Below are 86,407 nucleotides of genomic sequence, written 5' to 3'. Positions count from 1 at the left end.
TGCTCCTTCAGGATGCCAATGATTTGCACTTCGCTGAAACGGCTTCTCTTCATCGTCTGTCTCCTCAGTTGGAGAACAGCCTAACCTCAAATCGAGGACTTTTCAGGGGAGCACGTCACCCTGAACGCCTTTCAGCGGCCTTTGTCGAAGCCCGTCTAAAACACCAGGCCGCGTAAACATTAATCCAATGCGAAGACGTCACATTTTTTGTTTGGAGCAGCAACTACTATGCTCGAACAAGAGCAATAAGGGGTTCGAATGCGTACAGGGCTGCGCGCCTTCCGGAAGATGGCGCTAGTTCAAGTAGTAGGCCGCGATCTAAAAGAGCACGCGTGAAACGAGCCGCAGTTTGCTTCGGGATGCCGCTCTTTCCTGTAAACTTGTTGTTTCTGAAAATGGGCTGCGTGAAGATAAAATCTTGTGCGTTCGTTGCCCATTGCGAGGCGAGTGCTTCTCGGAACACCGGTTTCATTTCTTCATAGAGCGCATTGATCCTCTGAGCAGTATCTAAGTTTCTGCGGGCTTGTTCGGCTAAAGCCACGAGGAAAAACTCTGCCCAGCCCGTCCAATCATTGTTTAAGGACACTTGCCTCATGCGCTCTATGTATTCAGCTTTTTCCTCTTCCAAATATCCGCTGATGTAGAAATGAGGACGCGAAATCACGCCTTTTTTCCATAGCAATAGCGTAATCAACATTCGACCTATCCGCCCATTGCCATCATTGAATGGATGCAGTGCCTCAAATTCGATATGGGATATGGCAGTGGTTAAAAGAGCTAGAAGGGTATCACCATTCATAAACTCAACTAGGTTCTGCATAGCCGGAGCAAGCTGCTCGGGAGTGATTGGAATAAAGTAGACCTCCTTCTTCCGATCATCGCCTATATAATTTTGCTCTGTTTTATAAACACCCGGCGTTTTGAAGGCCCCTCTTCCAAAGCTCAGCAAGTGACGGTGTGTCTGTCGAATCAAGAATTCAGAGATGGGCTGACCTTCTTCCAGCGCTGTTTGTGCTCGCCTCAAGGAGCTGGAATATAGAAATACTTCTATAGCTTCACTGCGGGCCTTACCGGACGAAACCTCATCGTCATCGCTGTCAGCTTCAATTTGAAGCACTTCATCCAATGTGGATATTGTTCCTTCCATCCGGGATGAGACAACTGCTTCTTGTCCCCGAAGTGAGGTCAGAAGTATTTCACTGTTGTGCAGTGATTGTAGCATTTGGTCATATCTGGCCAATGCCTCCGTTGCTTCCGCAAGAGGGCGAACTAGCCTTGAGTAGTCTAGGCTTTGTGGTGGGAACTTCCCGTAATGGTATTCTACAGCGTTTTCGAACGAGTAGTTTTCTAGAGCGTAGCGCATTTGTGTCCCAGAATTTCGGAAAATCTCTCATCAAGAAGTAAGCGGCATCAATGCGAATGTCAATTAGAGTCTCAATTTTAACGATCTTGGGACGCAAGCGTGTTTGATGATGTTGCCTGATACCCTACGGCGTTTGAGTGCGCCGTTAGGGTGTTTCTGGGACGCAAGCGTGTTTGATGATGTTGCCTGATACCCTACGGCGTTTGAGTGCGCCGTTAGGGTGGTTCTGGGACGCAAGCGTGTTTGATGATGGTGCCTGAGACCCTACGGCGTTTGAGTGCGCCGTTAGGGGGTTTCTGGGACGCAAGCGTGTTTGATGATGTTGCCTGATACCCTACGGCGTTTGAGTGCGCCGTTAGGGTGTTTCTGGGACGCAAGCGTGTTTGATGATGTTGCCTGATACCCTACGGCGTTCGCATACGCTGTTGCACTATTATCCACGCTGCAAGCCTCGAAGGGTCAGGGCTTCGGCTTCCTCGCGTGTCATGCCACCGCCGTATTCACGGATAGCGGCACGTTCCTGCATCAGGTCGCGCACCAGCCACTTGGGTAAACGTTCCCCGTTGTAAACCGCCGTGCCATCCTCGTTGGTGCTGGGCGGGGCTGTGGCGGGCGCTGGGGGCGTTTGATCGAACAATGCGCCCAAAGCCTGCCAATCAGGTTTCCGGGCCATCTGCTCCCCCGTCCAGCCTGTCCCGGTCAATCTGGTAAAGGCGGTGCTTTCCGCCGCCGCTGGACACGTGAAACACCTTATTCGGCTTGCCGCCTTGACTGACGATCACCCCCGCCGCCATGAGTTCAGCCACCACCGCGCGAAAATCCAACCCTGCCAAGATTTCCTTGAGCGGTTCGGCCATGAAAAAGAAGGTGCTTTCGACTTCCTCAACATCCGGGTTGCCTTCGATTTTCACGAACCCGAGGCGGTTGGTAATCACCATGCGGTCAGAGCTTGACCGCGCCCATCGCTGAAAGCGGCTTGAGCCGTGAAGTTGAAGTGCCTCAGAAATCCGCCGCTTGGCTTCGGCCACTTCGCTTGAACCCACCCCGCCACGTTCCGCCAGCCAATCCAAAAAACACCGTTGCGCTGCGCCCAGCGCCGCCCCGGCTGGCCATCTTGTCACGTCCAGCGCCGTGGCGATTTCACCCGCCGCCGCCACTAGTGCGAACCGATCCGCCACGCGCCGCACCTGCCCGTCAGCACCGGGCGGCAAAGCGGCCTCAGTGAACCTCTTGCGTAGGTCTGCCACCTGTTCCCGGTATTCCGCCACATCTTCCGCCAGCGCCGCCACAAAGGCGCGGCCTGCCGTGCCGAAGTGGGTGTTAGCCGATTTCTTCAGGCGCTGGGCGAAGGTGGCCGGGTCAGCCGCGCCGTGCGTGTTGTCGAATATCCCCATGCCTGCGCCAGCATCGGCCCGCAGGTCGATAACACGCACCTCCATGCCCGCCGCAATTCGGCCACCGCCTTCCTTGATCTTGTCCGCAAGTGCGATTTCGCCGTTACTCAGAAACAGAACCCGCCATTCCAGCACCTTGCGGGCTTGCCCCTCGCGCCCAGCGCGGGCCTTGCCTTTGCCGTTCGCCAGCATGTATGCTGCCGCCCCCGCTGCCCGCGCGTCCACCTGCGATAATTCATCGAGGCATAGCAGGCTGTCGCACGACATTGCGGCAACACTTTCTAGCGCATTGTCCGTGGCCCGCCATTGGCGTACAAACCCCCGCGTTCCGCCGCCGCCCCAGACCGATCCCGCCACCGTCAGGGCGGTGGATTTCCCCGAGGATGAAGCGCCGCGAAAGTGAAAGCCGCCGCCTTCGTCGCCTGCCAAGGCTAACAGGGGCGCGGCAAAGGCCGCAGAAATGGAAAGCACCAACCGGGAATTGCCCAGCGCAGGCGTGGCGATTTCCGCCTGCCAATCCGCCAACTGACCGGCAATGTTGAACGCGTGGTCAGGTTTTTCCGCCGTTTGGAGCAACACCTGTTCGCCACCCTCAGCCGTGCCAATAGGCCCGTCGGGCAGGACATAGGTCTCACCATGCCAGCCCACCCGGCCCACACACCGCGCCCGCGTTTCAGGCTCAGCGGTAATTAGGTATTCCAGAAGCCAAGCCTTGGCATCACGGCGCGGCTCAAGTTCGAACCCCAACCGCAACAATTCCGCCCGCAGCGGATCACCAGCACCCGCTAAAAGGGCGGCGGGCATCGCCCAGGTATGCGCCAGCCCGTCACGGTCAATCACGCGCAGAAGCCGCCCCCAATCCTCGCCTTCGTCATTCCGTGTCAGGGCCAGAAGATGCAATTCCGATCCGAACCGCACCCAGCTTTTTCGCACCGTGCCGTCATCGCTGTCGCGTTCGATCTGACGATACACACCTGTTTCATCAACCTTGAACGGGAAGGGACGCCTTTTCGCTTTCTCACGCTGGGCTTTGTCAAACCGCTGATCTGGCAGGAACGCGAGGGTTATCAGCTTCAGGCGGTCAACAGCCAGAATGACTTCAAGGTGTTCCTTTCCGACATTTATCACTTTGGCATTCGCGCCCGCGTCAATGCCGGATTTGGCCTGTGGCAGCTTGCGTTCGGCTCCAAGGCTGAGTTGACGCCCGCGAATTACGCCGCTGCCCGTGCCGCTATGATGAAGCTGCGCGGCGATCAAGGCCGCATTCTGGGCATCAAGCCGACCGTGCTTGTCGTCGGCCCAGAGCTTGAGGAAATGGGCCACCGTATCGTGAACTCGGAAAACTCGACGGGCGGTGATACTAACCCATGGAAAGATAGCGCCTCGCTGATCGTGTCACCCTATCTGGGCGCTTGATCCTCCTGAAAGAACGTCTGGCGTGTTGTCCATATCACGCCAGATCGTGGCGGGCAGTTTCTCCAAAGGTCTAGGATCTGCCTGCCCGTATTTTTCAAGCATACTGGCCCCGTTTTTTCGCCTTGTTCATGGGGTCAGAACCGGGGCGGATGGTCATGTGATTGGGTGCCATCCGCCCCACTTTGGAAGGAAAAAGGAAATGGCCGGTGTTACTGCCCAACTTACAACCGTTGGCCTTGATGAAGCCATCAGACGGCTGAGCCGCCTTGAGGGGTTCGAAATGGCCGAGCTGACTGATGCAGCGGGTGCAATTCTTAAAAGCTCCACGCGCGACCGCTTTGACACCAAGACGGCGCCTGATGGAACGGACTGGGTGCCGTGGTCAGATGCCTATGACGACACGCGCGAAGACCGCCATTCGCTCCTCGTTGAAGAGGACGATCTGCGCGACAGCATCGCCAGCTATTCGACCGGCGTCGAAGTCCATGTGGGGTCAAACCTGATCTATGCCGCGCATCATCACTTTGGTGGCGATGAAATCGGCAGCGGCATCCCCGCGCGCCCCTACCTCGGGATATCTGATCAAGATGAGAGCGATCTTGCGGATCTTGTAACTGGAACCCTTGAAGGGTTGCTGGCGTAACCATGCCAAAGGTCAAGCAATACACCGCAGAAGAGTAAGACGCCTTTTCCAAGTGGCGGCATCTGCAGAAATGGCAACGCGGCGAACTATACGAGGTGAAGGCATGAGCGAAAATATCCGTGTCAAAATCAGAGACGCCTACGCGCAAATCAAAGCTGGCAAAGCAATGTTTGAAGAGGGTTTAAAAGCCCTTTCAAACGCTCTTCAAACAGTCGGCTCGTGCGAGGATTACTTGCTTCAACACGGGCTAGACAACCTGCCAGAATGCAATGTCCCGGTGACTGAGCATCGCAAAGAACACCGCATGGGCCGCGTGCCGAAAATCGACAGTGACCCGGAACTCCAAGCCTTTATCCTTGCTCGTATCGACCGATTGACATACGCTCAAATCGCGCATGAGGTGGCGGAGCATTTCCCGGAACCGCGCCGTGTCGGCAAATCAGCGATCAGTAACTGGTGGCGGGATCAGATCGCGCAAAGAAGCTGAGAACGGGCAAAACTCCGCTGCTGCAACTTTATCTGTCACTCACTGAAAAAAATTTTGGCGGGCTACAGAGAAGTCACCGCCTGCTGGTTCCGATGGACTAACGAGCGTCGGTTTCCTGTAGCTCGTGCAGGTGGCGAGCCTGCCCCGCGTGACGCCACTCCAATCACGCGGTTATGGGTTTCGTCTCCGCCCCGAGGGCGGCAGCTTGCAGTTCTCGCACATCCGGAGCCGGATGACGTCTGTGCTCCAGAAGCGATTGGCGCAGCACATGCACACGCGCCAACCGACCTTCCTGACCACAAGGGGCGGGTTGTGGTCATGGTCGAGCACCGGCTCACGCCGCTTACCCCCATCCCATGCCCACGGCCTCGGTTCTTCAAGCCGCTCCCCCAGCAGCACCACCTTGGCGCGCTGCTTGCGCTCGCGCTTGCCGCCCATACCCCCTTGGCTCGGCGCGGCCTGCGGCTGTGTGCTCGGCTGTGCCGGGACTACGGGGGCGGCCTGTCGCGAGCGGCGAAGGGTGGCCTTCTTGGTCGCGATCCGGTCACACTCAACGCAACGCCCACATCTGCAAAATCAGGACATCAGAGCCGGAACGTTTCTTCCCAAACCCGATCCACCAGATGCCGGGACTGAACACCCAGAGAGAAGCCCCCTCACCACACAAACAATCAGAAATCAGCGACCAACTCACCCGCAAGCGAATTCGGTGCCGTGCCGGTGATCCGCACCCGCGCCAGAATGCCCGGACGCAGCCCCTCGCCGCGCACATGCACCGCTTGCAGATAGTCGGATTTCCCGACCCACTGGCCTTCAAGACGACCGGGCTTTTCGAACAGAACGCCAACCTCGCGCCCGACCATCCCCTCTTGCGCCGAGCGCTGCTGCAAAGTGACCAGCGCCTGCAATTCCTGCAAGCGGGCATCGGCCACCTCGGCTGGCACCACGTCCTTGCGATCGGCCGCCGGCGTGCCCGGCCGCGGCGAATATTTAAAGCTGAACGCCGCGCCGTAATTCACCGCCCGGATCAACTCCATCGTATCGGCAAAATCCTGATCGGTCTCGCCGGGGAAGCCCACGATAAAATCGCCCGAGAGCATCATATCGGGGCGCGCGGCGCGGATTTTCTCGATCAGGCGCAGGTAATCCTCGGCGGTGTGTTTACGGTTCATCGCCTTGAGAATCCGGTCAGAGCCGGACTGCACCGGCAAATGCAGATAGGGCATCAGCTTGCGCTCTTCGGCATGGGCCGCGATCAGTGCGTCATCCATGTCGTTCGGGTGCGAGGTCGTATAGCGGATACGCTCCAGCCCGTCGATTTTCGCGAGTTCCCGCACCAGACGCGCCAGCCCCCAATCGCCGTCCGGCCCCTCGCCGTGATAGCCGTTCACATTCTGGCCCAGAAGCGTGATTTCGCGCACGCCCTTATCGACCAGCTTTTGCGCCTCGGTCAGCACCTTGCCACCGGGCCGCGAGATTTCCGCCCCGCGGGTATAGGGCACAACGCAGAAGGCGCAGAATTTGTCGCAACCTTCCTGCACCGTCAGAAACGCGGTCGGGCGGGCGGCCTGCGGACGGCTTGGCAGGTGGTCGAATTTATCCTCAAGCGGGAACTCGGTATCGACCGGTTTTTCGCCGCGCTCGACCGCCTGAACCATGTCGGGCAGGCGGTGGTAATTCTGCGAGCCGACAACCAGATCGACCAGCGGCATCCGGCGGCGGATTTCCTCGCCCTCGGCCTGCGCGACACAACCGGCTACACCGATTTTCAGATCAGGCTTGGCGTCTTTGAACGGCTTGAGCCGCCCGAGGTCGGAATAGACCTTTTCAGCCGCCTTTTCGCGAATGTGGCAAGTGTTCAGCAACACCATATCGGCCTGGGCCGGATCGTCGGTCAGCTCATACCCTTTCGCGCCCATGGCCTCGGCCATGCGCTCGCTGTCATAGACGTTCATCTGACAGCCGTAGGTCTTGATATGCAGCTTCTTCGGCGTCTCGGACATCCGGGCCTCCATTCATTCGCGCGCCGCGTGATACTGCGAAACACCCCGCGCCCGCAACCATAAGTGCCGCGCAAGGCTTGCATTCGCGCCCGCCCCGCCCCATCCTGCGCCGCAACAACGAAGCACAAACACCGATCCGGGCCGGGGCAGGCATGGAATATCAATCGCTTGATGCGTTTCTCACCGAGAGCAAAGACCTGCTGGCAGCAGGTCCAGTTGCCATGATTTTCGCCGAAGATCTGGTGGAGGTAGTCTCGACGCTGCGCCACCATATGCGCGCGGGCTTCAGGACGATCCTGCTGCTTGGCCCGAACGAGGTATCCTTGCCGCCCGATCTCGAGTTGCGCACACACCGGATTATTTATCCCGCGCATATCACGGGCAAGCTGACCGAGGCCGTGAACCGGATTATCGAGGCCGCGCCACCGAAGACATGGCTCTATTACTGCTATAACGGCGAATATCTGTTCCACCCGTTTTCGGAAACCCGCGATGTGCGCGAGCTGCTGACCTTCCACACCGAGGAACGCCGCAACGCGATGCTGACCTATGTCATCGACTTGTATGCGCCGGACCTGGCGGACAATCCGAACGCGGTGAACCTGAAAGAGGCAATGATCGACCGCGCGGGCTATTTCGCGCTGGCGCGCCCCGATCCGGCCAACCACAACCACCCGAAAGAGCGGCAGCTCGATTTCTTCGGAGGCCTTCGCTGGCGTTTCGAGGAACACATCCCCGCCAACCGACGCAAGATCGACCGGATTTCCCTGTTCAGGGCCAAGCCGGGCCTGAAGATGCTGGAAAACCACACGTTCAACGACGAGGAATACAACACCTACGCCTGCCCGTGGCACCATAACCTGACGGCGGTGATCGCTTCGTTCCGCGTGGCGAAGGCGTTGAAATTCAACCCCGGTTCGTCCTTCGACATCCATAGCTTTCTGTGGCACAACTCGGTCCCGTTCGAGTGGAACTCGCAACAGCTTATGGACCTTGGGCTGATGGAGCCGGGGCAGTGGTTCTAGTCACCAAATCTTGAAGCTCTCCAAGGGGTTTCGGTTGTCGCCCGCGCGCGCGCCCGCTACGCTCGCCCTTGTGGCAAGAGTGAAAAGGTGTGTGTCATGAGAGTGCTTGTTCGAATTCTGGTCGCGCTGATCCTGTGCGTGGTGGTTCTGGCCGCCGGCCTGCTGATGCTTCCGGGTGACAAGATCGCGCAGGTTGCGGTGGATCAGATCAAGGCCCAGACAGGTCGCAGCGTGACCCTGAAAGGCGAGACGCAGGTCAGCTATTATCCCGTTCTGGGCGTCAGCACCGGCAGCATCGAAATAGCCAATGCCGACTGGTCGGACGCTGGCCCTCTTATGGTGGCCGACAGCTTGAAGATCGGGGTTGATCTGGCCTCGTTGATTGGCGGCGAGATCAAGATCACAGGGCTTGAGGCGGTCAATCCGAACCTGCTTCTGGAGCGCGCCAAAGATGGCCGCGTGAACTGGGATCTGGGCGTCGAAGGCGTCGCGACCACCACGCCCGCCGCCGCATCGAAAAGCAACCCGCTGGCCCTGTCTTTGAACCGCGCGCTGGTTAGCGGCGGCAAGCTGCGCTTCCTCGATCATCAGGTGGGCGGCGAAACCCGCGTCGATGATCTGGCGATTGATCTGCGCTGGCCCGAGTATCGCGGCGCCGCCAGTTTTGACCTGAGCGCGCGGCCGCAGGGCGCGTCATTGCTTTCGGTTTCGGGCGAGGTATCACAGCTTGCCAACCTGATCGAGAACGGCTCCAGCCCCGGCAAGTTTACCGCCAAGGCCGACGGCGGCAGCGCCAGCTTCACCGGCACAATCAGCGCGCCGTTGCGCCTTGAAGGTGCGGTCAAATTGCAGTTTTCGAACACCAGTGCCTTTCTGGCCTCGCTCGGCGTCAAGGGCATCGAGGTGCCGCAGGGGCTTGGCCGCGCGGCCAGCGCCGAGGCCGACCTGAGCCTTTCGGAGAAGATGGTTCTGAGCCTGAAAAACCTGCGCCTCACGCTGGACCAGAACAGCCTGTCGGGCGCGGCACAGGTCGATCTGGGCGCAACGCCCCCCAATGTGACCGCGACGCTTGCGGCAGGCACGCTTGATTTTTCGGGGCTAGCTGGCGGAGGTGCGGGCGGCGGCGGATCAAGCGCGTCCGCTGGCGGTTGGTCAAAATCCCCCATCGACGCCAGCGCGCTTGGCAGCTTCAACGGTAAAGTGGACATCAGCGCCAAAGGCCTGAACGTCGCGGGGCTGACCTTTGGCGCAACCAGCGCCAGCGCGGCCGTCGACAACTCGCGCGCGGTGGTTACGCTGAACAGGCTGGCGGGCTACGCGGGCACGATCACCGGACAAGTCGTCGCCAACAACCGCAAGGGGCTAAGCGTCGGCGGCTCGGTCAAGGCCAGCGGCATGGAAATGCAGACGCTTTTGCGCGATCTCGCAGGCGTCGACCGCTTCACCGGACAGGGCGAGGCGCAGCTTGAGTTCCTTGGCTCGGGCAACTCGACCCACGCGATCATGAACTCGATTTCAGGCAAAGGCGCCGTCTCGATGGGGCGCGGAACGATCAAGGGGTTCGACCTCGACAGCCTTATGCGCAAGGGACTGGCGACCGGCGGGACCACCGTTTTCGACAGTCTGTCGGCCAGTTTTACGATGGACAAAGGCAACCTGACCAACAACGACCTGTTGCTGAAACTGCCGGTGATTTCGGCAACCGGCAAAGGCCGCGTCGGGCTTGGGGCGCGCGACATCGACTATCTGTTCACCCCCAAAACCGCGAGCGCCGAGTCGACCGGCGGCGTGGTTATTCCGGTGCGTATTCGCGGCTCGTGGGATAATCCGAAAATCTGGCCCGACATGGACGAGGCGATTGATCTGAACCTGAAAGAAGAGAAAAAGGCGGTTCAGAAAAAGGCCGAAGAAGAGGTCAAAAAGAAGCTCGGGATCGAAACCCAGGAGGGCGAAAGCCTTGAAGACGCCGCCAAGAAAAAGCTTGAGCAGGAAGTGCTCAAAGGTCTGGGCAAGCTGTTCAAGTAATCACCAACAAAAAGCCCCGGAGCGACAAGCGTTCCGGGGCTTTTAACTCTGGCAAGAGGCGATCAGTCGTCCATCTTGAGCGCGGCGATAAAGGCCGATTGCGGAATTTCGACCTTGCCGAACTGACGCATTTTCTTCTTACCGGCCTTCTGCTTCTCCAGCAGCTTTTTCTTCCGCGTCGCATCGCCGCCGTAGCATTTCGCGGTCACATCCTTGCGCATGGCGCTCAGCGTTTCGCGCGCGATAACCCGCCCGCCAATCGCTGCCTGAATCGGGATCTTGAACATATGACGCGGGATCAGGTCTTTCAGTTTTTCAACCATCGCGCGGCCACGGCTTTCGGCGCGGTCACGGTGCACCATGATCGAGAGCGCATCGACCGGCTCGTCGTTCACAAGGATCGACATCTTTACCAGCACATCCTCGCGGTAGCCCGTGATCTGATAATCGAAGGAGGCATAGCCCTTGGTCACCGATTTCAGACGGTCGTAGAAATCGAACACCACCTCGGCGAGCGGAAGGTCATAGACCACCATCGCGCGCGAACCGGCATAGGTCAGGTCCATCTGGATACCGCGACGATCCTGACAGAGCTTGAGCACATCGCCCAGATAGTCATCCGGCACCATGATCGTCGCCTTGATGCGCGGTTCCTCGATATGGTCGACATAGGTCAGGTCGGGCATATCGGCGGGGTTGTGCAGATCGCGCACCTCGCCGTCTTTCATGTGCAGCTTGAACACAACGCTCGGCGCAGTGGTGATCAGGTCGAGGTCATACTCGCGCTCCAGACGGTCGCGGATCACCTCAAGGTGCAAAAGCCCGAGGAAACCACAGCGGAAGCCGAAGCCAAGCGCCGCCGAAGTCTCCATTTCCGAGCTGAAAGATGCATCGTTCAGTTGCAGCTTTTCAATCGCATCACGCAGATCGTCGAAATCGTTGGCATCCACCGGGAACAGCCCGCAGAACACCACCGGCTGCGCGGGTTTAAAGCCCGGAAGCGCCTTGTCGCAGGGGCGTTTTTCATGCGTGATCGTGTCGCCCACGCGGGTATCGCGCACCTGCTTGATCGAGGCGGTCAGCACACCGATCTCGCCCGGACCCAGTTCCGCAATGTCCACCATGCGCGGCTTGAGAACGGCCAGTTTGTCGATCCGGTAAGACGCACCGGTCTGCATCATCTTGATCTGGTCGCCTTTTTTGATGACCCCGTCCATGACGCGGATCATAACGACAACGCCCAGATAGCTGTCATACCAGCTATCGACCAGCATCGCCTTGAGCGGCGCCTCGCGATCGCCCTTGGGCGCAGGCAGGCGATGCACGATCGCCTCAAGCACGTCCGGAATACCAAGTCCCGTCTTGGCCGAGATCGGAACCGCGTCCGACGCATCAAGGCCGATCACATCCTCGATATTCGCTTTCACCGCATCCGGGTCGGCGGCGGGCAGGTCGATCTTGTTCAGGACCGGCACGATCTCGTGGTTCGCATCCAGCGCATGATAGACGTTGGCCAGCGTTTGCGCCTCGACGCCTTGGGAGGCATCCACCACCAGAAGCGAGCCTTCGACAGCCTGCATCGAGCGCGACACCTCATAGGCAAAGTCGACGTGTCCGGGCGTGTCGATCAGGTTGAGCACATATTTCTGCCCATCCTTCGCCGGATACTCGATCCGCACGGTGTTGGCCTTGATCGTGATGCCCCGCTCGCGCTCAATATCCATCGAGTCTAGCATCTGCGCCTTCATATCGCGCTCGGCCACCGTTCCGGTCATCTGAATGAGCCGGTCGGCAAGCGTGGATTTACCGTGGTCGATATGCGCCACGATGGAGAAATTGCGGATGTGATCAAGATCGGTCATGGGCGCGCGTATAGCCTTTAAAAACGGGGGCGGGAAGAGGGATTCGCGGAGACCCCGCCTGACCCGTCTCCAATGCGGAACCAACGGCTTGTTTCGCGGCACAGCGACTGCCATAGTCCGGCCATTTCAGAGGTTTCAGGTATGAGTAACAGCCGTTCAGCACCATTCCCGCCAAGCTACCCCGCGCCGCCCTCCTATCCGCAGACGGCAAGGCTTCTGGCACCCGCCGCAGAGTGCAGCTTTCTGCACCTCGCCCGCACGACAGTTCCGGTCTCGCTTGATGCGCTTGGCAGCTGGAACGCGGTGATGGCGCAGCCCCTGCCGCTTATGGGTCTCGCCTTTCGGCTCCGCGATGTGATCTCGGCGCGGTTCGGGGTGCGAAAGATCGGCGGGTTCAGCACCGCCCCGCGTCACTCCGCGCAGGCGGGCGAGTATCTGGACTTCTTTCTGGTCGAAGAGATCACCCCCACGCGGCTTCTGCTCTCCGAGCGCGACCGCCATCTTGATGTGCTGACCTGCGTCACCGCCACCCCCTGCCCCGAAGGCACCGAGATCGCGATTACCTCGTCCGTGAAACCCCACAACACGTTTGGTCGTCTCTATATGGTTCCGGTCGGGCCAGCCCATAAACTGATTGTGCGCGTCATGCTGGCGCGGCTGCGCAAAACTCTCTTGCAAAGTCCTCCTGCGCCTTTCACATCTGGACCAAACCCATAAGGAGCCCCGCGATGATCCTGTCCGTTCCCAAAATGACCTGCGGCCACTGCAAAAAGGCCGTCGAGGCCGCGATCGAAGAGGTTGGCGGCAAGGCGACCGTCTACCTTGAAGACCGTGAAGTCGAGATCAGCGGCCTGCCGGAAGCCACCGTTCTGGCGGCCCTCAAGGGGGCGGGCTACGAGGCCGAGGTCGTCGAGTAAGACGACCACTCGGGGGACAGACCCTATATCTGGGGTGGAGGCCGCCGTGCCCCACCATCCCTTTTGCCACCCCGTTCAATCCCTTTGAACACGGCGAATTCCAGCACGATTCATTGCTCTGACGCCGGATTTACGCTATGGTTTTCCGGTAACAAGCGCGGGCGACCAATGTAGCCGCCCGGCAGATATGAGACAGAGCAATGATCAAACCCTTCTTGATATTGGCCGGTGTGGCAGCGGTCTGCGCAGTCGCAGGTGCAGCCCAGGCCGGCGCGATCGACAAAGCCTGCCAAAAGTCCGAGCGCCCCGGAAACCGCGCATTGTGCGGCTGCATCCAGCAGGTCGCGGACATGACGCTATCGGGCAATGACCAGCGCCGCGCGGCGGGTTTCTTCAACGAGCCGGACAAGGCGCAGCAGGTCCGCCAGTCGGACCACGCCTCGGACGAGAGCTTCTGGCTGCGCTACAAAGCCTTTGCTGAAACCGCCGAAGCGCTGTGCGCCCGCTAGTGCGCAAGCCCTGACAGCAACGCACGCGCGCCCTCTTCGATCAGATCGAGGCAGCCGTCGAAATCGCGCGTATAATACGGGTCGGGCACTGCGTCCGGCCCGTTTGCTTTGTGCAGGAACAACCGCAGCTCTGCCCGCGCGGACGCGGGTCTGCGGGCAGCAGCTTCGCGCAGATTGTCAGCGTCCATCGCGAGAATCAGATCGAAGTGCTCAAAATCCGCGGCCGTCAGCTGGCGTGCCCGGAGGTTCGACATGTCATAGCCACGCGCATGGGCCGCACGTTGCATCGGCGCATAGGGTGCCTCTCCCACATGCCACGGCCCGGTGCCTGCCGAATCCAGATGCAGTTCCAGCCCCGTTTGGCGCGCCAGTTGGCGGGTTACCGCTTCGGCGGCAGGCGAACGGCAGATATTGCCAAGACAGAGAAACAGAATACGCATAGGCTGCGTTTAGCGAAGGGAGCGCGCATGGCCAAGATCGTTGTTCTGACGGGCGCAGGGATTTCTGCGGAAAGCGGAATCAGGACCTTTCGGGCGTCGGATGGGCTATGGGAAGATCATCGGATCGAGGATGTTGCGACGCCCGAAGGCTGGCTGCGCAACCCGATCCTTGTGCACCGCTTCTATAATATGCGCCGCAAGGCCGCTGCCGAGGCTACCCCCAACCCCGCCCATCTGGCGCTTGCTGCCTTGGAGGGCGATCCCCGCCACGAGGTTTTGATTGTCACACAAAACGTGGACGATCTGCACGAACGCGCGGGATCGCAACGCGTTATCCATATGCACGGCACATTAACGGGCGCGCTGTGCCATGCCTGCGGCTTTCGCTGGCCAGCGCCGCCCGAGATGCACCATACTGACGCCTGTCCCGCATGCGGCGCCCATACCACCCGCCCCGACATCGTCTGGTTCGGAGAGATGCCCTACCGGATGGAGGAAATCTGGAGCGCGCTGCGGGCGGCCGATCTGTTCGTCTCGATTGGCACCAGCGGCAATGTCTATCCGGCAGCAGGCTTTGTGCAGGACGCCTCGCGCGCGGGCGCTGAAACGCTGGAGCTGAATCTCGACCCTTCGACTGGCTCGGACTGGTTTGACGAGGCGCGCCACGGCCCCGCCAGCGAGCTTGTGCCGCAATGGGTGCGCGAGATATGTTCCTGACGTTCGACGGCGATGCGCACTGAGTGCATAAATTCCGCATGAATCGCTTGACGCGCGCAGGCTTTCCCCGTATCCCCCGCGAACGGATTTCCGGGCGCTGCCTTTGCGGCGCCTGCATGTGTTGAAGAGCGGGGCGAATCTACGCCCCCGAGGAAACGAAGGATTGATGCTATGTCGCGCGTTTGCGAACTGACCGGCAAAGGCCCGATCACGGGCAACAAAGTGAGCCACGCGAACAACAAAACGCGTCGTCGCTTCCTGCCGAACCTGAACGAAGTTACCCTGATGTCGGATGTGCTTGGCCAGTCGTTCAAGCTTCGCATCTCGGCAGCGGGCCTGCGTTCGGTCGACCACCGCGGTGGTCTGGATGCCTACCTTGCGAAAGCCAAGGACGTCGAACTGTCGACGAAAGCACTGAAAATCAAGAAAGCGATCGAAAAAGCTCAGGCAGCCGCCTGATCTTTCGCGCTAACTTGCGAATTCAAGGCCCTGCCATTCGGCGGGGCTTTTTTACGCACACGGCATCGGCACGGGCAGGCAGCAAGGATTTTCGGCGACATCGGTCAGCCTTCGAGCAGACAATCATAGACAAGCCGCGCGCGCTTCGAGGCATGGGGATGCAGCTTGATATAGAAATCCTCGGGCGTCTCGACGCGGTCGGGCAGCAACGGCACCAGCCGCCCCGTTTCCAGATAGCCTTGCGTCAGTCCCGTCCAGCCAAGCACCGCCCCCATGTCATCCTCTGCCGCTTGCAGAGCGATCATATAATTGTTCACGCGGTGTCCTCCGCGTAGTGGACCTTTGTAGCCAAGGTGGCGCAGCCATCCGCTCCAATCGACCCAGCCCGTCGTCGAGGCATCCAGATGAATCAGGGAAAGCCGCGCCAGATCCTCAACCCGCTCGACCGGATGAGCGGCAACAAACCGTGGACTGGCCAGTGCCATGATATGATCGTGAAACAGCACGCTGCAGGTGCCGTTGTCGCGCGACATATCCCCGTAATGGATACTCAGATCACATTCGAGGGGCGTTTCCCCCGTATCGCTGACCATCTGCGCCACGGAAACATCACCATGCGCGCGCCAGAATTGCGCCAGTTTTGGCGTGAGCCAAAGTGAACTGACCGCCGTTGAGACCCCGATCGTGACCGAAGCGCGCGTCGAGCGTTGTCGCAACTGGTCGACAGCCTCGCCCATCGCCTCGAAGCCCCGCTGCAAAGCAACCAGAAGATAGGCACCCGTCTCGGTCAGGGCGACGCCACGGTGATGGCGGCGAAACAGGGCGGTGCGCAATTCGGCCTCCAGCGCCTTAACCTGATGGCTGACCGCAGCGGGGGTGACATTCAGCTCGCGCGCGGCCTCTTTGAAGCTGACGTGGCGGGCTGCGGCCTCGAAGGCGACAAGTGCGCTCATGGCGGGAAGGTCATAGGGGCGCTTGGACATTTCAACGGCTCGGGTCTGGGAAGGTCAGGCAAGAGTTTCGCATTAGCCCACCTAATGCAAGGGAAAGATTTTCTGCAATTGCCAGAAACCGGATTCGCAGCCGAAATAGTCCGGATTTCCCTGAATTCTGGACGACAGCCATGACCGAGACGCCCCTTGCGCCCCCTTCCGCCCGCCGCAGCCGTAGCCGTGGCCGTTCGCAATCGCCGCGCAGTAATGAACCGGGGCAGAACCTGCACCTGCGCGTTCCCTATATAACGCGCAACATCCCGACCTATGACCTGCTAAGCGAAGAGGCGCTGGACCGGATCGAGGCCACGGCCGAGCGTATTCTGGCCGAAATCGGCATCGAAGTGCGCGACGACCCCGAAGCCGTGCGGCTTTACCGCGAAGCCGGCGCAAGCGTGAGCGACGTGTCCGCAAATGCGTGGCGCGTGAAGTTCGAGCCGGGCATGGTCCGCGAGATCCTGAAAACCGCGCCCGCCGAATTTACGCAATGCGCGCGTAACTCGGCCAACAACGTGGTGATCGGCGGCAAGGCATCGGTCTTTGCGCCGTCCTATGGCTCGCCCTTCATCATGGATATTGATGGCACGCGCCGCTACGGCACGATTGCGGACTTCGAGAACCTTGTGAAGCTTGGGCAATCCTCGCCGTGGCTGCACCACTCGGGCGGCACGATCTGCGAGCCGACCGATGTGCCGGTGAACAAGCGCCACCTCGATATGGTTTACGCCCATATGCGCTATTCGGACCGTGGTTTCCTTGGCTCGATCACCGCGCCCGAGCGCGCCGCCGACAGCATCGAGATGTGCCGCATCCTGTTCGGCTCGGGGTTTGTTGATAATAACTGTGTTATCATGGGCAACTTCAACACCACCTCGCCGCTGGTGCTGGATGGTGTGACGACGCAGGGCATCCGCACCTATGCCGAGGCAGGTCAGGCGTCGATCCACCTGCCCTTCCTTCTGGGTGGCGCGGTGTCTCCGCTGACGATGGCGGGTTCGGTCGCGCAATGTCTGGCGGAATCGATGTCGTCCTGCGCCCTGACACAGCTTGTGCGTCCGGGTGCGCCGACGGTTCTGGCGGGCTTCCTGTCGTCGATGTCGCTGCGCACCGGCTCGCCCACCTTTGGCACCCCCGAGCCTGCGCTTGGTTCGCTGGTGATGGGGCAGCTTGCGCGGCGCCTGCAACTGCCGCTGCGCTGTGCGGGGAACTTCTCGACCTCGAAGATGCCCGACGGTCAGGCGATGCAGCAGTCGATGATGTCGATGATGTCGGCCATTCAGGGCGGCGCGAACTATATCCTGCACTCGGCGGGCTTCCTTGATGGCCTGCTGTCGATGTCCTACGAGAAATTCGTGATGGATACCGATATGTGCGGTGCGCTTCATGCCTATATGAAGGGGATGGAGGTCGACGAGGATGCGCTTGGCTTCGACGCTTTGGCGCAATTCGGGCCGGGCGAGCACCTGTTCTCGACCGACCATACGCTGCGCCACTATGAAACCGCCTATTGGGACAGCGCGCTGAACGACGATCAGCCGTGGGAAACCTGGTCCGAGCAAGGCGGGATTGATGCAGCTCAGCGTGCAAATACGCGGTGGAAGAAGATTTTGGCCGAATACGAAGCCCCGCATATGGACGAGGGGATTGACGAGGCGCTGAAAGACTATATCGCGCGCAAGAAAGCCTCGATGCCGGATGCTTGGTATTAAGATGCAAAGGGCGCGGCGAATGGGTCGCGCCCTTGTTCGTTTCATGCCAGTCTGACCAAAATACGACTCTGCCGGAAAGCGCGCTATGAGCCTCAAGCACATTTTTTCGCCCCTGCAACTGCGCCACAAAATCCTGAAGAACCGGATCGTTTTCGGCGCGCATACGACCAACATGGCACAAGACGGGCTGCCCGGAGATCAGCACCTTGGCTATTATGTCGAACGTGCGAAAGGCGGGGCCGCGATGATCGTGGTCGAGCCGATGCCGGTTCATGCCGCTGCCGTTCTGACGCGGGGCAATTTCCGCCATTCCTCGGACGATGTGATCGCGCCTTTTCGCCGCATCACCGAAGCCTGTCAGGCCGAGGGCGCGGTGATGATCCAGCAGCTTTACCATGTCGGCGCACATGGCGACTGGGACAATAGCTGGCACGCGAACTGGTCGCCGTCCGGCGGGCCAAGCTATCACGACAACGACGGCAGCCACGAAATGACCGTGGCCGAGATCGAAGAAACCATCGAGGGTTTCGTGCAATCCGCGATCCGGTGCCAGAAGGCGGGCTTTGACGGGGTCGAGGTCTGGGCGGCCTATCACTGCCTGCTGGACCAGTTCTGGACGCCGTTTTCAAACCAGCGCAGCGACGACTGGGGCGGCAGCCTCGAGAACCGCACCCGCTTTTCGCGCGAAGTGATGCGGCGTATCCGTGCGGTCTGCGGCGAGGACTTCATCATCGGGCTGGCGATCAACGATGCTGCCGAGGTCGAGGTCTGCCTGAGCCGCGACGAGATGGTCGAGATCGTGGCGCTGCATGATGCCGAAGGGTTGATGGATTACGTCACCGTCGGGTCGGGCAGCTATTTCGAGCATCAGAAAATCCTGCCTACCTTCCAATACCCCGAGAACCTTGGCGCCGATCTGGCCGAGCGCCTGAAACAGGCGGGGCTGTCGGCGCGGGTGACGGCGGAATCGAACATCCGCACGCCGGAGAACGCGAATACCCTTCTGGGTGCGGGCCGCAGCGATCTGGTGTCGATCGTGCGCGGGCAAATCGCTGACCCGCATCTGGTCAATAAGACGCGCGAGGGGCGCACGGATGATATTCGCGGCTGTCTGTGCTGCAATCAGCAGTGTTGGGGGCGGCGTGGGCGCGACTATTATATCTCATGCCTGATCAACCCTTCGGTGGGGCATGAATATCTGTGGGGCGGTGACAGGTTCACGCCTGCCGACAACCCCAAATCCGTGTTGGTGGTGGGCGGAGGTCCTGCGGGGCTCGAGGCCGCGCGCGTCGCCGCCGAGCGCGGGCATAGGGTTATTCTGGCCGAGGCCAGCGCGGAGCTTGGCGGCCAGTTCCGCCTTGCCGGGCTGCAACCGCGCCGCGCGCAGATCACCGATCTGATCGACTGGTATGGTCGTCAGCTCGCGCAGCTTGGGGTCGAGGTGCGTTACAACACCTACCTCGATGCCGATGAGATCGCCGCCATCAGTGCGGATGAGGTGGTTCTGGCGACCGGATCTTTGCCCGAGGGCACGGGCTTTCAAAAAGCGCTGCCTCATATCGCAACGCTTCCGGGTGTCGGTCGCGGGAACGTCTCGTCGACCGAGGATGTGATGGGCCGCGCGGCGCGTCTGGGGCATCGCGTGATCGTGCTGGATGAGGGCGGCCATTGGCGCGGCATCGGCACGGCATGGCATCTGGCCGAAGCCGGTCATGCGGTGACGATTGTCACGCCGGACGCGATGATCGCGCGTGAACTGGGGCGCTCGGCCGCCGATCTGCCCGCACGCCAGACGTTGGCGGGATTGGGCGCGCGCTTTGTGACCGAGGCCGCGATTGCCGAATGGACCGATGCGGGGGCGCGCTGTGTGTCGCTTTTAACCGGAGAGGCGTTCGAGATTGCCGCTGATACGCTGGTTCTGGCGACGGGCAACCGCGCGGATACGGCGCTTTATCACGACCTTTTGGCTCTTGGGATTACGCCGCATCTGATCGGCGACGCCAGCGCACCGCGCCTTGCCGCCGCCGCTATCCGCGAGGGGCGGCTGACGGGGCTGGCGCTTTAACTCAGCCGGCCCCGCTGCATCATCGGTGAAATGCCATAGGCCACGCGGTAGACGCGTGAAAAATGCCCGGCACTTTCAAAGCCGCAGGCAATCGCCACATCAATCACCGACATCTCGGTTTGCAGCAGCAGGTTGCGTGCGCGCTCCAGCCGCATATCCATGTAGTATTTCTTGGGCGAGCTGTTCAGGTATTTGCCGAAAAGCCGCTCCAGCTGGCGGATCGACAGCCCGATTTTTCCCGCAATCAACGCGGGCGAGACCGGCTCGTCCAGATTGGCGCGCATGATCTCGATCGCTTTGGCAAGATGGGCGTTGCGCATCCCGTTGCGCGATTGCAACGAGACCTTCTGCGCGGCGGTGGCATCGCGCGCGGCGCTATAGACCATCTGATCGGCCACCGCGACGGAAAGGTCATAGCCGTGATCGCGCTCGATCAGGTGCAACATCAGGTCGGCGGTTGCCGTGCCACCCGAGGCGGTGATGTGCTTTTCATCGGCCACAAAGACGTTGCGCAAGAGGTTCACTTCGGGAAATTCCTCCATGAACCCGTCATGGTATTCCCAGTGGATCGCCGCCGCCTGCCCATCCAGAAACCCGGCCTGCGCCAGAACATAGGCACCCGAGCACAGCGCGCCGATCGGTTTGCCGCGCTTGCGCTCTTCCCTGCGCAGGGCCGCGATCAGAGCCGAATGATCCTTCTTCTGCACATCCAGCCCCGAAAGCACAAACAGCCGATCATAGTCGGGCAGTTCGGAAAATTTGTGATGCGTGAGCAGCACCGAAGCATCCGAGCCAACGGCCCTCTCGCCATCGGCAGAGGCAAAGGACCAGCGGTAAAGCTGTTTGCCGCTCAGCAGGTTGGCGATGCGCAAGGGATCAACAGCGCAGGTCAAGGCGAGGTGGGTGAAGTCTTCGACCAGCGCGAAGACAAAGTGCTGCGGACCCTTCATCGGGGCAACTCCAAAAAGGAAACCGCACGGGAGGCGCAAAGCCCCCCGTGCGGCAGGGTCAAAGCCGATTACTCGGCAGCCGCGCGGGCTGCTGCCAGCCAGCTATCGTAGTCGGCCTGGTGAGCCGCGATCCACTCGTCAGCATGACGGTCGATGTCAGCCATGCTCGACTGGCCATCAGCGATCATCTTGTTCTCTGCCGAGACGTCGTTGATGTCGATCTTGGCGACTTCGAACAGTTTGGCTGCTGCCGGGTTGGCCTCAAGGAAGTCATTGCGGGCGACAACGCGGATGCTGTCGACAGCAAAACCGAGGTTCTTGCCGTCGAAGGTGGTGTTTGCGTCACCGCCATCAGGCAGCGAGGTGTAGGGAACCGAAAGCCACTCGACATCGCGGCCCGGGACCAGCGCACCCGAAACCCAGTAGGGCGTCCAGGTGTAGTAGAGAACCGAGTCACCCGCCGCCTGACGCGCGATGGTGTCAGCGATAATCGCCTGATAGGAGCCTTGGTTGTGGGTCACGGTGTCGCGCAGGCCGAACTCGGTCAGTTGGTGCTCGATCACGCGTTCGCAGCCCCAGCCCGGAACGCAGCCAGCCAGATCGGCTTTGCCGTCGCCATCAGCGTCGAACTTGGCCGCAACTGCCGGATCTTTCAGGTCGCCAAGGTTCTGGACGCCCGAGTCATAGGTCGCTTTGTCGATCAGGTAGCCCTGAAGCGCGCCATCCAGCAGCGTGCCGACTTTGGTCATGACAGCCGAACCGCCCGACTCTTCGAAGAACGCGTTGTGCAGCTCGTTCCAGCTAACGGCGGTGAAATCCGCATCACCGGTGCCGATGGCAAGGTGGATCGTCTGGTATTCAACTTCGTTCGGCTCGGCGATCTCGTAGCCCAGATCCTCAAGCGCGCGGAACAGAACCTTGTGCTGGAAGAACTCTTCGATCTGCGTCGGCAGAACGGGGCGGACGGTCACACCGGCGCCGGGGGTATCGTTCGCCATTGCAGCGCTTGCCAGCATGGTGCTGGCGGACAATGCGGCGACAAAGGTCATTCTGAACATGGTTGGAGACTCCTCTGTTGTTGTTCAGTTTTTTATTATTTTCACGCGCGCCCGATCAGGCGCATTACCAGACCGACAGGGCCACCCTGCCACCAGTGACGGTGACCACGGTCGCGGCCAGACTGACCCAGACCTTGCGTGATCCGGTCAAGAACGATCGCCAGCAGAACGATGCCAAGGCCGCCCACAAGGGCTTTGCCCGCGTCAAGACGGCCCATGGCGCGCAGCACCTCGTTGCCCAGACCCTTGACCGAGATCATCGAGGCGATCACCACCATCGAGAGCGAGAGCATGATCGTCTGGTTGACGCCCGCCATGATGGTGGGGGTTGCCAGCGGCAGCTCGACCTTGAACAGGATCTGGCCCGGTGAGGCGCCGAACGCGCGCGCGGCCTCGACCACCGAGGGGTTTACGCCGCGAATACCAAGAGAGGTCAGGCGGATCAGCGGCGGCAGGGCGAAGATGATCGTCACGATCACACCCGAGACGTTGCCGATACCGATCAGCATCACGACCGGCACAAGGTAAACGAAGGCCGGAATGGTCTGCATGGTGTCAAGGACGGGGCGGATAAAGGTCTCGAACCGGTCGCTTTTCCCCGCCAGAACGCCAAGCGGCAGCCCGATGAAGAAGCACAGGATCACGGCCGAAACCACAATCGCCAGCGTTGTCATCGCCAGCCCCCATGCGTTGGGTGAAAGGAAGCCAAGCGCGGTCATCGAGACCAGCACCAGAATAGCCACGCGGCGGCCCGCGGCCTGCCATGCGATCAGCGTCAGGATCACCAGCATGACCAGCGGCGGAACAGCGTTCAGCGCGTTGTCGATGCCGACGATCATGTCGTTGAAGAAATTCTTGAACGGCTGGATCGCGTCACGGTGCCCGATGGCCCACGATTTGATCGAATCCGCGCTTTTCGCGATGCCCAGATCGAACGAGGAAAACGGGTCGAGAATGTTAAAACCGGTGTCTTTAGCCATTGTTCTCTCCCCCGATCAGTTCTTTTCCAGCGATGCGGTCACATCGCCGCTGATGTCGCCGCGAACGCCACGCAGAAGCGCGTTCTTGGTGACAATCCCCAGCGGTTTGCCGTCATGCTGCACCACGATCGGGTGCTGAGTGCCAATCGACAGATCCAGAAGATCGTCGAGCGAATGCTCGGGGTGCGCGACCGGCCATTCGGCGTGATCGAAGGAACCACGGCGCTGTTCGTAGGCCTCGAAGGTCTCCATGATCTTGGCCGCCGAAATCAGGTCGAGCTTGGAGATACCGGCCACAAAATCCGCGACGTAGTCATCGGCGGGTTGCGTCACGATCTCTTCGGGCGTGCCGATCTGGACCAGTTCGCCGTCTTTCATGATCGCGATGCGGTCGCCGATGCGGATCGCTTCATCAAGGTCGTGCGTGATGAAGAGCGTGGTTTTGTGCATCTCGGCGGAAAGCTTCATGAACTGGTCCTGAAGCTGACGACGAATCAACGGGTCGAGCGCCGAGAAGGGTTCGTCCATCAACAGAATCGCCGGATCAGCCGCGATGGCGCGGGCAAGGCCCACACGCTGCTGCATCCCGCCCGACAATTCGTCCGGGTATTTATGCTCCCAGCCGTCCAGATCGACAGCCTTGATCGCGCGCATCGCGTTCTCGTTGCGGGTGCGCAGGTCGTGTCCACGAACCTCCTGACTGAAGGCGACGTTTTCCAGAACGGTGCGATGCGGCATCAGCGCCATATTCTGGAACACCATGCCGATCTTCTCGGCGCGGATTTTGCGCAAGTCCTTGGCAGACAAGGCATTAATATCTTCGCCCTCGATGAAAATCGACCCCGAGGTTGGCTCGATCAGGCGGTTGATGTGACGGATAAGGGTCGACTTGCCCGAGCCGGAGAGGCCCATGATGCAAAAGATCTCACCACGCCCGACACTGAAGGACGCATCTTTGACGCCGACAACACAGTTATAGCGGTCGCGGACTTCTTCTTTCGAAAGCCCTTGCTCCAATACAGCGGCCATCGCTTCACGCGAACGGCCACCAAAAATCTTCCAGACGCCCTCGCAACGGATGACGTCGTCTCTTGTTTTATCGGTCATGCAGCTCCTCCATGCACGATGTATAAAAGGCACAGATTTAGATTGTAGACAAGATGTATTTTGATGGATACACATTGAAGACAAGCGGTCTGGCTTAAATACTCAAGCACAGCCAGACAGGAGATCTCCGATGAAAGACGACACCAAAAGCAAAAAAGCGACATGCCTTGAGGCATTGCAAAAGCGCATCCTGACGCAGGATCTTGCGCCGGGAAGCTATCTTGACGAGACGCTAATCGCTGAAAAATATGAGATTTCCCGCCCGCCGCTGCGTGAGATTCTGCGCCAGCTTGCGGGCGAGGGCTATGTGGTCCTGCACGAGAATCGCGGCGCGCAGGTTGCGCCCATGACGCATAAGACCCTGCGCAACTTCTTTGTGGCGGCACCGATGATTTATGCTGCGGTGACTCGGCTTGCGGCTGAGCACGCGACCACCGCGCAGATCATTAGCCTGAAAGAATGTCAGTGGGCCTTCCGTCAGGCGATCAAGAACGGCAACGCCGCCGAGCGCGCCATCGGGAACGAGCGATTCCATTCGATCATCGGTGATATGGCCGATAACGAGTTCCTGATTCCCAGCCTGCGCCGCCTGCTGATCGACCACACCCGCATCGGCATGACCTTCTACGATCCGCGCAAGGCGGACATGGCCTGCATTTCGGCCACTGCTGCCGATCAGCACGACCAGTTCATTGATCTGATCGAAGCGGGCGATGCCGAGGCTGCTGCCAATCTGGCGGTTGCGCATTGGGAGCTATCGCGCGCCCAGATCGAAAGTTTCGTCACCCCACCCAGCATTCAATACCCGCTTGGCCGCGTGCCAGGCGCATCCGAACAAAGAGGAGCTTCATGAAGTTCGAAGGGATATACACCCCTCTCATCACGCCGCACCGTGAGGACGGGTCCATCGACCGCGACGCCTTTGTCGCGCATATCGAAAACCTGATTGCCGCAGGCGTTCATGGCCTGATCAATGGCGGCTCGACGGGCGAATATTACGCCCAGTCGATGGATGAACGCATCGAGATGGCGACGCTGGCCAAAGAGGCGATCGGGGGCCGTGTGCCGCTGATGGTTGGCACGGTCGCGATCCGGCTTGAGGATTCGATCACCATGGCCGAGGCGGCTGCGAAAATCGGCGCGGAATGTATCCTTGTCGGCTCGCCGCCCTATTCGGTGCCGACCGAGCGCGAAAACGCGCTGAACGCGCTGGCGATCGACCGCGCCGCCGACCTGCCGATCATGCTGTATAACTATCCGGGCCGGATGGGCATCAACATGGGCGAGGAGTTCCTTGACCGCGTTGGTCGTTCGCGCAACTTCTGCGCCATCAAGGAAAGCTCAGGCGATATTAACCGCGTTCACCTTCTGGCGCGCGACTACCCGCATATCCAGATGTCTTGCGGCATGGACGATCAGGCGCTCGAATTCTTTGCCTGGGGTGGCCAGAGCTGGGTTTGTGGCGGTTCGAACTTCCTGCCCGCCGAACATATCGCACTGTGGAAAGCCTGCGTCGTCGAGGGCAACTTTGCCAAGGGCCGCCGTATCATGTCGGCGATGATGCCGCTCATGCGCGTGCTCGAACAGGGCGGCAAATTCATCCAGTGCATCAAGCATGGCGTCGAGATGAACGGCTATCTGGCCGGTCCGCCGCGCCCGCCTCTAAAGGGGCTGAACAAGGATGATAAACGGCAACTCGAACAGGTCGTGCGCGTTCTCAAGCGCACCGTCGCCGAAATCGAAGCGGAGTGAAGCCCATGAGCGAGCTACTGACCACCGAAGAATACAAAGCCATCGCCAAGGGTCTTTCCGTGCCGGATCAGGCGTTTATCGACGGCAGCTTCCGCCCCGCAAAATCGGGCAAGACCTTTGAAAGCCTCAATCCCGCGACCGGCGATGTGATCGCCAATGTTGCGGCTTGTGCTGCCGAAGACGTGGATTTCGCCGTTGAAAAAGCGCGCGACGCCTTCGAGGACGGGCGCTGGTCGCGTCTGCATCCGGGCGAGCGTAAAGAGGTTCTGATCCGTCTGGCCAAGCTGATCCAGCGCAACGCGCGTGAGCTGGCCGTTCTGGAAAGCCTTGATAGCGGCAAGACGATTTACGACTGCGAAACCGTCGATGTGCCCGAAACCATCCACGTTATCAAATGGCACGCGGAACTGATCGACAAGATCTACGATCAGGTCTCGCCCGCCTCCGACAACCACATTGCCATGATCGTGCGCGAGCCGGTGGGTGTTGTGGGCCTTGTGCTGCCGTGGAACTTCCCGCTGCTGATGCTGGCGTGGAAGATCGGTCCGGCGCTGGCGGCGGGCTGCTCGGTCATCGTGAAACCGGCCGAGGAAACCTCACTCACCGCACTGCGCATTGCCGAACTGGCGATGGAGGCTGGCGTTCCGGCGGGCGTGCTCAACGTCGTTACCGGAACCGGCCCCGAAGTCGGTGAACCACTTGGCCGCCATATGGATGTGGACGCGCTGTCGTTCACCGGATCGACCGAAACGGGGCGCCGTTTCCTGCGCTATGCGGCGGAATCGAACCTGAAAGAAGTCACGCTGGAAATGGGCGGCAAGAACCCCGCGATCGTGCTGGATGACGCTGAAAACCTTGACCGCGTGGCGGCGCATATCGTGAACGGTGCCTTCTGGAACATGGGTGAGAACTGCTCGGCCAGCTCGCGTCTGATCGTGCAGAAAGGCGTCAAGGATGCGCTTCTGGATCGCATTTATGCCCATGCGCGCGAATGGCCGATGGGCGATCCGCTTGATCCCGTCAACCGTGTCGGCGCGCTGGTTTCGGCTGCGCATTATGATAAGGTCTGTTCCTATCTCGATAAGGGACAAAAGGTGCTTCTGGGCGGCAAAGCCAAGGCAGGCTTTGTTGAGCCGACGATCCTGGATGTTTCTGACCGCGATGCGGTGCAGGTGCGTGAAGAGATCTTTGGCCCCGTGCTCTCGGTCCTGACGGTCGACAGCTTCGACGAGGCAATCGCGCTGGCCAATGACACGCCCTACGGGTTGGCGGCGTCGATCTTTACCTCGAATGTCAAAAAGGCGATCCGTGGCGCGCGTGCCGTGCGGGCGGGAACCGTCACCGTCAACAGCTTTGGCGAGGGCGATATCTCGACCCCGTTCGGCGGCTTCAAGTCTTCGGGCTTTGGCGGGCGCGACAACGGCATTCAGGCGCATGACCAATACACGCAGGTCAAGACGATCTGGGTGGACCTGAGCGACGATGCAGATGAGGCCGTAGATTGAGCGACCATTCGCCCCGCAGACTGCCGGTTCAGGAAGGGCCGGCAGCCTGGAACGCCATTCTGGGCGCACAGCCAGAGCGCCCCGCGCTTGCGGGCGAACACACGGCTGACTTTGTTGTCATAGGTGCAGGCTTTGCGGGGCTTTCGGCCGCGCGGCGCCTGCGCCAGCTCCAGCCAAAGGCCCGCATCGCGGTGCTGGAGGCAGGACAGGTTGCAAGCGGTTCTGCCGGTCGCAACTCGGGGTTCATGATCGACCTTCCGCACGATCTGGCGTCCGAGGATTACGCGGGCGCAGGCGATGACCGCGCGGTGATCGACCTGAATCGCCACGCCATCGGTTTTGCCCGCGCAGCGGTCGAGGACTATGGCATCGACCCGAACTATTTTGATCCCGCTGGTAAGATCAACGGCGCGGTGACGGAGGCTGCGCAGGCCCATAACGAAAGCTATGCGCGCCACCTTGCCTCGCTTGGCGAGGGCAGCGAGATGCTGGACCCGCAGCAAATGCACGAGTTGACGGGGTCGCGGCACTATATCTCGGGGCTTTACACGCCGGGCACGGTGATGCTGCAACCGGCGGGTTATGTTCGTGGGCTGGCGGCGGGGTTGGCCTCGCAAGGCGTTGATATTTATGAAAACAGCGCCGTGACGGGGCTGAAGCGTCAGGGCACTGGCTGGCACGTCAGCACCCGCAGCGGAGCGGTCAGCGCGGGCGCGGTGATCCTGACGGTGAACGGCCATCTTGAGAGCTTTGGCTTTGAGCGCGGTCGCCTGATGCACCTGTTCCTTTACGCGGTGATGACGCCCGAGCTGTCGCCCGAGGCCTTGGCGAAACTCGGCGGCAAATCGCGGTGGGGGATCACGCCTTCCGACCCGATGGGAACCACTGTGCGCCGGATCGACACGGGGCAGGGCGGCAACCGCATCATCACGCGCACCTGTGCCACGCTTTGCCCCAGCACCGTGCCTTCGAAATCGGAAATGCGTCGCGCGGCGGCGGTGATGCAGCGCAAGTTCGATCAACGCTTCCCGCAGCTTGCGGGGATGCAGATGGAGCACGCCTGGGCGGGTCTTTTGTGCCTTAGCCTCAATAGCGTGTCGGTCATGCGCCAGCTTGATGACGGGCTGTTCTCGGGCTGTGTGCAAAACGGGCTTGGCACTGCGCGCGGCACATTGACGGGTATGGGCGCGGCCGAACTGGCCTGCGGTGAAACCAGCGCGATTACCACGCATTTCGGCGGCGAGGCCCGTCCGAAACGCCTGCCGCCACAACCCTTCCAGCAGATCGGCGCGAATGCCGTGTTGCGCTGGAAAGAGTGGCGCGCGCGCGAGGATTAAAGGATTTCAGCCTGCCGCGACTTACGGCAGGCTGAGTTTTGCCATGCGCCCGCCGTCCACCGTCCAGACCTGTCCGGTGACGAAGCCCGCGTCGTCCGAGCCGAGCCACGCCACCAAGGCTGCGACTTCCGCAGGTTTTCCGGTGCGGCCAACAGGGTGAATGCGGCCGATGTTTTGTCTGAACGCGCTTGGGTCGGGCATGTTTTCGATGAACTCTTCGTTTAGCGCCGTGTCGATCCAGCCGGGCGCGACCGCGTTGCAGCGGATGCCCTCGGCACCGTGATCGACCGCAATCGCCCGCGTCAGCCCGTGCAGTCCGGCCTTGGAGGCGCAATAGGCGGCGTGCTGCGGGTTCGATCCCAGCCCCTCGATCGAGCCGATGTTGACGATTGCGCCTTGCGTGGCACGCAGATGCGGGAGAGCGGCCTTGATCAGCAGGAAGGGCGCCGTCAGGTTCACCCGCATCGTTCGCTCCCAATCGGCAAGGCTCATGTCCTCGGCCAGCGCCTCTTGCATCAGGCCCGCGTTGTTCACCAACAAATCCAGCCGTCCGGCCTTGGCGATGACCTCGGCCACCACCTGCGCGGGGGCGAGGTCATCGGTGAAATCCGCCGCGATCCCCTCAAACGCCGCATCACCACCCCGCTGCGCGGTGAACACCCGCGCGCCTTCATCGGCCAAACGCTTGGCAATCGCCTGCCCGATGCCGCTGCGCCCGCCGGTGACGAGCGCGACTTTTCCAGCATAACGGCTCATTTCACGGGCTTCCCGCCATTCACCTCGACCACCGCGCCGCACATATAGCGCGCCGCATCCGAGGCGAGGAACAGAATCACATCGGTGATGTCCTCGGGTTCCGCAATGCGGCCCAACGGCACGGTTTTGCCCAGTTCCGCCACGGCGGTATCGGGGTCAAAGCCGCGTTTGGCAAAGCCCGTGCGCAGCATCGGCGTGTTCACCTCGTTCGGCGCAACCGCGTTGATCCGCACACCCTGATGCGCGTGATCCATCCCCATGCATTGCGTGAGCGAGGCAATCGCGGCCTTGGTCATGCAATAGACCGCGTGGTTCGGGCCGGGCCGCAGCCCCCAACACGAGGCCACGTTCACAATCGCCCCGCCACCCTGTTCTGCCATCAGCGGAAGCGCGGCGCGGCAAATGCGGAAGGGTGCTTGCACATTCACGCCAACCGACAGATCCCAGTCGGCATCCGAGGTTTCGGTCACGGGGCCGCGCGTGATGACGCCCGCGTTGTTCACCACAATATCAAGCCGCCCCAAGGCCTTGGCCGCCGCAGCGGGCAGGCCGTCGGCATAGGCCGCCTCAAGCAAATTGCCATCCAGATGCGCCTCGGCCTCGATGGCGGAGGTGTCGCGGTCGGCCACCGCCACGCGCGCACCTTCGGCCCGAAGAGCGCGCACAACGGTTGCACCAATCCCACCCGCTGCCCCCGTGACGAGGGCGGTCTTTCCTGCAAATCTCATATTGGTCTCCTTAGCCAAAGGATGCGATGGGCGCACCGAAGATGCCCTCATCGGGCACGACGCCCAGACCTGGCCCCTTGGGCAGTTTGATATGGCCACCCTCGATGCGGATGCCGTTGTTGCTGTCGTAATTGCCTTCGACATAGGGCGCGGCGAGCCAGACGCCCTCCATCAGCCGCGGCAAGACAGTGGCGCCGATATGGGTGCAGGCGGCGTTGATGATGTCGCCGCCCCAGGCATCGTCGCAGGTATGCGGCAGGGTGCGCGCCTCGCAAATGTCGCGGAAGGCCGCCATTTGCTGCAAACCGCCAGTCCGCGTGACCTTCATGCCAAAGCCATCGACCAGCCCCTGCCCCGCCGCGCGAATGACGGTCGCCAGATCTTCGCCATTCTCGTCCATGTAGATGCCGTGATGCACCTGCGAACGGATTGCGGCGATCTCTTCCAGCGTGTTGCAGGGCTGTTCCAGGATGAAGGGAATGTCGGGGCATTCGCGCGACAGCCGCAGCGCGTCGCGGGTGGGCAGGCCACGGTTGCCATCGGCTGCCAGACGCATACCGCTGCCCTTGATCACCTCCCAGACCTTGCGCAGAGCCTCGATGTCTACCTCGACCGGACGCCCGCCGATTTTCACCTGCATACGCGGGTAGCCCTCGGCCATTTTCTCGGCGGCAATGCGGGCAATCTCGTCAGGCGCGCCCACGCCGCTGGCGTAGTAAGAGGGCACGCGCTCGGTGACCGCGCCGCCAAGCAGATCGGCCACGCGCAGCCCCGTTGCTTTGCCCAAGAGGTCATAAGCGGCAATGTCAATGGCGGCCTTGGCGTAGCGGTGCCCGTTGAGCAACCCATCCATGCGACGGCGCAGCAAAAGCGGGTGCAGCGGGTTCGCACCGATTAACCCCTGCGCCATCTCGATCAGCGCCGCCCGCGCGCCACCAGCATGTTGCGGCTGATAGGTCGGGCCAACCGGGCAGGTCTCGCCCCAGCCCACAAGGCCGGTATCGGTGACGATCTGCACCAGCGTGCTATCAAGCGACCAAACCTCGGCATTGGCCATCTTGTAGGGGCCGTTCTTGACCGGCAACTGGTGGGAGTAGAGATGGATTTCTCGTATTTTCATCGTGTTGCCCTCGAAAGAAAAAAGGCCCGCCGGGTGGCGGGCCAGGTTGCAGCGGCTGTCAGTAAGACTGGTTCAGCTCATCCGCTGCAGGGATCTCGCGCTCACGCCTTGCGATGTAATCGCGCAAGGCTTCGTCCTTGGCTTCATCTAGCTTCGGCTCCTGGTATTCACCCAAAAGCTTGCGGGCGTGTTTAAGCGCACGTTCGTTGATCTCGACCGACCCTTCGGCCTGCCATTGCTCGATCGAATTGTTGTCGAACAGCTCGGGCATGAAATAGGCGGTCTGGAAGTTCTCTTGCGTATGCGGGTGGCCAAGGTAGTGGCCGCCCGGGCCGACATCGGCCACCGCATCCAGCGCCTGATCGAAGTCGTGCCATTTCGGGCCTTCGGCCATGCGATAGGCCATCGCGCATTGCTCGGAATCGACCACGAATTTCGCGACCGAACAGTGCATACCCGCCTCGTTCCAGCCAGCCGAGTGCCAGATGTAATTGGCGCCCGCGTGCATGACAGCCGACAACGTGGTGGCACTTTCGTAACCCGCCTGCGCGTCAAAGGTCTTGGCCCCGCCAAGCGTGTTCGAGGTGCGCCACGGAACGCCGTAATAGCGCGCCATCTGGCCGATCATAAAGTTCATCAGGCTGATCTCGGGGGTGCCTGCCATCGGCGCGCCCGACTTCATCGAGACAGTGGACAGGTAGTGGCCATAGATCGCGGGCGCCCCACGGCGGATCACCTGCGTATAGGCCAGCGCCGACAGCGCCTCGGCGTTCAGCTGCGCCACCGTTGCGGGCACGGATGCGGGCGTATTCGCGCCACCCAGAACGAAGGGCGAGCACAGAACCGGCTGCTTGCGCTTGCAGAACGCGCGCATCGCCCCCAGCATCGTTTCATCCCACACCAGCGGCGAGTTGCCGTTGCAGTTGCCGGTGGTGACGGGGTGATCCTCAAGGAAATCCTCGCCAAAGAGGATCGCGCACATCTCCATCACGTCTTCGGCGTTCTTCGGGCTGGTGGTCATGCCCATGAACATCTTGTCCGAGTATTTCATCGACGAATAGGTGATGCGCAGGTGGCGCTGCGAGATCGGGTGATCGTATGGCTCGACGATATGGTGCGCAGACGAATTCAGCGCCGGCATCATATGCGCGAGCTTGTGGAACATCGCGAGGTCGTCAAGCGTCGGGTTGCGGCGCACATCGTCAAGGTCACGCAGGAAGGGCGCACCGGTCATCGGCACGAACACCGAATGACGCCCGCCAAGGCGCACGTTCTTGTTCGGATCGCGGGCGTGATAGGTGAACTCGGACGGGATCGTCGAGATCAGGTCACGCACAAGGCCGCGGTCCAGATAGACCCGCTCGCCCTCGACCTTCGCACCGACCCGCTTCCAGTCGGCAAGGGCAATCGGGTCACGGAACTGGACGCCGACGTTTTCCAGGATGTGCATCGAGGCGGCGTCGATACGCTCGACCTGAGCGCCGTCCATCACTTCGCACAAGGGCAGCTTGCTTTCGAGGCCGGGCAGCATGTCGAACTTGGGCGCAGTGCGAACAGCGCGCCGGGCTGCACGCCCGCCGGCACGGGATCGGATTGGTGTCGCAGTGGTCATGGGCATGTCTCCTTCAAGCGGGATCATTGCCCTTTGACCAGCCTGTTTCCTGCCGGATTGCGTAATCCGGTTGCAGGAAACGACATGAATGAGGGGCAGCGCAGGCAAGATTCGCCCGCCGCCGCCCCGTCTCACGCTTAGTTTTCAGGAGGGCAGAGGTCGCGCCGCGTGGCAACGCTTTGGCACATCCCCCGCCAGGGCGTCAGCAAGATCACCAGAACCGCAGCCTGCGCCGCCAGCGGCTCTGCCACCGGAAACAGCCCGAACCAAAGCTGTAGCCAATCGGTATCGGGGAACCATGCCACGGGGGTCGCGCCAATCAGGGCCGCGGTTTGCAACCCGCGAACACCCGCGCCCACCAGCATCACGGCCAGCCCCGCAAGCAGTGCCGTGGTGGCGCGGAAGAACAACCGCAGCGGCAGTTTCCGCCCCGAGGCAAACACCACCCAGCCCGCAAACAGCGCCGCCCCCGCCCCAAAGGCCAGCCCCGCCAGAACCGGCGCGTGTGCGGCATCGACCAGAAGCGCCTCGTAGAAGAGCACCGTCTCGAACCCTTCACGGAACACCACGAGAAAGGCCAGAACGCCCACCGACAGCGGGCTGGCGACGCGCGCCAGACGCGCCCGAAACGCCGCCACATGCCCGCCCGAACCGCCGATCCCCAGCACCAGCCAGATCAGCACCACCGCCGCCAGCAGCGCCGTGCCACCCTCAAGCGCCTCGCGCGCCAGCGTCGACAGGCTGAACAGCCACCGCGTCGCACCCCAAAGCGCAAAGCTGCCCGCCACTGCCAGCCCAACGCCAAAGGACAGCGCAGGGCGGAACCGCGCCGGAGCCAGCCCCTCGGCACGAAGCGCGGCCAGAAGCGCGGCAAGGATCAGCACCGCCTCCAGCCCCTCGCGGAAGATAATCCCCGCCGATTGCAGCGCCGAGCCGAAGGGAGTGGGCTGGACCTCGATGCGCGCCTTGACCGCGGCCAGATCGGATTTGATCCCGTCGATCTCGGCTCTCAGCAGGGCCGGGTCTGCCTGTCTGGCGATCAGCATGCCAAGGCCGGGGCGGGCGGCGGTGCCTTCCCAGAACCGCGCCTCAAGGCGCAGCGCCATCGCGGGCGCGCGCGGCACGAGGCGCTGCTCGATGTCGGGGTCAAACCACGAATAGGCCTCCAGCCGCTTCAGTTCGGCCCCCGACCAATCCCCCGATTGCACCATCAGCGCCAGTTCGTCCAGCGCGGCTGGCAGGGCATCCAGCGCCGCCTCATAACCGCCAGCCGCAACCTCGGCGCCGAAAGAGCGGTCGATCTCGGCCAGTGCTTCGGCGATTAGCGGCTCTACCCCGTCGGCCTTTTGCGCCATGCGGTCACGGGCCTGCGCCAGAAGCCCGGCCAGCCGCGCCGCCGCACCGTCATCGTCCATCTGCGGCGCAAGGTCAGAGAGGATCATCACCGCACGATCCGCGAAAAGCCGCGCCTCGTTATATTCCATCGGCTGGCTGATTTCGCCATCGCGCACGCCGTCCCTATATTCCTCCCAAACCAGCGCGGTGAAGCGGCGCAAAAGGCGCGCGCGGCGGAGCCGCTCGTCGGCCGAAAGCGCTACCGGCGCATAACCGGCCAGCCGCGCCTTGATCTGCGTCAGCGCCGCAGGGTCGGTTTCAGCGCGCGCCAGATCCGCGCGCAGCGCGGCCATCCCCTCGGCCCCAAGCGCGCCTTGCAAGTTCTCGCCCAGATAGGCCAAAAGCCCCTCGATCCGGCCAAGCCCGCCCGTATATTGCACCCGATGCCCCGCCGCCGCGTCATCGGCCGCGCGACGCAGTGCAAGGCGTAGCTCCGAGGCGGCGACGGTCAGCAACTCACCCTCGACCACCTGTCGCACGGCCTTGGGTGTCATGGTGCCCTGACCCAAAGCCTGCACCGCCAGCGCCGCCGCAGTATCGCCCGACGCGCGGGCATAATCGCGCAAGGTCAGCCAGTTCGCCGCCGCTTCGGCATCGGCACGCGCAATCGCCGCAAGGGTTTGCTCACGGGCGGCCAGCGTCAGCGCACCCCAAAGCCGCTGGCGGGCGCGGGCCACCCCGGGGGCGGCCCCTGCTTCGGCCTGCGCCTGAAACGCCGCGAGTTCTTGCGCGACATGTGGGCCAAACGCCGGGTCGGCCCCCGCCAAAGCCGCCTGCATCGTTTGCAAATGCCTGGCCAAAGCCCGGCTGCGTTCGGCTGTATCCGGTCGATACAGCAAACGCTCCACCCGCCCCGCCTCGGAGCGCAGCACCTCGCCCGCCGCCCAAGGCGTCTCGGCATGTAGGGGCGCGGCCAGCAGTGCCAGACAAAGCGCAATCACAAAACGCAGCAAGGATGTCATGGGGCAAGTCCATCAAGTTCGACCGAAAGCTCGGCCAGAGTAAAGCTTGGCACGCCAAGGTCGCGGCGCAGCGAGGTGTAGATCAGATCGGGCAGCGCGATCTTGTAGTTCAGCCGCGCCTCAAGCCGGAACGGGCCTTGCGCCCCTTGCGGCAGGGTAATGTCATAGCCCACGACATCTTCTCCCCGCGCGGGGATCGGTTTGCGTATCCAGGCGACCTTGGCGGTATCGAAGGTCAGGTGATCGGTAAGGCGGCTGCCATCGGGGGCAAGGAAATGCTCGATCCAGACAACGGCTTCAGGGTCTTCGGCGACAAGCCGCTCGGCACCACCGCCAGAGCGGAAAACCTCGGCCCCGCTGGCATCTTTCAGCACCACCTCAAGCCAGATATGTTTTTGATCGTTAACGCCGGTGGGCAGGTTGTGCCCCGCGCCCAGATTTTGCACCGCGATGTCGATGTGCAGCCCCTCGGCGGTCGCGCTTTGCCCGCGCAGGTCAAGCCCCGCCGCGGTGCGCAGGAAGGCCTCTGTCTGGCGCGCCTGCTCGTTCAGCGTCGCGTGGTTGACCGCCGCGCTCAGGCCCGGCAACAGCCCGCCCCGCAAAACCGAAAGCGCATCCCCCAGACCAGTATCGGCCATCACATGATTGGCCCCGATGATCCGGTGCGAATAGCGGGCGGGTTTCGACAGATCGCCCTCGCGCAAAGCCATCACCTGCGCGGCAGGATCATCGGCCATGTGGCAATCCTGACAGGTGACGCCGTTTTGCGCATACCAACTTTCGCCCCATTCGCGGTAGGTCGATTGCACGGTCTGCGAGGTTTCCGCCTTTGAATTCGAGGCGTCGTAAATCTCGGTATGGCAGGCGCCGCACAGATCGGCGCTTTTCATCAGCGCGGCGGTGTCGGGCGCGCCATAGGCCGCCAGATGGGCGCGCGGATCGGCCAGAAGGGCTGCCCCCTGCGGGCCGTCGCGCTCGGCCTCGGCGCGATCATAGGCAAGCGTTATATCCCCGTTGCCCTTTTGCGGGTCGGCATGGGTCGCGGTGTGGCAGGTGATGCAGGCTACACCTTCGGTCAGCGCGTCCGCCGGCGCGACCGAGGTAAAGCGGTTCACCCGCCCCGAGAGCATTTCGTTGGGCGCATGACACCCCTCGCAAAAGCGGGCCTGTTCGGGGTGATGGGCGCTATCCTCGTTTGCCTCGACCACGGCCTCATAGACCAGATCGCGGTCGGCGATGGCGTGTAGCGAGGCGGCCCATTCCTCGAACTCCTGCGCATGGCACGCGGCACATTCGGCCGACGAGGGCAGGCGCGACGGATCGGACATCAGCCCCGTTCCGGTTTTCAGCCGCGAGGGATAGAACGGCCGGTCCGCCCCCGTCTCATCAGGGCCGAAGGGCAGTTTGTAAAACGGGATGTCGGACAGCGACACGCCAACCGGCGCGGGCCTCGGGCCAAAGCCGAACCACAGGCCCGCCGCCAATACCGCCGCGATGGCGCCAATTATCAAAGGGCGGGCGTGGAAACGGAGTTGCTCTTTGATTTTCATTGCGCCCCCCAGACCCAATGGCGTTGCGCCAGATGCAGCCCAAGCCCCGCAACGGCGCCCCACGACGACCAGAAATGCACAAACGAAAGTCCGTCACTGATTTCGCGCGGCGGGAACCAGACCAGCCCGACACCCCAGATAATCGCAGGCAGCGCCGCCACCATCCCCGAGACCAGAAGCACAGACCAAAAGCCCAAAACCACCCACGAGCTTTGAGTGAATACCCGCCGCTGGCTGGTGCACAGCCCCCGCGGCACATGGGTCCAGAGCCACGGCAGCAACAGCCCCGCCAGAACGCCCCCCGCCGCAAGATGCAGCCACAGCACAAGCGCATGGCTTGCCGCCCCCTGCGGCCAAAGCCAGATCGCAAGGCCGGTTATGAACAGCCCCGAGATCAGCAGGCTCAGAAAATACGACCGTCTGCTCCCCCCGCCATGACGAGAGGAGCGTTGCAACACGACACGAGTAAAGGCGGGCTGGCTTATGGCTTGTCCCATGACGTCACGCTTACCCTTTGATCTCGACACCGTGCTTGGCGGCCGCCTGAAGCACCTGCGCGACAATCCGTTCGGCAAGGTCTTGCGCTTCGCCGCCGATGGCATCGGCCTCTTCGGGGGAGAATATCGCGCCTGCGGCCTCGCGTTCGCGGGTCTCATCGACCAGCGCGATCAGGTCTTCGAAGCCCGTGGTGATCGCGCCATCAAGGGCCGCATCCTCGGGGGCGACAACCGGCGCGATGGCGGCCACATACATGCGCTGACACCCGCCCATGATCCCCAGAACGTCGATCAGGCGGCTTTGCGCCACAAAGGCCGCGCCCTCGCCGCCAAGGAACTGCGATTCCTTCCATTCGCCGAAATAGTCACCCACGGTCGGGGTCATGGTGACAACGGCGGTAAAGGCGTCGTCGCGGTTGGGTTCCCACGCGGCCATATCGGCCTCAAGAGCCGTCGCCCATTGCACCATCGCCGCCGCCGCGCCTTGCGCGAGATCGGCATCGAACAGCGCCTCGCCCGCGCCGGTCAGGCCATCGCCATTCAGGTCAACGGCCAGCTTCACATGCGCGGCATCGGTCCCCCAGAACAGCGGCTCGGTGATCGTGTGGAACAGGCTGCCGGGGCGCTGCAAGACCGTGCCATCGGGAAGGGTAAGGTCATATTCGGCCACATCTTCCGCCTCGGTGCCGGGGTTGCCCGCGTCAAGGATCAGGTCGTATTTCGCGGTCGAGGGGATGCCCGCCACAATGCCTTCGATGGTTTCATACTGGTTCGAGGCCGCCAGCCATTGCGCCCGCATCGCCTCGATCGCCGCTGTGATCTCGGCGGCGTTGGCCTCCCACGCGGCGGCATAATCGCCCCCGGCGTTTTGCACGATCGTGCGATAGGTCGCGGCGGCCTCGGCCATCTTGGCGGCTTCGGCAATCAGCGCGGCGTTATGCTCAAGCGTGAAGGCTTTGACCTGGGCAAGCCCCTCGGCCTCGGTATTGGCCTGCGCAGCGGCGCCAGACAGCAAAAGCACGGCAGTGACGGACAGGGGAATCAGACGCATGGGTATCTCCAACTTGGCCCTTGCGGGCGGATCACAAATTAATGGCGAGTAATTTACTCAACTTTACGCCCTGTCAATCCCTATTATTTTAGTCAGCATTAACTTTCCCAAAAAAAGGGGGAGCCGATGCCGGGGGGGGGCAGTCCCCAAAAGACAGCCACCATCATCCTGGCAAACGCGATTAACGCACGGTGGCCGGTGCAAAGCTCAACAAAGCGCCGGATCGCATCGCTCTGCGGTGGCTCCACGCTTTTGAGGCCATTTCTGGCCCTGCGGTAGCCTTCCCGCATGAGCGCATGCCCCCTGCGCCCGAGAACACAGAGGCCTTCCTCAATTCTTCCGAATTGCCTGGCGGAGCTTTTTGGACTGAGAGTGCCGCCCCGCTCGCAACACCGCGACTGTCGTGCTTGTGGCAAGCCGGATGGGCTGCCTATTTGAGGCGCGCCCCCAAGCAGCCATCACTCGACACTCAGCAGGCGCTACACGCTTGCACAGGCACGGCCCACTTGCCCGATCACCTAGCTTGGCACGGCCTGCAACGGGCGCTCACGCACCGGCAGGTGGACGATAGCCGAGAAGGCACCAACGCCAACGCCGACCCACCAGACCAGCGTGTAGTCGCCGTAGATGTCATATAGCTTGCCGCCCAGCCAGACCCCAAGGAACGCCCCAAGCTGGTGGCTAAAGAACACCAGACCGTAAAGCGTGCCCATGTAGCGCAGCCCGTAGATATGCGCGACCAGCCCCGAGGTCAGCGGCACGGTCGCCAGCCACAGCGCCCCCATCACCAGCGCGAACAAAAGCACACTCGTCGGCGTGATCGGCAGCATGATAAACGCCGCGGCCGTGATCGTCCGCGCAAGATAAACCCCCGCCAGCAAATATTTCTTGGACCAACGTTTGCCGGCCCATCCGGCCGTTATCGTGCCGACAATATTCGCCAACCCGATCACAGCGATCGAGATCGCCCCAAGCGCCGAGGTCGTCTCGATCCCCAGCCCCGCCAGCATAGATCCGGGCGGCACCGCGCCACACATCTCGGTGACCATCGCAGGGAAATGCGCGGTGATGAAGGCAAGCTGATACCCGCAGCTGAAGAAGCCCAGAAAGATCAGCGTGTAGGACGGATCTTTAAACGCGCGCACCAGCACAGCGCCAAGGCTTTCCTCCAGTTCCGCACGGCTCGCCATCGGCGTTTCGCTGCGCAGCATCGGCAGCGCAAAAAGCGCCAAAAGGATAATCACCGCAAAGATCAGGAACACGGTCTGCCACGGGAAAGCGCCCAGCAAAACCTCGGCCACCGGCGCGCCAAACACCTGACCCGCCGACCCCGCCGCCGTCGCAATCCCAAGCGCGAGCGAGCGATGCTCATCCGAGGCCGCCCGCCCGACAATCGCCAGAATGACTCCGAACCCCGTGCCCGCGATGCCAAAGCCCACCAGAACTTCAAGCGTCTGATGCCCCAGCGGGGTCGTCGAATAGGCCGACAGCACCAGCCCGCCCGCATACATAAGCGCACCAAGGATAATCGCTTTCCGGTCACCGAATTTCTCGGCCAGCGCCCCGAAGATCGGCTGCCCGATCCCCCACGCGAGGTTCTGGATCGCGATCGCCAGCGAAAACTCCGCACGCGGCCAGCCGAATTCTTCCGCAATCGGGATTTGGAACACCCCAAAGCTCGCGCGGATCGCGAAACCAAGCATCAGAATAATCGAGCCCCCGATAAGCACGGGGGTAAACAGGCGCGTTTGTGACATGGCGGTCTCCCTCAGAAGCGGGATTCCGCATCGGAGCGGCCAAAAGGTCAATGCGAAACTTGTGTTTGGAACAATCGGGCGACGCGGGGGCAAAGCCCCCGACGGGCCAAGGGGGTTCGATGCCCCTTTGGCGCGTAGCCTCGCTTAGCCGATCCAGCCCATCAAATTCTCGCCGATCAGTTCCATCAGCGCGGCGATATGCAGATCATCGTCGTTCAGGCAGGGGATATAGGTAAAGCTCTCGCCCCCCGCGTGTTCGAACGCCTCGCGGATCTCGCCGTTGATCTCTTCCAGCGTCTCGATGCAATCGGCCGAGAACGCGGGCGACATCACCGCGATGTGCTTCTTCCCTTGCTTCGCAAGCTCCGCCACATGCTCGACCGTATAGGGGCGCAACCATTCCTCCGAGCCGAACACAGACTGGAACGTGGTGATGATGTCACCCTCACCCCAGCCCAAACGCTCCCGCAAAAGGCGCGTCGTTTTCTGGCACTGGCAATGGTAGGGGTCGCCCTCCATCAGATAGCGCTTGGGCATCCCGTGATACGAGGCCACCAGAACATCGGGCTTCGCATCAGGCGTCGGATAGACCCGCTCGACCGAGGTCGCCAGCGCCTCGATATAGGACGGGCGGTCGAAATATTCGGGCGCGACACGCGCGGCGGGCTGGCGCTTTTGCTGCATCAGCGCGCGGAAGAACTGGTCATTCGCGGTAGCCGAGGTCGGCCCGGCATATTGCGGATAAAGCGGCACGAAGAGAATTTTCTCGCAGCCTTCGCGCACCATCCGGTCCACCACATCAAAGGTTGAAGGGTTGCCGTAACGCATACAATACTCGACCACGACCTCGGCCCCATAGCGCCTCGCCACCTGATCGCGCAGTTTTGCCACCTGCTGCTTGGTAATCGTCATCAGCGGGCTTTCATCCGCCTCGTTGTTCCAGATCGTCTTGTAGTTCGCGCCGCTGGTAAACGGCCGCTTGGTCAGGATCACAAGCTGCAACAACGGCTGCCAAAGATAGCGCGGATAGTCGATCACCCGCTTGTCGGACAGAAACTCGTTCAGATAACGACGCATCGACCAGTAGTCGGTGGCATCCGGCGTGCCGAGGTTCGCGACAAGCACCCCGATTTTCGCAGGCTTGACCCGCGGGTGATCTGCGGGGGCATGTTCAAGGCGCTCTGTGGTCATCGCTTGGTCCTGTTTTGCATTATCTTGAGCGGAGTTAAGCCGCCTTGGGCGCGGGTCAAGCCTTTACCGGCCCGCTTTGTCTCCGGCTTGGAATTCGGTAGCGCCAAGCGCATCGGCCAGACGCTGTTGCGCCGATCCGGGGCGCAGCGGTTTTTGCTGGCTTTCATGCGGCTTCCAGCCCGTCAGCCAGACCATATCAAAGGTCGCCCGCACACGGCCATCGGGTTCGGAAAACGCCTCGGAATAGCGCCGCATTGCCTCGGTCAGAACCTTGCGCCCCGTAAAACGACGCAGCCGCGCGTTCAGCGCATTGCCCTCGCCCATCGCGCGCAGATCGGCCAAAAGCCGAAGCGGCGTTTCATAGGTTACTTTGCGGGTCACGCTGTCGGCCACCGGCAGCGCCAGCCCCACGCGCTGCAACAAGGCACCCAGATCGCGAATTTCCCCCATCGGCAGAACGCGTGGGCTAAGACCACCCGTCACCGCAATCTCGGCCTCGGCCAGCGCGGCGCGCAACTCTTGCAGGGTTTGTCCGCCGAACAGCACCGCGATGAACAACCCGTCAGGGCGCAACGCGCGCGCCGCCTGCACCATCTGGCCCACCGGATCGTTCGACCAATGCAGCGCCATTGCATGCACCACCAGATCATGTGCGCCGGGTTCCAGATCCAGCACATCCTCTTCGGCCACATATTTGGCATCGGGCAGGATTTTCAGCCACGGATCGGCAAAAGGCGCAACCAGAGCGGGTGACGTAAACCTTCTGTTAACCTCGTTCAGTCTTTCCTCAAGCTCGATCGCCGCGTCCTCGTGCAGGAACAGCTCGGCTCCGCGCGTGGCAGCGCGGGTTCGGTTGCGCAACAGCGCGGCGCGGTCGGTCAGTAAAGGTGGTGTGCTCATGTCGGGAATGGACCATAAAGGGGTTCGCGCAGGGATACTAGACGGGTTTACCCGCGCCCTCCAGATCGTGTTTCCGCCGCGCTGCATTTCGTGTGGCGGGACCGTGGCTTCGGATTTCGGCCTGTGCCTGACCTGCTGGCAAGAGGCAGCCTTTGTCGAAGGGCTGTGCTGCGATGCCTGCGGCGCGCCCTTGCCCGGCCAGGCGGACGGTCCGGTCCTGTGCGACGACTGTCTCGATCACCCCCGCCCTTGGGCGCAGGGCCGCGCGGTGCTGACCTATTCAGGCACGGGACGCAAGCTGGTGCTGGCGCTGAAACACGCAGACCGTCTTGATCTGGCGCGCCCTTTCGGGGGCTGGCTGGCAAGGACCGCCGCGCCGCTACTGCACCATGACACAATAATCGTGCCGATCCCCTTGCACCGGATGCGTCTTTTGAAACGGCGCTACAACCAGTCGGCCCTTCTGGCGCGTGAATTGGCGCGCCATACCGGCCTGCCGTGGTGTCCAGATGCATTGGTGCGCAATCGTCGCACCCTCGTGCACGAAGGCCTCAGCCGCGAGGAACGCCATATCAACATGCATGGTGCCATCACCGGACACGTCACAAAACACCTGCGCCTTAAGGGTCGCGCAGTGCTGATTGTCGACGATGTGATGACCTCTGGCGCAACATTTGCCGCCGCAACCGAGGCAGCAATTGCCGCCGGAGCACGACAGGTTGATGTTCTGGCGCTGGCACGCGTTGCGAAGGACGCCTAAATCCCTATAGTCATGCCGACTTTACAGGGACCATCATGCAACGCGTTGAAATCTACACCACCCGCACCTGCCCGTTCTGCATCGCCGCCAAGCGGCTGCTGGATCAAAAGGGCGTCGCCTATGAAGAAACCGACGTCGGCGCCAACCCCGAGCTGCGCGCCGCCATGATGCAACGCGCCAATGGCCGCCGCACCGTGCCGCAAATTTTCATCGCGGGCCAAAGCATCGGCGGTTGTGACGACCTGCACGCGCTGGATCACGCGGGCAAGCTTGACGCGCTGCTGGCGGGCTGAATGATGCTCCGCGCGGCCCTCCTTCAGCTTTCGGTCTCGGATGATCCCGAGGCGAATCTGTTGCGCACCCGCGCGATGGTGGCCGAGGCAAAGGCAGGCGGCGCAGAGTTCATTCTGACGCCGGAGTGCACGAATATCCTCTCGTCCGACCGCGCCCATCAGCGCGCCGTGCTGCGCCGCGAGGATGAGGATGAAACACTCGCCGCCTTGCGCGCCGATGCGGCGGCGCATGGGGTGTGGCTGCTGATCGGCTCGCTCGCGCTGAAAACCGATGACGCGGACGGGCGCTTTGCGAACCGCTCGCTCCTGATCGCGCCTGACGGTTCCATCGCGGCGCGCTACGACAAGATCCATATGTTCGACGTCACGGTTTCAGCAACCGAGAGCTACCGCGAATCCGAGGGATACCGTCCGGGGGATCGCGCCGTCATTGCCGACACACCATTCGGCACCGTGGGGCTGTCGATATGCTACGATCTGCGCTTTGCCTATCTGTTCCGGCACCTGGCCAAAGCCGGCGCCAGCATCCTGACCGTTCCGGCGGCCTTCAATGACACGACCGGCGCCGCACATTGGGAAACCCTGCTGCGCGCCCGTGCGATCGAAACCGGATGCTTCGTTCTGGCGCCCGCGCAAACCGGCGAACATGCCGCCCATCAGGGCCGCGCGCGGCGGACCTATGGGCATTCGCTGGCCGTGGCCCCTTGGGGCGAGGTGCTTGCCGATGCCGGAGCCGAACCGGGCGTGACCTTTGTCGATCTCGATCTGGACGAGGTCGCGAAAGCCCGTGGCCGCGTTCCGTCCCTTCTCCATGACAGGGAGTTTTCTGGCCCATGACCGAAAAGAAAAATGACCCCCTTGCCGCAGCCCTGTTCGCCGAAGTTTTCATGGCGGATCAACTGGCGCGCAACGTGGTCAGTCGCACCTTACCCAAGGGCATGGAAATCTCGCATTTCTCGGTGCTGAACCACTTGGCCCATACCGGCGAGGAGCGCACGCCCGCCCAGCTTGCGGCGACGTTCCATGTCACCCGCGGCGCGATGACCAATACCTTGACCAAACTGGAATGGGCCGGGCACGTCCATATCCGTCCCGACTGGGACGACGCGCGGCGCAAATGGGTCTCTATTTCGCCCGCTGGCCGGTCCGCGCGCGACGCGGCGCTGGCCTCTTTCATGCCAGTGATCGGGGACATCGTGCGCGACATCGGCGCCGACAAAGTCCGCGCCGCCCTGCCGGTTCTGCGCGAGTTGCGCAACAAACTGGAACATATCTGACCCCATAAATGCCAAAAGACCCCGCCGATCGAACGGCGGGGCAAGGTTGCGCCTGCGGGCGGACCACAGGCACCGGCGGTAAACCGTTAAATTCGTGGCTTAGTGCATCTCTGCGCGGATCTGCTGGCGCAGCACGTCGATCGGCACATGCTTGCCGTCGCGCTTGAAGGTCCAGTAGGTCCAGCCGTTGCACGAGGGCGCGCCCTCAAGATGTGCGCCGACCTGATGGATCGAGCCCTTCACATCGTCGCCAATCAGCGTGCCATCTGCGCGAACCTTCGCCTTGTGACGACCGTTCATCGAGAACAGCTCTTCGCCCGGACGCAGCATCCCGCGCTCGACCACTTGCCCAAAAGGCACGCGCGGCTCGGCGCGTTTCGAGGCCGAAACCTCCAGCGCCTCTTTGTCGAACTTGCGGATCTTGGCGATACGCTTGGTCGCGACTTCACGATACGCCTCTTCGCGCTCGATACCGATGAACTCGCGCCCCAACATTTTGGCGACAGCGCCCGTGGTGCCGGTGCCGAAGAACGGATCAAGGATCACATCGCCCGGATTGGTGGTGCCAACGATCAGGCGGTGCAGCAGCGCTTCGGGCTTTTGCGTCGGATGGGCCTTATCGCCGTTGTCATCCTTCAGGCGCTCTGAACCGTTGCAGATCGGCAGAACCCAGTCAGAGCGCATCTGCACGCCTTCATTCAGCGCCTTCAAAGCCTCGTAGTTGAAAGTATATTTGGCAGCTTCCGATTTCGACGCCCAGATCAGCGTCTCATGCGCGTTCGTCAGGCGCTTGCCGCGGAAGTTCGGCATCGGGTTCGATTTGCGCCACACGACGTCATTAAGAATCCAGTAACCCTGATTTTGCAGCTCGGCGCCCAGACGGAACACATTGTGATAGGAACCAATCACCCAGATCGCACCGTTCGGCTTGAGGATGCGGCGCGCGGCAGCAAGCCAGTCGCGTGTGAACTGGTCGTAGCTCGCAAACGACGAGAACTGGTCCCAGTGGTCGTCGACCGCGTCAACCTTGGAGTTATCCGGGCGGTGCAGGTCCCCGCGCAGTTGCAGATTATACGGCGGATCTGCGAAAATCAGATCGACGCTCGCTTCGGGCAGGGAATTCATCACGTCGATGCAATCGCCTGCAATAATCTGGTTCAACGGCAACGCGGGATGCGCTGCACGGGAGGGTGCTTTTGTCATTTCTGCCTCGTTTACTGCCCGTTCGGGTCTGTCGACTTGTGTCGATCTTGTGATGACAAAGATGAGTCAAAGGCGATTCGACGTCAATTTCTTTTTTGAATCAACCACTTAAGTTTTTACCTTGGCACAAGATATTGTGCACTGGCTTAAAGGAACGTCTATGCACGGGGGTTACACCAAGATTTAGGAGTGCCTCGAGGTGGTCCTTTGTCGGGTATCCGGCATTTCGCTCCCAACCGTAGCCCGGAAACTGTTGCGCCAAATCCACCATCAGCAAATCGCGCGCCTCTTTCGCGAGGATCGAGGCTGCCGCAATCGACACGGACCGGCCGTCACCCTTCACAATCGCCTCGGCCGAATGGGGCAGGTCTTTGGGTATGCGGTTGCCATCGACCAGCACATGATCGGGCGCAACATCCAGCCCCGCAACGGCCCGGCACATCGCCAGATGAGAGGCGTGGTAAATGTTGATCGCATCGATCTCTTCGACGCTGGCATGGGCCACGCACCAGCGCGCGGTCGCGCGAATCTCTTCGGCAAGGGCGGCACGCCGCTTCGCGCTTAGCTTTTTGGAATCGTTCAGCCCCTCGGGGATACGCGCGGGGTCCAGAACCACTGCCGCCGCCGTCACAGGTCCGCATAGGGGGCCGCGCCCGACCTCGTCCACGCCAGCCACACACAATAGCCCGCGCGCCTGCGCAGACATCTCAAAGGAATAATTGGGTTTCTCGCTCATACCATCGGGATGCCCGCCCGCGCGCACGGTTGCAATGAAAAACGCGAGGAAGGTTTCCCTCCCCCGCGCCTCGTCCGGCCGGATGCCCCAGCCTGCCCGACGAATTCTTTAGCGGCGACGCTCAACGCGATAGCCGTGGCGTTCAAGGCAGCGCAGTTCATACATGCCCCGACGGTCGCGGTAATCGTTGCGGCGACGGTCGAAATCGACGTGGGTCAGTTCGATCTCGCAAGAGCGCGGCAGGTTCACGCGACGGTCGCCACGCTCCACGCAGCGCTCGGAGACAACCTCGATCCGGTCCCACCGCGCACGACGCGAACGCAGATCATCGACGCAATAGGAGGGGATGATTTTTCTCGACTTATGACCACGCCAGTCGCGGCGGTCATCCCAGCCACGCGCAGGCGGGGCGACGCGGGTCGGCGGGTTATCCCTGGACAGGCCGTCAACAATAATCGCAACAGCTCCAAGCCCTACCAGCGCGCCAAGAATGTCTTTTTCTTTCTTGCCCAGAGCCGCCGCCGGAGAGGACGCCACCCCCAACACAATCGCAGCGGCAGTCAGGGTGGAAACGAGCGGTTTGAAAATCGAACGGGTCATCGTGTGTGTCCTTAACTACTGGCGGGCAAGGCGCCGTCGGCGGCCCGCGTTGAAGATGGGTTCACACTCGATCCGGCCTGCCCAGACAAGCAATATCGGGGGCTTGTTATCGACTATCAGCGCCGTTTCGCCGCTTTGTTATTGTATATCGGCGCAACTCCGCCCAGCTTGGCCACATGATGAAACAGATCCTTCTGATAACCCTTTTGTCTCTTGCCGCGTCCGCTGCTCAGGCGGGGTGCTATGCCGATTACAAGGCCAAGCAAGACGACCCGTTGCGCCTGCACTATGGTGTGGCGCAACTTTCGGACGCGGCCTGCTCTAAGGCCGGCGCTACCGCAGAATTGACACCGCGCCTTGCCCGCGAGGGCTGGACGCTTTTAAATATCCTCTCCATCTTTGACGATGACGGGTTGGCCGAAAGGAAGGCGAGTGCGGGACAGTATTTCCTCCGTTACTGAGGGGTTGCGGGCGGGTAACCGAGCGCTGGTATGGGGGGTGGTGGCGATCACCGCGACCCTCGCCATTGCGGCGCTATTGCTGTTTCTGTCCCTGCCCGACGCCAATGCCTTTAACGCGCGGGTCGAGCGGATTTTCATCGAGAATGACGCCCTCACCGGCGCGAGCGAAATCAAACTGCTCGAGGTATTGGCGCAATCGGGCACGGCCTTTGCCGAGGTGCTGGCCTCTTACCGCACGATCATCTTTATCCTCTTGGTCTTTGCCGCCTGCCTGCTGATTGCGGCACTGGTTTTCCTGCTGCTGATCGCCGCGCTCAATCGCCGCATGACCGAGATCCGCCGCACGGGCATCGAGGTGCAATCGCTGCGCATCCTGCGCGGCGAAAACACCGTCATCCTGAACGATATGGCCTTTACCCTGACCCCCGCAACCATCGAGACCCTCGCCGTTCTGGCCGAGGCGCGGATGGATGAGGAGTTCGTATCGGGCACACAGATCGAGGCGATGATCTCTGGCAAACCCGAGTCCGACTGCGAAGAGGCCGCGGGCGCCACCCGCATCAAGCGGTTGCGCGATGCGCTTGGCAACCAACTGGTCGCAGAACTCTTGGTCCGCAATGTCTCGCGCAGGGGCTATACGCTGTCGGTTGCACCTGACAGGCTGCGCGTTGACTGACCCTTTGTCACATTTCTTTCCCTTGCTTCATGCGGCGCTGGCCCTTATACGGCGGGCCTGATTTGCCGCTTGGGGGGGAGCCATGATTCCGACGCCCTATTACCTGATCGACAAGGCGCGCCTTCTCGACAACATGCAAAAGGTGCAGCGCCTGCGCGAACGCTCGGGGGCGAAGGCCTTGCTTGCGCTGAAATGCTTTGCGACATGGTCCGCCTTCGACACGATGCGCGACTATATGGATGGCACGACCTCGTCGTCGCTGTTCGAGCTGCGCCTTGGTCGCGAGAAGTTCGGCAAGGAAACCCACGCCTATTCCGTCGCATGGTCCGACCGCGAGATCGACGAGGCAATTTCCTATGCCGACAAGATCATCTTCAACACCGTCGGTCAGCTTGAGCGGTTCGAGGGCCAATCGGCCCATATCCAGCGCGGCCTGCGCCTGAACCCGCGGTTTTCGACCAGCGGCTTTGACCTGGCCGACCCCGCGCGCCCCTTCTCGCGGCTTGGCGAATGGGACGTGGCCAAGATCATGGGCGTGATCGACAAGATCACCGGCGTGATGATCCACTACAACTGCGAGAACGCCGATTTCGATCTGTTCGACCAGCAGCTCACCCGTATCGAAACCGAGTTCGCCCCCGTGCTGGAGCGGCTTGACTGGGTCTCGCTTGGCGGCGGCATCCATTTCACCGGCGAAGGCTATCCGATTGACGCGCTCGCGGACCGGCTCAAGGCGTTTTCCGAAAAATTCGGAGTGCAGGTCTATCTGGAGCCGGGCGAAGCCTCGATCACCAAATCGACGACGCTTGAAGTGACGGTGCTCGACCTTCTGGATAACGGCAAGAAACTGGCGATCGTCGATTCCAGCATCGAAGCCCATATGCTTGATCTCTTGATCTACCGCGAAAACGCCAAACTGCCGCAGACGGGCGATCACGACTATCAGATCTGCGGTAAATCCTGCCTTGCAGGCGATATTTTCGGCGATGCGCGCTTCCCCGCGCCGCTGCAAATCGGCGACCGGATTTCGGTGCAAGACGCCGCCGGTTACACGATGGTCAAGAAAAACTGGTTCAACGGTGTTAACATGCCGTCGATCGCGATCCGTGAACTCGACGGGTCCGAGCGCCTTGTGCGCAGCTTCACCTACGAGGATTATGCCTCCTCGTTGTCCTGAGGGTTAAAAGCCCCCTTCCCCTGTCCAGTTGCAAAGGAGACAGCCGAAGTGAAAAAGAACGTGCTCATCATCGGTGCGGGCGGCGTGGCACAAGTCGTCGCGCATAAGTGCGCCCAGAACAACGATATTCTGGGTAATCTGCATATTGCGTCGCGAACGAAATCGAAATGTGACGCGATCATCGCCAGCGTTCACGAGAAACACGCGATGAAGGTGCAAGGCACGTTCGAGGCCCATGCGGTCGACGCGATGGATTCGGCTGCCGTTGCAGCGCTGATCCGCCAGACCGGCGCGCAAATCGTGCTTAACGTCGGCTCGGCCTTTGTGAACATGACCGTTCTGGACGCCTGTATCGAAACGGGTGCCGCCTATATCGACACGGCCATCCACGAAGACCCGACGAAGATCTGCGAAGCCCCGCCGTGGTATGCGAACTACGAGTGGAAAAAGCGCGATCTTTGCGCCGAGAAGGGCGTGACCGCGATCCTTGGCGCAGGCTTCGATCCGGGCGTCGTGAACGCCTATGCGCGCTTTGCGATCGACATGATGGATGAGGTCAAATCCATCGACATCGTGGACATCAACGCAGGCTCGCACGGCAAATATTTCGCCACGAACTTCGACCCCGAAATCAACTTCCGCGAATTCACCGGCGTCGTCTACTACTGGGAAGACCAGCAGTGGAAAGAGAAGAAGATGTTCGAGACGGGCCACGACTGGGATCTGCCCGTTGTCGGCACCTGCCGCGCCTATCAGTCGGGCCATGACGAGGTGCACTCGCTGGCGACCAACTATCCGCAAGCCGATGTGCGCTTCTGGATGGGCTTTGGCGAGCATTACATCAATGTCTTCACCGTGCTGCAAAACCTTGGCCTTCTGTCCGAACAGCCGGTGAAAACTGCCGAAGGCCAAGAGGTCGTGCCGCTCAAGGTGGTCAAGGCCGTGCTGCCCGATCCGTCCTCGCTGGCGCCGAACTACACCGGCAAGACCTGCATTGGTGATCTGGTGAAAGGCACCAAGGACGGCAAGGATTTCGAAGTTTTCGTCTACAACGTCGCGGACCATAAAGAGGCCTATAACGAGGTCGGCTCGCAGGGCATTTCCTATACTGCCGGAGTGCCGCCCGTTGCCGCAGCCATGCTGATCGCCACCGGCGAATGGGACGCCAAGACGATGAAAAACGTCGAAGAGCTGGACCCGAAACCCTTCTTCGCGATCCTCGACCGGATTGGCCTTCCGACCCGCGTCCAGATCGGCGGTTTGGGTGGCGAAGACAAAGCCTGGAACGAATAATTCCGAAAGGCCCGCCCCTCCGGCGGGCCTTTTTTGCGGCCTGTCAGTTACAACAGGCCGCCCCCCCGGGAATCCGGGCGCTAGTATATCGCCCGCTGCGTTCGTCCTGTTACATATTCATTACCGATCAAGACGGATCGGGTTTTCCTTAGCCAAACGATCAAAGGCCATCAGCGTATTGACCAGCGCGGGCATCTCGTCGAGACGGATCATATTCGGCCCGTCCGAAGGGGCTGTGTCCGGCTCCTCATGGGTCTCGATGAACACGCCCGCAATCCCCATCGCCACCGCACAGCGCGCCATCACCGGCGCAAACTCGCGCTGACCACCGGATGATCCGCCCTGACCGCCCGGCTGCTGCACCGAATGGGTCGCGTCCATAATGACCGGATAGCCGGTTTTCATCATTTCGGGCAGACCGCGCATATCGGCCACCAGCGTGTTATACCCGAAGGAGGTGCCCCGCTCGGTCAGCATGATCCTGTCATTGCCGGTCGAGGCCACCTTGTCGGCCACATTGGGCATATCCCAAGGCGCAAGAAATTGCCCCTTCTTGATGTTGACCACTTTACCGGTCTCGCCCGCAGCGAGCAGAAGGTCGGTCTGGCGACACAAGAACGCCGGGATCTGGAGAACATCGACGACCTCGCCCGCAAGGCGGGTCTGCGCAATATCGTGCACATCGGTCAGCACCGGACAGCCGATCTCGGCGCGCACGGTCTCCAGCACCTTCAGCCCGGCCTCGATCCCGACGCCACGCTTGCCCTTGAGCGAGGTGCGGTTCGCCTTGTCGTAGCTGGCCTTGAAGATGTATTGCGCACCCGCCGCCTCGCAGGTGCGCGCCATTTTTTCTGCGATCATCAGCGCATGGTCGAGCGTCTCAAGCTGACACGGCCCCGCGATCACCGTCAGCGCACGGTCATTCCCGACGGTCAGCCCGCCGATCGTCACATCTTTCATCGTTCTCTCCGGTCCTTAGCTCGACACCTGCTCGCGCAGGATCGACGCGGTCAGTGACAGCATGAGGTAAATGCCTGAGAAGATCAAAAATGCCAACAGTGTGTTCTCGAATGCGCGCGGATAGGTCGGCTCGTCGGGCGCGATGGGACTGACGCCCATTTCCAGATAGCGCACCTGCTTGTTCGCCTCGATGCGCGCTGCCTCCATCTGCTGGGCAGCGGTGCTTAGCAACAGCTCGCGGGTCTGCAACTCGGCCTCGGCGATACGCAACTGCCCGGTGACAGAGGCCAGCGATTCACCCGCCGGCCCCGCCTGCGTTGTCAGTTGCGAGCGCAATTCCCCGATCAGCCGCTCAAGCCGCGCAATATCGCCCTTCACACCCGCCACCCGCGCTTCGTTCGGGCGCGCATTGTCCAAAAGTTGTCCCAGCTCCAGTTTCTTTTGCTGCAGCTGCGTTTCAAAGCCAGAGATTTGCCCCATCACCACATTGGTTTCCGAGACAGGGTCCAGAATGCCAACCTGCTCTTGCAGCTCCAGCACCTTGGCCTGCGCGGCAAAGACCTTCTGCTCGGCATCGGTATAGCTTTCGCGCGCACCCTGCATCTGGTCCTCGCGCAGGCGTTGGGTCAACTGGTCCACCTGCTCTTCAGCATAGGAAATCAGCTTCTCCGAAAAGCGCGCGGATACCTCGGGGGCGGCGGCAACAACCTCCATTTTGACGATCCCCTCGGAAGGATCGTAACCGATCTTCACCATGTCGCGGTAGACTTCGAAGGCATCCTCGTTCGAGGCGTCGGGCTGCAAACGCCGGATCGGGTCGATCCAGTCCTGCGAGAAATGCGCCTTGAAGCCCTCATCCGCGTCAAGGCGCAGCATGGCCTGACGCGACTGCATATAGCTTTGCACCGTGATCGAATCCTGCGAGGTCGCCAGTTGCGTCCCCGAGAACAGACCACCCAAGCCGGACGCGGCGGCGCCATCCGCCTTCTGGATCACGAACTCCGATTTCGTGGCATAAAGCGGCGTCGCGATCGCGAAGAAATACCACCCCGCGATCAGCGTGGGGAACCAGACGAAAAACGCCAGTCGCGCCATCAGAAGCATAATCTTGCGGCGGCGCCGCTTGGCAATATCGCGCTGGATAGCGATGATCTCGCGGGCACGCTGATCCTCGGTCATGACCTCGGTCGAGGGCACCTGGCCGGGTTTGAGCGTTTGCGGAAGCTGCGTGCGCGCATCCGCCCCTGGGCCGTCGATCCGCGCCAATGCGTTAGAGGTCTGATCGCCCGCGCCCTTGACCATTTGCAGAATATTCGCGCGGTCGAACGGGTCGACCCCTTTGCGGCGCAAGAACAGCACCGCCTCGAAATCCGAGGTCGCCTCGATCCCGTGTTTCTGCGCCATCCGCCGCGCCAACCGCAACTGCCGACCGGTCAGGCCTTCGGCCCGGATCGCCTCGATCTCCTGTTCGGTGGTTTTTTCGCCCGGAGCCAGCGCCTCCCCCTCGGACGGGGTTTCGGGTTTCACGAAAGACTGGTTGCCGAAGCCGTCGTCATGGGCGCTGGCAAAGGGCATGTCTTCGGCGGACGGCGCAGATTCGGGCGCAGCGTTTTGTGGCCGCGCCAGCGACGGAGCATTGCGACGGAAACGGTATTTCATTGCCTTAGGAATAGTCATACATCCGTTTCGCTTCTTCCAGAGTATCGAACAAATAAAGCTGGCCGTTCTTCAGAACAGCCGCCGAGCGACAGAATTTCTCAAGCGTTTCGGCCTGATGCGACACCACGATCACGGTGGCATTTTGCAGACGGTCCCGCAGGATCGAGCCGGCTTTGCGGTTGAACTCGACATCGGTCGTGGACGGCATCCCTTCGTCGATCAGGTAGATATCGAACTCGAGCGCAAGCATGAGAGAAAACGTAAAGCGCGAACGCATCCCCTGAGAATAGGTGCCGAGCGGCATGTCGAAATATTCCTCGATGCCGCAGAGCCAGCGGCAGAAGGCTTCAACATAATCCGGGTCCAGCCCGTAAAGCCGCGCTATAAAGCGCGCGTTTTCGCGTGCGGTGTGCTTGCTGACGACGCCCCCCATGAAGCCAAGCGGGAAGGATACCCGGCATGTCTTGTGGATAGTGCCTTCATCGGGTTTCTCAAGCCCTGCCATCATGTTGATCAGCGTTGTCTTGCCGGTGCCGTTCGGCGCCAGAATACCCAGCGAGTTCCCCAGCTCCACACGAAAGCTGGCGCGATCAAGGATGACCTTGCGCTGCTTGCCTGTCCAAAAGGACTTGCTGACGTTGTCGAACTCAAGCATTGCCCTACCGCTGCCCCCGATAGTTCCTGCTTTTAACTCTGCTGCGGGTGCATCTCACACCTTTCCCGAAAATCGTTAACAAACGCCCATACGGGCCCATTAGGGCAAGAATATGTCTAATGGAGCTTATTCTCTACAGGAGAGTGTGATTTGTTGCGATACACGAAACGATGATTGATTAGGGCGCAGGAGGGCAAAATGGCGCTTGCCGATGATATCTCCGCCTGCCGGTTATGTGCCGCGCGGTTTGCGCAAACCCGGACCCGGCATCAGCCCCGCCCTGTGGTCTGGTTTCACCCCGGACGGGCGCGGATCCTTATTGTCGGGCAGGCACCAGGCGCGCGCGTGCATGAAAGCGGGCGCCCCTTCACCGACCCATCGGGCGACAGGCTGCGCGAATGGATGGGGATTTCGGACGCGGATTTCTATGATCGCTCAAAACTTGCGATCGTGCCGATGGCGTTTTGTTTTCCGGGCTATAATGCGAAAGGCGCAGACCTGCCCCCGCCGCCGATTTGCGCGCACACATGGCGCGAGCGGGTGATGCGCGAAATCGGCCCCGTGGATCTGACGCTTCTGGTGGGTGGCGCCGCACAACGCTGGCACCTGAAAGCGGCGAATGTGACTGACACGGTGAAAGCGTGGCAAAACCACGCTCCGGCCGCCTTTCCCTTGCCTCATCCGTCGTGGCGCAATACGGGATGGCTGAAACGTAACCCGTGGTTCGGGGCAGAGCTTCTGCCCGCGCTCCGCCAGCGGGTGAAGGAGGTTCTGAGATGACGCCCTATGATCGCGCCCATGCGGCGATGGAAGCCGACCCTGAAAACGAAGCTCTGCGTCTGGCGGTCTATGACCGTCTGGCCGATGCCGAGCTGTTCCTGCTGCTGGAGGAAGAGCCCGAGGGCGACGACATCCGCCCGCAGCTTTTCTCGGCCGATGAGGGCGATTTCGTGCTGGCCTTTGATATGGAGGAACGGCTGGCGGACTTCGCAGACGAGCCGATGCCCTATGCCGCGCTCCCCGGTCGGGTGATTGCGCAACATCTGGTGGGCGAAGGGATCGGGCTGGGGGTGAACCTTGGGGTTGCGGCCTCGGCCATGCTTTTGCCGCCCGAGGCGCTGGAATGGCTGACCGACACGCTGACCCATACGCCCGAGGCGCGCTCGGCCCATCCGGTGGCATTTGACGCCCCTGCCCTGCCGCCTGCCATTCTGGGCCTTCTCCTGCCCGCGTTCGAGGCGAAATTCGATCAGCTTGCCGGACTGGCCAGCCACGCCCTACTTGGCGGCGTCACCTATGAAGACGGGCACCGCGGGCATGTTCTGGCCTTTCTGGGCGCCCCCGAGCCTGCGCGCGCAGGCATTGCCAAGGCGATGGCCGAAGCGCTGGCCTTTTCCGGCCTTGATGCGGGCGAGCTTGATGTGACCTTCCTTGATGAGGCCGAACCGGCCGCGCAAATCTTGCTGGAAAAGGCGCTGGTGCTGCATCTGCCCGAGCGGATCGAGGAAGAAGTGCAAGAGCTGAAACTCACCGCACCGGGGATGGATCCGGCCAAGCCACCGATTCTGCGTTAACGCAACCCGATCTCGGAAAGCGCGCTGACAAGGTCGCGCGGCAGCGCCTCTTCGCGGTCACGCCCTTTGGGCAGATCGCGGGGCGCATCCTCGGGCTTAAGATAGCGCCAGCCCTGAAACGGGCGGCGCGGCAGCGCCTCGGTGCGCACGACCTCGCGGTCCAGAACAATGCGGCACCGTGCGATTCCGTCCGCGCCGATGACCTCTTCAAGATCAATCACGCGTTGCCGCGCCAGCACCACGCCTTTGAAAACCCAATACAAAGAGCCGCCGTCAAGGATCTCATCGCCGCGCTTGGGCCACATCCGTGTGACATGGGCCGCGGGGCCACTCCCATAGCGCTGCGCCTGCCATTCCAGCAGATCCTCTACGCGTTCCGCGCCCACACACAGCTTGATCAGATGCACCATATCGGCCACGCCCTTCCATTTGATCCACAATATAATCCGTTGGAGAGGGCTGCAATCCGTTGACCGGACGCAAGGGTTTGCGTATCTTCTTTACCTCTAATCAACATATAGACATCTTCGAAGAGGACGACCGGATGAGCCGCTTTGCCGCCCCAATCGCTGAACAGATCTGGGACATGAAATATCGCCTGAAAGAGGCCGACGGCACTCCGGTAGACAAATCCATCGAAGACAGTTGGCGCCGAATCGCCCGCGCGCTGGCCGAAGTCGAAAAAGACCCCAAGATCTGGGAAGAGCGTTTTTACGGCGCGCTGGAGGATTTCAAATACCTCCCTGCTGGCCGGATCACCGCCGGCGCGGGCACGGGTCGCGCCGTCACGCTGTTCAACTGCTTCGTCATGGGCACGGTGCCGGATTCGATGTCGGGCATTTTCGACATGCTGAAAGAGGCCGCGCTGACCATGCAGCAAGGCGGCGGCATCGGCTATGACTTCTCGACGATCCGCCCGCGCGGCGCGGCTGTCAAAGGCGTGGCGGCGGATGCCTCTGGCCCGCTATCGTTCATGGATGTCTGGGACGCGATGTGTCGCACCATCATGTCGGCAGGCTCGCGCCGCGGCGCGATGATGGCGACGATGCGCTGCGACCACCCCGATATTGAGCAGTTCATCACCGCCAAGCAGGATTCGGCCCGCCTGCGCATGTTCAACCTGTCGGTTCTGGTGACCGACCCCTTCATGGAGGCTGTCAAGGCCGACAAGCCGTGGGAGCTGGTGTTCGAGGACAAGGTCTATCACACGCTCCCCGCGCGCGATCTGTGGAACAAGATCATGCGGGCGACCTATGATTTCGCCGAGCCGGGTGTGATCTTCATCGACCGCATCAACAAGATGAACAACCTGTCCTATTGCGAAAGCATCGCGGCAACGAACCCCTGTGGCGAGCAACCGCTGCCGCCCTATGGCGCGTGCCTGCTTGGCTCGGTCAACCTTGCGCGTCTGGTGACCAACCCGTTCGAGGCCAATGCCGAGCTGGACCCCGAAGCGCTTGATAACCTCGTGCGGCTTGCGATCCGCATGATGGATAACGTGGTTGACGCCTCGCGCTTCCCGCTGCCGCAGCAGGCCGAAGAGGCGCAGAACAAGCGCCGCATCGGCCTTGGCGTGACCGGCCTTGCCGACGCGCTGCTGATGCTGGGCCTGAAATACGGCTCGGACGAGGCCGCCGCCCAGACCGAAGCCTGGATGAAGCTGATCGCGCGCGCCTCCTATCTGGCCTCGGTCGAGCTGGCCAAGGAAAAGGGCGCCTTCCCGCTGTTCGATGCCGAGAAATATCTGGCAAGCGGCAACATGATGCAGATGGACGACGATGTGCGCGACGCGATCCGCGAACATGGCATCCGTAACGCGCTGCTTACCTCGATTGCGCCGACCGGCACGATCTCGCTTTATGCAGGCAACGTCAGCTCGGGGATCGAGCCGGTCTTCGCCTATGCCTACACCCGCAAGGTTCTGCAAAAGGACGGCTCGCGCACCGAAGAAGAAGTCGTCGATTACGCCGTGCAGATGTGGCGCGACAAATTCGGTGACAAGCCGCTGCCCGACTATTTCGTGAACGCGCAGACGCTGGCCCCGATGGCGCACGTCAAAATGCAGGCTGCCGCGCAAAAATGGATCGACAGCTCGATCTCGAAAACCATCAACTGCCCCGAGGACATCTCGTTCGACGCCTTCAAAGACGTCTACATGGAAGCCTTCGAGACCGGCTGCAAAGGCTGCACCACTTACCGCCCGAACGATGTGACAGGCTCGGTGCTGACCGTTTCCGAGAAGACCGAAAAGGCACCCGAGGTCGATGAGGGCGCAGATGTCGTTTACCTGACCGAGCCGCTGGATCGCCCGGCCGAGCTGGAAGGCTCGACCTACAAGATCAAATGGCCGGGCTCCGAGCACGCGATCTACATCACCGTCAACGACATCATCCAAGGCGGGCATCGCCGCCCGTTCGAGGTGTTCATCAACTCGAAGAACATGGAGCATTTTGCCTGGACGGTTGCGCTGACCCGCATGGTCTCGGCCGTGTTCCGCCGAGGCGGCGATGTGTCCTTCGTGGTTGAAGAGCTGAAAGCCGTGTTCGACCCGCGCGGCGGCGCATGGATGCAAGGGCAATACATCCCCTCGATCCTTGCCGCGATCGGTGGCGTGATCGAGCGTCACATGATCTCGATCGGGTTCATCGAAGGCGAGGGCAAGGGACTGAAATCCGACCCGAAAGCCGAGGCCATCGCCGTGGGCGAGCCTCCGCGCGGACAAGCCTGCCCGTCCTGCGGCTCCTACGCGATGCGCAAAGTCGAAGGCTGCATGACCTGTGCAGACTGCGGCCACTCGAAATGCGGCTGATTGGTGTGCGGCGTCTTGTGCGGCGTCGCATAAAATGTCCATTCCGGTAGGTTTTTGTCCATTACGGAAAGCATAACGTGACCACCGAAGTTTCGACTTCGGTGGTTTTCTTTTGAAAACAGCGCCTTATGGGAAGGATCAGGTTAGGGCAGATTCAAGCAGTTCTGCATGACGTCTCGGGCTGGACGCCCGGCTTTCAACTAACGCTAGATGCCGCAGGACAAGCGGAATGGCTGACATCCTGGCCACCCTTTCCCAACAATCGACTATCTGAATGGTCATTTGTGCAAGTAACTTTGAGGTTTGGTCATGCCGAAAATCCTGATCCTTGCGGACCTGCATCATGACTTCTGGCAAGAGGCCGGAAAGGACCCGCTGGCGAACGCGGATTTCTCGGGGGTTGATCTTCTGCTGATCGCGGGCGACCTGAGCAACAAGGCCCATGTGCGCTGGAAATATGCGCTGGCAAGCATCGGCCAGCACATCGACCTCTCGAAGGTCTGCATCTTTCCGGGCAATCACGATTATTACGACGGGCGGCTGGACCGCGAGGACAAGCTCGAGGCCATCGCGCAGGGGATGGGCGCCCGCTTTGTGCAGCAGCACGAGATCATCCTCGGCCGCACCCGGCTCCTGTGCTGCACGCTCTGGACCGACATGATGCTCGGCGGCAATCGCGGGCGCAACGGCGCCGAGGCGATGGAGCGGATGAACGACTACCGCTGCATCCGCGTCGAGCGCGAGCATTGCACAATGTAGCCGTCGCCTGAATGACAACAGCATCTGCCCCAAGACTTCGCTGATGCGCACTCTTTACATGCCAAGGCGGCCCGATTTTTGCCCTGCTAGTTTGCCCGATTTTACGCCACCGAAAGGTCCACCGAAAACCACTTCAACGGCATACCACGCCGAGCAATCATACGCGCAGAGGACTCTCGGAAGTCACCAAGACTACGCCGCTTTATGGCCCGCAAAAGCTTAAGAACTCATTAAATTCGAGCATCTCATTTGGTAGCTTTTTGGTAGCCTTAATTCCTGCTAAAAAATTGAACAATAGTAACATATTGTTTTCAATTAACATTTCACAGAAAAATCCATCGCCACGGTGTCTTCGTAATAGACCCACAGCTGGAATTCACGCATGTCCCGCACTCCGTGAAACCTGATCCCTAGTTACATCATTGTTTTGTTACAGACGCCAAGGTTCGGAGTCCCCCGCGCCTATTCCGGGTCGACCTTAAGATCGGGATCTTCAGGCGGAGCGCTTTCCTGCACGCGCGCCAGATCGCTGGCAAGCGCGGCTGCTGCCGCCTCGGCCTCGGCGCGACGCACCTGCGCACGCGCGGCCAGCCGCAAAGCATGGCTCGCATCCTGCGCGACGACCGGCATCACCGGATCATACCCCGCCGCAATCAACGCCGCATATTCCGGGCGCAGCACCGTCACCCCGCCCACCTGCGCCAGCGCCGCACCGGCGGCAAAGCCGGTATCCGACCACAGCAGGATCATCTGCACCGCCTGGCTCAGCGCGATAGTCTCGGCCGGAACCTCATCCAGCGCCGCATCCATCCGCACGAACGAGAAGCAAGCCCGGATCGAGCCATCCTTGTCAAAGCGGAACACGCGATACTGGTTCGCCCCCTGATCATCGAGCCGCGCAACAATATCCTGCAAGCCCTCGATCATCTGGTCGAGGTTGGGCACCTCAAGCAATTCCTGCCAGTCACGGAAGAAAAAGATCATCAGATTCGCGCCGATATGCATGTCCGTCTCGGCCATCTTGTGACCCGACAGCGCGACAACCGCCTCGACCGCGCCTTTGACCACCTGAAGCGTCGCCTGATCGACGCCAAACACCACCGGCACAATCGGACAGCCCCATCGCGCAAACAGATATTCACCACCCGAGCGGGTAAACAGGGCCGTAACCTGCTCGGGGGTCAGCATCTGTGTCTCGTCGCTCATCTGGGCCTCCTGATCCGTTCCGCCCAGCCTATGCGATCCGGCCAGCGGCGTGAAGAGCAACCACCCCTTTTCCCCGCTTGCCGCGCCATGCAGCGCCCCCTATAAGGCGGGCATGACCTATCTTGATCTCAGCTTGCGAATTACCGGCCCGGCGCTCTGACGCGTCAGGGTAGCCGGGATATGCTGAGACCTGGGCCGCCAGCCGCGCGGCCCCCGACCGAGGGCAATACGCGCCCCGAACTTCCAAGGATTTACCCACCATGTGTTCCGACACGCCCGAAACCCAATCCGACTATCGCGACACCGTCTTCCTGCCCGAAACCGATTTCCAGATGCGTGCGGGCCTTCCGCAGCGCGAGCCTGAATGGCTGGCCCGCTGGGAAAGCCTTGGCATCTATGACCGCCTGCGCGACAAGGCCAAGGATGGCTCGCGCAAGCCGTTTACGCTGCACGATGGCCCTCCCTATGCGAACGGGCATCTGCATATCGGCCACGCGCTGAACAAGACGATCAAGGACTTCATCGTCCGCGCGCACCAGATGATGGGCCATGACGCGCGCTATGTGCCGGGTTGGGATTGCCACGGCCTGCCGATCGAATGGAAGATCGAAGAGCAATACCGCGCCAAAGGGCTGGACAAGGACGAGGTGGACATCATCGCCTTCCGTCAGGAATGCCGCAAGTTCGCCGAGGGTTGGGTCGACATCCAGCGCGAAGAGTTCAAACGTCTGGGCGTGATCGGCAACTGGGCCGACCCCTACCTGACGATGAACTACCACGCCGAAGCGGTCATCGCCGAAGAGTTCATGAAGTTCCTGATGAACGGCTCGCTTTACCAAGGCTCCAAGCCCGTCATGTGGTCGCCGGTCGAAAAGACCGCGCTGGCCGAGGCCGAGGTCGAATACCACGACCACACCTCGCACACGATCTGGGTGCGGTTCGCCGTTGCCTCGGGCGCCCACTTCCCCGAGCTGGACGGCTGCATGAACACCGAACTGTTGCAGGCCTCGGTTGTGATCTGGACGACGACGCCGTGGACGATCCCGCAAAACCGCGCGGTCGCCTATGGGCCGGCGATGTCCTACGGGCTTTACCGTGTCGATACGCTGGCCGACAATTCCACCGCGACCGAGGGCGAATTGCTGGTTCTGGCCGATAGCCTTGCGCAATCGGTGATGACTGCCGCCAAGGTCGAAGCCTTCACCCGCGTCCGCGATGTGGCCACTTCGGAATTCGAGGGCATGATCCTGCGCCACCCCTATGCGGGCGTCGAGAACGGCAATGGCGAATGGGACTATGATGTGCCGATGCTGCCGGGCGACCATGTGACCGATGACGCGGGCACGGGCTTTGTCCACACGGCGCCGAGCCACGGCGACGACGACTATCAGCTTGGCCTGAAATTTGGCCTGCCGATGACCTATAACGTCGAGCCGGACGGGTCGTATCGCAAAGACCTGCCGATCTTTGGCGGCGAGGCGATCATCCTGCCCGACGGCAAGGAAGGCCCGGCCAATGTGTCGAACATCAAGCACCTCGCCTGGGCAGGCAAGCTGCTGGCGAAGGGCAAGGTCAAGCACTCCTACCCGCATTCGTGGCGCTCGAAAGCCCCGCTGATCTTCCGCAACACGCCGCAGTGGTTTGCCGCGATTGATCATAAGCTTGACGATGGCATGGGCGCGCATGGCGACACGATCCGTGCGCGCGCGCTCACCTCGATCAAGGAGCTGGTCAAGTTCACCCCGCAAACGGGTCAGAACCGCCTGTTCTCGATGATCGAGAACCGCCCTGACTGGGTTCTCTCGCGTCAACGCGCGTGGGGCGTGCCGCTGACCTGCTTCACCAAGAAAGGCGCCAAGCCGACGGACGCGGACTTCCTGTTGCGCAACGCCGAGGTGAACGCACGCATCGCCGCCGAGTTCGAAGCCAAAGGCGCAGACGTCTGGTATGAAGAGGGCTTCAAGGCCCGCGTTCTGGGCAACATCGTCACCGCTGACGACTACGATCAGGTCTTCGACGTGCTGGACGTGTGGTTTGACTCCGGGTCGACGCACGCTTTCGTGTTGCGCGACCGTGAAGACGGCACCGCCGACGGGATTGCGGACGTCTATCTGGAAGGCACCGACCAACACCGCGGCTGGTTCCATTCCTCGATGCTGCAAGCCTGCGCCACCAAGGGTCGCGCGCCCTATCGCAACGTGGTGACGCACGGGTTCACGCTGGACGAGAAGGGCATGAAGATGTCCAAATCGCTTGGCAACACCGTCGCGCCGCAAGAGGTGATCGACCAATACGGCGCCGACATCCTGCGCTTGTGGGTGGCGCAGTCAGATTACACCGTCGACCTGCGGATCGGCGCGAAGATCCTGAAAGGCACCGCCGACAGCTACCGCCGCCTGCGCAACACGCTGCGATTCATGCTGGGTGCGCTGAACGGCTTTGACGAGGCAGAGCGCCTTGACACCGCCGATATGCCCGAACTGGAGCAATGGGTGCTGCACCGTCTGGCGCAGCTGGATACGCAGGTGCGCGAGGGCTATGCGGCCTTCGACTTCCAGGGCGTGTTCCAGACCCTGTTCAACTTCTGCACCGTCGATCTGTCGGCCTTCTACTTCGACATCCGCAAGGACGCGCTCTATTGCGATCCGGCCTTGTCGGTCACGCGCCGCGCGACCCGCACGGTGCTGGATTTGCTGTTCCATCGCCTGACAACATGGCTTGCGCCGATCCTGTGCTTCACGATGGAAGACGTGTGGCTGTCGCGCTTCCCCGGCGCGGAGTCGTCGATCCATTTGCAGGACTTCCCGCAGACGCCTGCGGAATGGCTTAACCCCGATCTGGCAACGAAATGGGACGACATCCGCCGCGCACGTCGGGCCGTGACGGCTGCTCTTGAGGTGCAGCGGACCGAAAAGGTTATCGGCGCCTCTCTTGAGGCCTCCCCGGTGGTTCACGTCGAAGACGGCGATCTTCTGGCCCGCCTCAAGTCGGTGCCGTTCGAAGACATGTGCATCACCTCGGCGCTGCAATTGACCGCAGACCCCGCCCCGAACGAGGCGTTCCGCTTCCCCGAAGTTCCGGGCGTCGCCGTCGTGTTCGAGCGGGCTATCGGCGAGAAATGCGAGCGCTGCTGGAAGATCCTGCCCGATGTCGGCACGCACCAGCATCCGCACACCTGCAAGCGCTGTAACGACGCGCTAGGTTAAATAAAGGGCGCCTTCGGGCGCCCTTCGTTTTGCTGATCGCGCAATACGCATCTAGCTGCCCCCCCGTAAAACGCCGGTTTCGGCCCGATGCGGGGCAGCCGTATACCGACACACTTTTCGAGTTGCCTTCATCCGGCCCGCCGGAATTCCACGTCTTCCTCATGCGCCGTATTAAGGCTGCCAGCAGCCGATCCCGCGATTTTGAACCAGGTAAATTCCCGCTTGAGCGCTTCGACCTTGCCCAGAAGAGCCTTGCTGGCCGAGGTCGTTTCCAGAACCATGCTACTGTTCGACTGTGAGACGGAGTCGATGTTGCTAACCGCATCCCCGATCTCGTCCATGCCGATAGCCTGCTCTCGCGTCGATTGTGCAATATGGGTCACATCGGACGAGATATTCTGAATCGACTGGATCACCGCTTGCAGGGCAGAACTGGTGTCACTTACCAGACGCACACCGTTCTGGACCTGCTGGTCACTGTTGCTGATGAGGGAGGAAATGTCCAACGCCGCCTCGGAGGCTCGTTGCGCCAGCGCCCGAACTTCGGACGCAACCACTGCGAAACCCCGGCCAGCCTCGCCAGCCCGGGCAGCCTCGACCCCCGCATTCAGGGCCAGAAGATTCGTCTGGAATGCGATGTCATTGATAACATCGGTAATCGTGCCGATCTTTTGCGAGAAGTCCGCAATGCTTTCCATTGAATCCACCGCTTTGGACAGAATGGCATCACTATCTTTCGCAGTTTCATTTGCCTTCGCCAGAACAGTATCTACACGTGCAGTTGCTTCTGCCACAGACGCAACCGAGGTATTCAACTCGGTCAGCGCCGCCGAAGTCTGCTCTATAGTCGCAGCAGCGGTTTCTGTTCGGCGCGACAGTTCATTGATCGCGCCCGAAATTTCCATGGTTCCGGCACTCAGATCATCGAAGTTATGCTGCGCAGACCCCACGATCTCGACCAAGGTGCTGCGCGCCTTTTCGGCACTCGCCAGAACCTCGCCATAGCGGCCTGGATAGCTATCCCGGATCGCGACTGATAGCTCCCCCTGCGCGATATGGCCCATCGCCTCGGCAATTGATGCCAATGTTCTTTCCAGCGTATCGAGCGTATCATTCACGGCTTCTGCAATCTGGACTCCAAGCTCGAAATCGTGCGGGACATCTACCCGGGAGCCAAGATTCCCCGCCGTTGCCGCCTGAAGTGTCTGAGCCAAGTCATTTTGAAAGCGGTTCGCAGCCTCCATTTGCTGTAGCTCGCTTTGCATTCTTTCTTGCTGTTCTTTGGCGAGTTCCGCTGCTTTCGCGGCCGCCTCTTTTTGCAGTTCGGCAGCCTGACGGGCCCTTTCAGACTCATCTCGGACTTGCGCGGCCAGCACGACAGCCTCATCAGAACGCCCTTTGAAGGCACGGGTCTGGCGCGCCATTGCACCGAATTCATCTTCCAGTTCGCAGCCGGGAATTTCCGAGACGTCTTCGCCTTCGCCCATTTTGAGCATCGCATCGCTTAGCGACAAAAGCGGCTTCAGCACCCGCCGGGCCATCACGACAGCCGACGCAACCGCGTTACACAGAAGAACCGCTGCGGCAAAAAACACGATAGCCGTGCCAATACTCGCCTTGGTTGCAAGCGCATCAAGCTGGCTCGAGAAACGCCCCTCCATCGCGCGGAAAAACGCGTCGACCGGCTCCATAATATCGGCTTTGTAACTGTGGTAGGTGCTCGAATGCAAAAGCTCGATCGCCAGCGCAGGATCGGGCTCTCCCTTCACGGTATATTTGCCGTTCGCATCAGCAAAGGTGCCCTTAACCGCATTCATCGCGCGAACTTCAAGCGAGACCAGGCCGTCCGAATTGGCCTGCGCCTGCTCCAGGAAATCAAACTCGGCCTTAGAGAAACCAGCGTCACGCATCAAATCGAGCAAGGATTTGGTAACGCCGCTTGATGCCGGAACCGGACGGTCGGCGGCAGCAAAATCCCAGTAGATCCCGTTATAGCCCGACGGCCTTTCCTTCTCGCCGTTACGGATGGCCAGAATATCGTTATATTGCGCTTCGTATTTCGCCTCGCCCGTAACGACATAGGTCCGCGCCAGTCGGGTCAGATCATCACTGGACTGGCGCAATTCATCCGCCAGCAGATAAGAGGCATACCTGCTTTCCAGCACATCATCGCGCTGGTGGCTAATGTATTGGTCGTAAGCGATCGCCGCCACAGCAATAGCTGCGCAAGCCAGTGACGTAACCGCCAGGGCTTGTGTCAGTTTCCGTATAGAGATTTTAGCCATGTCAGTCACGCTCTCCAAGATTCGGGCTTGCGTGATGAACCATGAAGGGCATTCATTAAATTTGAGTTAGAGCGTTTACAACCCCGAACCCCTAGCGCGCCTCACCCCAAGGTGTCGCCTGCTGCACGATCCCGACAGCCAGCAAATAGACCGAGGTCACAACCAGCCCCCAATGCGCCCAGCTTTCGGGGTGAAAATCGACCCACGCGGCCCATCCGGCAAAAACCGTCCAGGCCAGCGCCATCGGCAGAGACAGCCAGCGCCAGCGCATCGTCCGCGTCGGATGGATGAATTTCAACGGCAGGAACATCGCGACCGAAAGCGCCAGAACCACCGCCAGAATAACCCAGTAACCCGGCTCCAGCGCGAACAGGACCAGCACCACCATGTTCCAGCACGCAGGAAATCCGGAGAAGGAATTATCCTTCGTTTTCATGCGCGTATCCGAGAAGTAGATCACGCTCGCATAGGTAATCGCGATAATCGCGAGCCATCCCGTCCAGCCGGGCAGCAGACCCGATTTGAACAGCGCATAGGCGGGGATGAAAACATAGGTCAGGTAATCGACGATCAGGTCCATCAGGACGCCGTCATAGATCGGGAAATTCGTTTTCACATCATAGCGCCGCGCAAGCGGGCCATCTACGCCATCCACGAACAGCGCGACCACCAGCCAGAGGAACATCAGGCTCCATTTTTCTTCGACCGCCGCCAGAAGGGCCAGCATCGACAGGACCGCTCCGGTTGCGGTGAGCAGGTGCACTGAGAGGGCTTTAACACGAATATCCATGCCCCCTGATGCCTCAAAGAGCGTAGCGGCGCAACCGGATCACGCGCGCGGATGGGCCGCTTGATAGACTTCCATCAGACGCGCGCTATCGACCGCCGTATAGATTTGCGTGGTCGACAGGCTGGCATGGCCCAGAAGCTCCTGAATGGCGCGCAGGTCGCCGCCAGCCGCCAGAAGATGCGTCGCGAACGAGTGACGCATTGCATGGGGCGTGGCCGAAGCGGGCAAGCCAAGCGCCATACGCGCGCGCTCCATCGCCTTGGCAATCAGGCGCGGGTTCAGCGGGCCGCCACGGGCACCCCGAAACAGGGCCGCGCCTTCTTCGAGCGTATAGGGACACAGGCGCACATACTCGGCCACCGCATCGCGCGCGGCGGGCAGAACGGGCACGATCCGCTCTTTGTCACCCTTGCCACGGATACGCAGCACTTCGGGCAGCGGATAGCTTGCGCCGGTCAGCCCCAAGGCTTCGGAAATCCGCAACCCGCAGCCATACAGCAGCGTCACGACGGCGCCATCACGCGCGGCGATCCACGGCTCCATCGCTTGCAAGTCGACCTGTTCGATCATCTTCTGCGCGGCATCTTCGGCCAGTGGGCGGGGCAGCTTGCGCTGGAACTTGGGCGCGCGCGCCGCAAGGACATGGCTCGGGTCGAACCTCTCGCGATCCGCCAGCCAGCGCATGAACCCCTTGACCGACGACAACGCCCGCGCCAGCGAGCGCGACGACAGCCCCCGCCCGCGCTCATGCGCCATCCACGAGCGCATATCGGATTGCGAGACCTGCGACAGCCGCGCCACCCCCAGCCCTTCGCCGTGGTGACTGTGCAAAAAACCCAGAAACCCTGAAACATCCGCCTGATAGGCCTTAAGCGTATGCGCCGACGCCCCATCCAGCGCCTTGAGGTGATCAAGCCATCTGGCAAGCGCATCCCCTGCCCCGGCCGACCAGCCGGTCATCAGCTAAGCCAGCGGCGCATCGTGCGTTCGAACACGCCTGCAAAGAAGGACAGAAGGTCGGTGCCCTGCGAGGGCTTGAACTGATGCGGGTCTTCCGCCCCCATGACCAGAAGCCCCGGCAGGCGTCCCTCGCCCAGATCGAGCCGCATCAACGCCTCGGAGCGGACCCAGCCCGCCGCCTCGCCATAAATCGCCTCGGATTGCGGCACGGTCTGGCGCAGCACGACGGGGCGCGGAGACCCGCTGCGACCCGCGCGCATATATTCGTTGATGAAGCCCGGCTCGGCCACGCACAGAACCTCGCCCAGATGACGCAGCGCAGGGTCGTGCTCGGAGTGCAAGCTTTCAAGCACCAGACGCACCTGATCGACGCGCAGGATCTCGGAAACCTCGGAGCCGAGGTTTTTCAGGAAATTCTCGAAATCAAACGGATCGAGCATCCGCAAAATCGCACGATGCACCTGATTGGTGCCCGCCAGATTCTCATAAGCCGCCGCAATGACCGACCGATGCGTATCCTCAAGACGGTCGAGCCGCGCCTCAAGTCGCTCCATCGCCACGCCGCGCAGGTCGATGATATTCGACCCCATCGCGCGTTCATTCGCAACGATCAAGGCCCGCATCAGATCGCGGTCTTCCAGAATAACGTCCGGGTCGGAAATGATCTTTTCGCGCAGTTGATCTGCGAGTGCTGTTTCGCTCATGCCTGTGTTCGCCTGTTCTTACGGCTTGGTTTTGGCCAACCTGCCATAATTTCGCGCGAAAAGCAGCCCTGATTTGCACCGTAACGAAAAAGGCCCGCCAGTGTGGCGGGCCTGTCTCGGATCAGACGATCTTTTGGCCGGTCTTGGCCCAGTCCTTCAGGAACTGGTCGAGACCCTTGTCGGTCAGCACATGGTTCGCCATCGCCTTGATAACGGCGGGCGGCGCGGTGATCACGTCGGCGCCAATACGGGCCGCATCGGTGATGTGGTTCACGTTGCGGATCGAGGCGGCAAGGATTTCCGTCTCGAAGGCGTAGTTGTCATAGATGGTGCGGATGTCCTCGATCAGCTGCATACCATCAAGGTTGATGTCGTCCAGACGGCCGATGAAGGGCGAGATGAAGCTCGCGCCAGCTTTGGCCGCAAGGATCGCCTGAGCGGCCGAGAAACACAGAGTGACGTTGACCATGTGGCCTTCGGATGCGAAAGCCTTACATGCGGTCAGGCCATCCCAGGTCAGCGGAACCTTGATCGCGATATTGGAGGCGATCTTGGCCAGCTTCAGACCTTCTGCGATCATTTCCTTGGCGTCGGTCGCCACGACCTCGGCCGAGACCGGGCCTTCGACCATGTCGCAGATCTCTTTGGTCACTTCGATGATGTCGCGGCCCGATTTCAGGATCAGCGACGGGTTGGTGGTCACGCCATCGACCATGCCAAGATCGTTCAGTTCCTTGATCGCGGCAACATCGGCGGTATCGACGAAGAATTTCATGGGAGGTCTCCAAGCCAGATTTCGCGCGGGTGATAGCGCAAAAGGCGGGCGCGGGAAAGAGCGCAGGTTACACAATTGCCCAGAGCCGGAAACGGGGGCCGCATGAGCGCGCAAAGCTGGTTTGACGAAGGCGCCCGCCTCTCGGTTCTGACCGCCGAGCCAATCGGGCGGCCTTTGGACTATCTGGCGCCCGAAGGCGGGTGTTTTCTGGGCGCCTTTGTCGAGGTGCCCTTGGGGCCGCGCAAGGTGATGGGCGTCGTCTGGGGCGCGGGCGATGGCCGGTTCGAGGCCGCGCGCCTGCGGTCTGTCTATCGCGTCCTTGATGTGCCGCCGATGAGCGAGGAACTGCGCGCTTTTCTGATCCGCATGGGCGAGTATACGATGACGTCGCTACCCGCGATGCTGCGTTTGGCAACCCGCACGCCGGGGCTGTTCGATGCACCGGGTGCGCGCAAGGTGTTCCGCCTTGGCGAGACGCTGCCTGACCGCATGACCGATGCGCGCGAACGCGTGCTGGAGGTGCTGCGCGATCATGGCGGCGCGGGGTTCTACCTTGGCGAACTGGCGCAGGCGGCGGGCGTGACCACTCAGGTCGTCAAAGGGCTGGCAAAAGCGGGCGCGCTGATCGAGGCCGAAGTGCCGCGCGACGCCCCCTATCCCCGCCTTGATCCGCTCCGCGCAGGCAAAGCGCTCTCTGACGATCAGGCGCAGGCGGCGGCGGCGCTCCGCGAAAGCGGCGGGCGGTTTGGCACCGTGCTTCTGAAAGGCGTCACCGGCTCAGGCAAAACCGAGGTTTACCTTGAGGCCGTTGCCGAATGCCTGAAACGCGGCCGACAGGCGCTGGTTCTTTTGCCCGAGATCGCGCTGACCAGCGAGTTTCTGGCCCGCGTCGAAGAGCGTTTTGGCGCGCGGCCCGGCGAATGGCACTCGGGCGCGACCCAGTCCGAACGCCGCAGGCTGTGGAAAATGGCCGCCCTTGGCGAGGTGCAGCTTGTCGTCGGCGCGCGCTCGGCGCTGTTCCTGCCATTTCGCGACCTTGGGCTGATCGTCGTCGATGAGGAACACGACACCTCCTATAAACAAGAGGAAGGCGCGCTTTATTCCGCCCGCGACATGGCTGTTCTGCGTGCCTCTTATGCCGATGCGCAGGTCGTGCTGGCATCGGCAACCCCGTCACTTGAAAGCTGGGTGAACGCGGAAACGGGCAAGTATAAGCGCGTCGATCTGGCCGCGCGGTTCGGCGCCTCGCAATTGCCCGACATGCGCGCTATCGACATGCGCGACGAGCGGATCGAAAACGTCCACTGGATCTCCCCCTCGCTTGTCGGCGCGGTGCTGGACCGGATCAGCAAGGGCGAACAGGCGATGCTGTTCCTCAATCGCCGCGGCTATGCCCCCGTCACGATCTGCCGCGCCTGCGGGCATCAGATCGGCTGCGATCATTGCGATGCGCGGATGGTGGAACACAGATTCCTCAAACGCCTCGTCTGCCACCAGTGCGGCGAAACGAAACCCATTCCCACCGCCTGCCCAAGCTGCAATGTCGAGGGCCGCCTTGCCCCCGTCGGGCCGGGCGTCGAACGCCTTGCCGAAGAGGTGGCCGAACGCTTCCCCGATGCCCGCGTGGCGGTGTTGTCCTCGGATCTGTTCACCACGGCGCGTGCGCTCAAAGACGCGATCGAGACTATCGCGCAGGGCGGCGCGGACATCATCATCGGCACCCAGATTGTCGCAAAGGGGCACAACTTCCCCAAGTTGACCCTTGTCGGCGTGATCGACGCGGATCTCGGGCTGCAAGGCTCGGACCTGCGCGCGGCGGAACGCACCTTTCAACTGATGCGTCAAGTCGCGGGCCGCGCGGGCCGCGCCGAGAAACCGGGCGTCGCGCTGTTGCAGACCTATCAGCCCGAGCATCCCGTAATCCGCGCGATTCTGGGCGGCGACGAAGAGGCCTTCTGGCGCGCCGAGGCCGCGCAACGCGAAGCGCAGGGCGTGCCTCCCTACGGCCGGATGGCGGGGATCATCCTGTCCGGCCCCGAGGTGCAACCGCTCTTTGAAATCGGCAACGATCTGGCCCGCCGCACTGGCCCCTTGCAGCAGATCGGCGCGCAGGTTTTCGGCCCCGCCCCTGCGCCAATTGCGCGGGTTCGCGGGCGCCACCGCGTGCGGCTACTGGTCAAGGCGGACAAATCCGCGCCGCTACAACGCGCGCTGAAAGCATGGGTCCGGCAGGTCAAACTGCCCAATCAGGTGCGCCTTCAGATCGACATCGACCCGCAGAGCTTCCTTTAGCAGGCGGCCTCGGGTGACAGGCTACGCTGATCGAGCAGGAAATCGGTCAGCACCGCGCCCACCCACATGCAAAACAGCGCCAGCCACGCGGTTGCCGCAAAGACCGAGCCGCCCGTCACACCGTTGCCGATAGCACAGCCCCCCGCCAGCATGGCACCAAACCCCATCAGCACCGCCCCGATCATCGAGCGGCGCATCACCGGCACGCTGTCGAACCCCTGCCACGCAAATTCACGCGCAAACAGCGACGACAGGAACGCCCCCACTACGACGCCCGGCACCAACCCCACGTCGAACTCCAGCACCGCGTTGCGGTCGAGGAAGAACATCAGCGTATTCGCGGACGGCCCCGAGAAGGTCGCCGAAGTCACCGGCACCGGATCAAATGCCACCTGCGCCAATGACCACGTCAGCACCCAACCGACCGCCACCGCAAACCCCACCCCCGAGGCGAAGATCAGGATCTTCGGCCCGATCCGGTTTTTCAGCGACAGATATAACGCAAGCGCCGCCACCGCGACGCCCAACGCCAGCCCCGACCAGTCCGGCAGGCGCAACGCGGTCAAAAGCGACACGTTCTCGCCGCCCGGCGTGACCCAAAGCCCCGCCAACTGGTCACGGTATGGCGCCAGAATACCCTTGAGGCTCATCTGCGCGGTCACGGCGAAAATCAGCCCCGATACGACCGACCGCAGGTTGCCTGTCGAGGCCAGCACCAACAGCCGCCCCGAGCACCCCCGCGCCATCACCATGCCCGCGCCGAATATCAGCCCGCCGATAATCGCCCCCGACCACGAACCGGGCACCGACATGATCCGGCTGTCGATCCCGCGAAACAGGCCAAGCAACTGCGCGCCCTGCACCCAGACCACGGCCGTCGAAAAGGTCAAAAGCCAGACCGCGACCTTGCCGCCAAGCTTACCCCGCGCAAATTCGACCGTTGCGGCGCGAAGGCAGAAATTCGACCGCTGCGCCGCGATGCCAAAGATGATGCCGGTCACCAGCCCGAACAGGGCAGCCGTCGGCCCCTCGCCAATGGCCTCGACAATCCCGACAATATCCATGACACCTCTCCCTGCGCCGCATACCAGCCCAGTATATGCCGTTTTCGGAATATGTCGCCCTTGATTTGCATCAGCCGCTTGCATGGCCCGAACGCAAGGCGTATCCGCGAAACATGAACCTGACGCGCACCATTTCGCTTGACGAAGCCCACGCCCTGCCGCGCTGGCAGCAACCGGACGTTTTGCTCTATGTGATGGCGGCGGCGATGCCGATCGCCTTTGCCACATGGTCGGCGCTGCTAAACAACTTCGTCATCGAGATCGCGGGCTTCACCGGCCGCGAGATCGGCTGGCTGCACAGCCTGCGCGAAGTGCCGGGGTTTCTGGCAATCGGCGTGATCGTCGTGCTGTGGCTCTTGCGCGAACAATGGCTGGCACTTTTGGCGCTGATGCTTCTGGGGGCATCGACCGCGGTCACGGCGCTTTTCCCCGGCTTTGGCGGCATCCTTGTGGTGACGATGCTCTCCTCAATCGGGTTCCACTATTTCGAAACGGTCAACCAGTCGCTGCAACTGCAATGGATTGACCGCGAGCGCGCCCCCGAGACCTTGGGGCGCGTTGTTGCCGTGGGCTCTGCTGCATCACTTCTGGCCTATGGTGCACTGGTCGTAACGTGGAAGGCTTTCGATCTGAGCTACGGCTTTGTCTACGCAGTTTCGGGCGGGGCGACCTTTGTCATCGCCGTTCTGGCCGCGCTGCTTTACCCGCAGTTTCAGGCCCGCGAGCCGCAGTTGAAGACCTTTGTCCTGCGGCGGCGCTACTGGCTGTATTACGCGCTGCAAATGGTAGCCGGTGCCCGTCGGCAAATCTTTGTGGTGTTCGCGGCCTTTATGATGGTCGAGAAATTCGGCTTTCAGGTCCACGAGGTCACGGGGCTGTTCCTGATCAACTTCCTCGCCAATATGGCGCTGGCCCCAAAGATGGGAAAACTCGTCGGGCGCTTTGGCGAGCGCCGCGCGCTGATCTTCGAATATGCCGGGCTGGTGGTGATTTTCGTGCTTTATGGCGGGCTTTACTGGTTCGACTGGCCGGTCTGGCTGGCGGCGGCGCTGTATGTGGTCGATCACATCTTTTTCGCGCTGGCCTTTGCGATGCGGACCTATTTCCAGAAGATCGCCGATCCGCAGGACATCGCGCCCACCGCAGCGGTAGCGTTCACCATCAACCATATCGCCGCCGTTTTCCTGCCCGCGCTTCTGGGCTACCTTTGGGTGCAGTCGCCGCCTCTGGTTTTTGCCTTGGCGGCGGGGTTAGCGCTCTGTTCGATGGGGCTGGCCTTTCTGATCCCGCGCCACCCGTCGAAAGGGCACGAGACCGTGCTCTCCTCGCGATAGCCTCTGGAATTCGGCGCGCAGGCTTCTAGATTTGTCTCCAAAGGAGAGCCCCAATGACCGCCAGACCGACCCAGCTTCCCAACGCCGCCGAAGCCCTTGCAGGCCGCGCCGAACCGATGCCCCTGACCGAGCCGCATTTCCTGTGGCACCGCAATCTGCGTGGCCCCGTTCCCGAAGGCATGGAAGAGGCGATTTTCGGTATGGGCTGCTTCTGGGGCGTGGAGCGGATTTTCTGGCAACTGGACGGCGTCTGGCTGACGATGGTCGGCTATGCGGGCGGCCTTACCCCCAACCCGACCTATAAAGAGGTCTGCACCGGCATGACCGGCCATAACGAGGTTGTCCGCGTGGTCTTTGATCCCGCGAAAATCAGCTACGACACGCTCTTGCGCACATTCTGGGAAAACCACGACCCGACGCAGGGGATGCGCCAAGGCAACGATCAGGGCACGCAGTATCGCTCGGGCATCTACACCACGACCGAGGCGCAAAAGACCGCCGCCAAGGAAAGCCGCGCGCGCTACGCCGAACGTCTGGCGGCAGCGGGCTATGGCGCGGTTACGACCGAGGTTCTGGATGCCCCCGTTTTCTACTTTGCCGAGGACTACCACCAGCAATACCTCGCCAAGAATCCAGAGGGCTATTGCGGCATCGGCGGCACCGGTGTCAGCTGCCCGATCGGCCTGAAAGCTTGACCTGAGGGGCGGAACGGGCGAAAGCGACGGTAACGAAAGGAACCGCCATGCCCACCACCTTCACCGCCTTCACCACCCTGCCCGACCGCGATCAGGCCGAGGCGCTGGCAGAGCGCCTCGAAGACCTTGATCCGCCCGCCTATGGCGTCGGCGTTTTCGAGATCGAGGACGGTTCCGAACGGTGGGAGGTTGGCTCCTATTTCACCGAAAAGCCCGATGGCATCGTGCTTGACCTGCTGGCGGCGGTTCACGGTGCGCAGCCCTTTGCGGTGTCGGAACTTCCCGAGACCGATTGGGTCGCCCATGTCCGGCGTGAGCTTGCCCCCGTCGAAGCGGGCCGCTTCTTCGTCTACGGCAGCCACGATGCCGACAAGGTGCCAGAGGGCGCGATTGCCCTGAAGATCGACGCAGCGATGGCCTTTGGCACGGGGCATCACGGCACGACGCTTGGCTGCCTGAAAGCGCTGGACGATCTGGAAAAGGGCGGGCTGCGGGCAACCAACGTAGCAGACATCGGCTGCGGCACCGCCGTTCTGGCGATGGCGGCGGCAAAGCTCTGGCCCGAATCCGTGATGGCCTCCGACATCGACCCGATCGCGGTCGAGACCGCCCGCGCGAACACCGAACAGAACGGCCTGAAGGATCGTGTTATCTGCATCGAGGCTGCGGGCTTTGAACACCCGCATCTGAAAGCGGTCGCCCCCTACGACCTGATTTTCGCGAATATCCTGAAAGGGCCGCTGATGACGCTTGCCCCGGATATGGCGCAAAATTGCACCGAATCAGGCCACATCATTCTGTCGGGAATCCTGCATGAACAGGCCGATGATGTGATCGAAAGATACACGGCTTCCGGCTTTTGTCTTCTGTCTCGCAACGAACACGGCGACTGGACGACATTGGTGATGCACAAGGAATAATCCGCCCGAATTAAGCCTAAATAACCCGAGCAAAAGATCAGCAACGGCTATACTATAGGATATACGCCAGAAGTGAGCCAAACAGGTGGACACTGAGATGACTGATCGCAACCTTCGGGAATTTGAAACCCGCCTTCACCGGATCGAACAGATCCATCAGGCGGGGGGTGCCTTCGAGGCATCGGGCACCCTCGGGCGCGCCTATTTCGACTCGGTGCGCGCAAAACAGCGCCGGAGCTTTCCTCTGCGCGCCTCAGCGATGATCCTGTGCGGCGCGTTGCTGTTGAAAGCAGGTGTGCTCGCCCAGATTGGCACCGAAGCTTACGAGGACAAGGTTGCAACTTTGGCCGAGGGTGGCTCGGTTCAGATGGCTGCCGCATGGGTTCTGAAAACAGACCCGATCACCCGTGACATCGCCGGTGCGATCCGCCGAATGATTTTTTGAGTGACTTTGTAACAGGTTAAACCGGGCCGTGGCGGATCGCTGCGGCCCGTTTCAATTTTGCGCCCCCTTTACCCCTAGGCAATGTTCACCTTTCGTGCTAATTCTGAGCAAAAGACAGAACAAAGGCTGGCAGAGAATGCGGGTGATCGGGATTGATCCGGGGTTGCGCAACCTTGGTTGGGGCGTGATCGAGGTCGAAGGGTCGCGGATGCGCCATATCGCCAATGGCATCCTTCATTCCGAAGGCGATGACCTTGCCAAGCGGCTGCTCAGCCTGCATCAGGGGCTTTGCGCCGTGATCGCCGAATACGCCCCCGAAACCGCCGCGGTCGAGCAGACCTTTGTCAACAAAGACGCCGTCGCCACGCTGAAACTGGGCCAAGCGCGCGGGATCGCCCTGCTGGCGCCAGCGCAGGCGGGCCTCGAGATCGGGGAATACGCGCCGAACGCCGTGAAAAAGGCGGTGGTCGGGGTTGGCCACGCCGATAAAGTTCAGGTGCAGCATATGGTCCGCCATCAACTGCCCGGCACGCAGTTCGAGGGGCCAGACGCCGCAGACGCGCTGGCCGTAGCAATCTGCCACGCCTTCCACCTGCAAACCGCGCACCGGATGGGCGCCGCGCAATTGTCGCGCGCAGCCCTGTCAGGTGAAACACGCATCCGGAGGGCGCGCGCATGATCGGACGGATTGCTGGCACTATCCTCCACCGCGCAATGGACCATGTGCTGATCGACGTGCGCGGCGTGGGCTACATCGTGCATATCTCGGACCGCACCGCCCGCAGCCTGCCCCCCGTGGGCGAGGCGTGCGCGCTTTATACCGAGCTTCTGGTGCGCGAAGACCTGCTGCAACTTTTCGGCTTTCCGACGCTACTGGAAAAGGAATGGCACCGCCTGCTGATTTCGGTGCAAGGCATTGGGGCGAAGGCGGCGCTGGCTATTCTGGGAACACTTGGGCCGGATGGTCTGGGCCGCGCTATCGCACTGGGCGACTGGTCGGCGGTCAAATCCGCCCCCGGCGTTGGCCCGAAACTCGCACAGCGTGTTGTGCTGGAGCTGAAGGACAAGGCTCCCACCGTGATGGCCCTTGGCGCGGATCTGACGGTCGACGCAATGCCGGTGCTTGAGGACGAGCCTACCCCGAAATCCGCCAAACCCCGCACCGCCATGCCTGCCCCGAAAACCAACTTCACCGCCGAGGCGCTGTCCGCGCTGACCAACCTTGGTTACAGCCCCTCGGACGCTGCAGCCGCGGTCGCCCGCGCCTCCGAGGATCCGGACGCCAGCGACACTGCGAAACTCATCCGCACGGCGCTGCGTCTTCTGGCGCCCAAGGAGTGATCCCGCGCCTTGCCTCTGCCGGAAATAAGCGCAACAGTCGCCCATGATGACCGACCCTGATCCGACCCTCCGCCCCGACCGTCTGCCCGATGATGCAGACCGTGCCCTGCGCCCGCAGGCGCTGGAAGAATTCGTCGGACAGGCCGAGGCCCGCGCCAACCTGCGCGTCTTTATCGAAAGCGCCAAGATGCGCGGTCAGGCGATGGATCACACGCTGTTTCACGGCCCGCCCGGACTTGGCAAAACCACGCTGGCGCAGATCATGGCGCGCGAATTGGGCGTGAACTTCAAGATGACCTCGGGGCCGGTGCTGGCGAAAGCCGGTGATCTGGCGGCGATCCTGACCAATCTCGAACGCAACGACGTGCTGTTCATCGACGAGATTCACCGCATGAACCCGGCGGTCGAAGAGGTGCTCTACCCCGCGATGGAGGATTTCGAGCTGGACCTCGTGATCGGCGAGGGACCAGCCGCGCGCACCGTCCGGATCGAGCTGCAACCCTTCACGCTTGTCGGCGCGACCACGCGGCTTGGCCTGCTGACCACGCCGCTTCGCGACCGGTTCGGCATTCCGACGCGGCTCCAGTTTTATACCGAGGACGAGCTGGACCTGATCGTCAGCCGTGGCGCACGCCTTCTGGGCATTCCCTCCGAACCCGCAGGCACGCGCGAGATTGCGAAACGTGCGCGCGGCACGCCGCGCATTGCGGGCCGCCTGCTGCGGCGGGTTGTCGATTTTGCCCTTGTCGAAGGGGATGGCCGCCTGACCCGCGCGATTGCCGACAGCGCGCTGACGCGGCTTGGCGTCGACAACCTTGGCCTTGATGGCGCGGACCGGCGCTACATGATGCTGATGGCCGAACATTACGGCGGGGGGCCGGTGGGCGTGGAAACCCTGTCCGCCGCGCTGTCCGAAAGCCGCGATGCCATCGAAGAGGTGATCGAGCCTTACCTCTTGCAGCAGGGTCTTATCAGCCGCACGCCGCGCGGGCGGATGCTGGGGCAACGCGCCTGGCGACATCTGGGGCTTGAGGCACCGAAACCCGCCTCACAATCCGATCTCTTCGGTGACGGCTGAGGCATTCTGTCCCTTGCCGCCTACGTCCCCGCCCCCTAACTAGGCGGCAAAGGAGTGCGCCCATGACGAGTTTACCCCCCCGTTTCAACATCAGCGACGCCGAGATCGAGCGCGTTGTTGCCGCCTTCTACGCCCGCGTGCGCACGCATCACATGCTCGGCCCGATCTTTGCGGTCCACGTCACCGACTGGCCCGCGCATGAGGCCAAGATCGCGCGCTTCTGGAAAGGCGCGATCCTGCATCAGCCCGGCTATGAAGGCTCGCCGATGATGGCGCACCGCGTGGCGGGCAACGTCACCCCCGAGCATTTCCCGATCTGGCTGGGTCTGTTTGACGACACTCTGCGCCAAACGCTGAACGACCCGATGCAGGCGGCGGGATGGTCGGCGCTCGTGCACCGCATCGGGCAAAGCCTGCGCATGGGCGTGGCCGATATGGGCCAGCCCGCAGGCAGCATCCCGACGCTTCGTTAATCCGCCGGTTTCCGGTCGAACACCCCTACCAAAGAGCGCCCGATCAGGTTCTTGACCTTCGGCTTTTCCAGCGCGTGAAACGGCATCGGGCGGCAAACCTCAAGCGCCGCCACGCCGACCCGCGCGGTCAGCGCGCCGTTGATTACGCCCTCGCCAAAGCGGCGCGAGATTTTGGACATCAGGTGCCCGCCGGTCAGGGTTTCGATCAGGTCGTCCCCTGCCGCAACCGCCCCCGTCGCAACCACATGGGTCATAACCGACCGCGCGAGGCGAAGGCTCCCAAGGCTCCCCGAACGGCCGCCATAAATCTCGGCAATGCGGCGGATCATGCGCAGGTTCGCCGTCAGCGCCGTCACCACATCGGCCAGCGCCAGCGGCACCAGCGCCGTCACCGTCGCCACCGTGCGCGAGGCCGCCTCGATCTCCAGCCGCGCGGCGGCATCAAGCGGCGCCATCAGCTCGCGTTCGGTCAGGGTCAACAGCGTCGAGGCATCCAGAACCTCACCGCTTTGTTCGGCCAGACGGCGACGGGACCAGTCCATCTCGCGCCGCCCCGCGTAAAGCGCGGACACCTGCGCAACCGCCTTGCGGGCACGGGCCAGATCGTCGCTTTCGCGAATATCACGCACCTCGCGATGCACCCTGTCCAGACGCCGGAGCCGCGCAAACCCCGTGATTTCACGCAGCGCCAGCATCAGCGCCGCCAGCACGAACAGCCCGATCAGAGCCGCCCCGGCCCAGCCAAGCAAAGGATGCGTCGCGAACAGCCCGTCCACAAACCGCCACAGCGCAACCGAAGCCAGAAACCCGACCAGCGCCCCACCAGCCTGCCAGAAAAACCGCATCAACCGCGAGGCCGGACGCGCGCCCAACCGTGTGGCGATCTGCATCGCGCGGCCCTCGGGCAGATCATTCGGCATGTCGATCGGCGCGGCCTCGGCAGGGGACGCAGGGGCGGTATCCAACTCAATCAGAACCGGCTCTTTCATAGTTTGTCCCCAATCAGAAATTCGGCGGCGCGATCAAGCCGGATATGCGGCGGCCCCTCGCCAGGGCGCAGCGCAACCGGCGCAGGCGCGAAGGACATGATCGCGTAATCCCCTTCCAGCCAGCGCTCGGCCCCTTTGCGCGCAGGCGCCAAAAGCTGCGCCGGATCGGCAGGCAGATCGCCGGGATAAAGCGCGACCGAACGCCCATCCAGCAGGCGCCCTCGCACGGCATCCAACGCCGCGCCGTCCTTTGAAATGCTCTCTTCGGTCGTCGTGCGCAGCGCCGCAATCGACAGCGCCAAGGTCTCGGCCCCCGCGAAATCGGCGCGGTCCTTCGCCTCGCGCAGCAGCGCCCCTGTGATCGCGGTCAGCCGCGCATGTTGCGAATGGTGCAGATGGTCCGCCTTGGTCGCTGCAAACAGGATTTTCTCAACCCGCGCACCGCCCAGAAGCGCGCTCAGCCAACCTGCCCGACCGGGTCGGAAGGCGTGCAAGACCTGCGCCATGGTCCGGCGCAGATCCTCTAGCGCGGCTGGCCCTGCGTGGATTGCGCCCAGAACATCCGCCAGCACGATCTGGCGGTCGATGCGGGCAAAATGATCCCGAAAGAAGGGTTTGACGACCTTCGCCTTATAAGCCTCGAACCGTCGTTCAAACTCACGCGCAAGCGAGCCGCGCGGAGCCTCGCCCGCAGGCAGGGGGGCGAATGTCAGCGCGGGAGAGCCTTCCATCTCGCCGGGCAGCAGGAACCGACCCGGCGTGCAGTCGGAATAGCCCGCCTCGCGCGCCTGATGCAGATGCGCCGCGAACGCCGCCGACAGCTTGCTCGCCTGAACCTCGTCCAGTTTGGCCGCCGTGTCGGTCTGTGCCAGAAGCGCCAGATACGCCTCTCCGCCCGGCCTGGCCGCCAGCCGTGACAGCGCGCCTTCGGACCACTGGGCAAAGCTTTGCTCCATCAGGCCAAGGTCCAAAAGCCATTCACCGGGGTAATCGACAATATCCAGATGCACCGTGCGCGGGCCACGCAGCGCCCCCAGCATCCCGCGCGGCTGCACCCGAAACGACAGACGCAGTTCGGAAATCGCGCGCGTCCCTTCGGGCCAGTGCGGCGCGGGTCCGGTCATCGCAGCCAAGTGGTTTTCATAGTCGAAGCGCGGCACGGTATCGTCGGGCTGGGGCTGGAGGAAAACCGCCGTGATCTCGCCCCCATGCGCCAGCGCGGGCATCCGCCCCCGATCCAGCAGGTTCGCGACCAGCGAGGTGATAAACACCGTCTTGCCCGAGCGCGACAAGCCCGTCACACCAAGCCGGATCACCGGCTCGAACATCGCCTCGGACACGGCGGCCCCTGCCTCTTCGACCTTCCGGCCGATGCTATCGGCAATATCGGACAATCCCACGCCAGAACCTTTCTGTTTTCCATCACTGAACATAAGCATCCGCCCGCCCGATTGAAGGGGGAACAGGCGCGCGCGTTTCCCTGTGAGGGGATTGCGTGGGAACGCCCCTTCGGGATATGGCGGTCCTATGCCCAGATATGCATTCAAGATCGAGTATAACGGCGCCCCGTTTGCGGGCTGGCAACGTCAGGCCGAGCAGGCTTCGGTTCAGGGCGCGATCGAGGCCGCGCTGGCGCGCCTTGAACCGCGCGCGCATACTATTGCCGCAGCGGGCCGAACCGATGCGGGCGTCCATGCGACCGGACAGGTTGCCCATGCCGATCTGGAGAAAGACTGGGACCCTTTCCGCCTGTCCGAAGCGTTGAACTTTCACCTGAAACCCGCGCCCGTGGCGATTTTGGCCTGCGCGCGCGTGGCCGATGACTGGCACGCGCGGTTTTCAGCAAACGAGCGGCGCTATCTGTTCCGGCTTGTGCAGCGCCGCGCGCCGATGACGCTTGAGAAAGGGCTGGTCTGGCGCGTGCAAAACCTGCTGGACGCCGAGGCCATGCGCGAGGGCGCGCAGCACCTGATCGGCCACCACGACTTTACAACCTTCCGCTCGTCGATCTGTCAGGCGGCCTCACCGGTCAAGACGCTGGACGAGATTACCATCGAAGAGATCACCCACGCGGATGCGCGCGAATTCCGGTTCCGCCTGCGGGCGCGGTCTTTCCTGCATAATCAGGTGCGCTCGATCGTCGGCACGCTGGAGCGCGTCGGCGCTGGTGCATGGGCGCCCGAGGATGTGAAAATCGCGCTGGAGGCCGCCAATCGTGCTGCCTGCGGGCCGGTCTGCCCACCGCAAGGGCTGTATCTGACGGGCGTCGGCTACCCCGACGATCCGTTTGCGGCGTAATTACTCGGCGGGAGGCAAGGCAACACGCGCATCACGCTGCTGCACGGCCCGCATTTGCGGCGCATTATCGGGCAGGCTTTGCGGCGCGTATTCCTGAACAGCGCGCACGACGGCCGCAATCACCGCCTCGTCATCACCGCCGTCGATCGCGTCCCGAAGGCTGCGCAGGACCGCGGCAGTTTCCAGCTCGGACAGATGCGCCTCGCGGATTTTCATGATCTTCGGATGGCTGGTGCGTTCGGCGTTCTTCTGGATAAACAGCTCTTCGTGCAGTTTTTCGCCAGGGCGCAAACCCGTCGTCACGATCTCGATGTCGCCCTCGGGGTTATTCGCATCGCGCACGGTGTAGCCCGCCGCCTCGATCATCTTGCGCGCCAGATCGGCAATGCGCATCGGCTTGCCCATATCAAGCACATAAAGCGTCCCGCTTTCATCAAAGGCGCCGGCTTCCAGCACAAGCCGTGCCGCCTCGGGGATGGTCATGAAATAGCGCGTCACCCGCTCGTTCGTCAGCGTCACGGGGCCGCCACGCTCGATCTGGTCCTGAAACTTGGGGATCACCGACCCCGACGAGCCAAGAACATTCCCGAAGCGCACGATCGAGAAAACCGTATCGCCAAAGCGCGCCGCCAGATCCTGCACCACCAGTTCCGCCACGCGCTTGGAGGCGCCCATCAGGTTGCCCGGCCGCACCGCCTTATCCGAGGACACCAGCACAAAGCGCGAAACCTTTGCCCGCGCCGCCGCTTTGGCCAGAACCGCAGTGCCAAGACTGTTATTCGCGACACCGACGCGCGCATTCGCCTCGACGATGGGGACGTGCTTATAGGCGGCGGCATGGAACACGACGTCGATCTTGTGGCTTTCCAGAACCGCCCGCACCTGCGTCTCATCGGCAATCGAGCCAAGCACCGGCACGATCACCGCGCCTGTCTGCTCGGCCAGCACCCGCATCTCGTTCTCGGCGTGGTAAAGCGCGATTTCGGAAATCTCGTAAAGCACCAGCTTTGCAGGGCTGCACTGCATGATCTGGCGGCACAGCTCGACCCCGATAGAGCCACCTGCGCCCGACACCAGAATATTCTGGCCGCAATAGACGGAGCGCCCTCCCTCAAGGGTCTCGTGCAGCGCCTCGCGCGCCAGCAGCGCTGTCGGCGCGGTGGGGGTCATGGCTTCCAGAAGGCGCTTGCCGCTCGAAAATTCCGCAAAGGCCGAGATATTCTGCACCTCGATCCCCATTCGCCCCAGACGCGTCGCAATCAGCGTGCGACGCTCCTCAGAGGCGTCGGGAAGCGCCAGAATGACCGTGTTGATATTGAAGTGTTCGCGCAACTTGCCCGCCCGCACGCCAGCGTAAACCGGAATGCCGTTCAGCACCATGCCTTCCATGTGGAGATTGTCGTCCAGAAAGGCGTAAACCATCATATCGTTGATGTCGCGCAACTCGCGCGCCAGGGCCATCGCAACGCTTCCGGTTCCGTAGATCGCGATCCGGCGCACGATTTTCGACCGGCGGTAGAGGCTCCGGAGCTAAACCAGCGCCGCTTGTCGCATCGAAAAATAGCCAAGCCCGAACAGGATCGCGAACAGGATATGGAAGCTCTCGGGCAAGCGCGATCCCGCCCAGACCGAAATTGCGGCGGACACCGCGCCGAGCATGACAGCCAGCCAGATCGTGCGCATCGCCTCGTCGCCGCGATAATCTTTCAGGCGGACCCGATGAAGCCCGAGCGCAAATTGAATCGCCACACACACCGGGATCAGAAAGCCGATCATCGCAGCATAGGTCTGCGCGGCCTCGACCTGCACGCGGGAGTATTGAAGCGTCAGCGCAAGGATAAAGGATACCGGCACCAGAACGGCGTCAGCCGCAAGCATGATCGCCTGCTTCTGCGGCCTGCGTAGCCTTGTAAAATGCCGAAAAATCATATGTCCGTGCCCGGATTCCGATGTGTGCATCGCAACAACAGAATCATTATCACTCCAGAAAGATACTACTCATTACCCGATTTCTTCCCAAGCATCAAAACCTAGCTGGATTTTCTCTTTTTCCGGGCAAGAACGCGTTTGATCGTCTTCATGACGATCATAAAGTCAAAACAGACTGACTGTTTATGCTGATAGATCAGGTCCAGCCTGGCTTTTGCAGGGATGCAGACCTCGCAATAGACACGGTCGGTTTCGACCGGAGTGTCGCATCGGGACAAAAGGCGCTCTTCCTTGGGGTGATAGTAAAGCGAGGCGATCCCCGTCACCCCCGGACGCGATTTCAGCACCTCGCGATACACCTCAGGGAAGCGCTCGACATATTCACGCAAGGGCGGGCGCGGGCCAACGAAGCTCAGGTCGCCTTTGAAGATGTTCCACAGTTGTGGCAGCTCATCCCCGCGTGTCTTGCGCAGTATGCGGCCAATACGGGTGACGCGTGCAGACTTGTTTCCGCCTGAAACGCCTGCATCCCCTTCAACAACCGTCATAGTGCGGAACTTCCAAAGGCGGAACGGCTGGGTCGGGGTTTTCATCCGTTCGGCACAATAGAAATAAGGGCGGCCTTCGGTGAAGACCAGCGTCACGAGGACGACAAGGATCAACGTCCCGAGAATCGGCAGTAACACCAGCCCTAGCCCGATGTCGAATAACCGCTTTTGCCACGTCATTGGATCGCCCCCACCACACTCGACCAGTCCTCGACCACCTTTTCCGGCGTTGCCGGGGCTTCTGGCACGAGACCAACCCTGATAGCCAGCGAAACATCCAGTTCAACCGTCGCAATCGCCCCGCTCGGCGCAGGTGCGTCCGCCCAGGAGAACCCCGCCGCCTCGAGCAGTCCAGCCATCGACACGGCCCCGGGCAAAGCGATATTGAGGATCGGCGGAACCTCAACGCCAAAGACCATAAGCCGCGCAAGGCGTGCAAGCGCAAAGGCCAGCGCCTGCGGGCCGATATAGCTACGCCGAAGGGTCTCGCCGTGGTTCAGAACATGAAGCCGGTATCCCGTGGGAGGTGGCGCCTGCCCAAGCAACGCATCAGCCCCCGCAATATTGCCGATCCGCACCGCGACACACCGGGGAATGCCCGCCACGGCTGCTTCCATATCCTGTTTGGCGAGACCGTAGGCCGAGACCGGGGCAAGCGGCAGGTCTTCGCTCAAAAGCCCCTCGGTCGCTCCGTAAACCGCCGCCGAAGATGCCACAATCAGCGGCCGCTCTCCAGCGCAGGCATCGCGTGCGGCCTCGGCCAGAAGCCGGTGCTGAAGCATCTCTTGCGCCGACCCGTGCGGCGTGCCTGCAAGGTTCAACACCGCGTCGCAGGCCAGAACCGCCGCCTTCAGCGCCTCGGGGTTTTCCAGCGGGTCGAACACGGCATCCACCCCGTCTTCCGCCCGGCGCCCCTGCCAGACCGGACGCAGCCCCGCGTGCCCTCCGCGACCGCCCCATGCCCGCCGCAACAACCCGCCGACCCGCCCGGTCCCGCCCAAAATCAGGATCCGCGGAATGGCAGGGTTGAGCAACGCGTCCAAATTCTTCATACCAATGCCAGCCGTCCGACGTGAATCACTTCTCTCTGCCAAGAGTTAGCACCCGGACGCGCCGTGAGAAACGGGGGATACGAATGAACTGTTTGTTGCGTCGAGGCATCGGCATTTTGGTGATCTGCGTATTGGGCGCCTGCACTCTCCCCCGGGGAGCCGCGCTTGAAAGCCAGATCCTCGCCGGTTCCGAGGCACAAAACGCGGATTTTGCCAAGCTCGACGTCACGCGCGACAAGCTGGCGGCAATTGCCAAGTGGCCCGCCAGCAAAAACGCTCAGGCAACACACCCGTGGATCACCTCGGGCAAGGGCTTTGCAGGAACGCTGATCGCTCCGGGCGACATGATCAAAATCGCGATCTGGGAAAACGGCGAAAACAAACTCCTGACGGTGCAAGGAACGCCCTCGGCCAAGCTACAGGACACCCGCGTCTCGCCATCGGGCAAGATTTTTGTCCCCTATATCGGCGAGATTTCGGTAGCCGGCCTTAGCCCCGACAAAGCCCGGCAGCGGATCGAGGACAAGCTGCTGCCACTGATCCCCACGGCGCAGGTGCAACTTGAATCGCGGCCGGGCCGGTCGAACTCGGTCGATCTCGTAGGAGGCGTCGAAAGGCCAGGCAATTTCCCGCTCGAGGATCGCTCGCTGACCGCACTAGGTCTGCTCTCGCTTGGTGGCGGCGCGCGACCCACGATCGCGAACCCGCGCTTACGGCTATTGCGCGGCAAATCGGTTTACGAGATCTCGCTTCAAACCCTTCTGGACGAACCCACGCGCGACGCAGGCCTGCGCGCCGGAGACAAGCTGATCGTCGATGAGGACCGGCGCTATTTCCTCTCGCTCGGGGCAACTGGCAAAGAAAGCCTGATCCCCTTCCCGCAAGACCGCGTAAATG

At 61.8% G+C, this 86,407-nt stretch carries 82 protein-coding genes (1 of these 82 running past the window's edge); 40 read left to right on the top strand and 42 right to left on the bottom strand.

The window, feature by feature from the left end; all coding sequences use genetic code 11:
• Nucleotides 1–226 precede the first annotated feature (226 nt).
• The 3 genes from RYZ20_RS07955 to RYZ20_RS07945 all read right to left on the bottom strand — a co-directional run bounded on the left by RYZ20_RS07955 (nt 227) and on the right by RYZ20_RS07945 (nt 3,690).
• Nucleotides 227–1,363, bottom strand: a complete 1,137-nt coding sequence (locus RYZ20_RS07955) for a Fic family protein (RefSeq protein ID WP_317672183.1) — start codon at nt 1,361–1,363, stop codon at nt 227–229.
• Between the two features lie 433 nt (nt 1,364–1,796).
• Nucleotides 1,797–2,036, bottom strand: a complete 240-nt coding sequence (locus RYZ20_RS07950) for a hypothetical protein (protein ID WP_317672181.1) — start codon at nt 2,034–2,036, stop codon at nt 1,797–1,799.
• The gene (locus RYZ20_RS07945; RefSeq protein WP_317672179.1) at nt 2,020–3,690 is read right to left on the bottom strand and encodes a DUF927 domain-containing protein; all 1,671 of its coding nucleotides are present in this window, start codon (nt 3,688–3,690) and stop codon (nt 2,020–2,022) included. Before RYZ20_RS07945 ends, RYZ20_RS07950 begins: the two co-directional genes overlap by 17 nt.
• On the opposite strand from RYZ20_RS07945, the gene RYZ20_RS07940 reads away from it, so the two are divergent.
• The 3 genes from RYZ20_RS07940 to RYZ20_RS07930 all read left to right on the top strand — a co-directional run bounded on the left by RYZ20_RS07940 (nt 3,652) and on the right by RYZ20_RS07930 (nt 5,303).
• Nucleotides 3,652–4,173 (top strand): Mu-like prophage major head subunit gpT family protein, encoded by a 522-nt coding sequence (locus tag RYZ20_RS07940; RefSeq protein WP_317672176.1) that lies wholly within the window; start codon nt 3,652–3,654, stop codon nt 4,171–4,173. The two genes, RYZ20_RS07945 and RYZ20_RS07940, sit on opposite strands and share 39 nt — an antisense overlap.
• 199 nt (nt 4,174–4,372) lie before the next feature.
• Complete coding sequence (locus RYZ20_RS07935; protein WP_317672174.1) at nt 4,373–4,816, top strand: phage virion morphogenesis protein; 444 nt, start codon at nt 4,373–4,375, stop codon at nt 4,814–4,816.
• A 103-nt stretch (nt 4,817–4,919) separates the two neighbouring features.
• Entirely contained in the window at nt 4,920–5,303 is a 384-nt protein-coding gene (locus RYZ20_RS07930; protein WP_317672172.1) for a hypothetical protein, read from the top strand.
• A gap of 671 nt (nt 5,304–5,974) precedes the next feature.
• On the opposite strand, the gene miaB is transcribed toward RYZ20_RS07930, so the two are convergent.
• On the bottom strand, nt 5,975–7,306 hold the full coding sequence (miaB, locus tag RYZ20_RS07925; RefSeq protein WP_317672170.1) for a tRNA (N6-isopentenyl adenosine(37)-C2)-methylthiotransferase MiaB: 1,332 nt from the start codon (nt 7,304–7,306) through the stop codon (nt 5,975–5,977).
• A 152-nt stretch (nt 7,307–7,458) separates the two neighbouring features.
• Between miaB and RYZ20_RS07920 the strand changes: the two genes are divergently transcribed.
• Both RYZ20_RS07920 and RYZ20_RS07915 read left to right on the top strand, forming a co-directional pair.
• Nucleotides 7,459–8,331, top strand: coding sequence for a hypothetical protein (locus RYZ20_RS07920; RefSeq protein WP_317672168.1), 873 nt, complete (start codon nt 7,459–7,461; stop codon nt 8,329–8,331).
• A 96-nt stretch (nt 8,332–8,427) separates the two neighbouring features.
• Nucleotides 8,428–10,356, top strand: coding sequence for an AsmA family protein (locus RYZ20_RS07915; protein ID WP_317672166.1), 1,929 nt, complete (start codon nt 8,428–8,430; stop codon nt 10,354–10,356).
• A 62-nt stretch (nt 10,357–10,418) separates the two neighbouring features.
• Here the strand turns inward: RYZ20_RS07915 and lepA are convergent, their stop codons facing one another.
• Nucleotides 10,419–12,218: a translation elongation factor 4 gene (gene lepA, locus RYZ20_RS07910; RefSeq protein WP_317672164.1), complete on the bottom strand. Its 1,800-nt coding sequence runs from the start codon at nt 12,216–12,218 to the stop codon at nt 10,419–10,421.
• A gap of 141 nt (nt 12,219–12,359) precedes the next feature.
• On the opposite strand from lepA, the gene RYZ20_RS07905 reads away from it, so the two are divergent.
• The 3 genes from RYZ20_RS07905 (at nt 12,360) to RYZ20_RS07895 (ending at nt 13,644) form a co-directional block, all read left to right on the top strand.
• Entirely contained in the window at nt 12,360–12,935 is a 576-nt protein-coding gene (locus RYZ20_RS07905; RefSeq protein WP_317672162.1) for a DUF2867 domain-containing protein, read from the top strand.
• 11 nt (nt 12,936–12,946) lie between these two features.
• The gene (locus RYZ20_RS07900) at nt 12,947–13,135 is read left to right on the top strand and encodes a heavy-metal-associated domain-containing protein (RefSeq protein ID WP_317672160.1); all 189 of its coding nucleotides are present in this window, start codon (nt 12,947–12,949) and stop codon (nt 13,133–13,135) included.
• Between the two features lie 200 nt (nt 13,136–13,335).
• Nucleotides 13,336–13,644 (top strand): hypothetical protein, encoded by a 309-nt coding sequence (locus tag RYZ20_RS07895; protein WP_317672158.1) that lies wholly within the window; start codon nt 13,336–13,338, stop codon nt 13,642–13,644.
• Here RYZ20_RS07895 and RYZ20_RS07890 read toward each other — a convergent pair.
• Entirely contained in the window at nt 13,641–14,084 is a 444-nt protein-coding gene (locus RYZ20_RS07890; RefSeq protein ID WP_317672156.1) for a low molecular weight protein-tyrosine-phosphatase, read from the bottom strand. The two genes, RYZ20_RS07895 and RYZ20_RS07890, sit on opposite strands and share 4 nt — an antisense overlap.
• Before the next feature lie 27 nt (nt 14,085–14,111).
• Between RYZ20_RS07890 and RYZ20_RS07885 the strand changes: the two genes are divergently transcribed.
• Together RYZ20_RS07885 and rpmB are read left to right on the top strand one after the other, a co-directional pair.
• Nucleotides 14,112–14,801 (top strand): NAD-dependent deacylase, encoded by a 690-nt coding sequence (locus tag RYZ20_RS07885; protein WP_317672154.1) that lies wholly within the window; start codon nt 14,112–14,114, stop codon nt 14,799–14,801.
• A 171-nt stretch (nt 14,802–14,972) separates the two neighbouring features.
• The gene (gene rpmB / locus RYZ20_RS07880; RefSeq protein ID WP_317672152.1) at nt 14,973–15,260 is read left to right on the top strand and encodes a 50S ribosomal protein L28; all 288 of its coding nucleotides are present in this window, start codon (nt 14,973–14,975) and stop codon (nt 15,258–15,260) included.
• Nucleotides 15,261–15,364: 104 nt separating this feature from the next.
• Here the strand turns inward: rpmB and RYZ20_RS07875 are convergent, their stop codons facing one another.
• Nucleotides 15,365–16,243, bottom strand: a complete 879-nt coding sequence (locus RYZ20_RS07875) for a LysR substrate-binding domain-containing protein (RefSeq protein ID WP_317672150.1) — start codon at nt 16,241–16,243, stop codon at nt 15,365–15,367.
• Between the two features lie 140 nt (nt 16,244–16,383).
• Between RYZ20_RS07875 and RYZ20_RS07870 the strand changes: the two genes are divergently transcribed.
• Nucleotides 16,384–17,961, top strand: a complete 1,578-nt coding sequence (locus RYZ20_RS07870) for a trimethylamine methyltransferase family protein (protein ID WP_317672148.1) — start codon at nt 16,384–16,386, stop codon at nt 17,959–17,961.
• Between the two features lie 85 nt (nt 17,962–18,046).
• Complete coding sequence (locus tag RYZ20_RS07865; protein ID WP_317672146.1) at nt 18,047–20,026, top strand: oxidoreductase; 1,980 nt, start codon at nt 18,047–18,049, stop codon at nt 20,024–20,026.
• Here the strand turns inward: RYZ20_RS07865 and RYZ20_RS07860 are convergent.
• The 4 genes from RYZ20_RS07860 to RYZ20_RS07845 form a co-directional block, all read right to left on the bottom strand.
• Nucleotides 20,023–20,976 (bottom strand): GlxA family transcriptional regulator, encoded by a 954-nt coding sequence (locus RYZ20_RS07860; RefSeq protein ID WP_317672144.1) that lies wholly within the window; start codon nt 20,974–20,976, stop codon nt 20,023–20,025. The genes RYZ20_RS07865 and RYZ20_RS07860 overlap by 4 nt on opposite strands.
• A gap of 68 nt (nt 20,977–21,044) precedes the next feature.
• Entirely contained in the window at nt 21,045–22,034 is a 990-nt protein-coding gene (gene proX / locus RYZ20_RS07855; protein ID WP_317672142.1) for a glycine betaine/L-proline ABC transporter substrate-binding protein ProX, read from the bottom strand.
• A gap of 41 nt (nt 22,035–22,075) precedes the next feature.
• A complete protein-coding gene (locus tag RYZ20_RS07850) occupies nt 22,076–23,014 on the bottom strand; it encodes an ABC transporter permease (protein WP_317672140.1) in 939 nt (312 codons plus the stop codon).
• 15 nt (nt 23,015–23,029) lie between these two features.
• Nucleotides 23,030–24,121 (bottom strand): quaternary amine ABC transporter ATP-binding protein, encoded by a 1,092-nt coding sequence (locus RYZ20_RS07845; RefSeq protein ID WP_317672138.1) that lies wholly within the window; start codon nt 24,119–24,121, stop codon nt 23,030–23,032.
• Between the two features lie 130 nt (nt 24,122–24,251).
• Between RYZ20_RS07845 and RYZ20_RS07840 the strand changes: the two genes are divergently transcribed.
• Genes RYZ20_RS07840 through RYZ20_RS07825 form a run of 4 tightly spaced genes read left to right on the top strand, consistent with a single transcriptional unit; the run spans nt 24,252 to nt 28,715 of the window.
• The gene (locus tag RYZ20_RS07840) at nt 24,252–24,974 is read left to right on the top strand and encodes a GntR family transcriptional regulator (protein ID WP_317672136.1); all 723 of its coding nucleotides are present in this window, start codon (nt 24,252–24,254) and stop codon (nt 24,972–24,974) included.
• Nucleotides 24,971–25,873: a dihydrodipicolinate synthase family protein gene (locus RYZ20_RS07835; protein ID WP_317672134.1), complete on the top strand. Its 903-nt coding sequence runs from the start codon at nt 24,971–24,973 to the stop codon at nt 25,871–25,873. Before RYZ20_RS07840 ends, RYZ20_RS07835 begins: the two co-directional genes overlap by 4 nt.
• 5 nt (nt 25,874–25,878) lie before the next feature.
• Nucleotides 25,879–27,378: an aldehyde dehydrogenase gene (locus tag RYZ20_RS07830; protein WP_317672132.1), complete on the top strand. Its 1,500-nt coding sequence runs from the start codon at nt 25,879–25,881 to the stop codon at nt 27,376–27,378.
• On the top strand, nt 27,375–28,715 hold the full coding sequence (locus RYZ20_RS07825) for an NAD(P)/FAD-dependent oxidoreductase (RefSeq protein WP_317672130.1): 1,341 nt from the start codon (nt 27,375–27,377) through the stop codon (nt 28,713–28,715). Before RYZ20_RS07830 ends, RYZ20_RS07825 begins: the two co-directional genes overlap by 4 nt.
• Nucleotides 28,716–28,736: 21 nt before the next feature.
• Here the strand turns inward: RYZ20_RS07825 and RYZ20_RS07820 are convergent, their stop codons facing one another.
• The 11 genes from RYZ20_RS07820 to RYZ20_RS07770 form a co-directional block, all read right to left on the bottom strand.
• Nucleotides 28,737–29,471 carry an SDR family NAD(P)-dependent oxidoreductase gene (locus tag RYZ20_RS07820; RefSeq protein WP_317672128.1) on the bottom strand — a complete coding sequence of 245 codons (735 nt, stop codon included), beginning with the start codon at nt 29,469–29,471 and terminating at the stop codon, nt 28,737–28,739.
• Entirely contained in the window at nt 29,468–30,199 is a 732-nt protein-coding gene (locus tag RYZ20_RS07815; protein ID WP_317672126.1) for an SDR family NAD(P)-dependent oxidoreductase, read from the bottom strand. The genes RYZ20_RS07820 and RYZ20_RS07815 overlap by 4 nt, the downstream gene beginning before the upstream one ends.
• A gap of 10 nt (nt 30,200–30,209) precedes the next feature.
• Nucleotides 30,210–31,319 (bottom strand): mandelate racemase/muconate lactonizing enzyme family protein, encoded by a 1,110-nt coding sequence (locus tag RYZ20_RS07810; protein WP_317672124.1) that lies wholly within the window; start codon nt 31,317–31,319, stop codon nt 30,210–30,212.
• 58 nt (nt 31,320–31,377) lie between these two features.
• Nucleotides 31,378–32,931, bottom strand: a complete 1,554-nt coding sequence (locus tag RYZ20_RS07805) for a trimethylamine methyltransferase family protein (protein WP_317672122.1) — start codon at nt 32,929–32,931, stop codon at nt 31,378–31,380.
• 137 nt (nt 32,932–33,068) lie between these two features.
• Complete coding sequence (locus tag RYZ20_RS07800) at nt 33,069–35,288, bottom strand: FTR1 family iron permease (protein ID WP_317672120.1); 2,220 nt, start codon at nt 35,286–35,288, stop codon at nt 33,069–33,071.
• Entirely contained in the window at nt 35,285–36,838 is a 1,554-nt protein-coding gene (locus RYZ20_RS07795) for a multiheme c-type cytochrome (RefSeq protein WP_317672118.1), read from the bottom strand. The genes RYZ20_RS07800 and RYZ20_RS07795 overlap by 4 nt, the downstream gene beginning before the upstream one ends.
• Nucleotides 36,835–37,335, bottom strand: a complete 501-nt coding sequence (locus RYZ20_RS07790; RefSeq protein ID WP_317672116.1) for a hypothetical protein — start codon at nt 37,333–37,335, stop codon at nt 36,835–36,837. The genes RYZ20_RS07795 and RYZ20_RS07790 overlap by 4 nt, the downstream gene beginning before the upstream one ends.
• A 10-nt stretch (nt 37,336–37,345) precedes the next feature.
• On the bottom strand, nt 37,346–38,386 hold the full coding sequence (locus RYZ20_RS07785) for an imelysin family protein (RefSeq protein WP_317672114.1): 1,041 nt from the start codon (nt 38,384–38,386) through the stop codon (nt 37,346–37,348).
• Nucleotides 38,387–38,904: 518 nt separating this feature from the next.
• Complete coding sequence (locus RYZ20_RS07780) at nt 38,905–40,143, bottom strand: MFS transporter (RefSeq protein WP_317672112.1); 1,239 nt, start codon at nt 40,141–40,143, stop codon at nt 38,905–38,907.
• A 144-nt stretch (nt 40,144–40,287) separates the two neighbouring features.
• The gene (hemH, locus tag RYZ20_RS07775) at nt 40,288–41,334 is read right to left on the bottom strand and encodes a ferrochelatase (RefSeq protein WP_317672110.1); all 1,047 of its coding nucleotides are present in this window, start codon (nt 41,332–41,334) and stop codon (nt 40,288–40,290) included.
• A gap of 63 nt (nt 41,335–41,397) precedes the next feature.
• A complete protein-coding gene (locus RYZ20_RS07770) occupies nt 41,398–42,234 on the bottom strand; it encodes a methyltransferase domain-containing protein (RefSeq protein WP_317672108.1) in 837 nt (278 codons plus the stop codon).
• Between RYZ20_RS07770 and RYZ20_RS07765 the strand changes: the two genes are divergently transcribed.
• The 4 genes from RYZ20_RS07765 to RYZ20_RS07750 are packed head-to-tail and all read left to right on the top strand — an operon-like array spanning nt 42,233 to nt 44,564.
• Nucleotides 42,233–42,994 (top strand): ComF family protein, encoded by a 762-nt coding sequence (locus tag RYZ20_RS07765; RefSeq protein WP_317672106.1) that lies wholly within the window; start codon nt 42,233–42,235, stop codon nt 42,992–42,994. The genes RYZ20_RS07770 and RYZ20_RS07765 overlap by 2 nt on opposite strands.
• Nucleotides 42,995–43,029: 35 nt before the next feature.
• Entirely contained in the window at nt 43,030–43,287 is a 258-nt protein-coding gene (grxC, locus tag RYZ20_RS07760) for a glutaredoxin 3 (protein WP_317672104.1), read from the top strand.
• 3 nt (nt 43,288–43,290) lie between these two features.
• Nucleotides 43,291–44,124 carry a carbon-nitrogen hydrolase family protein gene (locus RYZ20_RS07755; protein ID WP_317672213.1) on the top strand — a complete coding sequence of 278 codons (834 nt, stop codon included), beginning with the start codon at nt 43,291–43,293 and terminating at the stop codon, nt 44,122–44,124.
• Nucleotides 44,121–44,564 carry a MarR family winged helix-turn-helix transcriptional regulator gene (locus RYZ20_RS07750; RefSeq protein ID WP_317672102.1) on the top strand — a complete coding sequence of 148 codons (444 nt, stop codon included), beginning with the start codon at nt 44,121–44,123 and terminating at the stop codon, nt 44,562–44,564. The genes RYZ20_RS07755 and RYZ20_RS07750 overlap by 4 nt, the downstream gene beginning before the upstream one ends.
• 99 nt (nt 44,565–44,663) lie before the next feature.
• Here the strand turns inward: RYZ20_RS07750 and RYZ20_RS07745 are convergent, their stop codons facing one another.
• The 3 genes from RYZ20_RS07745 to RYZ20_RS07735 form a co-directional block, all read right to left on the bottom strand.
• Nucleotides 44,664–45,767, bottom strand: a complete 1,104-nt coding sequence (locus tag RYZ20_RS07745) for a site-specific DNA-methyltransferase (RefSeq protein WP_317672100.1) — start codon at nt 45,765–45,767, stop codon at nt 44,664–44,666.
• A gap of 100 nt (nt 45,768–45,867) precedes the next feature.
• Nucleotides 45,868–46,503, bottom strand: coding sequence for a ribonuclease HII (gene rnhB / locus RYZ20_RS07740; RefSeq protein WP_317672098.1), 636 nt, complete (start codon nt 46,501–46,503; stop codon nt 45,868–45,870).
• A 108-nt stretch (nt 46,504–46,611) separates the two neighbouring features.
• Nucleotides 46,612–47,103 carry a hypothetical protein gene (locus tag RYZ20_RS07735; RefSeq protein ID WP_317672096.1) on the bottom strand — a complete coding sequence of 164 codons (492 nt, stop codon included), beginning with the start codon at nt 47,101–47,103 and terminating at the stop codon, nt 46,612–46,614.
• A 179-nt stretch (nt 47,104–47,282) separates the two neighbouring features.
• Here RYZ20_RS07735 and RYZ20_RS07730 point away from each other — a divergent pair, with 179 nt between their 5' ends.
• From RYZ20_RS07730 to RYZ20_RS07715, 4 genes are all read left to right on the top strand, one after another.
• Complete coding sequence (locus RYZ20_RS07730; RefSeq protein WP_317672211.1) at nt 47,283–47,564, top strand: hypothetical protein; 282 nt, start codon at nt 47,283–47,285, stop codon at nt 47,562–47,564.
• Complete coding sequence (locus RYZ20_RS07725) at nt 47,536–48,240, top strand: winged helix-turn-helix domain-containing protein (protein WP_317672094.1); 705 nt, start codon at nt 47,536–47,538, stop codon at nt 48,238–48,240. The genes RYZ20_RS07730 and RYZ20_RS07725 overlap by 29 nt, the downstream gene beginning before the upstream one ends.
• Before the next feature lie 82 nt (nt 48,241–48,322).
• Nucleotides 48,323–49,417: a carboxynorspermidine decarboxylase gene (locus RYZ20_RS07720; RefSeq protein WP_317672092.1), complete on the top strand. Its 1,095-nt coding sequence runs from the start codon at nt 48,323–48,325 to the stop codon at nt 49,415–49,417.
• A gap of 48 nt (nt 49,418–49,465) precedes the next feature.
• Entirely contained in the window at nt 49,466–50,710 is a 1,245-nt protein-coding gene (locus tag RYZ20_RS07715; RefSeq protein WP_317672090.1) for a saccharopine dehydrogenase family protein, read from the top strand.
• A 120-nt stretch (nt 50,711–50,830) separates the two neighbouring features.
• Here RYZ20_RS07715 and kdsA read toward each other — a convergent pair whose 3' ends face one another.
• From kdsA to RYZ20_RS07700, 3 genes are read right to left on the bottom strand one after another with little or no spacing between them, the layout of a single operon-like run.
• Nucleotides 50,831–51,670, bottom strand: a complete 840-nt coding sequence (gene kdsA / locus RYZ20_RS07710; RefSeq protein ID WP_317672088.1) for a 3-deoxy-8-phosphooctulonate synthase — start codon at nt 51,668–51,670, stop codon at nt 50,831–50,833.
• A 15-nt stretch (nt 51,671–51,685) separates the two neighbouring features.
• Nucleotides 51,686–53,329: a KpsE/RkpR family capsule polysaccharide export protein gene (locus RYZ20_RS07705; RefSeq protein WP_317672086.1), complete on the bottom strand. Its 1,644-nt coding sequence runs from the start codon at nt 53,327–53,329 to the stop codon at nt 51,686–51,688.
• A gap of 4 nt (nt 53,330–53,333) precedes the next feature.
• Nucleotides 53,334–53,984, bottom strand: coding sequence for an ABC transporter ATP-binding protein (locus RYZ20_RS07700; protein WP_317672084.1), 651 nt, complete (start codon nt 53,982–53,984; stop codon nt 53,334–53,336).
• A 198-nt stretch (nt 53,985–54,182) separates the two neighbouring features.
• Between RYZ20_RS07700 and RYZ20_RS07695 the strand changes: the two genes are divergently transcribed.
• Both RYZ20_RS07695 and RYZ20_RS07690 read left to right on the top strand, forming a co-directional pair.
• Nucleotides 54,183–54,764: a uracil-DNA glycosylase family protein gene (locus RYZ20_RS07695; protein WP_317672082.1), complete on the top strand. Its 582-nt coding sequence runs from the start codon at nt 54,183–54,185 to the stop codon at nt 54,762–54,764.
• On the top strand, nt 54,761–55,558 hold the full coding sequence (locus RYZ20_RS07690; RefSeq protein ID WP_317672080.1) for an SseB family protein: 798 nt from the start codon (nt 54,761–54,763) through the stop codon (nt 55,556–55,558). Before RYZ20_RS07695 ends, RYZ20_RS07690 begins: the two co-directional genes overlap by 4 nt.
• Here the strand turns inward: RYZ20_RS07690 and RYZ20_RS07685 are convergent.
• On the bottom strand, nt 55,555–55,977 hold the full coding sequence (locus RYZ20_RS07685) for a DUF1489 family protein (protein ID WP_317672209.1): 423 nt from the start codon (nt 55,975–55,977) through the stop codon (nt 55,555–55,557). The genes RYZ20_RS07690 and RYZ20_RS07685 overlap by 4 nt on opposite strands.
• 125 nt (nt 55,978–56,102) lie before the next feature.
• Here RYZ20_RS07685 and RYZ20_RS07680 point away from each other — a divergent pair, with 125 nt between their 5' ends.
• Together RYZ20_RS07680 and RYZ20_RS07675 are read left to right on the top strand one after the other, a co-directional pair.
• Complete coding sequence (locus RYZ20_RS07680) at nt 56,103–58,367, top strand: adenosylcobalamin-dependent ribonucleoside-diphosphate reductase (RefSeq protein ID WP_317672078.1); 2,265 nt, start codon at nt 56,103–56,105, stop codon at nt 58,365–58,367.
• 309 nt (nt 58,368–58,676) lie between these two features.
• Nucleotides 58,677–59,126 carry a metallophosphoesterase gene (locus RYZ20_RS07675; RefSeq protein WP_317672076.1) on the top strand — a complete coding sequence of 150 codons (450 nt, stop codon included), beginning with the start codon at nt 58,677–58,679 and terminating at the stop codon, nt 59,124–59,126.
• A gap of 462 nt (nt 59,127–59,588) precedes the next feature.
• Here the strand turns inward: RYZ20_RS07675 and RYZ20_RS07670 are convergent, their stop codons facing one another.
• Entirely contained in the window at nt 59,589–60,332 is a 744-nt protein-coding gene (locus RYZ20_RS07670; RefSeq protein WP_317672074.1) for a hypothetical protein, read from the bottom strand.
• Nucleotides 60,333–60,592: 260 nt separating this feature from the next.
• Here RYZ20_RS07670 and ileS point away from each other — a divergent pair, with 260 nt between their 5' ends.
• Nucleotides 60,593–63,538: an isoleucine--tRNA ligase gene (gene ileS, locus RYZ20_RS07665; RefSeq protein ID WP_317672071.1), complete on the top strand. Its 2,946-nt coding sequence runs from the start codon at nt 60,593–60,595 to the stop codon at nt 63,536–63,538.
• Nucleotides 63,539–63,666: 128 nt separating this feature from the next.
• Here ileS and RYZ20_RS07660 read toward each other — a convergent pair whose 3' ends face one another.
• The 5 genes from RYZ20_RS07660 to fsa form a co-directional block, all read right to left on the bottom strand.
• Nucleotides 63,667–65,832 carry a methyl-accepting chemotaxis protein gene (locus RYZ20_RS07660; protein WP_317672207.1) on the bottom strand — a complete coding sequence of 722 codons (2,166 nt, stop codon included), beginning with the start codon at nt 65,830–65,832 and terminating at the stop codon, nt 63,667–63,669.
• Nucleotides 65,833–65,914: 82 nt separating this feature from the next.
• A complete protein-coding gene (locus tag RYZ20_RS07655; protein WP_317672069.1) occupies nt 65,915–66,613 on the bottom strand; it encodes a CDP-alcohol phosphatidyltransferase family protein in 699 nt (232 codons plus the stop codon).
• A gap of 39 nt (nt 66,614–66,652) precedes the next feature.
• Complete coding sequence (locus RYZ20_RS07650) at nt 66,653–67,573, bottom strand: tyrosine recombinase XerC (RefSeq protein ID WP_317672066.1); 921 nt, start codon at nt 67,571–67,573, stop codon at nt 66,653–66,655.
• Complete coding sequence (locus RYZ20_RS07645) at nt 67,573–68,277, bottom strand: DUF484 family protein (RefSeq protein WP_317672064.1); 705 nt, start codon at nt 68,275–68,277, stop codon at nt 67,573–67,575. Before RYZ20_RS07645 ends, RYZ20_RS07650 begins: the two co-directional genes overlap by 1 nt.
• A gap of 121 nt (nt 68,278–68,398) precedes the next feature.
• On the bottom strand, nt 68,399–69,052 hold the full coding sequence (fsa, locus tag RYZ20_RS07640; RefSeq protein ID WP_317672062.1) for a fructose-6-phosphate aldolase: 654 nt from the start codon (nt 69,050–69,052) through the stop codon (nt 68,399–68,401).
• Between the two features lie 102 nt (nt 69,053–69,154).
• Here fsa and RYZ20_RS07635 point away from each other — a divergent pair, with 102 nt between their 5' ends.
• Nucleotides 69,155–71,344 carry a primosomal protein N' gene (locus RYZ20_RS07635; protein ID WP_317672060.1) on the top strand — a complete coding sequence of 730 codons (2,190 nt, stop codon included), beginning with the start codon at nt 69,155–69,157 and terminating at the stop codon, nt 71,342–71,344.
• Here the strand turns inward: RYZ20_RS07635 and RYZ20_RS07630 are convergent.
• Entirely contained in the window at nt 71,341–72,408 is a 1,068-nt protein-coding gene (locus RYZ20_RS07630; RefSeq protein WP_317672058.1) for a YeeE/YedE family protein, read from the bottom strand. The genes RYZ20_RS07635 and RYZ20_RS07630 overlap by 4 nt on opposite strands.
• Before the next feature lie 113 nt (nt 72,409–72,521).
• On the opposite strand from RYZ20_RS07630, the gene RYZ20_RS07625 reads away from it, so the two are divergent.
• The 8 genes from RYZ20_RS07625 (at nt 72,522) to RYZ20_RS07590 (ending at nt 78,694) form a co-directional block, all read left to right on the top strand.
• A complete protein-coding gene (locus RYZ20_RS07625; RefSeq protein ID WP_317672056.1) occupies nt 72,522–73,742 on the top strand; it encodes an MFS transporter in 1,221 nt (406 codons plus the stop codon).
• 53 nt (nt 73,743–73,795) lie between these two features.
• Nucleotides 73,796–74,437, top strand: coding sequence for a peptide-methionine (S)-S-oxide reductase MsrA (gene msrA, locus RYZ20_RS07620; RefSeq protein WP_317672054.1), 642 nt, complete (start codon nt 73,796–73,798; stop codon nt 74,435–74,437).
• Between the two features lie 47 nt (nt 74,438–74,484).
• A complete protein-coding gene (locus tag RYZ20_RS07615; RefSeq protein WP_317672052.1) occupies nt 74,485–75,357 on the top strand; it encodes a 50S ribosomal protein L11 methyltransferase in 873 nt (290 codons plus the stop codon).
• 97 nt (nt 75,358–75,454) lie between these two features.
• Nucleotides 75,455–75,802 carry a hypothetical protein gene (locus RYZ20_RS07610; protein WP_317672050.1) on the top strand — a complete coding sequence of 116 codons (348 nt, stop codon included), beginning with the start codon at nt 75,455–75,457 and terminating at the stop codon, nt 75,800–75,802.
• A 136-nt stretch (nt 75,803–75,938) separates the two neighbouring features.
• Nucleotides 75,939–76,481 (top strand): crossover junction endodeoxyribonuclease RuvC, encoded by a 543-nt coding sequence (gene ruvC / locus RYZ20_RS07605; RefSeq protein ID WP_317672048.1) that lies wholly within the window; start codon nt 75,939–75,941, stop codon nt 76,479–76,481.
• Nucleotides 76,478–77,143, top strand: coding sequence for a Holliday junction branch migration protein RuvA (gene ruvA / locus RYZ20_RS07600; RefSeq protein WP_317672046.1), 666 nt, complete (start codon nt 76,478–76,480; stop codon nt 77,141–77,143). Before ruvC ends, ruvA begins: the two co-directional genes overlap by 4 nt.
• Nucleotides 77,144–77,189: 46 nt before the next feature.
• Nucleotides 77,190–78,221 carry a Holliday junction branch migration DNA helicase RuvB gene (gene ruvB, locus RYZ20_RS07595; RefSeq protein WP_317672204.1) on the top strand — a complete coding sequence of 344 codons (1,032 nt, stop codon included), beginning with the start codon at nt 77,190–77,192 and terminating at the stop codon, nt 78,219–78,221.
• A gap of 62 nt (nt 78,222–78,283) precedes the next feature.
• Nucleotides 78,284–78,694: a group III truncated hemoglobin gene (locus tag RYZ20_RS07590; protein ID WP_317672044.1), complete on the top strand. Its 411-nt coding sequence runs from the start codon at nt 78,284–78,286 to the stop codon at nt 78,692–78,694.
• Here the strand turns inward: RYZ20_RS07590 and RYZ20_RS07585 are convergent.
• Nucleotides 78,691–79,683, bottom strand: a complete 993-nt coding sequence (locus RYZ20_RS07585; protein WP_317672042.1) for a YcjF family protein — start codon at nt 79,681–79,683, stop codon at nt 78,691–78,693. The genes RYZ20_RS07590 and RYZ20_RS07585 overlap by 4 nt on opposite strands.
• Nucleotides 79,680–81,122 carry a YcjX family GTP-binding protein gene (locus tag RYZ20_RS07580; RefSeq protein WP_411572338.1) on the bottom strand — a complete coding sequence of 481 codons (1,443 nt, stop codon included), beginning with the start codon at nt 81,120–81,122 and terminating at the stop codon, nt 79,680–79,682. Before RYZ20_RS07580 ends, RYZ20_RS07585 begins: the two co-directional genes overlap by 4 nt.
• Nucleotides 81,123–81,210: 88 nt before the next feature.
• Here RYZ20_RS07580 and truA point away from each other — a divergent pair, with 88 nt between their 5' ends.
• Nucleotides 81,211–81,981 (top strand): tRNA pseudouridine(38-40) synthase TruA, encoded by a 771-nt coding sequence (gene truA / locus RYZ20_RS07575; protein WP_317672040.1) that lies wholly within the window; start codon nt 81,211–81,213, stop codon nt 81,979–81,981.
• Here truA and RYZ20_RS07570 read toward each other — a convergent pair whose 3' ends face one another.
• The 4 genes from RYZ20_RS07570 to RYZ20_RS07555 form a co-directional block, all read right to left on the bottom strand.
• Nucleotides 81,982–83,442, bottom strand: coding sequence for a polysaccharide biosynthesis protein (locus RYZ20_RS07570; protein ID WP_317672038.1), 1,461 nt, complete (start codon nt 83,440–83,442; stop codon nt 81,982–81,984).
• A gap of 69 nt (nt 83,443–83,511) precedes the next feature.
• The gene (locus RYZ20_RS07565) at nt 83,512–83,859 is read right to left on the bottom strand and encodes a hypothetical protein (RefSeq protein ID WP_317672036.1); all 348 of its coding nucleotides are present in this window, start codon (nt 83,857–83,859) and stop codon (nt 83,512–83,514) included.
• 152 nt (nt 83,860–84,011) lie between these two features.
• Nucleotides 84,012–84,638: a sugar transferase gene (locus RYZ20_RS07560; protein WP_317672034.1), complete on the bottom strand. Its 627-nt coding sequence runs from the start codon at nt 84,636–84,638 to the stop codon at nt 84,012–84,014.
• Nucleotides 84,635–85,510, bottom strand: coding sequence for an NAD-dependent epimerase/dehydratase family protein (locus tag RYZ20_RS07555; RefSeq protein ID WP_317672032.1), 876 nt, complete (start codon nt 85,508–85,510; stop codon nt 84,635–84,637). Before RYZ20_RS07555 ends, RYZ20_RS07560 begins: the two co-directional genes overlap by 4 nt.
• 83 nt (nt 85,511–85,593) lie before the next feature.
• Here RYZ20_RS07555 and RYZ20_RS07550 point away from each other — a divergent pair, with 83 nt between their 5' ends.
• Nucleotides 85,594–86,407: the 5' portion of a polysaccharide biosynthesis/export family protein gene (locus RYZ20_RS07550; protein ID WP_317672031.1), read on the top strand. The gene runs 299 nt beyond the window's last position; 814 of the gene's 1,113 nt are visible here — the first part of the coding sequence; it begins with the start codon at nt 85,594–85,596; the stop codon falls past the right edge of the window.

This window comes from Pseudothioclava alba, assembly GCF_033100795.1.
GTDB lineage: Bacteria > Pseudomonadota > Alphaproteobacteria > Rhodobacterales > Rhodobacteraceae > Pseudothioclava.
Note: the sequence above shows the minus strand (reverse complement) of the source record. Positions and strands in the feature narration are given on the sequence as shown.

What these genes read in the sequence shown, in the direction of transcription:
- RYZ20_RS07840 (WP_317672136.1), top strand. Translation starts at nt 24,252, where the DNA reads ATGAAAGACGACACCAAAAGCAAAAAAGCGACATGCCTTGAGGCATTG.
- RYZ20_RS07790 (WP_317672116.1), bottom strand. Translation starts at nt 37,335, where the DNA reads ATGGGACAAGCCATAAGCCAGCCCGCCTTTACTCGTGTCGTGTTGCAA.
- truA (WP_317672040.1), top strand. Translation starts at nt 81,211, where the DNA reads ATGCCCAGATATGCATTCAAGATCGAGTATAACGGCGCCCCGTTTGCG.
- RYZ20_RS07795 (WP_317672118.1), bottom strand. Translation starts at nt 36,838, where the DNA reads ATGAAAATCAAAGAGCAACTCCGTTTCCACGCCCGCCCTTTGATAATT.
- ruvB (WP_317672204.1), top strand. Translation starts at nt 77,190, where the DNA reads ATGACCGACCCTGATCCGACCCTCCGCCCCGACCGTCTGCCCGATGAT.
- RYZ20_RS07890 (WP_317672156.1), bottom strand. Translation starts at nt 14,084, where the DNA reads ATGCGTATTCTGTTTCTCTGTCTTGGCAATATCTGCCGTTCGCCTGCC.
- RYZ20_RS07820 (WP_317672128.1), bottom strand. Translation starts at nt 29,471, where the DNA reads ATGAGCCGTTATGCTGGAAAAGTCGCGCTCGTCACCGGCGGGCGCAGC.
- RYZ20_RS07555 (WP_317672032.1), bottom strand. Translation starts at nt 85,510, where the DNA reads ATGAAGAATTTGGACGCGTTGCTCAACCCTGCCATTCCGCGGATCCTG.
- RYZ20_RS07615 (WP_317672052.1), top strand. Translation starts at nt 74,485, where the DNA reads ATGCCCACCACCTTCACCGCCTTCACCACCCTGCCCGACCGCGATCAG.
- RYZ20_RS07860 (WP_317672144.1), bottom strand. Translation starts at nt 20,976, where the DNA reads ATGAAGGGTCCGCAGCACTTTGTCTTCGCGCTGGTCGAAGACTTCACC.
- RYZ20_RS07850 (WP_317672140.1), bottom strand. Translation starts at nt 23,014, where the DNA reads ATGGCTAAAGACACCGGTTTTAACATTCTCGACCCGTTTTCCTCGTTC.
- RYZ20_RS07590 (WP_317672044.1), top strand. Translation starts at nt 78,284, where the DNA reads ATGACGAGTTTACCCCCCCGTTTCAACATCAGCGACGCCGAGATCGAG.
- RYZ20_RS07655 (WP_317672069.1), bottom strand. Translation starts at nt 66,613, where the DNA reads ATGGATATTCGTGTTAAAGCCCTCTCAGTGCACCTGCTCACCGCAACC.
- RYZ20_RS07870 (WP_317672148.1), top strand. Translation starts at nt 16,384, where the DNA reads ATGACCGAGACGCCCCTTGCGCCCCCTTCCGCCCGCCGCAGCCGTAGC.
- kdsA (WP_317672088.1), bottom strand. Translation starts at nt 51,670, where the DNA reads ATGAAAGATGTGACGATCGGCGGGCTGACCGTCGGGAATGACCGTGCG.
- lepA (WP_317672164.1), bottom strand. Translation starts at nt 12,218, where the DNA reads ATGACCGATCTTGATCACATCCGCAATTTCTCCATCGTGGCGCATATC.
- RYZ20_RS07730 (WP_317672211.1), top strand. Translation starts at nt 47,283, where the DNA reads ATGAAACAGATCCTTCTGATAACCCTTTTGTCTCTTGCCGCGTCCGCT.
- ruvA (WP_317672046.1), top strand. Translation starts at nt 76,478, where the DNA reads ATGATCGGACGGATTGCTGGCACTATCCTCCACCGCGCAATGGACCAT.
- RYZ20_RS07845 (WP_317672138.1), bottom strand. Translation starts at nt 24,121, where the DNA reads ATGACCGATAAAACAAGAGACGACGTCATCCGTTGCGAGGGCGTCTGG.
- proX (WP_317672142.1), bottom strand. Translation starts at nt 22,034, where the DNA reads ATGTTCAGAATGACCTTTGTCGCCGCATTGTCCGCCAGCACCATGCTG.
- RYZ20_RS07755 (WP_317672213.1), top strand. Translation starts at nt 43,291, where the DNA reads ATGCTCCGCGCGGCCCTCCTTCAGCTTTCGGTCTCGGATGATCCCGAG.
- RYZ20_RS07915 (WP_317672166.1), top strand. Translation starts at nt 8,428, where the DNA reads ATGAGAGTGCTTGTTCGAATTCTGGTCGCGCTGATCCTGTGCGTGGTG.
- RYZ20_RS07955 (WP_317672183.1), bottom strand. Translation starts at nt 1,363, where the DNA reads ATGCGCTACGCTCTAGAAAACTACTCGTTCGAAAACGCTGTAGAATAC.
- RYZ20_RS07580 (WP_411572338.1), bottom strand. Translation starts at nt 81,122, where the DNA reads ATGCTTATGTTCAGTGATGGAAAACAGAAAGGTTCTGGCGTGGGATTG.
- RYZ20_RS07785 (WP_317672114.1), bottom strand. Translation starts at nt 38,386, where the DNA reads ATGCGTCTGATTCCCCTGTCCGTCACTGCCGTGCTTTTGCTGTCTGGC.
- msrA (WP_317672054.1), top strand. Translation starts at nt 73,796, where the DNA reads ATGACCGCCAGACCGACCCAGCTTCCCAACGCCGCCGAAGCCCTTGCA.
- fsa (WP_317672062.1), bottom strand. Translation starts at nt 69,052, where the DNA reads ATGAAATTCTTCGTCGATACCGCCGATGTTGCCGCGATCAAGGAACTG.
- RYZ20_RS07645 (WP_317672064.1), bottom strand. Translation starts at nt 68,277, where the DNA reads ATGAGCGAAACAGCACTCGCAGATCAACTGCGCGAAAAGATCATTTCC.
- RYZ20_RS07630 (WP_317672058.1), bottom strand. Translation starts at nt 72,408, where the DNA reads ATGGATATTGTCGGGATTGTCGAGGCCATTGGCGAGGGGCCGACGGCT.
- RYZ20_RS07745 (WP_317672100.1), bottom strand. Translation starts at nt 45,767, where the DNA reads ATGACAAAAGCACCCTCCCGTGCAGCGCATCCCGCGTTGCCGTTGAAC.
- ruvC (WP_317672048.1), top strand. Translation starts at nt 75,939, where the DNA reads ATGCGGGTGATCGGGATTGATCCGGGGTTGCGCAACCTTGGTTGGGGC.
- RYZ20_RS07765 (WP_317672106.1), top strand. Translation starts at nt 42,233, where the DNA reads ATGTCGGGAATGGACCATAAAGGGGTTCGCGCAGGGATACTAGACGGG.
- rnhB (WP_317672098.1), bottom strand. Translation starts at nt 46,503, where the DNA reads ATGAGCGAGAAACCCAATTATTCCTTTGAGATGTCTGCGCAGGCGCGC.
- RYZ20_RS07800 (WP_317672120.1), bottom strand. Translation starts at nt 35,288, where the DNA reads ATGACATCCTTGCTGCGTTTTGTGATTGCGCTTTGTCTGGCACTGCTG.
- RYZ20_RS07625 (WP_317672056.1), top strand. Translation starts at nt 72,522, where the DNA reads ATGAACCTGACGCGCACCATTTCGCTTGACGAAGCCCACGCCCTGCCG.
- RYZ20_RS07810 (WP_317672124.1), bottom strand. Translation starts at nt 31,319, where the DNA reads ATGAAAATACGAGAAATCCATCTCTACTCCCACCAGTTGCCGGTCAAG.
- RYZ20_RS07830 (WP_317672132.1), top strand. Translation starts at nt 25,879, where the DNA reads ATGAGCGAGCTACTGACCACCGAAGAATACAAAGCCATCGCCAAGGGT.
- RYZ20_RS07690 (WP_317672080.1), top strand. Translation starts at nt 54,761, where the DNA reads ATGACGCCCTATGATCGCGCCCATGCGGCGATGGAAGCCGACCCTGAA.
- RYZ20_RS07815 (WP_317672126.1), bottom strand. Translation starts at nt 30,199, where the DNA reads ATGAGATTTGCAGGAAAGACCGCCCTCGTCACGGGGGCAGCGGGTGGG.
- RYZ20_RS07885 (WP_317672154.1), top strand. Translation starts at nt 14,112, where the DNA reads ATGGCCAAGATCGTTGTTCTGACGGGCGCAGGGATTTCTGCGGAAAGC.
- grxC (WP_317672104.1), top strand. Translation starts at nt 43,030, where the DNA reads ATGCAACGCGTTGAAATCTACACCACCCGCACCTGCCCGTTCTGCATC.
- RYZ20_RS07675 (WP_317672076.1), top strand. Translation starts at nt 58,677, where the DNA reads ATGCCGAAAATCCTGATCCTTGCGGACCTGCATCATGACTTCTGGCAA.
- RYZ20_RS07865 (WP_317672146.1), top strand. Translation starts at nt 18,047, where the DNA reads ATGAGCCTCAAGCACATTTTTTCGCCCCTGCAACTGCGCCACAAAATC.
- RYZ20_RS07705 (WP_317672086.1), bottom strand. Translation starts at nt 53,329, where the DNA reads ATGAAATACCGTTTCCGTCGCAATGCTCCGTCGCTGGCGCGGCCACAA.
- RYZ20_RS07695 (WP_317672082.1), top strand. Translation starts at nt 54,183, where the DNA reads ATGGCGCTTGCCGATGATATCTCCGCCTGCCGGTTATGTGCCGCGCGG.
- RYZ20_RS07650 (WP_317672066.1), bottom strand. Translation starts at nt 67,573, where the DNA reads ATGACCGGCTGGTCGGCCGGGGCAGGGGATGCGCTTGCCAGATGGCTT.
- RYZ20_RS07700 (WP_317672084.1), bottom strand. Translation starts at nt 53,984, where the DNA reads ATGCTTGAGTTCGACAACGTCAGCAAGTCCTTTTGGACAGGCAAGCAG.
- RYZ20_RS07565 (WP_317672036.1), bottom strand. Translation starts at nt 83,859, where the DNA reads ATGCTTGCGGCTGACGCCGTTCTGGTGCCGGTATCCTTTATCCTTGCG.
- RYZ20_RS07935 (WP_317672174.1), top strand. Translation starts at nt 4,373, where the DNA reads ATGGCCGGTGTTACTGCCCAACTTACAACCGTTGGCCTTGATGAAGCC.
- miaB (WP_317672170.1), bottom strand. Translation starts at nt 7,306, where the DNA reads ATGTCCGAGACGCCGAAGAAGCTGCATATCAAGACCTACGGCTGTCAG.
- RYZ20_RS07780 (WP_317672112.1), bottom strand. Translation starts at nt 40,143, where the DNA reads ATGTCACAAACGCGCCTGTTTACCCCCGTGCTTATCGGGGGCTCGATT.
- RYZ20_RS07570 (WP_317672038.1), bottom strand. Translation starts at nt 83,442, where the DNA reads ATGGCCCTGGCGCGCGAGTTGCGCGACATCAACGATATGATGGTTTAC.
- RYZ20_RS07835 (WP_317672134.1), top strand. Translation starts at nt 24,971, where the DNA reads ATGAAGTTCGAAGGGATATACACCCCTCTCATCACGCCGCACCGTGAG.
- RYZ20_RS07895 (WP_317672158.1), top strand. Translation starts at nt 13,336, where the DNA reads ATGATCAAACCCTTCTTGATATTGGCCGGTGTGGCAGCGGTCTGCGCA.
- RYZ20_RS07950 (WP_317672181.1), bottom strand. Translation starts at nt 2,036, where the DNA reads ATGGCCCGGAAACCTGATTGGCAGGCTTTGGGCGCATTGTTCGATCAA.
- RYZ20_RS07585 (WP_317672042.1), bottom strand. Translation starts at nt 79,683, where the DNA reads ATGAAAGAGCCGGTTCTGATTGAGTTGGATACCGCCCCTGCGTCCCCT.
- RYZ20_RS07905 (WP_317672162.1), top strand. Translation starts at nt 12,360, where the DNA reads ATGAGTAACAGCCGTTCAGCACCATTCCCGCCAAGCTACCCCGCGCCG.
- RYZ20_RS07770 (WP_317672108.1), bottom strand. Translation starts at nt 42,234, where the DNA reads ATGAGCACACCACCTTTACTGACCGACCGCGCCGCGCTGTTGCGCAAC.
- RYZ20_RS07875 (WP_317672150.1), bottom strand. Translation starts at nt 16,243, where the DNA reads ATGTCCAAGCGCCCCTATGACCTTCCCGCCATGAGCGCACTTGTCGCC.
- RYZ20_RS07920 (WP_317672168.1), top strand. Translation starts at nt 7,459, where the DNA reads ATGGAATATCAATCGCTTGATGCGTTTCTCACCGAGAGCAAAGACCTG.
- RYZ20_RS07610 (WP_317672050.1), top strand. Translation starts at nt 75,455, where the DNA reads ATGACTGATCGCAACCTTCGGGAATTTGAAACCCGCCTTCACCGGATC.
- RYZ20_RS07900 (WP_317672160.1), top strand. Translation starts at nt 12,947, where the DNA reads ATGATCCTGTCCGTTCCCAAAATGACCTGCGGCCACTGCAAAAAGGCC.
- ileS (WP_317672071.1), top strand. Translation starts at nt 60,593, where the DNA reads ATGTGTTCCGACACGCCCGAAACCCAATCCGACTATCGCGACACCGTC.
- RYZ20_RS07635 (WP_317672060.1), top strand. Translation starts at nt 69,155, where the DNA reads ATGAGCGCGCAAAGCTGGTTTGACGAAGGCGCCCGCCTCTCGGTTCTG.
- RYZ20_RS07750 (WP_317672102.1), top strand. Translation starts at nt 44,121, where the DNA reads ATGACCGAAAAGAAAAATGACCCCCTTGCCGCAGCCCTGTTCGCCGAA.
- RYZ20_RS07680 (WP_317672078.1), top strand. Translation starts at nt 56,103, where the DNA reads ATGAGCCGCTTTGCCGCCCCAATCGCTGAACAGATCTGGGACATGAAA.
- RYZ20_RS07560 (WP_317672034.1), bottom strand. Translation starts at nt 84,638, where the DNA reads ATGACGTGGCAAAAGCGGTTATTCGACATCGGGCTAGGGCTGGTGTTA.
- RYZ20_RS07930 (WP_317672172.1), top strand. Translation starts at nt 4,920, where the DNA reads ATGAGCGAAAATATCCGTGTCAAAATCAGAGACGCCTACGCGCAAATC.
- rpmB (WP_317672152.1), top strand. Translation starts at nt 14,973, where the DNA reads ATGTCGCGCGTTTGCGAACTGACCGGCAAAGGCCCGATCACGGGCAAC.
- RYZ20_RS07670 (WP_317672074.1), bottom strand. Translation starts at nt 60,332, where the DNA reads ATGAGCGACGAGACACAGATGCTGACCCCCGAGCAGGTTACGGCCCTG.
- RYZ20_RS07735 (WP_317672096.1), bottom strand. Translation starts at nt 47,103, where the DNA reads ATGACCCGTTCGATTTTCAAACCGCTCGTTTCCACCCTGACTGCCGCT.
- RYZ20_RS07720 (WP_317672092.1), top strand. Translation starts at nt 48,323, where the DNA reads ATGATTCCGACGCCCTATTACCTGATCGACAAGGCGCGCCTTCTCGAC.
- RYZ20_RS07805 (WP_317672122.1), bottom strand. Translation starts at nt 32,931, where the DNA reads ATGACCACTGCGACACCAATCCGATCCCGTGCCGGCGGGCGTGCAGCC.
- hemH (WP_317672110.1), bottom strand. Translation starts at nt 41,334, where the DNA reads ATGACCACAGAGCGCCTTGAACATGCCCCCGCAGATCACCCGCGGGTC.
- RYZ20_RS07940 (WP_317672176.1), top strand. Translation starts at nt 3,652, where the DNA reads ATGCAATTCCGATCCGAACCGCACCCAGCTTTTTCGCACCGTGCCGTC.